This is a genomic window from uncultured Rothia sp., from assembly GCF_916715725.1.
Taxonomy (GTDB): Bacteria; Actinomycetota; Actinomycetes; order Actinomycetales; family Micrococcaceae; genus Rothia.
Genome location: NZ_CAKAPD010000002.1, coordinates 115,343 through 228,935, shown reverse-complemented (window position 1 = coordinate 228,935; position 113,593 = coordinate 115,343). Strand labels below are relative to the sequence as shown.

Here is a 113,593-nt window from a genome sequence, read left to right as displayed (position 1 = left end):
AATGAACCTCCTTCCGTGAGGTAGACGCAACGAACCCCTCATTTTCATAACCTGAACAACATAAGTCAGGTTATGAAAATGAGGGGTTCGCCGTTTTTAGATGAAACCCTAGACAGGGGAGCCTAGATGAGAAGAGCTACTCGCCGTCGGTCACGCGGTTCACGACGCGGGTGCTACGGTTACCCTTCACCTCTTCGGGGAGCAGGACCGGCATGGAACCGGTCGGGGTGTAGGTTGCCGCGCGTGCCGCCGCGGTAGCGTGGGTGTCCTCAAACTCGGGGACAACCTCGGAGCTGGGTGCACGGTACAGGTGGCTGTTAGCCCACCACGCAAAGAGCAGGACCACAACCGCCAGGGCGGTGGAGACGAACAGCCACGGGCTGACCTGACCCTCGTAGTAGAGCTTGAAGAACGCGCCGCCCATGAAACCACCGGCGATGGGGCCGCAAATCGGCACCCAGGCGTAGAACCAGCGCGAGGAGCCCTTATCGTGGATGGGCAGTAGCGCGTGCATGAGGCGCGGACCGAAGTCACGGGCGGGGTTCAGGGCGTAGCCGGTCTGACCGCCCAGGCCGATGACGAGCACGGCAACCATGAAGCCGAAGGCGAGGGGCTTGAGCACGTCGTTGAGGTTGAGTGAAAGCTCCACACCGCCGCTGATGGACGGCTTGAAGTTCACGCCGGTGTACAGCGCCGAGAAGACCAGCATGAACGTGCCAATCATTTCGGAGAGGGCGTTGGTGAAGTAGTTGTGAATGGCGGGGACGGTACCGAAGATGCCGAGCTTAATCTTCTTGTCGGCGGTTGCCTTCCAGTGGGGCAGGTAGTTGAGGTAGACCAGTCCGGCACCGACCATTGCGCCGAGGACCTGGGCGATGATGTAGCCGGGGACCTTCTCCCAGGGGAATTCGCCGTAGGCTGCCAGACCGATGGACACGGCGGGGTTGAGGTGGCCGCCGGAGTAGGCGTGGGAGGCGTAGACGCCGAAGGTGACGGCGAAGCCCCAGCCGAAGGCGATGGTGAAGAAGTTGTCGCCGTGGCCTTTGGATCGGCGAAGTTCGACGTTGGCGATGACGCCGCAGCCGATGGTGCACATGATGAGCGTGCCGAGGAATTCGGCGAGGTAGGGGCTGATGGTGTACACGGGGTGTCCTTCAGGTAGTGAACTGCGGGTGGTGAACCGGGGTTCGACCGGGTGTGCAGTGCCGAGCGTGAGGGAGATGTGGTTTTGTGTGGGTTATGTCGCCCGAGTGGCGTGTTTAACCTTTGGCATCTATGGAACCTTGAATACCCCTGGAAGACAATACTTTTGTGTTATTTCACCCTTAGACATAAGCGGTTTTTCGGGTTTTTCGTTTAAAAATAAATGTGGTGGATGAGGGGAAAAACAGGCATAGTCCACACCTTGGACTCATTCCATAAACCCATACTTAAATCCACAGTTCAACCGACCGTTAAATCCATGGCTCAACCAACACTTGAATCCCCACCTTCACTACCCGCCATCAGCACAAAAATGCCCGGGCACCGCATGAGGTACCCGGGCATTCTCTGTGGTTTCTACAGGGCTCTTATGAGCCGTTTTGGGGTGGAATCTACACCGCTACTTGGCGCTCGCCCAGTCGAGAATCGCCTCGAAGAAGCGCTCGCATTCGCTCAGCTGCTCCAGCTCAATCCATTCGTTCGGGGTGTGCGCCTGCGCAATGTCGCCGGGGCCGCAGATGATGCTCTGCACGCCGGCGCGCTGGAACTGGCCCGCTTCGGTGCCGTAGGTTACCTTTTGCGGTGCGTCGTTGGTGCCGAGCCACTCGTGGGCGAGGCGCACGATGGGTGCGTCGTCTTCGGTATCCAAACCCGGCACGGCGGCGAGCAGTTCATGCTTCACACCCACGCGGGAGGTGAGGCTACCGGGCTCCGCGCCGGTCAGCTTTTCGGCGCGTGCGGCGCGCGCCTGCAGATCGGGCAGAATCACCTCGGAAAGCTCACGGTCAATGCGCTCGACGAAGGACTCGGTGGTCACCTGCGGCAGGGTGCGCACATCGTACTCCACGACCGCCTGCTCGGCGACGATGTTGTACTGCAGGCCGCCGTTTGCCAGGTTCACGCTACCGGTGGAGTGGGGAATGATGAAAGATTCGTCGTAGGGGCCTTCTTCTTCCCACTGGTCCGCCATGTCGGTGAAGAAGGTGATGAATTCGCCGGCTGCGGCAACCGCGTTCACGCCGTGGGTGGCGAGGGAGCCGTGCTTGGGCACGCCGGTGAAGGTGACGCGGCCGCGGTGCGCGCCCTTGTGCGCGTCAATAATGCGCATGCTGGAGGGCTCACCAACAATCGCGTAGTCGGGTGCGAGGTTGCGCGCCACGAACTCCTCAATGAGGGAGGGTGCACCGATGCAACCGATTTCCTCGTCGTAGGAGAACGCGAAGTGCAGGGGAGTGCGCAACTTCGCCTCAGCAACGCGCGGCAACAGCCAGAGCGCGACGGCGATGAAGCCCTTCATGTCGCACACGCCGCGGCCGTAGGCGCGGGTACCCTCCACGCGCAAGGTGAAGGGGTCGGTGTCCCAGTCCTGACCGGCGACGGGAACGACGTCCGTGTGGCCGGAGAGGATGAGGCCGCCGCGGGTGGTGCCGTCCGCTGCGGGGACGGTGATGAAGAGGTTGGCGCGGGTGCCGTCCTCGTTGTAGGTGCGCACACCGCTGTAGCCGTAACGGGCGAACTCGGCTTCGATGAGCTCAATGAGTTCGAGGTTGGAGGTTCCGGAGATGGTGGGAATTGCGATGAGCTTTTCGAGCCAGGGGAGGGATGCGGGCTGGGTGGTCTGAGCCGTCATAACTATTCCTTCTGCGCTGTGTTGGATGCGCTGTAATGCTGTGCGCTGTCATGTGCCGCGTGCGCTGTTATGTTCAGGGTACGCCGCGGGGCGGCATTCGTCGCCTCATGGTCGTCGAATACCGCCCCGTGACCCCTGCGCGGGGTTAGATGCTGTAGTTGTTCACGTTGGAGTGGTCGCCCAGTGCGTGGAAGTTGCGCGAGTGGTAGACCAGCGGGGTGCCTTCGCAGTCGTTGCGGATGAACTCTTCAACCTGCGCGGTGAAGACGAGTGCGGGGCCTGCCTCAACGCGGCTGAGCGGGGTTGCGCGCAGTACGCGGCGCACGCCGTGGACGAGGGGCTCGCCGGTGTGGACGAATTCCCAGGTGCTGGGGTCGTCGAAGCGGGGGTAGTCGTGGGTTGCGAAGTTCTTCGCGAGGGTGACATTCTCAGCGTCGAGCATGTGCACGAGGAAGGAGGATGCAGCCGCGATCTTTGCTGCGGAGCCGCTGTTTGCCTTGAGGGAGAAGGCGATGATGGGCGGTTCTGCGGCGACGGAGGTCAGCGAGGAGGCGGTGAAGCCTGCGGGGTCGCCGTTTTCGTCGGTGGCGGTGATGATGGCGACGCCGGCGGGCTGGTGGCCGAAGGCGAGCTTGAACTGCTCGGTGGTGTCGGCGAGGGGTGCCGGTGCTGCAATGGTTTCGGTCATGATCGACCCTTTCTTCTGCGGCTGCGTTTGAGGGTTCGTCCCGATGTGTATGCGTTGGACGACCCTTTGTTAAGGGGAGATATGTTTCAGGGTAAAGCTAAAGGGTGGTGAACACCTTATTTATTGCCCTATGTTTCTTAGGTGAACCTTTCGTGACATTGAGCGTGAAATATTACGTCATAATCTTCGTCTTTTGGGAGCTTCGAAGATGCACTCCGCCGATTGTCCCGCTTCGGGGTCTGAGTAGCGGGTTGCGGGTGCTGTCCCTCTCTCTTCTGCGGGGTTTCGCCGGGCTAAAGAAGCCTCTGGGGTATCCTTGCTTGGTACGCGAAAGCGCGCCGCGCCCCGTATTTGAGGGGTTTTTCGGTGCGTGAACTGTGGGGAGAAGAGGGTTAATGAGCTGGTTGGCAACTATTCCGCTGCTACTTTTTGCGGTCGTGTTGGCTTTTGGCCCCGGCTATGCAATGGGCTGGGCGCTGCGTGTTCCCGCACGTCTGCGCGTCTTCCTCTCTCCGCTCCTGTCCTTTGCCCTGATTGCCGTCTCGGCAATTGTGCTGGGTAAGACCGGCATTGCGTGGAACCTGATTTCCTTCGTAGTGGTCGCGGTCGTGTTGGTGGCTGCGGCTGCTGGTCTCATGTGGCTGGTGGGTCGCCGCTGGCCTGCTCTGGCGTCTGCCTCGTGGCCGGGTAATGATGTTCCTGTGGCGTGGCCGGTGGTGGGTGCTGTTTTAGGCGGATTCCTGGTGCTGCACATGACCGAGGACATGGTCTACGGGCCTGAGGCGTTCTCGCAGAGCCTGGATAACTCATTCCATATGAATGCAATCCGCTGGATTCAGGAGCATGGTGACGCGTCGAGCCTGACCCTGGGTGCGGTATCTGCGGCAGACCAGCAACCGGCATTTTACCCGGCGGGTTGGCATGATTTTGTGTCCCTGATTTATAGCACTACGGGTACGAGCATTGCGACTGCCACCATCGTGACCGTGTTACTGGCTGCCAGCATTTTGTGGCCCTGCTCGCTGGTGGCGCTAAGCCTGAGCATCCCGAAGCTTCGCCCCCTCCAGGCGCTTGCCATCCCTGCAATAATTGGTGGTTTTGCCGCCTTCCCCGGTCTGTTGTTGCGCTGGGGTGTGCTCTTCCCGAATCTGCTGGGTTACGCTCTGGTGCCATCATTTGTGGCACTCATGGTATGCCTGGTGCAGGTGATGGTGCGCGGCGAGTACGCAGCTCTGCTTTCCCTGTGTCTTGCCGCCCTGGTGGGTGTCGCGGGTCTAGCGCTTGTGCATCCGAACGCGGTGGTGTCTGCTGTGGTCTTTGCTCTGCCGCTGGTGCTGGCCGGGGTGGCGTGGGTAGTGCGCTCACGCGAGCTGACCTCTCGCCAGAAGTGGGTGGGATCCGCTCTACTCGGGCTGGTAATTCTTGGGTGTGTGGGTGCCTGGTGGTTCCTGCGTCCTGGCGCATCTGCCAGCAACACGTGGGAGCCTATGCTCACCGAAGGTGAGGCGCTCTACCAGTTCCTCTTCTTGGGTCTGGAGAACGCCAATCAGTTGAGAGATACGTTCAATCCCTCGTATCTGGCCGGTTTCCTGGCCCTGTGGGGCGCGGGGTACCTGCTGTACAAGCACCGCAACCTGTGGCTGATTGCCAGCTGGGTGCTGATTGGTTACCTATGGATTGTGTCCGCCTCGGTGCCGCGCGGTGAGTTCCGCTTGTTGATGGTTGCTCCCTGGTACACGGATCATTTCCGCTTGGCGGCGCTGGTGGTATTCCCCTCGGTGATTCTGGCGGGTATCGGCCTGGGCGGCTTTGTCGAGGGCCTACTCACCTGGGTGGTGCGTCGGGTTCCGCGCGCAGCGCGCCTGAAGGTGGCGACGGCCGGTATAGGCGTTGCCACGGTGCTGGTGCTCGCGGTTGCGGGCCTATCCTCGCGTGTACCCTCGGTACAGGAGACAACTCTGGCGGTATCGCAGGAATACCGAGTGACCCCGACCTCTGTGGTTCTGAATCAGGATGAGATGAACGTTATTAATGAAATCCCGAAGATTGTGCCGAAGGGCGATGTGATCGTGAACAACCCCTGGGACGGTAGCGCCTATATTTACGCGCTGGCAGATCGTCACCTGACGGGATACCACTTCGAGTTTGAGACTTCACCCAAGTACTCGGCGATTATGCACAACCTCAAGGACGCTCGTACAAATCCGGAGGTGTGCCGCGAAGTGAACAAGTACAAGGCCCACTGGTACGTTCACCTGGAGAACCAGTTGAACTTCGGCCCAGACGCACAGAAAAACTACGACGGCCTCGTAGCTGCTATCGACACGGACGTGCTGACCCCGGTGTACTCCTCGGGGCCGATGACTCTGTATCGCATTAGCGCTTGCGATAATAACTAGTATCTGGCACTTTTGGGCTGCCTGAAGTATTGCGGGGGTGGCGTGGAGACTAGGCCACCCCCGCGGTGCTACTTCGAGCGTCGTTAAGAGAGTACTGATAAGATGTAAAACCGGTATGCCTTTGTGCGCATACTAACTTCCGTATGCCATACACACAAGAGATAGCACCGCATGGAATCAGAGACTTTTACGCAGACCCCTCGGCCCCTCATCATTATGCCCGCGTGGAATGAAGAGGAAGTTATTGGGGGCACAATTGAAGAACTTTTCCGCATGATGCCTGAGGTCGACCTGGTAGTCGTCAATGACGGGTCCACCGACCGCACCTCTGAGATTGCGCGCGCTACCGGCGCTTTCGTGATTGATCTTCCCTACAACATGGGTATCGGTGGCGCTTTGCGCACCGGTTACAAGTATGCTCGCCAAGCCGGATATGATTGCGCGATTCAGGTTGATGCTGATGGCCAGCATGACCCGAAGGGTATCCGCACTGTGCTTGCTGGCCTGGAGGATGTCAACATCTCGATCGGTTCCCGCTTTGCTGAGGCGACGAACTATAAGGTGTCTGGTCCGCGTAAGTGGGCGATGGTGGTTCTGGCCCGTATGTTTACGATGATTTCAGGCGAGAAGTTCACCGACGCCACCTCCGGCTTCCGTGCGGCAGACCGCAAGGCGATTGAGCAGTATTGCGAGCATCTACCTGCTGAGTATCTGGGTGACTGTATTGATGCCTGCGTGATGGCGATTCGTTCTGGCTTGACTGTTAAGCAGGTGCCGGTTGAGATGCGTGAGCGTCAGGGTGGTACTCCTTCTTCGAGCCCGTGGAAGTCTGCGGTGTACCTGGTTCGTTCTTTCTTCTCGTTTGGCATGTCGATGACTCGCCAGAAAACGAATGTGGGGTCTAAGTAAATGAGTGCAAATATTTTCTTCCTTCTCATCGTGGTGGTGATGGAGGTTCTCGTTCTGGCGCAGGTACGCAACCAGAAGATGAAGGAAAAGTACGCCGCACTGTGGCTTATCGTTGGCGTCATCATGATTGTGCTAGCGCTTTTCCCGAAGCTTTTGGATGCCCTCTCGCGTCTGGTGGGTATTGAGACCCCGGTCAACCTGCTGTTCCTACTGGCGATTATTATGCTGATGGGTATTAGCTTGCACTTGACCCTGGCTATCTCGAAGATTACGGATGATATGCGTACCCTCGCTGAAGAAGTTGCGATTATGAAGGCTCTTCAGCGTCAGCCGCAGGGCGCTTCCCGCGCCACAGAGCGAGAGCAGAAGAAGCCCTAAAGCCCCTGATTTTTATACGTTTCTACACGTTTGAGCTTGGAGTAATACCTCATGACCGTTGATATTCTGTTCCCCTACTACGGCGACGTTGCCATGATGAAGCAGGCTGTGCTGTCTGTGGTCGGTCAGACCAACCCGGACTGGCGCATGATTGTTATCGATGACGGCTACCCGGACGACTCGATTCCCGGCTGGTTCGAGTCGCTCAAGGATGAGCGCATCACCTACATGCGTAACGAGAAGAACTTGGGCGCGAACGGTAATTACCGCAAGTGCTTGACCTTCGTAGAGAATGACCTGGTCACCGTCATGGGTGCTGATGATGTCATGCTCCCCAACTATGTGCAGTGGCTGGTGGATTCGGCGGCGAAGCACCCTGAGGCATCCATTTTCCAGCCCGGCGTGGTCGTGATTGATGAGAACAACGGCCTGTCGAACACTCTGGTGGAGCAGACTAAGGCGTTCTACCGTCCCAAGGGTGAGGCTGTTCTGCAGGGTGAGGAGCTGGCTACCTCCCTGCTGCGCGGCGCGTGGTTCTACTTCCCGTCCCTGGGTTGGCGTAAAGACGCTATCGTGGGCACCGGCTTCCGTGAGGGCCTGAACGTTGTGCAGGATATGGCGCTGATTCTGGACATTACGATGCGTGGCGGCTCCCTGTACTACGATCCGCAGGTTGCGTTCATGTACCGTCGTCACGGTGGTTCTGACTCGTCCTGGCGTGCCCTGGAGGGTACCCGCTTTGATGAGGAGCGCCGCTACATGAACACCATTGCTGATGAGATGACTGCCCTGGGTTGGACGAAGGCTGCCCGCGTGGCCCGTATCCGTTTCTCCTCGCGTGCTCACGCGCTGACTCTGCTGCCGAAGGCGGCCCTGGCGAAGAAGTGGCAGGGTGTTAAGAACCTTGCCGAGCATGTGGTGAAGTAAACCTATATTTGTGTGCGGTGCGTCGTACATCCTGCGGTGGATGTGCGGCGCATCTGCGTATGTAATGATGGTTTGTGTTGACGGCTATATTGGCGGCTAGGAATGAGGAGGACGCGGTGAGCGAGTCGGTACAGCACCCCGATAAGAGCGGGGTGGAGGAACACCCCTCTCGGGAGGCCCAGTCTTCGGGTACGGTCACCCGCTACCAGTCCCTGGCGCTTTTGGGTTCGTCCCTGTTGGCGGCGGTCTCCACGCTGTTGGTGACCATGATTGCTCAGCGTGCCCTGAACGGTTCGGAGCTGACGGAGTTCCTGCTGTTCTGGGCGGCGCTTTTCACTGTGACGGGTATTATCACGGGTATTCAGCCGGAGATTACGCGCGCGGTGGGTACGGCACGCACCCGTGCTGTAGCTGACAGGGCTTTAGCTAACAGGGCTGCATCCGGCGGGGCTGCATCTGCTGAGGGTTCCGCGCCGCAGGGCGCCCGCGTGGTTACGGTGACCGCGGCTCTGGGTGCTATCGCTGGTGCGCTGGTGTTGGTGAGCTCCCCTCTGTGGGCGGGCCAGCAGATTCCGCATTCGGCGGCGGTGGGCGTGACCGTTATGGCGGTGGGCGTGTTCCTCTACGCCCTGCAGGCGACTATGAGCGGTGTGACCGCCGGTGAGGACCGCTGGTACCTTTTTGCGGCGGTGGGCGGTCTGGAATCTGCCGGGCGCCTCATCCTCATGCTTGCGTCTGCGCTCATGATTCCTTCCCTTGCCGGCCTTGAGGTGGCAACCGTCGTGCCGATGGGTCTGTGGCTCATCCTGGCGTTCGTGACCGTTTCGGGTCGCCGCCTGTGGGTTGCCCGCGCCGATGTGCCCGCGCGCCGCCTGAGCTTAAATATCCTCTGGTCGTTCCTGTCCTCTGCCGCCGCGGCGGTGCTGATGATGGGCTTCCCGAACGTGCTGAAAGCGAGCGGCGCCGCGGCGAGCGAACCGATTGTGCTGGGCACCCTGATCCTGGCGATTTCCATTACCCGTTCGCCAATCATGATTCCCCTGCAGGCGTTCCAGGGTGTGGCGGTTTCTGCCTTCTTGAAGCAGCGCCACCGCCCCGTAGCGGCGTTCATTAAGCCTGCCGCCGCAGTGGTGGCTGTGGGTGCTGTGGGCGCGTTGGCGGCGTACCTGGTGGGTCCGCTGCTGTTCCGCCTGATTTACCCGCCTGCCGCAGGTGCAGAGTCCGCGTACGAGGCGGCAGCCTCCGGCATCACCCTGGGTGCGCTGGTCTTCGCCTCGGCACTGCTGGCGCTCATGACCCTCTCGGGCAATATGGCGCTCGCGGTGAACCAGCACCGTATCTACCTTGCCGGTTGGGTGGTTGCCGCGGCGGTGACGCTGAGCCTGGCGTTCTTGATTCCCGCGCCGCTGGTGCCGCGCGCTATTGTGGCGCTGGCGGTCGGCCCGGTCTGCGGCTTTGTGGTACATATGCTGGGTGTATCTGTCACCGCCCCCAAGGGATAATCCTGCATTAAGAATGCCCCTCGGCTGATATCCAGCGGAGGGGCATTCTCTGCGTAGCGGCTAGGTTGCAGACTGGACTGTAGGCTTCTTACCCGAAACCAAAGGGTTACGGCCGAGAGCCATGGCCCGCTTCTCAACAAAGGTCCAAGAAAGCCATGCTAGGCCGAAGGTGATGATGGCGTCGAGGATGATATTAACTGAGATTCCGAGGGAAACGCTTCCCAGGAGTACAAGAATCTGTTGTACCGGCCAGGCGTAGATATACACGCCGTAAGAGATATCGTTGGTTTGCCCCAGAGGAACGTTAAGACAGGTGCCCAGGGCAATAATTCCGAAGGCCAAAACAATCTGAGTCCACTGCATAATGTTGGCGTGAGGAACGAGCCAGGTGAAGTAGAACCCGGCGAGAGTACAAATTGTAGCCAGGAGCGGAGTGATTACCGGACGGAGCGTGATACGGCGGCTCACGAGGTAGAGTAGAGCCCCGGCAAAAAAGAAGGGGTAGAGGCGTGCTGAAGCCTTGAGGTTTCTAGGGTCGAGGCCCAGCGCCCAGGTCATCCAATCGTAGCCAAGTACCTGAATGAGTACGTAGTAGCTGAGGCTCACAAGGTAAGCAAGAGGAATAAAAACCTTTAGATGCTGGCGAACGAACGGAAGGTAGAAGATGGGGAGAAGTAAAAGGTAGCAGAAGAACTCGTATTCTAGCGTCCATGCTGAACCGTTCCATGAAGGGGAGGTAAACGGCACGTCGGCCGGTCCGTTAAAGAGTCCGTACTGCAATTGGGAGAGATCCCAGTTGTTGCGGAAGTATAAGATGGCGTTGGGGATGTCCCAACCCATGGGGGCGTGGCCTGTGAGGACGGAGAGCGTTCCACCAATGAAAATTACAAAAAGGATGGAGACCCAGTAACCGGGGAAAATACGCAAGATACGCTTCACCAGATATGATCCCGCGGAACTCCGGTAGGCGCTGTGCGCAATTAAAAATCCCGAGATGGCGAAGAAAGCATTGACTGCAAAATCGCCAAAGACATAGAACTCTTTCCACAGGGGGTTTTCATCAACCTTTACACCCGCCACAATGTAGGGCGTGTGGGAGAAAATCACAAAGGTCGCGAGGACTAGGCGAATGAAGTTGAGAGAATTTGGCCGCTCAAAAACGGCGGAATAGAGGGACGGATACTCCGGTGCTGTATGTGCCATAAGTTTCTAGGGGATATGTGGATGAATATGCAATGTGAGTGCAGCGTTGGGTTAGCGCAGAGATAAAACCGAGAGTGAGAATCCCCGTGCTTTGTTCCAGCAGATATATGACTAACGCTTAACGTCAAAGTGTCTGGGATTAGAGGTTGTAAACCCGTTTAATGTAAGCGCCGTAGAGCCTGCGGTAGAGCGCCGGGCTGACCTTGAGGAGCAGGCCCGCAGCGCCAAAGACGGGGCGGCGGCGCAGGGCGAGGAGCGTATCGCCGAAGCTGAAACCGGCACGGCAACCCGCCAGCACAGCCGGTGCGCTCTCACCGCCCACAATCAGCGCCTGCTGCGCGTTATTCAGGTACGCAATAACCCGGGCAATCGTCAGTGCCTCCTGACCGGCAGGCAGATGATACGTACTCGTACGCTGCAGAGACTTCTCAAAATACTCAAGCAGACGACGAGTTTCAGACAGGGGAGTAATACGGCTCCAGGTCAGGCTTCCCGCGCTCACCGCGTACGCGTACAGCGGCTCGTCAATGACGGTCACGCTCTGCGCTCGCAGGTAGCAGTCCAACAGCGCGCACTCATCTTCAGCGCGTTCAATCTGCGGGTATCGAACACCTTCAAATAGTTCACGGCGAATAATCTTATCCCAAGCGTAAGGAGACAGCTCATCCTTAAGCAGGGCGAACGCCGCCTCCTGACCGGTCAGCGTGCCGGGGGCGCCCTTCAGGCGCTGCGTAGTCGAACCGTCGGTCGCCACCATGTTGTGGGCGCAATTGACCACCTGCGCCCCCGTACGCTCCGCGTGGTAGTGCAGGCGCTCCAGGAAAGTCGGGTAGAGAGCATCATCAGAATCGGGGAACGTCACCCACTCGCCACGCGCCTCGTCCAGGCCTTGGTTACGCATCGCGGACAGACCCTGATTCTTGGGGTTATTGAACACGCGCACGCGCTCATCCGGGTTCTGCTGCAGGTACTCGGCAATCAGTTGCACTGAATTGTCCGGGGAGCCGTCAATCATGACCAGCAGCTCAAAGTCGGGGTCGGTCTGCGCCAGCACCGACTTAATCGCCGCAATGACGGTGGAAGCGGTGTTGTAGACCGGCATAATGATGCTCGTGCGAGGGATGGCAGACATAGGTGGGAACCTTTGAGAACGGGGCTGATAAGAGCGGGACTGATGAGAACGTTGAGGGGTTACATGCCGTAGGCGCGGCGAACGTACGCGCCGTACAGGGTGCGGTACAGGGCGGGGGAGAGCTTCAACAGCAGGCTCGCCGCACCCACCACCGGACTAGAACGCAGTGCCGGCACAACCCAACCCCACTCGATTTGGCGGCGACACTCGCGGATTACCGCATCTGAGTCGGCGCTATCGCTCATGAGCGCCTGCTGCGCATTATTCAGGTAGGTCACCGCAGAAGAAATCGCCATTGCCTGCTGACCCTCCTTCGAGGAGAGCAGCGGTGCGCCCGCCTGGCGCATGTAGCGGGTGTGGCGGATGCTTTCCTCCACCGGGGTCACGCGGCCCCAGGTCAGGCCCTCAGAGCCCATGTGGTACAGGTACAGGCAATCCGGGATAACCTCAAGCTTCTGCGCCTGCATGAGACACTCAAAGACCGCGAGGGCATCCTCGGCGCGGTGAATATCGGTCGCGAAACGTACCGAAGAGAAGAGCGAAGCGCGGAAAATTTTATCGTGCACAAACCCCGTAAAACGGTTCAGCAGATAGTTGATGGCAATATCGCGACCCGTGTACGTACCGGGCGCATCCTGCGGGCGGTCCATCGTGGAGCCGTCGGCGCGGGCAATGGTGTGACCGCAGGTTGCCACATCCGCGCCGTTACGTGCCGCCGCGGCGTGCAGACGCTCCAGGAATTCGGGGCGGTACGTGTCATCAGAATCGATGAACGTAATCCACTCGCCGCGCGCCTCATCCAGACCCTGGTTACGTGCCGCAGACACGCCGGCGTTCTGCTCATTGTCGAACAGGCGGATGCGGGGATCGGGGGTGTTCTGCAGGAACTCGCGAATCACCTTCGAGGAATGGTCCGGGGAGCCGTCAACCACTACCAGCAGCTCAAAGTCGGGGTCGGTCTGTGCCATAACGGACTCCATCGCGGCGACGACAGTGTCAGCCGTGTTGTAGACCGGCATGATAATGCTGGTGCGGGGTGACGGCATAGTACCTCTTCGAAATGCGGCGGATGGAACTACATACAGGTACATCATACGGTGGGGGTGGTGGGTAATCGAAATATGTTCCACCACCCCCACGATATATGACGGACCTACTGGTGGGGAGGAATATGCGTAGTATTGTGGGGCTTGCGAGTATGGTCGGTGTTAGCCCAAGCCATCCACAAACCCCAGAGGGCTATCGCGAGACCAGCCCACACACTTGCCTGCTCCTGCGTAAGGATTCCGTATGTCTGCAGGACGGCAGTGGTAGCTGGAATAACCGCGTACAGCTGCTTACGCCATCCTGGACGGTGTCTAAGCATGGCGCTTTGACTTTGCGAGCTTCTCGATATCTTCAATACGCTTAGCAATGAGAATCACCTGATGATCGAACCATTCCACAACGGTTCGAGTGTTGACAGTAGCGTTGCCAAATTTAGCAACCGCAAGATTACCTTCTCGAACAAAAGGCTCGTTGTACACATCGGTTAGGGCTCGATGCGCTGCGCGGTAGGCGGATGCTTCAGAAATAGGTGCCATGATAATCTCCTTGGCGGTTGGGCGGCTATGATGGCCGCGGTTTAACAGAAAACCCCGCCAGGATAAACCCGACGGGGTGAACTACAGCAGTGAAATAACAGCTTCATGCGGTAGTTTTATCTGCCCGGGAAAATGGTGTAATCCTATTGGATTGGTTACCTATGTTCACAGGCAGAAGCTTAATAGTGGACGATATTAGTCCTGGCTATGAAGTAGCAGGGCTAAGACCTTCATGCCTTCTAGCCCTTCCCACGTAGCAGAGCAAGAACGACAAGATGCCCTTTCAGCGGTGTAATACAGTGCAGATTGGCGTATTGATGTTGAGCCATCGCAGCTTGTTTTCATGACTTCCTGCTCCCCGCAGTTAGGACAAAATCCCTGCAAATCATGACTGGGATGGCGTAACGCGACGATGGCCCGAATCCAACTGGTCGTCGTTGCCAACGCCTCATCATGAAGCTCCTGATGTAGGTGATTGCGAATCCACGCAGAAACCTGATTTTTCAGCGGTGCACCTGGGAATGAGCGCATTACAACGGAACGAATAGACTCTTGAATTTCTAATGCATTAGCAGAAATAGGTATGCGACATCCAAAGCGGCTGGCGCTGGATGCTCCTCCGGTACGTGAACCACCGGCGACATAATCTGCCAACTCGTCCAATAATGCCTGGTGGCGTGGAATACGGAACTTTGTGCGATGTAGACATTGACGGTCTGCATCCTTCACTGGCGTGCCCACAGTTAGAGCGATTAGATGCTGCTGCAGTTGCTCGCCAGACGAAATGGTAGCCATATGATGTAGCCTCTCTGCTAAATGAGTGAATTATTGATATCCGCTACAGTGCGGAAGGTGCGTGAACCATAGTGTTGGCTCTACAAAGAGTTGCCCTGCTTCTGCTTCTTGGCAGCGAAGTTGAAGCACGGGACAGACGCTTTCTCCGTGCGTGTAGGAATGATGCTAAACCAGCATCATGAACGGCCCATTCATCCTGTCCGTTCTTCTTGCCGATTGGAGCTTCAGTATCCTGGTGCGCATTCTGTCGCTTCAGTTGCCGGTAGTGCTTGCGGCATAAGGGATGCCCGGCATGTTGAGAATCCTCATCTATTGGCTTCTCGCAACGCGTGCAATGAGAAAGCGGAAGAAAAAGAACCGGATTTGCTCGCGAAGGGTAAATTCGCTGCTTTGAAGTTCGTCGAGCTCTAGGATTGACAGGAAGATAGACCCGCGGTGAATCAAGAGGAACGGTACCTTCTGGCGCGTGGATACATGCACGGCAGATGGAATAGATGGGATTCCACTGATTCTCTATTACGAGCGGTTGCCCGTAGTTCTCCGGGCGTACACTACTTGCCGGTAGAGAGAGACCTGCCGTACGCCAACACCGAGGGCATATTGAATGCCCCTGCATTAGATAGGGACTATCGTGCGTCTGTATAGCACGGCGCCGCGCCTGGCAGGTGCGGCAGTCCTCTCTATAGGAACTGGTTGGCTCCCTGCATCCTGCGCAGGGACGGGGTAGGTGTTTCATGGTTTCTCCTGAATACTATGCCTAGTCAAAAGAGTAAACAGATACTTTTCAATGTTCTAAATCGCCCTTTAATATTTAGGTTAGGGGGGGGGGTGTACTTGAAGGTAGATGAGGCTATTTAATTCGTAAATCAACTTATATTGGTTTATTTATCGATAAATATTCATTAGGTGAAATTTTGTGATTTATTGAATGCGTTATATTTAAAGTTTTATGGGTGTTTGGGGCAGGGTCTAGAGACCCTCCCCCAAACACCCTGATGGTTATCTCTTTGGTTTCAGTAGATAAATCTAACTAGAGCGCACGCACAGCTTTTTCTGCATCATCGAGACGCTGCTGAAGGTACAACATGGAGTTGTCGAACCAGTGGATTACGCCGCGCAGGCCGACAGTGGCATTGCCATAGCGAGCCTTAGCGAGGTCGCCCTGGCGAACAAAAGGCTCATTAAAAATTGCATTCATCGCATTCTTGGCAGCACGATAGATAACCTCTTCTTCGTTCACTTCTGCAGGGGGACGATAAATCGTGATTGCAGGAGAACCGTTATACACCCAAATCGTGTCGTGCGGATTGATGGAAATGCCATTGTGGCCAGCGTTGCAATGGATAATCGTGTCGTGGTCATCATAGAAAATGCCGGTGTGACCAGCTGCGCCGTTGGTGTATCCACGGCGACCCCAAATAAACACGTCGCCACGTCGTGCCGGGTAATTACCCGATGCATCCGGTCGAACCTGAGTCCAGCCGTTACTCTCCAAATCGTGGAAAAGCGTTTCGGTATTACCGATGGCAATATTCTGCGGGAGTAGGCCAGCATCTCGCAGTGCAAAGTAAACCGCAGATGAGCAGTCATACGAATTCGGGCCAGTTCGATAATTCATCGAATAGGTCACCTTGCCCTTACGCTGCTCCATCCATGCAATCGCCTGATCAATCTTGGCCATAATAAAATCCTTTCGGAAAGGCAGTAGCCCCGCACTATGAACCTCCCGGGAAGTCCATAGTTCGGGGCTACCGCAAATGAATTGGACACTAAAAACGCCGACCAGCTTTATCTTGGTCGGCGTGACTGCTCGGTAGGCACACTCCTGCCGAGGTGATATTCACTTTACGTGGGTTGGAGTGCGAAAGTCCTGTCGCGCATTTTTGAAATTACAAATTTCTTTATCGCTTATGAACTGACTGGGGTTGGAGCTGGAGGTGTCCGTCCGCTATTACTACTTCAAACCTTGGGAACTTAGGTAACCCTATGGAAAATGGGTGGGGTGCTCCCTACACTGGAAGGGCACATTGACAAACCGCACGGGCCGCCTACACCGCGGCCCCGCCCCTCCCAACGGGTACACCACCGAAGGAGCCACCCATGAGCCGACGCACCGACGCGCCCGCCCGATCACCACGACGAGCCGCCCTCGCCAGCTGGATAGGCTCCGCCCTCGAATACTACGACTTCGCCGTCTACGGCACCGCCGCCGCAATCGTGCTCAACCGCATCTTCTTCCCCGAAGACACCGCCGCCATTGGCATCCTCAAGTCTATGGTGGTTGTGGGTGTCGCCTACGTGGTGCGTCCCTTCGGCGCCATGATTGTTGGGCCCCTCGGTGACCGTTACGGCCGCCGCTTCGTCCTGATGCTCACGCTCTTCCTGATGGGCTTTGCAACCTTCGCGATTGGCTGCCTGCCGACCTACAGTGAGGCGGGTATCCTCGCTCCCACCCTGCTGGTCATCTGCCGCATGATTCAGGGCCTCTCCGCCGCCGGTGAGCAGGCAAGCTCCATCTCCATCTCCCTGGAGCACGCCAACGAGCATCAGCGCGCCTTCACGACCAGCTGGACCCTGCAGGGCACCCAGTTCGGCTCGCTGCTGGCGACCGCCGTGTTCATTCCCTTCGCCGCCCTGCCGGATGAGCACCTGCTCACCTGGGGTTGGCGCGTGCCCTTCTGGCTCTCCGCATTTGTGGTGATTACCGCCTGGCTGATTCGCCGTACTCTCTCCGAGCCGCCCGCTTACCTGCAGCGTGAGAAGCTCACCGAGTCCCCGCTCATGCTGGTCTTCAAGCACCACAAGCGCGCCGTACTCACCATTGCCGTGTGCGCCATGGTCAACACCGTGAACATGGTCTTCACGACCTTCGCGCTTTCCTTCGCCACGAAGGGTTACGGTCTTGACCGCAGCACCATGCTGCTGGTGCCGGTCGCCTCGAACACCCTCGGCCTGATTGCGATTCCACTCGCCGCCATGCTTGCCGATAAGATTGGCCGCAAGCCCGTGTTCATTACCGGTGCGGTGGCTTCCTCCCTGGTGATGTTCCCGTACCTCGGCGCGATTGCCGAGGGCAACTGGGTGGGTATCTTCGCCTACGGCGTGCTCATGCACGGTGCGCTGTACTCCATGGCGAACGGCGTGTGGCCCGCCTTCTACGCGGAGATGTTCCCGACCCGCGTTCGCGTGACCGGTCTTGCGCTGGGCACCCAGATTGGCTTCGCAATTTCTGGAGGCGTCGCCCCCGCCGTAGCGACCAGCCTCGCCGGTGCCGACCTGCATAACGCGGTGCTGCCCGCCGTGTTCACGGTTGCCATGTGTGTGCTCGTGGCGTTGGGTGCGCTGACGGCTCGTGAAGGGTACAAGAAGTCCCTGGCTGAGCTGGATGCATAACCCGAACAATATATTCTGTATATAGAATAAATACAGGTGGGGCTGGATAGCTAGCTATCCAGCCCCACCTGCGTGTTTAAGCTTCTAAACCCCCTGCTGCGCCGCAATCAGCGCCTCAAAATGAGCTGCCATGCGCTCTGCATTTGGTTCTAACTCGGTGAAGAGGCGGAAGGCATCCACCGCCTGACCGACCGCCATGTAGCCGCCCGTTAGCACCTCGCACCCGGCGGCACGCGCTACCTGTACCAGCTGTGTTTCCTGCGGCAGGTAGATGACGTCCGCAACCCACAGGCCCTCGCGCAGCACCCCGGCATCCAGTGCCGAATCGCTCAACGGCATACCCGGATGCACGTGCATGCCCACCGGGGTCGCATTCACCAAACCCTGAGCCTCCAGTAGAGCTTCAATGAGGCGCGTATCGTCGGTCAGCACCTCGATTCGGGTCTGCGGGAAGAGCCCGCCCAGCTGCTCCGCCAGCCCCTGCGCTTTCGCCGCGTCACGCTCGAAGAGACTCAGCCGGTGCACCCCCAGACGGCACAGCGCGTACGCCGTGGCGCTACCGGCACCACCGGCACCCAACTGCACCACGTGCTCCAGGCGCGCCGGATCCTCCGCCACCTGCGGCAGACCGCGCTTCAGCCCCGCGATGAATCCCGAATAGTCCGTGTTGTCGCCGTAGAAGGTGCCGTCCTCGCGAATCACCACGCAATTGACCGCGCCCAGGGCGCGCGCCGCATCCGAGAGCTCGTGCAGGTGCTCCATGACGGACTGCTTGCACGGGTGCGTGATGTTGAAAGCGTTAAAACCGAGTAGTGCCGCCGCATCCAGGAGCGCCGGTGCGGAGGCGCCGTCAAGGTTCAGGGCGTCCAGGTCGACGGGGCGGTACAGGTAGCGCACCCCGTGCGCATCCGCCTCTGCCTCGTGCATGGGAGGGGTTAGGGAGGAGGTGATGCCGTCACCAATGAGACCCACCAGGAAGGATTCAGTACGCAAACTCATAGTTTCACTGTACGTGTCCGCCTCGTAAGATGCACCTACTTTCTTGAACCCGTACCAAATGCGCGCTGGAGTTGGGAAGAAGATAAAAATAATTTCTATGCCCACAAGAGCGATATGTCTGACAGAAACACCTCGAAGGTATAAGCTTGGTATAAGTGCTCGCGCGCCACGGCGCGCACATGAGACCACACAGACACCGTCACAGTGAAGTGATACCGATATTCGGAGGATAGATTGTCAATGACTGACAAGGCTATGGCACACTTCGCTGGCGCCGATGCATGGGTCGAGCAGTATTTCCTGAACAGCCCCGAAGATGAGCGTGAAGAGTTCACCCCGGCAGAGTTAGAGGATTTGGCTCGCACCCACCGTGCGCTGGCTCAAATCCGCCTGCCCAAGACCCCTGTCGTTGCTGCGCGCAACGACGAGTACAACACCACCCTGTACGTCGCGACTGACGACATGCCGCACATTGTCAGCTCCCTGACCGCATGCCTCGCCGCGCACTTCGGTGGTTTCGTCACGATTCTTCACCCCACCTTCCTCGCCGAACGCGGCCCGGATGGTAACCTTCTGAGCCTGCGTGGCACCGGCATGCGCGGCAACCTTGCCAGCGGCGATACCGCCACTCTTGGCGTGCCCTCCCTCAAGCTCAGCGATAACGCCCCCGAAGGCACCACGGTCGCTATTGAGTCCTGGATTGCGGTCCGCCTGACCCGCTACCTCACTGAGGAAGATCAGCGCCGCTGCGAGAAGGAAGTTGAGCGCGTGCTCGCTGACGTTCGCGCCTGCCACACCGACCTGGACGCCATGGTCACCCGCGTTTTCGACCTGGCGCAGTCCATGTACGACCTGCGTGGCGCAACCCTGGGCCACGGCGAGGAATCCTACGCCGCCAACCCGCGCGGCGTGGAGCCCGCCTCCCGCGTGGAGGTGGCACAGGACTTCCTGCGCTGGCTCACTCGCGGTAACTTCGTGTTCATGGGCGTGAAGGAGCGCGTACTGGACGGCTCCTCCGGCGCTATTTCTCTGGTGGACCGCCCCGGTTCGGCGCTCGGTATTCTGCGCACCACGGAGGGTAAGAGCCGCATCCCGCTCTCGGGTGAGACCCTGGAGCGCGCTCTGTTCCCGCGCCCGCTGTACATCACGAAGGCGAACTCCCGCTCCACCGTCGCACGCAACGACTACCTGGACTACGTTGGTGTGCGCCGCTTCGACCTGAATGGCCGCGTGATTGGCGAGTACGTCATCCTGGGTCTGTTTACCCGCCAGGCGTATGCGCTGCCCGCTATTGAGACTCCGCTGGTGCGTGAGCGTATTGCGATGGTGCGCCGCCGCCTCGGCTACCACCCCGGTTCTTACTCTGACAAGGCGCTTCTGGGTGCCTTGGAGGATTACCCCCGCCTGGAACTGCTGCACGCTTCCGCTAATGATCTGACCGATACTTTCGGCGGCATCATGGGTCTGGAGGAGCGTCGCAAGACCCGCCTGTTCCTGCGCGCTGACCGGTTCAACCGGTTTATTTCCGCCGTGGTGTACCTGCCTCGGGATCGCTACAACACGAACGTGTGCTCCCGCATCCAGCAGGTGTTCCAACAGGAATTTGATCTTAGTGCCATCGACCATGAGGTGTACCTGTCTTCCTCATCGTTGGCGCGTCTATTTTTCCGCATTCGGCTCACGAACCCCAACGATGTGCCGAAGACGGATCATCAAGCTCTCGAAAAGCGACTGCAAGAAGCCGCCCGCTCCTGGGTGGAAGCAACCGCAGCTGCTATTGAGGCATGGAAACCCGGAGCGGCAGGCCGCCGACTCGCATCAGCCTGGGCAGATGCGACTAGTGCAGCCTACCGAGCCGATTACACAGTAGAACAAGCAATCGAGGATATCGTGATTCTTGAATCTCTCTCGGGCCAGAAGCCCGCCGCAATCAAGGTTGAAGCCGGCGAAGCCAACACCACCCGACTGAAGACCTACCTGTCCGCACCTCACACCCTCACCGAGCTTCTGCCGGTTATGCAGAATATGGGCCTGGTCGTTGTTGATCAGAAGCCCTACGAGTTCAAGCCTGAGGATGGCGAAGACTACGGCTACCTCTACGACTTCGGAGTTGAATTCCCCGAGGGCGTGGACGCAAACGCTGTGGCTTCCCTGTACGAGGATGCTCTGAACGCCTACCTGCTCGGTGAGCGCGAGTCCGATACCCTGGACCGCCTGATCCTGGCTGAGGGCCTGACCTGGCAGGAAGTACGTCTGTTCCGTGCCCTGAACCACTACCTGATTCAGCTGGGCCTGGGCTACACCCCGTCCTTCATGTCGAACACCCTGCTCGCTAACCCGGCCATCACCAAGCACCTGGTCGAGTTCTTCGAGGTCAGCTTCGACCCGAACAACGGTCTCAACGATGAGCAGCGCAATGCACGCCGTGACGAAATCGAAGCAGCCCTGGTTGAGGAACTGAACCAGATCCCCACCCTGGACGCTGACCGCTACCTGCGCTCCCTCGGCAAGGTTATCCGCGCTATCCTGCGCACCAACGCATACCTTGCTGACCGCCCCGCACTCGCGTTCAAGGTGGCACCGCAGGAGATTGACTTCGCACCCCTGCCCCGCCCCAAGTTCGAGATCTTCGTCTACTCCCCGCGCGTTGAGGGTGTTCACCTGCGCTTCGGTAGTGTCGCACGTGGTGGCCTGCGCTGGTCGGATCGTCGTGACGACTTCCGCACCGAGGTGCTCGGCCTGGTCAAGGCCCAGATGGTGAAGAACGCCGTCATTATCCCCACCGGCGCGAAGGGTGGCTTCTACCCCAAGCAGCTGCCCGACCCCGCAGTGGATCGTGACGCATGGATCACCGAGGGCCGCGAGTCCTACAAGGTCTTCATCGGCTCCCTGCTGGACGTCACCGACAACCTTGCGGTTGGCACCGACGGCTCCGAGACCGTTGTCCGTCCCGAGGGCGTTGTAGCACGCGACGCTGACGACTACTACCTGGTGGTTGCAGCGGATAAGGGCACCGCAGCATTCTCCGACACCGCAAACGCAATCAGCCTGGAGCGCGGCTTCTGGCTGGGCGACGCCTTCGCATCCGGCGGCTCCGTCGGTTACGACCACAAGGCTATGGGCATCACCGCACGCGGTGCATGGGAGTCCGTCAAGCGTCACTTCGCTGAGCTCGGCCACGACGCTCAGACCGAAGAGTTCACCGCAGTCGGCATCGGCGACATGTCCGGTGACGTGTTCGGTAACGGTCTGCTCCGCTCCAAGGCAACCCGCCTGGTCGCAGCATTCGACCACCGCGACATCTTCCTGGACCCGAACCCGAACGCGGCAGTGTCCTTCGACGAGCGTCAGCGCCTGTACAACCTGCCCCGTTCCTCCTGGCAGGACTACAACCGCGACCTGATTTCCGCCGGTGGTGGCGTGTACTCTCGCGGTCTGAAGTCCATCGAGATCACCCCCGAGGTGCGCGAGGTTCTGGGCCTGGATGAGTCCGTCACCGAGCTGGCACCGACCGAGCTGATTTCCGCAATCCTCAAGGCACCGGTCGACCTGATCTACAACGGCGGTATCGGTACCTACGTGAAGGCATCCACCGAGACCAACGCACAGGTTGGCGACAAGGCTAACGACGCACTGCGCGTCAACGGCAAGGACCTGCGCGCCAAGATTGTTGGCGAGGGCGGTAACCTCGGCTTCACCCAGCTGGGTCGTATTGAGGCTGCGCTCAACGGCGTTATCCTCAACACCGACGCAATCGACAACTCCGCAGGTGTGGAAACCAGTGACCGTGAGGTCAACATCAAGATTCTGGTGGACCGCCTCGTGGCACGCGGCGAACTGCCCGTTGAAGAGCGTGCTTCCTTCATCGAGTCCCTGCAGGACGAGGTCGGCGGCAAGGTCCTCGAGACCAACGTTGAGCAGAACGTTCTGTTGCAGGGTGAGTTCCACGGCTCCTTCCTGGGCACCAACCTGTACAAGCGCCTCATGCACGACCTGGAAGAGCACGCCGGCCTGAACCGCGCCGTCGAGTTCCTGCCCACCGACGAGGAGCTGGACGAGCGTCTGGAGACCACCGGCGACCGCCTGACCCGCCCCGAGCTGTCCGTCCTGGCTGCGTACGTGAAGATTTACCTCACCCACGCACTGGAGCAGACCGACTTCGCGGACGACCCCTACCTGGAAGGCGTTCTGCGCAGCTACTTCCCGGCAGCACTGGTCGAGCGTTTCGGTCAGCACCTGGACTCGCACCCGCTGCGTAAGGAAATCATCTGCACCCGCGTCGCTAACGAGCTGGTCAACATCGGCGGTATCACCTTCGCATACCGCGTGATGGAGGAGTTCAACGTCGGTATCGATTCCGTCGCACGCGCCTTCATCGTCGCTCGCGAGCTCTTCGAGCTGGGCACCGCATCTAAGCTGCACCGCGAACTGCCCCCGAAGACCCCGCTGGATGCATGGTTCACCGTTCTGCGCGACAACCAGCGCGTTCTGGATCGTGCTGTCCGCTGGTTCATCACCGAGCGTGGCGTGGTTGCTGGCACCAGTATCTCTGAGCTGCTGGAGACCTTCGGTTCCGTCGTCGAGATGCGCCATAACCTGCCCGAGTACCTCTCCGGTACCTCCCGCGAGCGTGTTCGTGCAAAGCGCGACGCAGGCGAGGCATGGGGCCTGCCCGAGGAACTCATCGTCATCTGGATCCGCGGTTTCGAGGGCTACGCCCTGCTGGACGTCATCCGTTCGGCACGCGACCACGACTTCGAGGCAACCTCGCTGGCACCGGTCTACTTCGCAACCTACGACCGCTTCAAGGTGGACGAGCTGCTCGGCCTCATCTCCGACCTGCCCCGCAGCGACCGCTGGGAGATCCTGGCACGTCAGGCACTGCGCGGCAGCCTCTACGAGACCGCTGCAGGTCTGGCACTGTCTGTGGCAGAGGGCGCGAAGGGTGACTTCTCCACCGTGGACGGTGCGCAGAAGGCACTGGCTACCTGGATTGAAGAGCACCCGACCCGCGTGGGTAACATCGACCGCATCCTGAAGGAGATTGGCGAGGCCGCTCTGGACGTCACGGGTCACCCGCGCCTGGCTGTAGTGTCCGTGGCACTGCGTACTCTCTCGAGTGCATCCTAAATAGCTAAGGCCCGTTAGGGTCGCTTAGAGCATCCCGGTTCCCTCCCGGTGGGAGGGGCCGGGATGCTTTTGCGCAGGGATACATGGTGCGTGCACAGGTAGTGCGGGGGATCCTTGGTTGGGTGAACCTTGTGCCGGTGTGCCAGCGCGTCAGCACCTAGCGTGGAGCACCCAAATCAAGGTTGTTGCACCCCGCGTATATTGCATAGAATATTGCTCTCACTAGGTATTTTGCATTCTTGTGTGATGCACATTATGTGGGTGTGTCCTAAATCCCTCCAAATATCAAGTAGAGGGTTAAGGAAACCAAAGGTTTTAGTTGATATATGCCGTATATTGATTCACGGCGGCATCAGCGCAAGCCATGGGGACCCGGCACTTCTCGGTACGACGACTCTTTCCTCTGGCGCGTCACACGGTGCTGTTCAAACACACTGCCCCTAATCTTTACGATTATCGACTGAAAGTCTGCAAGATTGTCTACCAACCACGGTACTGAGGAAAAAAGCAACAGCGCATGGCGCCTCCTCATTAACTTTCTGCTTTACGTCTCTCCGGTCGCCCTGCTGACCACCGTCTTCCCCATGGTCACCCCGACCATTAACCGGTACAACCTCGATGGTGTACCCCTGATCCAGGTGATTCTGGCAGCGTCCATTACCGTTCCTTGGCTCAGCCAGGCTGCCTGCCTGCCCCTTTACCGTGCTATCCAGATGGAGCACAAGAAGATTGCGGACGCCCGCGAAGGCCTGCGTATTCACGCTGAAACCCTTGAGCACCAGCTCAAGCGCGCCGAAGCACGAGCCGTACGCGCACGCATGTCCGAACCGCAGTTCCAGGACATTACTGACCTGACCGCGTTCACCCGCAACTGGCTCTACCTCTTCTTCATGACCATGCCGCTGGTGCTGCTCTTCGCAATTCCGGTCGCCCTCGTCCTTCACTGGAGCCCGACTGCATTCGGTGCGTTCTTCGTCCTGGGCGTTCTCAACATTGCGTTCGCGCAGCTGCTGGTCATCCCGAACCTCGCGAAGAACCGCATCATCTGGTTCATCGCGTGGCTTGGCTACACTCTTGCCCTGTACTGCTACCCCATCATCTGGTTCCTGCCGCCGCTGGTTGGTTCGCTCATTCTGCTGGTGAGCCTTGGCAAGGACCTGGTGCACCTGCTGCACTTCGCGCGCATCCCGCTCAAGGACATTGCGCTCGACGCCCTGCGCGGCTTCTTCACCGGCTCCATCATCTGGGCCGATAAGTACATGCTCTTCCTGGTCACCGGCGGTGAAATCAATGTCGTGGCAATCTACCTGAGCCTGATCCCCTGCGTTATCGCCTACAACTACTTCTTCGTGGTGGAAGCAGACCGCGTCAACGCAAGCATCCAGCACCTGTGGACCATCTTCGACCGCCTGCCCTACAAGGGCGTTCAGGAGGAGTCCTCCAAGGCCCTGCGCACCTCCAACCGCGCTATCCGCAACTCCCTGCTGATTTACATCGCCAGCGCTATCGTCACCGGCATCCTGATGTTCATCTTCCTGCCGCAGTCCTACCCGCTGGCGCTCTCCGGCCTGGTCGTGGCGTTCCTCTTCGTTGCAGTGGCACTGCTGATTTACCAGATCGAGTACATGACCATGTACGTCACCGTGCAGCTGCTCTCCGCAGCGCACCTGGTGCTGCTCTTCATCTCCTTCATGATCCTGCCCAACGAGACCGGCTACCTGCCCATCATCGCGGGCGAGGCAGTGCTCGCCTTCGCCTGCTACCGCGTCTACCGTCAGGCGTGGGCAGCACCCGAGTACTCCCTCTTCTGGCGTCGAGCCCTCGCCTGGTAAGAACCGCACGGTCCGCGAAAGATACATACGACAATGACTGAACAGATGTACCGAAACCACTACGCGCCGCTGCAGCTTCCGGCTCCCGGCCCCCACTACAGCGACCCCGAATACCCGGACGTTGACGTCGCCATCATCATGGAATCCACCTACCCCTACCTCAAGGGTGGTGTGTCCGCGGTGGTGCACGATATTGTCTGCGAAAACCCGGATCTGACCTACGGCATTATTCACATCGCCTGGGATAAGAACTCCCCCCACGAAGACCTCTACGGCATGCCCGAGAACGTCAAGTGGGTCAAGGTGCTGTACCTGAGCCTGGAAGTCAACCGCGACGCCTTCGCGGAAGCCTGCGACCCCTCCGCACTGCGCATGAACTTTGCGGAGCGTCAGGCGCTCACCCAGCGCCTCATGGACGGATTCAGCGCCCTCATTGCAGGCGACGTGAACCCCCTCTGGAAGCTCTACGACGAGGGCATCAACCCCGCAACCCGCAGCTACAACCTCTTCGGCCTCTTCGGAACCCGTGAGTTCATGCAGGCGATTGCGGGTCTGGGCTTCTTCTCCGAGGTGCCCTTCGGGGAGCTCTTCTGGAAGGTGCGCGACTTCGTCTCCATCCTCTTTGCAATCCTGCACGAGCGGATGCCGCACGCCCGCGTCTACCACGCCCACACCACCGGCTACGCGGCACTCATCGCCGCCGCAGCCGCACGTGACCACGGCACCAGCTTCCTGCTGACCGAGCACAACCTGTACATTCGCGACACCGTGAACACCAAGCTCGAACGCAACATGGCGAAGCCCGTCACCACCGACTACGCCTTCCTCAACGAGGAGCGTGAGCACCCCGGCCTGGGCCCGGTCACCCTCGACGAGCGTGCCTGGTCCGTCTGGTTCGTCGAAATGGGACGCTTCTGCTACCCCAGCGCTGACATGGCAACCTACCTGTACCCCAAGGCTCTGGAAGAGGCACGCGGTATTGGTGCGCCCATCGACCAGATGAACGAGGGTGAGAAGGACCGCGCAATCATTCTGCCTAACGGTATGCTCATCGAGTCCGTGGCGGAAGCCTACTACGCCCGCCAGTCGGCGCGTGCCCGCATCCTCGCTGAGGGCCGCGGCCACGTGTGGCGCTTCGTGTTCATTGCCCGCGTGGTGCCCATTAAGGGCCTGACCGACCTGATTCGCTCCCTCGCGGTGCTGCGCGATCAGGGTCTGGTGAACTTCCACCTGGACGTGCTCGGCCCCAAGGACCACCTGCCCGAGTACTACGAACTGTGCCTGCGCACCATCGAAGAGCTCAACATGGGCGAGTACATCACCTTCCACGGCACCGTGAACGTGCGTGCGATGCTCGACCGCTTCGACCTGCTGCTCATGCCCAGCTACAATGAGGGTCAGCCGATTGTGGCGCTCGAGGCGATGGCTGCGTCCATCCCGCTGGTCAGCACCGACGTGGGCGGTATGTCCCAGCTCATCGACGATGTGCTGGTCGCCCCCGACGGCCACGAAATCGGTAACTGCGGTATCTTGACCATCCCCGGCGATATTCACGGCTTCGCGGCGGCGCTGCGCACCCTCATGGAGGAGCCCAGCATCTACGAACGCTACTGTGTGAACGCCTACGACCGTATCGTCAGCTTCTTCCAGCTGCGACTGGTCATGGACCGCTACAACACGATCTACCGCGAGCTGGGCAAGCTGCCCCCTCGCGCCCCCGAATTCGACCCGGAGTACGATGGCGAATAAACTCACCCGTTTGGGCGGACCCGGCAAATTTGGTGCCTGGGTCCGCTACGGTGGTAAGCCCATTACCCAGCAGCAGCTCGATTTTGCGGTCAAGAACTACTCTGTCGCAATCCTGCAGCCCTGGGAACTGGACGCGGCACGCTACCTGAAGAAGCGTGCACCTCAAATGGTGGTGCTGGCGTATAAGTGCCTGTCCTCCACCCGCTCTTATGAGCCCGGCCCGATCTATTCTTCGGGTGTGTCTTACCCGCTGGCGCAGTCGATGGCGAACTCCGGTAAGGATTTCTTCGCCCACCGCCTCAACGGCGACCGTATCGAGTGGAAGGGCTACCCCAAGCACTTCCAGATGCAGGTGTGGAACGCCGACTACCGTTGGCACTGGGTGGACGCTGTGGTGCGCGAAATGCGTAACTCACCCTTCGACGGGGTCATGGCGGATAACGACGTGGAGAACGACTACTACGGCCTGGACCTGCCCATCCAGGGCGTGGAGTCCATGACGAAGATTCGTGAGCACCTGGATTTTCTGGTCGCATATGCCGGTATTGAGCTGAATAAGATCGGCAAGATTCTGGTGCCCAATATTGCTGAGTCGCGTCTGCGTTACGGCAAATGGGAGCGTCACAGCGCCTACGGTGGCGGCTTCGAAGAAGTGTGGCTCGGCTGGGGTCCGAACGACTATCTAGCCTCGCCGTACGCCGTGATGCAGGGCCGTGAGATTGCGAACGGCTCGGCGGGCGATGTGAACCTGGGTACTACTTTTGCGGGTTTGGGTGGCCGTAGTGCCGCCTCGCAGAAGAAGGTGACGATTCTGCGTACCCCGCTCAGCGACCGCAAGGCTCCGATTACCGGCACGGATGAGAATTTCCTCTACGGTTTGGCGGGCTTCTGGGTGTTCGGTGGAGGTACCTTCACCGGCATCAGCGCAACCCATCACGATGCCTACGACGAGATTCCGCACGCCCCGGAGCTCTCCTACGACCTGGGGGATCCGGTTGGCGGTATTATCGCTCAGCAGACCGCTCAGACTCGTGCCTTTACTAGCGGCTGGGCTGCTCTGAACACCGGCTCGAAGGATGTGACCGTGAAGGTTCCCTCTAATCTGGTGGATGCGGCAAACCGCCCGGTGTCCTCGAGCTTCACGTTGCGGGCGCATCAGGGTGTGGTGTACCGCCGGCGGTAATTTGAAGGTCTCTTGTTACAGCGTATATACGGTGGTACTCTGTACCCTACCCGGGGTGGGAATACCGCCTATTCGTTTCCACATGGTGGAGAGCATACCTGAATAAAGTCCGTTTCATGTCAAGAAACGGGCTGATTCACAGCGTAGCAGCCCTGTACCGTGGAACAAGCGGCTGGAATACAGCCAACCGTTCTCGTGGTGTTGAGTTTAAGGAGTGAACTACAGTGAATATTCTTTTGATCGACGGCGGTAAAGCATTCGCCCACTCGGCGGGTCGCCTGAACCACACCCTGCATCAAATAGCCCGTGATACGTTATCGGCGCTCGGTCATAATGTGCGAGAAACTGTGATTGATGACGGGTACGATATTCAGCAGGAAGTAGAAAAATTCCAGTGGATGGATGCGGTCATCTGGCAGATGCCCGGTTGGTGGATGCACGAGCCGTGGACCGTGAAAAAATATATCGACGAGGTGTTTACCGCTGGCGCGGGCACCCTGTACACTAGTGATGGTCGCCACAGGGTTAGCCCCACTGAAGGATACGGCACGGGCGGTCTTCTTCAGGGGCGGAAGCATATGCTGTCGCTGACGTGGAACGCACCTCGCGAAGCTTTTACCCGAGAGGGCGACTTCTTCGAGGGACTCGGGGTAGATGCCCTCTATATGCACTTTCATAAGGCCCATGAGTTCATGGGGACTACCCAATTGCCCACCTTTATTTGCTATGACGTGATTAAAAATCCGCAGGTCGAACAGGATTTCGCTGACTATGCTGCCCACCTCAACGAGGTCTTCGGTCGGGCGTAAGGATTTAAGCCTGTATGCCTTCATAAGCATGTCTGAGGTGGATGCGGCGAACCGTCCCGTGCCCTCAAGCTTCACGCTGCGGGCGCATCAGGGTGTGGTGTACCGCCGCAAGGCGTAAATCGCCGCCTGCTGGCGTACTGCCAACCTATATAACCTCATAAACAAACCCACCGGCAATATAGCCAAATGGCTATATGTACCGGTGGGTTTGTTATATGTGTGCTAGATGAGCTGGGGTAGCTTACTTAGCGGGGTAGGAGGGCACGTCGTAGCCGCCCATGCGCTCCAGAACGCGAATCACCTGGCAGGAGTAACCGAACTCGTTGTCGTACCAGACGTAGACAATTGCGGAGTCATCGGTCACCACGGTAGCCAGCGAGTCCACAACACCTGCGGTGCGGGAACCCACGAAGTCGGTGGAAACAGCCTCGGGGGAATCCGAGTAGCCCACCTGGCGGCGCAGCTCGCCGTCAATGGACTCGCGGCGGAACAGCTCGTTCAGCTCCTCAGCGGAACCTGCGGGCTTGGTCAGCTTCACGTTCAGGATCGCCATGGAGACGTCCGGGGTGGGAACGCGGATCGCGTTACCGGTCAGCTTGCCTTCCAGCTGCGGCAGAGCCTTAGAAACAGCCTTAGCTGCACCGGTCTCGGTGATGACCATGTTCAGCACAGCGGAGCGACCGCGGCGGTCACCCTTGTGGAAGTTGTCGATCAGGTTCTGATCGTTGGTGAACGCGTGGACGGTCTCAACGTGGCCGCGCTCAACACCGTATGCGTCATCCAGAACCTTCAGTGCCGGAGTAATCGCGTTGGTGGTGCAGGATGCTGCGGAGAGGATCTTGTCCTCATCGGTGATGACGTTGTCGTTCACGCCGAACACGATGTTCTTCATGTCGCCCTTACCGGGAGCGGTCAGCAGAACACGAGAAATGCCGGGGCAGTTCAGGTGCTGCTCCAGGCCCGGAACGTCGCGCCAGCGGCCGGTGTTGTCCACCAGCAGAGCATCCTTGATGCCGTACTCGGTGTAGTCGACCGTGGTCGGGTCAGAGGAGTAAATGAAGCGAACCGGAACACCGTTAGCGATGATGGTGCTGTTCTCCTCGTCCACCTCAATAACGCCCTTGAAGGGGCCGTGAACCGAGTCGCGCTCCAGCAGGGACGCACGCTTGACCAGGTCCTTATCGCCGTTCTTACGCACCACAACAGCGCGCAGGTTCAGGCCAGAACCCAGCGGCGAGGAGGAGCGCTCCAGCAGAATACGAGCCAGCAGGCGACCAATACGACCGAAGCCGTACAGCACAACGTCCTGCTCCTTGGGCTGGTCGCCCTGGTGGTTCACGGAAGAACCCAGCTGCTCGGGCAGCCACATGGACAGCTCGGGGGAGCCAGCCTCGTGGTGTGCCTTGTGCAGAGCAGCAATGTTAATCGAGCACGCGCCCAGGTTCAGCTCAACCAGGGCGCGAACCAGCTCGAGAGAGTGCGCGGGGTTCAGAGGCGCACCATCAATGTGGGATACGAAATCGTGCAGCTTCAGCAGCTCAATGACAGACTTGTTGACCAGGCTGCGGCCGTGAATGCTCAGCACCACGCCGTTCTCGCGGTGCAGCTTACCAATGAGGGGGATCAGCTCCTCTGCGGTAGCCTCACGGTTAACCCAGGTAGCGGTTGCAGTCGTCACGTATGACCTTCTTCCTAACTTCGTCGTTGGAGGGTAGGCGCGACGATGCTGTCGCGTCAATACCGTGCCGGGCGTTAAGACCCGGCGTCGGTTTAAGTCTAACCCGTGTGAACCCCTTCAGAGCCTCAAAATTAGCGATATTGAGGCTAAAAGTCAGAAGAGACAGAAGGCAGTTTGTGAACCCACACGGTAAGCCAACACAAGCCCTCAGAAGGGAAAGCAAAACCACTTTAAATACCCACAAAAACACACGCCACGAGGGCACAAACATGAGTAGAATTGAAACCATGTTGACTGTAATCGGTGAAGCACTCGTAGACGTCGTCCACCAGCACGACGGAGAAACCCGCGCCTACCCCGGCGGATCGCCCATGAACGTAGCCGTCGGCGCGCGCCGCCTCGGCCACCCCACCAACTTCGTTGGCCACTACGGCCCCGACGCCTACGGCAAGAGCATTGACGCACACCTGGAAGCATCTCAGGTGACCCTGCCCTTCGAGCACAGTGCCGAGCGCACCTCCGTCGCCCAGGCAACCATCGGTGCCGACGGCGCAGCAGAGTATGAATTCGACATCACCTGGTCCCTCGACTCCGTCGCAGAGAAGCTTACCGAACTGGCACGCACCTCCGACGCGGTACACACCGGCTCCATCGCCGCCATGCTCGAGCCCGGCGCACACGTGGTCGCCGCAGCCTTCGAAGTCGCCCGCGACAGCGCCCTGCTCAGCTACGACCCGAACTGCCGCCCCACCCTCATCCACAACGTTGACGAGGGTCGCGCATGGGCTGAAAAGTTCGTCTCCCTCTCCACCGTCGTGAAGGCGTCCGACGAGGACCTGCAGTGGCTCTACCCCGATCGCTCCCTCGACGACACCGCCCACGCATGGCTCGACCTCGGCGCAGAGCTGATGGTCATCACCCGCGGCGAAGACGGCCCCATCGCCTTCACCAAGAAGTACCCCGAGGGCATCAGCCAGCCCGCACACCGCGTTGAGGTTGCGGACACCGTCGGTGCCGGCGACTCCCTCATGGCGGCACTTATCGCAGGTTTGCTCGACCGCGGCATTGCCGGTCCCGAGGCGCGCGCCAAGGTTGCCGCACTGACCGCAGAAGACATCGCCGACCTGCTGCGCTTCTCCGCAACCGCAGCCGGCATCACCGTCTCCCGCGCGGGCGCTAACCCGCCCACCCGCGAAGAACTCGACGCCGTACTCAACGGCTAAAAAATTCACGCCTCGCCGGCGGATAGCTCACTCTGTCCGCCGGCGTCGCCATATCCACCCGCACCCCAACGCTGAGGAGCACCATGACCAACATCGGCACCGCACCCCTGCCCCGCGAACCCTACGCGGGTCTGCCCGAACTGCCCGAATTTACCCTGACCTCCACCGACATTCAGGACGGCGGCACCGCCCCCGAATGGATGCGCTCCGCACTCTTCGGCATTGCCGGCGGTCAGGACCGCTCCCCGCAGCTGTCCTGGAGCGGATTCCCCGAAGGCACCAAGTCCTTCGTGCTGACCTGCTTCGACCCGGATGCGCCGGTCCCCAGCGGCTTCTGGCACTGGACCGTCTCCAACATTCCTGCCGAGGTGACCAGCATTGACACCGGCGCAGATGCGCCCGCCGGCGCCCTGACGCACCGCAACGACGCCGGCGTGGCGGGCTTCCTGGGTGCTGCGCCTCCGGCTGGTCACGGCCCGCACCGCTACATCTTCTGCGTCACCGCCGTAGACGTGGAGAAGCTCGACATTGACGAGAACGCCACCCCCGCCGTCGTGAACTTCAACCTGCTCGGCCACGGTCTGGGTCGCGCGTTCCTGACCGTCACCTACGCGGAACCGGCGGCATAGCGGCACGGCGGCACAGTCTCACCAGTCTAACGAGTCCCGCGCCTTGACCAGCCCTGCACCCTAACCAGCACCGATACACCCCACCACCGAAGGCATATCTGCATGATTAAACTCATCGCCAGCGACCTGGACGGCACCCTCATCGGGCACGACTTCCGATTCCGTCCGCGTACCTTGCGTGCCCTTGAGGCCGCCCGCGCCGCCGGAATCGACATCGTCTTCGTCACCGGCCGCCCGAGCCGCTGGCTCACGCCCCTGCGCGAGCAGACCGACTTCGACTCCTACGCCATCTGCTCCAACGGTGCCGTGGTGTACCACCTGGGTGCGAACGAGGTGGAAGAAGTCAATGGCGCTGATCCCGCGGTGATTGCCCGTACTCACGAGCTGCTGGAGCCCATGTTCCCCGACGCCACCTATACCCTCGAAACCGTGGACACCGTCTACATTCAGGGCCCGCACGACGGCGGCGAGGTACTTGAGGGCGCCCGCGTGGTGGAGGCGAAAATCGCCGAGGCGCTCGAACGTATCGGTTCAACTCCGGTCATTAAGTACCTGATTCGTGTGCCCGGCATGGACCCGGATATTCTGCAGGCGCGCGTGCATCAGGCGGTCGGTTCGTTGGTGTCGGTGACCCGCGGCGTGGTCGGTGAGCCGCTCGTCGAGATGGGCTCCAAGACCGTGAATAAGGGGCGGATTTTGGAGAAGTTCGCGGCACGCCACGGCATTGAGGCACACGAGGTGATGGCGTTTGGTGACATGCCGAATGACGCGGAGATGCTTTGCTGGGCGGGGGAGGGCTTCGCCATGGCGTCGGGTCAGCCGGCGCTCATTGCGAAGGTGGGGCGCACCTGCCCGCCCTTCCATGAGGACGGTGTGGCGCAGACGATTGAGGCGATGCTCGCCGAACGGTTCTAGGCGCCTAGCACTAGCTATCCAGCACTAGCGGCTGGGTGAGCCTCCGCAGACATAACTTAGACATAAACTTTTATGTCTACACATAAAAAATTTGAGTCTAGACATAAAAATTTATGTCTAGACTCAAATTTTTGTGTCTGATTTACATCTGATTTGTGTCTCAGTAGGGTGGCGGTTGTGTGTAACGTCCAGAAGACGCAAAAGCGGCCCGGATGGAAACCAATCCATCCGGGCCGCTTTTCTACAGCCTACGCCTCAGGAGCATCACTCCCAACGGGCGTAAGCGTATGGAGCTCTAGTGTCCCTCAGTGCTCTTCTCAGGGTCGAAGGGCTCCAGCGGGTCGCCAGCAGCCTTCGTGTACTTCGCGATGAAGGTCATCAGGTGGAAGATAATCAGGGTCGCAGCGGTACCCAGTGCAATACCGGCGAAGGACAGCTCACCGAAGGTCCAGGTGTAGTCCGCAATACCCACAATCAGCGCCACAGCGGCGGTGGTCAGGTTGATCTGGTTCGAGAAGTTCACTCGGTTCTCGCTCCAAATACGGGCACCGAGCATACCAATCATGCCGTACAGCACGGTTGCGGCACCGCCCAGAACACCCGCGGGAACGGTCGCAATTGCAGCACCGAATGCGGGGAACATGGACAGCGCAATCGCGAAGATAGCAGCCACCCAGTACGCCGCGGTGGAGTACACCTTGGTCGCAGCCATCACGCCGATGTTCTCAGCGTAGGTGGTGGTACCAGAACCGCCACCCATACCGGCGATGGTGGTTGCCAGGCCGTCCGCCATGAGGGCGCGGCCGGAGTAGTCGTCCAGGTTCTTGCCGCTCATCAGCGCAACAGACTTCACGTGGCCGATGTTCTCAGCCACCAGCACCAGGATCACGGGGATGAACAGGCCGGCGAGCTCCCAGTGGAACTCGGGGGTCTGGAACTGCGGCAGACCAACGATGCCCTGAGTCTCAACTGCCTTGTCAATCTTGGAGAAATCCACCTCGCCGCGAATCACGGCGGTAATGTAGCCGATGCCCACGCCCAGCAGGATGGACAGGCGACCAATGATGCCCTTGAACAGGACCGAAATCAGGATGATGGAGCACAGGGTCACCAGCGCGGTCACCGGTGCCACCATGAAGTTGTCCTTAGCGCTCTTCGCCAGGTTGAAGCCAATCAGCGCCACAATCGAACCGGTTACGACCGGGGGCATGAGCTTGGTCAGCCAGCCGGTGCCAGCGAACTGAACAATCAGACCGACCAGGAACAGCGCCACACCCGCCATGACGATACCGCCGAGGGCACCAGCTGGGCCGTGCGAGTTCATGGCAGCCGCCAGGGGCGCAATGAACGCAAACGAAGAACCCAGGTAGGAGGGGACGCGGCCGCGGGTAATCAGCAGGAACAGGACCGTGCCGATACCCGAGAAGAACAGGGTAGTTGCCGGAGGGAAGCCGGTAATGATCGGCACGAGGAAGGTTGCACCGAACATTGCGACCACGTGCTGTGCGCCGATGCCGATGGTAATTGGCCAGGCGAGGCGCTCGTTCGGGGCGACGAAGGAACCGGGCTTAATGCTTCGGCCGTCGCCGTGAACCGACCAGTCAAAGCCGAGAAGTTTAGAGATGCTCAAAGGGGAGCTCCTGAGGTGAATGTGGTGGTGTATAAAATTCCACATAATTCTACGCGTATACAGGCGTAGGTCACAGCTAAACGGCTATAAATATGAGCAGGGATACGTTAATTGGGGCGTATATTCCTTTATTGTGGGCGCGGTATCCCGTATATAGCCCAGAATGCATCAATACCCCGTATATGCGATTTAAGGCATATACGGGGTATTGATGCAAAGAGCGAATAAAAACACTCGCTACACACAGCTCATGAGCTTAGAGAGCGTCACGCAGGTTATCCAAGTGATCGTAACGTGCCAGCTCGTAACGCAGGTGACCCTCAGTCGGCGACTGAACCGGCAGGAACGACGCCTCACGCAGGCGACGAGCAGTCGGGGAATCAGCCACGTAACCGGCGCCTCCAACAACCTGCAGCTCAAAGTGAGTAGCAATAGTCGCGAAGTGCGAAACACCCAGACGCAGGCTCAGCAGGTCACGACGCTCAGCACGTTCCGGCTCAGACGCCAGGCGAATCAGTTCTTCACGCAGGCTCTGGTACTCAGTCAGAATCAGCGGGAACTCAGGGCGGAACACGCCCTGGGAGACGTCCAGGTGCTTAGCAGCCTCCTGCAGGGCACCAGCGGCAAGACCCAGGCAGAACGAGGACTGGACCAGCAGGAACGGTGCGGTCACATCGCGCAGGAATGCCTCAATGTTGTCGCTCAGAATGTCCTCGCTCGGAACGAAAACGTCCTCGAACTTCAGGGTGCCGGACTCGGTACCGTTCAACGCCAGCAGGTTGCGGTGGTAGGCAATGCTCAGGCCCTCGACGTCCTGGCGAACCGTCACGATGTAGCGGTCCGGGTGGCTCTCCGGGGCGTTCTGCACAGCCACCGGAAGAACAATCACACCGCCCGGGTACAGGTTCGACGCCCAGGAGATAGAACCGTTCAACTTCAGACCGCCCTCAACGAGGGTGCCCTCCACCTTGATCGGTGCCAGACCCGAAGCCTCCTTGTACGCTGCCGCCATGGCGGTGGTGCCGCTGACGGTAGCGTCCGCCAGGCCGGCGGGCAGTTCGCGACCCACAGCGTCAAAGAACGCAATGGTGGAGCGGTGAGCCCACAGGGAGAACGCCGTGGAGGCGTCCTCGGTGGCAAGGTCGAAAGCCACCGCAACCTGGGGTACCAGGGAACCGCCGTCGCGGCCCAGGGTAATCAGGCCGTCCTTAGCGATTTCGCGCAGGTTTTCGAAGGGGGAACGCTCGCCGCGGTCAACAGCATCTGCGTGGGTTCGGGCGAGTGCGAGCACCTGCTCGCGCTGGGGGTAATCGTAGAGGGGTTCGAGAGTGAACTCGGACATGGGGTTTCTCCTAAGCGGGGAGCATCGCGTCTATGCGTGCAGCTTGAACAGTCGGTCGATGGGGGTGCTGACGGCCTTGCGGGCGCGAACAACAGCTTCTTCGTCGGGTGCGTCGTAGAAGCAGAGGCACTTTGCGGTGTCTTCGCGAACGTAGGTGCGCAGGAAGGAAACCTCGGGTACTTCAGCGTACTTGGGGGCGTTTGCCTTCTTGCGGGTCAGGTACTGTTCCATAGTAATCTCTGCGGGGATGTCCCACTCAACCAGGTAGTCTGCGTCCTTCTTGAGCTTCTTGATGTCTTCGAGCTCTGCGCCGACCAGGCGGACTGCGTCGGGGCCTGCGACGGTTGCGCGCTCACCGATTGCTGCGGCGAGGTCGGGGCCGAATGCGGTGTTCTCGGATTCGACGATGACGAAGACGATCTTGTGGTCTGCGGAGACCTGGGTTTCGATGAGCTCGGCGCCGTTGGTCAGGGACGAGTTGACGGTCTCGATGAGTGCGGTTGCTTCGTCCTTGGACGGCTGTGCGGGGGTCAGTTCTACCAGGTAAAGTGCCATGATTTTCTCCTCGGCTAAGGGTTGAAGGGTCGTGCCGGAAGGTTTTCCGGCTCGTTCTGGATTCACCTTAGACCTGTGGTTGAGGGCTGTCTAGTAGATTTCTGTTCGTGGCTTAATGCGTCCCTTTTTGACCCTGTGTTTCGTCACGCGCGTTCATGCGGAGACATAAATCGTCACAGTTCCGCGCGCGGCAACCCGCCTACGGCCGCAGAATTTTCGCGCAGGTTATCGAACCCGATGGCGCATCTATCCGCGTCGTCCTGCTCGTGCCGCGAAGTCGTCGAGGGCGTGGTTGAGAGCGGGGACAGTCCACACTTTTTGCCCCTGAATTTTGACGCGCTCTTCACGCAGAATCTGTAGCTCCACCATGCGGTTGAGGAGGCGATACACACTAGCTCGGGACCCCCGCGTGTGCTCCTCCACCATGTGCGCAGTGAAGGCGGGCTCAGTGCAGCACAGGTCAGTGAGGGAACGCAGGAGAGGGGTTTTACGCTGGGCAATGGACAGCACCTCATCATGCAGGGTTTCAATGTCTTGCGCCAGGAGTTCTGCGTTGGTGATTGCCTTCTGCGCGGCGTCAATGAAGAGCTCGATGATGGGCTCAGCATCGCCTGCACGGTAGTCGGTGAGCGCCTGAATGTACCCATCGGTATCGTGCAACAGCCCGGAGGAGACGGGCAGAATCACGTGGCGAGTGACGCCGCGGGCGAGCAGGAGCGCGGAGATGAGGGCTCGTCCGGTTCTGCCGTTGCCGTCGGTGAAGGGATGAATCGTTTCAAATTGGGCGTGCGCGATAGCCGCCTGCGCGAGGGGGTCAATATCGCGGCGGTTCATGAAGGCTACAAGGTCTTCGAGAGCGGCAGGAACCCTCTCGTGATGCGGTGCCACATAGTCGGCGGTTACCGGCGAATCACCCTTAATCCACACCCACTGGGTGCGGAGTACACCGGAGTCCTGCTGCAGACCGCGGGTCAGTTCGCGGTGCATCGCTAGGATATTATCGACGCTAATATTTTCTGCGGTATTCAAGGCTGCACGCATGGCGTGAACATTGCGCGCCACCAGCTCGGCATTAACGCCGACCTTCGACCCGCTTGCACCCAGGACAGCCAGTGAGAGCCTGCGTGCGCTAACGGTGAGGTTTTCAATCTGCGAGCTGGAGGCGGATTCGCCGCGCAGAAGAACCGCGGAGAAGGGGATGCCGCCGATGTGGTGGAGCCGCTCATCGAAGCGGGTCATCGCGGTGGCGTTCTCTTGGAGGCGCACTCGCAGTGCGGGGCTGAGTTCGACGTTGAGTGCGGCAATGGAGGCGGGTACGGCGCTGGAGAAGGCGCCGGAGTTGCGGCGCGTTGCGCGGCGGGAGGCGAGGGCGTCCCGGTGAACCCAGGGGGCTTGCGGCTCCCATTCGAGGGCGGGCCAGGTGATGGCTGAGGGCATGGTTCCTCCTCCCTCCTCCTCTTCATCGGTGTCGTCTTGCTGGTCGTGCTTGGGGGTCTTAATAAGACAATACACCCCGATTTTCTTATTAAGGCGCTTAATAAGAAAATCAGCGCGGATTGTCTCATTAAGGAAAATGCCCCGAACGCCCCTAAACCCGCCCCTCCTGAACCTCCCCTCAATATTCCGGCGCTCCGACTGCCGGGAGCATACACCAGGGCATGCACCAGCGCATACAGCGAGGGCCCCGAATCCTTGGTAATTCAAGGATTCGGGGCCCTTAGCCTATATGCACTCACCTATACGCTCACGCCGCCTGAAAACAGCGAGTCAGCAGCCTAGACAAGCAACTTTGCGGTTACTTCACGCCGCGCATCATCTTCTGAACCGGCTTGTGCACCAGGAACAGCAGAATACCGGTCGCGATGGTGATAATACCCATCCAGGTGAAGTAGGGAACTTCAGTCTCCATGGTGTAGAACGGAGCCAGCCAACCCGACAGTACGGTACCCATTGCCACGGAGGTGAAGTACAGTGCCATCATGTTCACGCGGTGCGCCTTCGGTGCGAGCTTGGTCGCCAGCGAAATACCCACCGGCGAAATAATCAGCTCAGCGATAGTGCAGACGAACAGAATCAGCACGATCCAGCCGACGTTCACGCTCTGAACGCCCGCCTGAGCGAGGAAGATCCAGAACGCCAGACCAATAATGATCAGCGCTGCGGAGAACTTCAGGGTGGTGACCGGCTGGCGGTCACCCCACTTGGTCCACAGGGCGGAGAACATCATGCCGAAGATAATGATGAAAATCGGGTTGATGGAGTTGACCAGGTTCGGGCTCAGCTCCATGCCCAGAATATTCCAGTTAAGACGCTCATCCGAGTACACTGCCATCACGGTGAACTGCTGCTGGTACAGCGCCCAGAACACGGCGTTTGCAATCCACAGGGGAATGAACGCGGTGACGCGGGAACGCTCATCAGCGGTGACGTCCTTAGCGCTCAGCAGCTGAGCGAACAGGGCGATAGCACCGATGAAGATGAAGCCCATGACCCAGTTCTTGAGGTTGTCTGCGGTCATCAGGCCGGTCGCCAGCAGAATACCGAGAATAACCACGATACCGACCAATGCCAGGAAGAAGTTACGCTTCTGAGCGGCGGTGAAGGGGGTGCCCACGTGGTGTACGGAGGCGGGCAGGTTCTTGCGGGTCAGCGAGTACTGGATCAGGCCTGCAGCCATACCAACAGCAGCCAGACCGAAGCCGAGGTGGAAACCGCCGGTGCTCCAGCCCCAACCGGTCAGGATCGGGCCAAGCAGTGCGCCGGTGTTCACGCCGATGTAGAAGATGGTGAAGCCTGCGTCGCGGCGGTGGTCGTCGTCCGAGTAGAGGGAGCCGACCAGCACGGATGCGTTACTCTTCAGACCACCGGAGCCGATAGCGACCAGCAGCAGACCAATCACCACACCCGGCACGCCGGGGATGAGGGAGAGGGAGATGTGGCCCGCCATAATGCCGATAGCGGAGTAGAAGAGGGTACGCTCGGGGCCGAGGAGGCGGTCACCGAGAATACCGCCAAGAATTGCCATGAGGTACACGATTGCACCGTACGCACCGATAACGCCGGTGGCGAGGGTCTGGTCGAGACCCAGGCCGCCCTTGTCGGCGGTGTAGTACAGGTAGTAGATCATGATGCCCTGCATGCCGTAGAAGGAGAAGCGCTCCCACATTTCTACGGTGAACAGGTTCGCGAGCATGCGCGGGTGGCCGAAGAAGGTCTTGGTTTCCTTGGGTTCGGCACCTGTGATGGTGTGAGACATGGTGGAAAATCTTTTCTGTGCAAGTCCGGAATTCTATGTGACCCGGGCAATATGTATTTAAGTCTATACCCTTATGGGTGCATATGTATACATGAATGTGCTTGTATTACGGATGGTTACTTTATATGTAGTGCATGAAAAACCATTTCGATTTTTTCGTATGCACCACGTCCGAATCTCACAAACCCCCAAATACCGGGCTAGATGCGCCCCGCACCCCCAACACGCTAGAGTGGAACCACAACTATGCCCACCCGGCACCCCGCCGTGCCGATCGGCTCATTTTTAATCATTTCAAAGGAGAACCCCATGACCGCTGTACCCCAGGTCGACCCCCGCGATGTTCCCGCAGGCGCAACCATCATCGACGTGCGTGAAGACTACGAGTGGGAGGGCGGCCACGCGACCGGCGCAAAGCACATCACCCTTGGCACCCTCACCGAACGTCTGGCTGAGCTGCCCGCACCCGGTGAAGACTTCTACGTCATCTGCCACGGTGGCGGCCGCTCCAACCGCGCGGCAACTTTCCTGCGCGAACACGGCTACGCCGCGCACAACATTGCTGGCGGCACCAGTGCGTGGTTCGCTGCCGGCCTGCCGATGACCAGCGAAAACGGCGAAGCACCCGCAGTCGTTCACTAAACCGCCAGTTCGTCTGCACGCCATACAATGGAGTCCGTGACTGAAACTTCCGCGGACTGTATTTTTTCTACCCCGAACGCTCCCGCTTCTGCCTCCCCGCATGCCCTGCCGAGTATTCTGCAGAGCATCCCGTGGGATGCGCAGACGCGGGAGCTTGCCGTGCGCCCGCTTCCTTTCGCGGTGAACTGCGAGGACGCGTACCCGTTGCTGACCGGTGGTGCCGAGTATTCCTTCTGGCTGGATTCGGCGCGTGAAGAGTCGCCCATGTCGGTTGCCTCGTATGTGGGTGTGGTTCCGGCGCAGCTGTCTCCTCTGCGCGTGGATTCGGCGCGTGTGGCGGCTGAATCTGGCGCGGAAGACCCCTTCGCCCAGCTGGAGGCGGCGCTCGCCTGCGCACCGCGCGTGCACCCGGATGCCGCGGCGGCGACCGGTCTGCCCGCGGGTTTGCGTGGCGGTTATGTGGGCTATTTCGGCTATGAGGCGCGTGCCGCCATGGGCTTGGAGCACGGCCACCCGGTGCCGGGTTACCTACCGGCGTATGAGGCGCCGACCCCGGATTCTCTGTGGTTGCCGGCGGTCCGCTACCTGGTGCATGAGCATGCCCGCCCGGGTGGTGCGGCGCGTAGCTGGCTGGTGGGGGACGAGTCGTGGTGTGAGGCGGCGGAGCGGCTGCTGAGCACGGTGCTGGCTCCGGCGCTGAGCGCGGTGGGGGAGAGTGCCTCAGATAATGCCCCCGTAAATACCCCCGTAAATAATCCCGGCAATGCCCCTGAGCTTGCCGAGCCTCTGCTCTTCCCGGCACCCGCCGCGGAAGCCTACATGGACGCCGTCCGCGCTAGTCAGCACGAAATCTACGAGGGTAACAGCTACGAGGTGTGCCTGACCGCACAGACGAACGCGCGCATCCAGAATCCGAGCCCGGAGCTTTTCTTTGAGCTGTACCGCCACCAGCGCGCCCACAATGCGGCACCCTATGCGGCGTACCTGCGGTGCGGTGATTTTTCGGTGCTTTCTTCCTCGCCGGAGCGTTTTTTGAGTGTGGATGAGCAGCGTAACGCTCAGACGAAGCCGATTAAGGGCACGATTGCTCGCGGTGCCACCCCGGAAGAAGATGAGGCTGCCGCAGCCTGGTTGCGTACCGATGAGAAGACCCGCGCCGAGAACCTCATGATCGTGGATCTGTTGCGTAATGACCTGTCCACGGTGTCTGACCCGGCGTCCGTGCGCGTGCCGGTGCTCATGGGTGTGGAGAGCTACTCGACGGTGCATCAGCTGGTGTCTACGGTCAGTTCGCGTCTGCGTGAGGGCGTGAGCGCGGTGGCTGCCGCGCGGGCGTGCTTCCCGGGCGGTTCGATGACTGGTGCTCCGAAGCCCTCGACCATGCAGATTATTGAGGGTCTGGAGGGTCGCGCTCGCGGCGTGTATTCGGGTGCTTTGGGCTTTGTTTCGGCGGATGGTTCAGCGAACCTGTCGATTGTGATTCGCACGCTTGTGGCGCACGATGACGGCGCGGTGACTCTTGCTGCCGGTGGTGCGGTGGTTGCCGATTCGGATCCTGCTGCCGAGTATGAGGAGATGCTGACGAAGCTGCATGCCGCGTTGCCGCCGTCGGTGGGTCGCGTGGTGGAATAGCCTAGCGCTGGAATAGCACAGGGAATAGCCTGCGCCGCCTGGACGTGAGCCGCTACACTGGAACTATGACTAAGCTTTCTGAAAACCTCCCCATTGAAGAAGCCCGTGAACGCCTGCGCCAGCTGATTATTGAGCTGGCTGTGGTGCGCGGGCACGTGGTCCTCGCCTCCGGCAAGGAAGCCGACTACTACGTTGACCTGCGCCGCATCACCCTGCACCACGAGGCTTCTCGCCTGGTCGGTCAGGTCATGCTGGACCTGCTGGATAAGAACGGCATCGAGTTTGAGGCTGCTGGCGGCCTGACCATGGGTGCTGACCCGGTGGGTACCGCGATTATGCGTGCTGCTGGTGATCAGGACCGTGCGATTGACGCGTTTGTGGTGCGTAAGGCTCAGAAGTCTTACGGCATGGGCCGTCAGGTGGAGGGCCCCAGCGTTGAGGGTCGCCGCGTGGTTGCTGTGGAGGACACCTCCACTACCGGTGGTTCGGCGCTGACTGCTGTCGAGGCGCTGCGTAAGGCTGGCGCTGAGGTTGTGGCGGTTGCTGTGATTGTTGACCGTGCGACCGGCGCTAAGGAGCATGTGGAAGAGGTTGCGGGTGTTCCGTGCCTGTACGCGTACTCGAAGGATGAGCTGGGTCTGGACTAGTCTCTACTAGGCTGGATTCTTAGGATCTCGTGATTTTTTAGACGTTCCGCTGCGGCGGGTGAACCCGTGCCGCTGGCTACTGTGTGTGGCTGGTGGTGCGGGTTTTTGTCTGTAAGATGGCTCTGTGGGCGCCGGTGTGGCGCTGGTTGTTGGCGTGAAGGTGGTTGTGATGGTTGAGAATCGTGATGCGGCTGAGGCTGTGCCTGCTGAGGCGGCTGTGGCTGAAGCTGTTGAGGGTACTGAGCAGGGTACTGCCCGTTTTGAGGTGGGTGTGGGCCCGTGGGAGGGCCCGTGGCCTGAGGGCGACCATTGGGATGAGGAGCTGCTGCGTGAGGGCGACCGCCGTAACGTGGTGGATAAGTACCGTTACTGGTCGATGGACGCGATTATTGCTGACCTGGATACGCGCCGCCATGATTTTCATGTGGCGATTGAGAATTGGCAGCATGACCTGAATATTGGCACGGTGGTGCGTACTGCGAATGCGATGTTGGCGAAGGAGGTCCATATTATTGGGCGTCGCCGTTGGAATCGTCGTGGTGCGATGGTGACGGATCGTTATCAGCATGTGCGTCATCATCCGACGATTGAGGATTTTGTGGCGTGGGCGCAGGGTGAGGGTCTGGAGATTATTGGTATTGATATTTTTCCGGATTCGGTGCCGCTGGAGACGTATGATCTGCCGAAGAAGTGTGTGCTGGTTTTTGGTCAGGAGGGCCCGGGCTTGTCGGAGGAATTGCATGCGGCGGCTAGGGATACTCTGTCGATTGAGCAGTTTGGGTCGACGCGTTCGATGAATGCGGCGACGGCTGCGGGTATTGCGATGCATGCGTGGGTTCGCCGCCATGTGTTTGGTCAGATTCCGTCGTAGTTTGGCGGCTGTTTATGAGGTGTTTAAAGGTTCCGATGCGTTGTGTGCGCGTCGGAACCTTTTTATTGGGGCTTTTTATTGGGGTATTGGGTGATTTTTTGTTAGAGTAGGGTGTTGAGTTTTTCACATGAATGTGGGTACCCACGGGGTTTGATGCGTTGTTTGTGGTGGGGTTGTGTGATGTTATCTGGATTTTTTGTCTTGTAAATGTAGTAAATAATATTTGAATATATCTAAAGCGGGTAAATCACACATTATCACATAAGTGATTTAGGTCACTAAATAAATTTCCTAGGTGTGTTAGTGTTAATTCAAGTCACAGGGAATATGAGAATCGCACTCTCAATTTCAGTTTGGGGCATGCGAGATTTCCTGGCTTCGGCTCGCTAATGGTTGCGGGTTGTGGGTATGAATGACCGCGGCGTCATTCTTTTGAAAGGAGATTCTGATGAGGATCTTTAATAAGTCTCTTGCTGTTGCGGCCTGTGTGGCTGCGGTGACTTTCGGTGCGGTAGCACCTCCGGCACATGCGGGTGTTACTTTCTATTCGGACGCAAATTTCCTTGGGTCCCGCATGTACACCTGGACTAACCCTCATCTGGGATGGATGAGCGACCGTGCATCTTCATTGCATTCTGATGGGTGCCGGTGGCGCTATTACGAAGACAGCTACTATGCGGGTCGCAGGTTTGAATCTTCTTCCGACCTCAACTATCTTCGGGGTCTAAGCCATGCGGGTCTCCATTGGGGTGAGACCTGGGATGACCGAATTAGCTCCGTTATGTATGTGTATTGCTAAGTGAATGGTGCTAGAGAGACAAGATGCTTTCCAGCTTTAAGTTTCTCGTCCACTCTGAAAGGAGGGTGTGATCTTGCATAAAAGTAGTGCATTCACAATCACTGCCCTAGCAGGCGCGCTTTTGCTATCTTCATGTGCTCAGGGAGGTGCCTCAAATTCTGAATATAAAGCCAAGCTCGATTACCCGAATAATTTGATTACTCTTCCCCTGGATGAGTATGACTATGACGATGCGTCAAGGGCTGTAATTAGTGAGGCGACCGCCCGTATCCTGCAAATATGTTACGTAGCTAAGGGATACTCTGATGCTGTCCCTGCGTTCTCTGGTGATCAGAACAGCAATATATATGGTGCCTGGAATGTTGAATATGCCAAGAAGTATGGATATTTCAATGAAGAAAAGGCTCGAGAGGGCGCGCAGACGGCAGAGAAAATACCGGCAGATATTAGGCAGCAATGTCGTAAAGAAAATGCCAATCAGCTGAAAGAAATTGAATACGAGAATGACAATGACTCTTTCGCTTACCGGCTTAGACAGGAAGCCTACGCGAGTGCGAAAAGTAATCCGGAATGGAATAAAGTTCGCTCTGAATGGTGGAGCTGCCTAGAGAGCAATGGGCTAACACCACGCAAGGGTGACCATGAGTGGACTAGTCAAGAGACGTTCAATATTGACCTAAGTTCTAAGAGTGAGGAGGAAAAAACTCAAGAAGCGATTCGCCTCGCAACGGTTGAAGCGGAATGTAACCAGAAGGTGGGTATGGCTCAGCGTCTGGGTGATATTGAGGCGTCCTATCAGGGGCCTCTCATTGAGAAGAATCAGGCGCAGCTCAACCAATTGAAAGAAGAGAAAGAAAAGCATGTGGCGAAGGCGCGTGAAATTATCGCCACTAGTCAATAACACATTCTGTTTGAACTGAACAGTACAACTAATAATTGTGATGGAGGAGCCCAATGTTTGTGGGCTCCTCCTGACTTTCCTGGTTGAAAGGAGTCGGTAACAATGAAGGAATTTGCTGCTCTGTTCGTCTGCTTTGCTTTTAAAGAGTGTTATGCGAAAAAAGGATGCGATTTTGAAATTCTAGAAAATGGCTGGGTTTCTGGCGATGCTTCCCAGTATGGCTCCTGGAATGTGAAGCATGTGTGCGCGTCGGAACCTTTTTTATTGGGGATTGGGTGATTTTTTGTTAGAGTAGGGTGTTGAGTTTTTCACATGAATGTGGGTACCCACGGGGTTTGATGCGTTGTTTGTGGTGGGGTTGTGTGATGTTATCTGGATTTTTTGTCTTGTAAATGTAGTAAATAATATTTGAATATATCTAAAGCGGGTAAATCACACATTATCACATAAGTGATTTAGGTCACTAAATAAATTTCCTAGGTGTGTTAGTGTTAATTCAAGTCACAGGGAATATGAGAATCGCACTCTCAATTTCAGTTTGGGGCATGCGAGATTTCCTGGCTTCGGCTCGCTAATGGTTGCGGGTTGTGGGTATGAATGACCGCGGCGTCATTCTTTTGAAAGGAGATTCTGATGAGGATCTTTAATAAGTCTCTTGCTGTTGCGGCCTGTGTGGCTGCGGTGACTTTCGGTGCGGTAGCACCTCCGGCACATGCGGGTGTTACTTTCTATTCGGATGCCAATTTCCTTGGGTCCCGTATGCGCACTGAGGGGACGACCCATTTGGATTGGATGAGTGACCGTGCATCTTCATTGCATTCTGATGGGTGTCGGTGGCACTATTACGAAGACATTAATCACAGGGGTCGAAATTTTGAATCTTCTTCCGACCTCAACTATCTGCGGGGTCTAAGCCATGCGGGTCTCCATTGGGGCGAGACTTGGGATGATCGTATTAGTTCTGTTCACAAGGTAAACTGCCGCTGGTAATTGTGATGGAGGAGCCCAATGTTTGTGGGCTCCTCCTGACTTTCCCGATTGAAAGGAGTTGGTAACAATGAAGAAATCTGCTGCTCTGTTCGCCTGCTTTGCTTTAGCTTTAAGTTCCTGTGCCGCTGCGCCTAAGGACACTAGCCTCAAAGCCCAGCTGGATTTTGAAAATAACTATATTACTCTTCCGCTCGACGAATACGATATGAGTGACCAGGCCGAAGATATAACATATAGGGCGTATTTGTTGATTCTTAAAGAGTGCTATGCGAAAAAAGGATACGATTTTGAAATTCTAGAAAACGGCTTGGTTTCTGGCAACGCCTCCCAGTACGGCTCCTGGAACGTGAAGCATGCGGCGAATCATTTTACGTCCACCCAAGTCAGAGATGAGCAGGAAAGGATTTATGAGAGCATCCCTGAAGACGTCAGGGCCAGCTGCCGCGAAGAGCATCGGGAAGAACTGGATATGCTCTATTTTGATGTGGCTGATGAGGAAAAGTACCGCCCCGTCGAGCGTATCCGTAGTGAAGCGTACATGCGTGCGCAGGGTGACCCTGAATGGAAGAAAGCCCGCTCAGATTGGTGGGACTGTCAGCGTGAGAAAGGGTTGACTCCTCGCACTGGGGACGGTGAATGGACGAGCAAAGAAACGGCCAATCTGAATGCTGATGATCCCAAAGTGTTGGAGGAGGTTATCCGCCTGGCGACCATTGAAGCTCAATGTAGCGAGAAGGTGAGGCTGGCTCAGCGTTTGGGTGATCTTGAGGCGTCCTATCAGGGTCCTTTGATTGAGAAGAATCAGGCGTTGCTGAATGAATTGAAGGCCTATCGTGATGCGAAGATAGCGAAGGCGCGTGAAATCATCGCCACCCACCAGTAGATATCAGCAACAAGCAGATAGCAGCCCTTGGGATAATTGGGGTAACTCCGTTCAATGCTACAACGAAGTATGGAGGAGGAAAAGCCTATGCGTAAGGCCCTCTCTGCGGTAACAATATTCTGCCTGCTGGGGGCGTGCGTGTCCTGCTCCAACAGCGCCGAGCGGGACACCTCACGAAAAGCTGTTCTCGATTATTCAAAGAACTATATACATCTTCCACTGGACGAGTATGCCTTCGATGAACTAACAGTCCGTACGGTGAGCACGGCGTGGCATACGCTCATGTCCGAATGCTACGCGCACCACGGGCAGTCCTACGCTGTGCCCTCAATAGACACCCCGCAACCGGGAGGCCTATACGGCAACTGGAACGTTGAGTACGCCAAAAAGTACGGGTATTCCCATAAGGAATCCCGAGGCCCAGAAGATTCAGCAGCGGACGACATTAACGCCCAGTGCCAAGAAGAGGTGAAAACCGTATTCTCTGATGTCGAACTGGACGAAAAAGAATACCGGTTCGTAGGAGAGCTAAACTCACAGGCATACACCTATGCCTCTCAAACCGATGAGTGGAAAAATATCCGCTCAGAATGGTGGACCTGCCTGCGTGAACGCGGGCTAACCCCCAGGGAAGGAGAAGGCGACTGGATGTCCGAAGAAAGCGCACATCTCATGACCTCTTCCCAAGGCAACGAAGAAGCTAAGCCGGAAGAAATTCGCCTCGCAACCATCGAAGCCGAATGTAATCAGAAGGTGGGTATGGCTCAGCGCCTGGGCGATATTGAGGCGTCCTATCAGGGGCCTCTGATTGAGAAGAACCAGGCGAAGCTCAACCAGCTGAAAGAGGAGAAAGAAAAGCATGTGGCGAAGGCGCGTGAAATTATAGCCACCCACCAGTAGCCACACCCACTGAAGGGCAGAACAGGTGAACCGCCCGCGGGCTGCCCATACGAAATCCGCCCATAAGAAAATCCGCGCACAAGGATCTGTGCATAAGAAAATCGCGCAAGAAGGAGCCGGGGAGTGTCACCACTCCCCGGCCCTCACTTTATTCACTCTCAACCTCGCAGCCCATGCTGGCGCACCTACAGGCCCACCAGCTCAAGGCCACTCAGCGTCAGGTTGCTTAGCCCTTTTAGCCCACCGGAACGTTAACGTTCACCAGCGAGTACAGATCCTTCGGATCATCCGGGCTAGCAACCAGGTCAATGAACTGCTGCAGGTCGGTGTCCTGCGTAGCCGCACGGGCATAACGCAGACCCGAGAAGTCAGCAATTGCGAAGCCCACCGAATCAAACAGGGTAATCTGCTCATCCGACACGCGGCCCGGCTCCTCACCGGTCAGAACCTTCCAGAACTCCACCACGGGGAAGTCCGGGTCCTTCTGCTGAATCTCGCCCTCAATGCGGGTCTGCGGCGGGAACTCAACGAACACGGTGGAGCGGTCCAGAATTTCGCTTTCCAGCTCGGTCTTGCCGGGGCAGTCGCCACCAATAGCGTTCAGGTGCACGCCGGGCTTCACCTGGCGGTCCAGCAGAACCTTCGCCTGCTGCTTATCGGCGGTGCAGGTGGTAATAATGTCTGCGCCCTCAACAGCCTCGTCCACGTCCTTAGCCAGGTGGATGCGGAAGCCCAGCGGCTCCAGGTTGCGGCGGAACTTCTCCATCGCGTGCGGGTCAATGTCGTAGACGGACAGGTCCTCAATGCCGAGCACCGCGCGCATACCCAGCGCCTGGAACTCAGACTGAGAGCCGGTACCAATCATCGCCATCTTCTTCGAGTCCTTGCGTGCCAGGTGCTTAGCAACCATGGCGGACACGCCAGCGGTACGCAGCGCGGTCAGCAGGGTCATCTCAGCCAGGAATACGGGGTAGCCGTTGTCCACATCAGCGAGCAGACCGAACGCGGTCACGGTCTGGAAGCCGCGCGCCGGGTTGGACGGGTGGCCGTTCACGTACTTGAAGGAGTAGGTGATGTTGTCGGAGGTGGGCATCAGCTCAATCACACCGAAGGGGGTGTGGGAGGCGACGCGCGGGATCTTGTCGAAGCTCTGCCACTTCTTGAAGTCTTCTTCGAGGAAGTCGACCATGCCGGCAATGATGTTGCCTACGCCGTCCTTCTGAATCCACTTCGCCATCGAGGCGACGTCAACAAATTCCACCGCGTGTGCGCTAGGACGTTCAGTCATGATTTTCTCCTTTGAATATCTGCACAAAACTTCTTTGTGCATCTGGTGGTCACTGTGGATATCTATTATCTCAAAATATATTGCAGGACACACCGTATTAGAAATGCTGTAAATATGTACTTTGCTTGATGTATTACACGGATGTAATACGGAAGCAAACACGAAAAACGTGCAGGGAGGGGGTTCCAGACTCTATTGGCTAGGGTCTAGCGGCTAGGGTCTAGAACCCCCTCATTCGCCTTCACCAGGATTACAGGCAAACCGGTCGGGTTAGCTACCCTTCGGCTTGTCCTCGTCCTCAAGGTCCAGCTCATCCAGGTCAATGTGGGTACGAGGCTCCGAAACGAGCTTCTTCACCACGGGGCGGGCAGCAATCACAGGCACGGAACCGGTGTAGCCTTCACGGACGCGAGCAATCTCGTTGACGCGGTCACGAACCGTGTACCAGCCGATAATCAGCAGCGGGATAACCAGCAGCAGCGATGCCAGGGTGTAGGTGCCGACCGGGTAATCCAGAGCCATCAGCACCAGCACAACAGCAAGGAAGGCCATCACAGCCCAGTCGCTGAAACGACCGCCGGGTGCACGGTAGTTGGGGCGCTTGTACTTGCCCTCGCCGACCAGCTTCAGGTACTTCTGGTGCGACATTGCGATAGCCGCCCAGCTAGCCATGGTGCCCACGGATGCGATGTTCAGCACGACCTCGAACGCCTGCTCGGGAACGAAGAAGTTCAGCACAACACCGAAGAGGCCAATCACACCGGTGAGCAGAATACCTGCCACCGGAACACCGGAGCGGGACACCTTGGTGGTGAACTTCGGTGCCGAACCGGCAACACCCATCGAGTGGAGGATACGGCCGGTGGAGTACAGGCCAGCGTTCAGCGAGGAAGCAGCCGCGGTAATAACGACCAGCTGCATAATCGGTGCGGTACCATCAATGCCGATAGCGTCGAAGAAGGTCACGAACGGCGACTCTGCGTCCTTGTATGCGGTGTAGGGCATGAGCAGGCAGAGCAGAACCACGGAACCAACGTAGAAGATCGCAATACGCCAGATCACGGTGTTGATAGCGCGGGGGATAACCTTCTCAACGTTCTTGGTTTCACCACTGGTGGTGCCGACCAGCTCAATACCGGCGTAGGCGAACACAACGCCCTGAACCACAATCAGAGCGGGAAGAATGCCGTTGGGGAAGAAGCCGTCATGGGCAGCGATGAGTTCAAGGCCGGGGCGGACGCCGTTGATGGGCTCACCGAAGACCAGGTACCAGATACCAACTGCCATGAAGGACAGCAGAGCAAGAATCTTAATGAGTGCGAACCAGAATTCCAGCTCACCGAAGATCTTCACGGAGATGAGGTTCAGAGCCACGGTGACGATAACGACGATGAATGCGCTAAGCCACTGGGGAATGTCTGCGAAGAACTGGTTGTATCGACCGAACCAGCTGATGTAAATAGCAATAGCGGTGGCGTCTGCAACGGCGGTCATTGCCCAGTTCAGCCAGTACAGCCATCCGGATACGAATGCGGCCTTTTCGCCGTAGAATTCGCGGGTGTAGGAGACGAAGGAGCCCGAGGAGGGGCGGTGAAGGATCAGCTCGCCGAGGGCTCGAAGAATCAGGTAGCCGAAGAAGCCGATGACGGCGTAGATGACGGCGAGCATGGGGCCCGCGTCCTGCAGGCGGCTACCGGTGCCCAGGAACAGGCCGGTACCAATTGCGGAACCGATGGCGATCATCTGGAGCTGACGTGCGCCCAGCCCCTTGTGGAAGCCTTCCTGTTCGTGTGCGAACGGGTCGTCTGTGGGAGGCTTGGTGTACTGATCCGCTGCAGAAGTCTGCGGGTTCTTGTTCGGTGAGGTGCTCATGCTATACCTCCTTGGATAGTTACGTCTGAAGCACGTGTTACACGAAATGTGGTTGGGAACACGTCTGTGGGTTGTAACGACTATAGCACGGCAATTTGACTAAATATAACCCGCATCACGTAACAATTTATATACATATAATGCATATCTTATGAAAATATTTGGTTCATGTTGTATTGTGTGGTTTTAATTGTTTTGTGAAATAGATTATTTGAACCTTGAGTCTAAAAAATCAATTCCCCCACCACCGCACAGCACAAGAGCACCCACAACGGGGTGCTCCAGCAACCTATTCAGAACGGGACTCTAGTCCTCCATTAGGCGATCAATCTTCGCCCGCAACGCACGCTCACGACGATTCAACCACCACCAGCTCGGCCAACGCATCAACGACTTACGCCCAACCTGCACGACCGAGGGGAGCTTCGCCTCCGCAAGCGCCACATCAATCTCGTGGTCGCTCGCGCCCTCATCACGCATTTTCTCCATCAACTCAAGGGATTTCGCCATATCGCCATGCCCCAAAACATGCCGACTCTTACGCTCCAGAACCTCATCCAACCGAGCACGCACCGGGGCAATAGCCGCCGCATTCGGATGCTCACGCTCAGCACGACGCTGCGCCTGGCGGGCACGCTTCTCACGCTTCGCGTCGAGCTGTTTCGGATTATTTTTAGCGCTCGCCTTGCTCATGGGAGGATCCTTTCGCCGCATTCAGGGTGACGTGTACGCTGACCTGCACGCACAGAAGACATCAAGTCATTAACACCTCTACTTTACCGCGGTAATTCACGGAAATTTCGCTGCAGTAAACCCAAAAAAACCCACAAAAAATTAACGATAAATAAGTCGTATCTTGGTAAAATAGTGCGAGTAGGAGGCGTCTCGCGCGCCAACAAAATATGGTGAACCGGCCCTGCCTCGGTAACCGGTCGCATCTATCCAAGGAGTCAGCATATGGCTATTGCAACCCCCGAAGTTTACGCAGAAATGCTGCAGACCGCGAAGGAAAAGGGCTTCGCGTACCCCGCAGTGAACGTGACCTCCTCCCAGACCCTGAACGCTGCTATCCGCGGCTTCGCAGAGGCTGGCTCGGACGGCATCATCCAGGCATCCACCGGCGGTGCAGCATACTGGTCTGGCGCTTCCAAGAAGGACATGGTCGTTGGCTCCCTCGCCTTCGCAGCATACGCACGCGAAGTTGCTAAGCAGTACGACGTGAACATTGCACTGCACACCGACCACTGCCCCAAGGACAAGCTGGAAGGCTTCGTCCTGCCCCTGCTGGCAGAGTCCGAGAAGGCTGTTGCTCGCGGTGAAGACCCCATCTTCAACTCCCACATGTGGGACGGCTCCGCAATCGACCTGGACGAGAACCTGAAGATTGCTGCTGAGCTGATCGAGCGTACCTCCAAGGCAAAGCTCGTTCTCGAGGTTGAGATTGGTGCCGTTGGTGGCGAGGAAGACGGCGTTGAAGGCGCTATCGACGACTCCCTGTACACCACCGTTGCAGACGCAATCAAGACCGTTGAGGCAATCGGCCTGGGCGAGAAGGGCACCTACATGGCTGCTCTGACCTTCGGTAACGTTCACGGCGTGTACAAGCCCGGTAACGTTCACCTGCGCCCCGAGTTGCTCAAGGAAATCCAGACCGAGGTCGGCGCTAAGTACGGCAAGGGCGACAAGCCCTTCTACCTGGTCTTCCACGGTGGCTCCGGCTCCACCGAGCAGGAGATTGCAGACGCAGTGTCCTACGGTGTTATCAAGATGAACATCGACACCGACACCCAGTACGCATTCACCCGCCCCGTTGCTGGCCACATGTTCAGCAACTACGACGGTGTGCTGAAGGTTGACGGCGAGGTCGGCAACAAGAAGACCTACGACCCCCGCGTTTGGGGTGCAGCTGCAGAGGCAGGCATGGCCGCACGCGTGGTCGAGGCTTGCCAGCAGCTCGGTTCCGTCGGTACCTCCATCAAGTAAGGTACTGTTCGCCCGCCGCGGCTCCTGTAGCCGCTGCCGGGTGTGAACCTAAGCTTCGTTAAGCGAAAGCGGTGCCCGCCTCCTCATGACGAGGAGGCGGGCACCGCTCTTTTATGTATCTAGAACCGGGCAAACCTAGCGTTTGCAGTGGATCTCAGTGGGGTTCTCAGCGGGGCAGGGGCGGGTTTACTTGCCGCCGCAGCCGCAACCACCGCATCCGCAGCCGCCGGACTTCACAGCCACCGAACCGGAGGTGGGGATACCGTCGCCGGTGTCGCCACCCATGAGGTTCACGCGGTTGCCAATCTCGGGGCCGCCAACCGGCTGGGGCGCCTTACCCGCCAGGGTCGCCGCGAAACCGGCGGGCTCCGCCAGGGGGCTTAGGTTCGGCACCATAGACGCCGCCGGGGAGCCGGAGGGGCCGCACGCTGCTGCTGCCGCGTTAGCCTTCGGCTGGGCGACCAGGTGGGCGCGGGAGAAGCGCTTAATCTGCTCGGCGGTCGGGTACGCGAAGGACACCTTCACCTCACCGTTGACGAGCATGAGCGGCAGAACCTCGCGGCCGTTCATCTCAATCTGCTCGGCGACCGGTGCGCACTCTTCAAATGCGGAAGGGTAGGAGTCGGTGGAGTACACCTCAATGTCCACGCCCGAATCCAGAGCCTCCTGTGCGGCGCCCAGGAATTCGGAGCGCTCCATATCCTGCGGATCCTCCGGGTTCTCACCGGGGCCCGGAATAAATACTTCAAGAACGGTCTCAGCCGCTTCAGTCATCAGTTTTTAGCCTTTTCTCTCTTATAGGCACCGGCTCGGAGGAGGGGTGCCAGTCCTTCACTAAGTGTACTCGCGACCTCAAGAGTGCAGAAGTGTGAGTTGAAGTTCCAGATTTGCGGAATATTTGCAGAATTCGAGTCGAATGACCCTCAGCTCGTGAGCTGCGGGTTTAGGTGTTGTATTCTGAGTGCATATGCACCGGAGTGTGCGAACCCTGCAATTTAGGCAGGCGCCGCCCGGTGTGAAACCAAGAAGGCAACGACGCCCGCATCCGACGCGGACGCATCAGCGCTACAAATACACGCTATTCATAGCGCCACACGACCAGAAGGAGCATATATGTTCGGTTTCGGCAAGAAGAAGAAGGAAGCTGCCGCACAGGAAGCATCGTCCGCAGACGTCTACGTCGCACCTGTTACCGGCGAGTACCTGCCGCTGAGCGAAGTCTCCGACCCCGTTTTCTCTCAGGGCGTTATGGGCGACGGCTACGCAGTGAACCCCACCGCAGGCACCATCGTCGCACCCGTTGCAGGCACCATCGCACTGATTCAGGACACCCTGCACGCATTCATGCTCCGCACCGAAAACGGCGGCGAGGTACTGGTCCACATCGGTATCGACACCGTTGAGCTCGGTGGCGAAGGCTTCACCAAGATTGCTAACGTAGGTGACAAGGTTGAGGCTGGCGCACCCATCATCGAGGTGGACTGGGCAGCTATCGAGGGCCGCATCCCCTCCAAGGAAACCATGGTGATGATCACCAACACCGCAAAGTTCAACATCTCCAAGGACTCTGAGGCACGCCGCCCCGTCGCAGCCGGTGACCGCGTCGCTCAGGCAACCAAGAAGTAAGCTGAACCAGCGAAAATAGCTCAGCTTCAACAGCGGTGAAAAACCTGCGAAAAATGTTTTAACGCAAAAGGTCGCGTCCTGTAGGCTCAATCGGGCTGTAGGCGCGGCCTTTTTCGTTACACGAGAAATTTTTTAACGCCGCATGAAATGCCGCTATTAAAAGCGGCGGAAAAGGAGGAACACATTCACCCGCATTACACCGCGGGTAAGAATGAGGCGCACATAATACCCTATTTTCCTGTAAACGCAGTGAATCACCGATAAAAAATCGTTATCCTACTTAGAGTTGTAGTTTGAGTTGAGAGAATCCGGACCCTCAGCTATAAACCAAAACTTCAATGAACAACCACACACATTACGCTCAACTCATAAAAGAAAAAGGACTACTACGGTGACTGCATTCCCGAAGACCTCTAAGAATCTGAGCCGCCGCGGCTTCATCGGTGCCTCCGCACTGGCACCCGCCGCCCTCATGCTCCAGGCAGGCGAAGCCCACGCCGCAGCCAACACCCGCGCACAGCTCGCGGCAGTACACAGCGGCTCCCCCGCACACCAGCTGCTCTACAAGACCGATGAATTCTTCATCGCCCACCGCGGTGCCGGCAACATCAGCCCCGAGCATACCGCCTACGCTTACGCAGAAGCTGTACGCCGCGGCGCCCTCGCCGTCGAAATTTCCGTACGCACCACCAGCGACGGCCAGTTCGTCTGCATGCACGACACCAACATCAAGCGCACCACCGGCGCATCCATGGACGTGCGCGGCCACACCCTCGCCGAACTGCGCCAGCACAAGGTCGACATGCGCCAAAACTTGGGCGAGAAGACCGGCCTGTACGACATCCCCACCCTCGAAGAAGCAATCGCCGCGGTTGACGCCGTACCCGCAGGCGGCGAATACGCCTCCGTCGGCGGCAAGAAGGTCGTACTGTTCCTCGAAGCGAAGGACGGCCCCGCACAGGCAGGCCTCGTCAAGTTCATCACCGACCGCGGTCTGCAGCGCCGCACCGTCATCAAGATGTACCGCGACGGCAGCGGCGGCTTCAAACCCACCTCCCGCTACCTGAAGCTTGCCAACTCCGCAGGCTGCGCCACCTGGTGCTACTTCGACGGAGGCGACCCCATCGACAAGATTTCCGCAATGGCACGCCACGAAAACGTGGACGCCATCGGCGTACCCTACTACGAGAAGCCGACCGGCGCTTCCCAGGGCTCCATGAGCGAAGAGAACGTACGCGCCCTCACCGGCCTCGGTAAGGCAGTCATCGTCTGGGAAGTCCACCGCCGCTCCGCCTACGAAAAGTACAAGGCATTGGGCGTGAAGGGCTTCATGTGCCCCGACCCCTACTGGGTAATCGGTGACCCCTTCGACGCCAGCGTGAAGATTAAGACCGGCCAGCGTCCCCACGGCATGCTGCCCGCCGACCCCTCCGTCGCAGCGGACATGCCCGACCTGACCGGCGCAGCCATCGTGCACAACCAGCGCTACGACGAATCCGTGCTGCTCGGCCCCCTGGCGAACTACACCACTCGCGACAAGTACACTCTCGACTTCTCCATGAAGTGGACCAGTGCAGTGCCGAAGCAGGATGGTCACTACGGCTACATTGCGTTCGGTCGCGAACACGACGGCGCCTTCGGCATCGGCAAGAAGTTCGCTGCAAAGCAGGAAGACGGCACCTACGTGCTCGCCATCCGCCCGAACTACCGCGGCGGCTCCGTGGCACAGATCCTCTGCTTCGAACCGAACCAGGCAAGCCCGCGCGTACTGCACACCATGAAGCTGCGCCAGAAGGTCACCACCGGCCAGGCACTGAACTGCAAGATTGTGCTGAACAAGAACAGCTTCTACTACACGGTCAACGGCCAGTACTCCAGCCCCATCAACCACAGCGCCTACCGCGGTCCGTACGTACACTTCGGCCGCTTCCACGGCACCAACGATGGCGGTCCTCTGGAGCTGACTCGAATCGAGGCACGCCAGTCCTGGATTTGAGAGAACCGGTGGGCCTAGTCCACCAGGTCTGACTCGCCGCCCGCTAAGCGGTGAAGGTGCGGGTATCGGGCAGAGCGGATGCAACACCGAGCATCCCTTCCGGGCAACGCCTTCCATAATCCCCAGCTAGGATTCTCGCGCACCGAGCGAGAATCCACCTGAAGGGGGTCGTATCCACAGTGGATGCGGCCCCCTTCGGCGTGCCCGCGGTCGTGTGGGGGCGGGGAGGGGAGAGAGCCGCCGGGTCGGTTCGAGGCGCGCAAGGGCGTGTAGGCGCGCGTGCAGGTTCGAGGGGTAGGGGAGCGCGCGGGACTAGAATTAAAAGCGTCAGAGTCGACCGCACCGGCCGCCCCAACCCGAAAGGCACGCCATGACCACCTCACCCGAAAGCTCCGCCGAGAATCCCGCCGCAAAGCCCACCGCAAAGACCGCCGCGAAATCCGCCCAGCTGCGAGGCCGCACCGAACCGCACATGCAAAGCATCAACATGCCGCAGCGTGAACCCATCGACCCCTACGAGAGGCCCTCCTACCCCTTCTTCTACGTGCCCACCGACCTGCTCATCGGCGGCACCTGGGTCACCGGCGACAACGGCTCCTTCCCCGTACACAACCCCTCCTGCGGCCAAATCCTCGCGCACGTCGCCGACGCCAGCATCGAACAGGGCATCGAAGCACTCGACGCCGCCTGCGACGCCCGCACCTCATGGGCGGCAACCAGCGCCCGCAAACGCGCCGACATCCTCAACCGCGCCTACACGCTCATGACGCAGCGCACCGAAGTCATTGCCCGGCTCATGACCCTCGAAATGGGCAAGCCCCTCGACCAGTCCCGCGGCGAAGTCGCCTACGCGGCAAACTACCTGCGCTGGTACGCCGAAGAAGCCGCCCGCAACTTCGGCCGCACCGCGGTCGCCCCCGAATCCGGGCTGCAGATTACCACCGTACGCCGCCCCGTCGGCCCCTGCCTGCTGATTACCCCCTGGAACTTCCCGCTCGCCATGGCGGCACGCAAGGTCGCCCCGGCGCTCGCGGCGGGCTGTACCGCGGTGCTCAAGCCCGCCTCCCTGACCCCGCTGAGCTCCCTGTACTTTGCCTCCCTGATGCGTGAGGCGGGCCTGCCGGACGGCGTGCTGAACGTGGTGACCACCTCCCGTACCGGCGAGGTTGTCTCCGCACTGATGGCCGATGAGCGCCTGCGGAAGGTGTCATTCACCGGCTCCACCGCCGTGGGCCGCACCCTGCTCGCACAGGCCTCGCAGAACGTTCTGCGCACCTCCATGGAGCTGGGCGGCAACGCCCCGTTCATCGTCTTTGAGGACGCGGACATTCCCGCCGCCGTGGAGGGCGCCTACGCGGCGAAGATGAGGAACATGGGCGAGGCGTGCACCGCCGCCAACCGTTTTATCGTGCACGAGGACGTTGCCGAAGAGTTCACCCGCGCCTTCGTGGAGCGTATGGAGGCGACCGTCGTGGGTGACGGCACCGTCGAGGGAACCGACTGCGGACCGCTAATTCAACCTTCAGCGGTTGAATCCATGCTTTTTATGGTGGAAGACGCCCTGGGTAAGGGTGCGCTCCTCGCCTGCGGCGGGTACATTCCTGAGCTTGAGGAGAACGTTCCGAGCGATACCGGCGGCATGCCCAAGAACCTGAACAAGGGCAACTTCATTCGCCCCACCGTGGTGACCGGCGTGACCGATTCGATGCGCGTGTGGCGTGAAGAAATCTTCGGCCCCGTCGCCCCGATCGCCACGTTCAGCGGCTACGGTGAGGAGGGTGAACGCACCGCCCTGAAGCTCGCCAACGACACCGAGTACGGCCTGGCGGCGTACGTGTACACGAGCAACCACCCGCGCTTTACGCGCATGGCGGCTGGTCTGGAGTTCGGTCTGATCGGGTACAACTCCGGTGTTATCTCGAATGCGGCGGCACCCTTCGGTGGCGTGAAGCAATCCGGCATGGGCCGCGAGGGTGGCCCCGAGGGTCTGGAGGAGTACACCGAGCTGCAGTACATCGGCGCGCCGAACCCGTTCGCCGGGTAGGCTGAAATACTAGTTATGACGGAGCTCCGGCGGGTACCCGAGAAGGTGCCCGCCGGGGCTTCGTGCTGTCTAAATCATGTGCGGGTGCTAGAGCTGGAACAGACCGCACAGCTCGCGGCTGAAAGCATCCGCGGGACCCTTGCCGCACGAGTTGGGGCGCGGCTCAAGGGCGACCCGCTCGAAGAAGGCGACCCAGGTGCGTCCGTCGGTGTGGGAGGTGAGTGCCGCCTCCATGGTGGGGTGTTCGGCGGTATCTGCCGCGGGGTCGATGCCCGCTTCGAGGAGTGTACTCAGTGCCTCCGTTGTCGATGTTTCACGTGAAACCAAACCTCCAGAGGTTACTTCTTCACCCTTTTTCTCCAGTTCGAGGCGTACGGCAACCTCCGCCGCCTGCTCCACCGGAGTATCCGTGCTGCGGCCTCGCAGGCCGTGCAGCGACGGAATGGAACGACCCGCCAGCGACAGGTACGCCGCCAGCGCCGAAGGTTCCGAGAGGCGACCGTAGGTGTAGCCGGTGGGCAGCATAATACCGACCGGGGCAAAGCGGTGACCGCCCGTATGCGAGCACTCCCAGACCGCGTTTGCCGGCAGGATATCCGCCAGGTGCGCCGCAATGGGGCGACCACGCAGGGCACAGCAGCGGTCACGCTTGGAGTGGGTGCACACGAGAATAGCGGGGGAATCCATGAGCTCCGCGCCGGTCGCCTGAATCAACTCCTGGGGGTTGCCCAGGGGTAGGTCGAGAAGCTGTTCGGGGGTGCTCACGTTGAACGAGTAGAGCTTCTCCTCACCCGGGGTGCAGAGCGCGTAGAGCACCCGGTGGGTCGGGTTGCCGGATGCATCCGGCGCGCCGTGCAGTACGCGCCCCGCCCTGCCCGCCTGGCGGATCAGTAGGAACTTCAACCCCGCCTGCGAGACTGCCTCGCCCAACGCCTCCGAAAGCTCCTCGCCCAGGGCGGAGCCATCCAGTACGTCACGGCCCCACTGGCCCACGTGCTCGAGCGCCAGCCAGGCGGTGGCCCGTCCGGCGGTGCCGCCGAGCGCCTCGTCGTCGTAGAGGGAGCAGGAGTCCGCCGGGATGCTCGTGGCGCGGGTGCGGGAGGAGAGCTCATCGGCGTGCGCGGCGCGCAGGTTGTTTAGCTCGGCGGGGTCGCTGGCGCGCGGCTCGGGGGTGGCGGGGGTGCAGGATTCAGTCATAGTTCCTCGATTCTACGCCTGCAGGATGTGAATGACCTATGTTGCCCCTGTGTGGTCTAAATGCTGAAAAACAACTGTTCAAGGGTGATTTTCAGGGGCTATCGGGTGGTCAACTACTCAGGAAGGAGCGCCAAAGCGACGCGGTAGAGGCGGTCCTTCTCTTCGGTGCTACCGAAGAATGAGCGGAGCATGTACCCCTGGAAGACCATCATGAGGGCGTCCGCGGTGTCGCGAGCGTAGTCGGTGATGAGCGCTGCCTGTTCGGGGGTGCGCTGCGCCGGATCGGGGTTGATCTCGTGCAGAACGCTGAGCTGTTCGGCCGCCCAGGGGGTGAGGGTCTTTACGATGATGCCCTGCAATAGGGGCATGATGTCCGCGGTTGCCCTGGCGATTTCGGGTGCGTGGAGCGACTCAAGGCGGATGCGCAGCATGGCAGAGAAATTGTCGTTTACCAGCTGGTTCGTGTGGATGGTTTCGAGAATGTCTTGGGGGCCTGCGCCTTGGGGGAGTGTTTCGTAGATCTCCTTGATGTTGTTGAGGCGCTCGTTGATGGCGGTGTTGAGGATGTCTTCTTTGCCGGAGAAGTGCGAGTAGATGGACCCGGAGGACAGTCCGGAGGTTTTGATGATGTCGCTCATGGAGGTGTTGGTGTAGCCCTTTTCGAGGAAGCAGCTAACGGCGGCTTCGATGATTTGGGCTCGGCGTGCGGCTTTGGTGGCGTCTGTTAGTCGGGGCATGGTTCCAGTCTAGGGGGTGGGGTTAGAGAATGTGTAAACACAACACCGATTCTTTTTGTGACCTTGCAAACAAAATAGTTATTTCGTTTGCGCTTGGTAAAAACCGAGAGTAGAGTTCTGACTCGTAAACGAAATATGCATTTTGTTTGGAGATTGTCATGAACAACGAAACCGCCACCGCAGTCACCGCAGAAGCAGTGACCGCAGCAGCCCCCGAGCGCACATCCCAGAAGATCTCGGCCAAGAGCATTGCAGAAGCAAGCGCACAAGAAACCACCGACCGTTCCTCCTGGCTCAAGGTCATCAGCACCTCGCTGCTGGCATCCCTAATCGTTGCGGTTGTTATCCTCGCCTTCACATGGCCTACCAAAACCATGGAAGCGAAAAACCTGCCCGTCTCCATCACCGGCCCCGAAGTGACCGTCAGCCAATTTGAGCAATCTCTCAAAGACCGCGGCATCGAAACCTTCGAACTGAAGCAGGCCACCTCCCGCGAAGACGCCGAAAACCAAATCAAGCAGCGCGAAACCTACGGCGCTATCGTCTTCACCGAAGGTGCCGCCCCCGAAGTTCTCACCGCCCCCGCCGCTAACGCCGCAGCAACCCAGATGCTCAACGGCGTCGCCACTCAGCTGAATGCACAAATTCAGCATCAGGCACTCGCTGCTAAGACTCAGGCACTCACCCAGGCTATTGAAGCTGGCGGTGAGCAGGGCGCACAGGCTGCCGCCCAGCTGGAGCAGATGAAGGCGGAAACTGAAAAAGCCTCGGCTATGACCGTGAAGACCACCGCCGTAGTGCCCCTGAGCGAAAGTGACTCCTCCGGTTCCGGTATCGCTATCTCTGCGTTCCCGCTGGTCATCGGTGGTATTCTGGGTGGTTCCTTCTCTGCTCTGCGCGTGAACGGTACCTGGCGCCGCTTCGTCACCGCTACCCTTTACGCCGTCATTGGTGGCGCACTCACCGCCCTGATCCTGAACGTCTGGTTCGGCCTAATTCCCGGTGACTTCGCAACCCTGTGGGCAGCATTCAGCGCCACCTACCTGGCGACCGCCTCCTTCATCGTGGGCGTGAGTGCCCTGACGGCGCCGATTGTCGGTCTGGGTGTAGGTGCCGTCATCACCATGTTCATCGGCAACCCGATTTCGGGGGCAAGCATGCCGAGCGTCTTCCTACCCGGTGCCTGGGGTGCTATCGGTCAGATGATGGTTCCGGGTGCCTCCTCGACCCTGCTGCGTTCCATCGCGTACTTCCCGGAGGCTGCAACGAGTGACCAGTGGCTGGTGCTCGGTTCCTGGATTGCCTTCGGTCTGCTCGCCGGCGTGATCGGCTGGGCGCTGAAGGAACGCCGCCCCGCAAAGGTGGAGGCATAACCGCTGCGGGCTAGGCAGCTAGTACATACAGAAAAGGGTGTGTGCCGTGTTCACTGAACACGACACACACCCTTTCGGCATACCGACTATTACCGGCTGTTATGCGCTGTTACTGGTTGTCGAGCACGTACTGTTTGAACTGCTCATCCTTGCGTTTGAATTCTTTGAGCTCATTCTCCAGGGCTGCCTGGTTCTTGGCGATGAGCGGCTTCTGGTACTGCGCCTCCAAATCGTAGAGCTTCTGCGAACGGCCTACATCCTGATTGCATTGCGCCTGGATGACGGCGATTCGAATTTCTTCCTCGGAGGCGACGGCGCTCTGAGGAATATTCTTCGATTCCTTGACGGTCATCTCACTATCGGGGGTGAGGCCCTTATTCTTGACGCATCGCTTCCACTCGTCGTCGAGGGATTTTTTGAGCTGTCTATCGCCTGCGGCGTTTCGGGCATCGGTTTCCAAACGCGTATACGTAGTGGAGCCGAATGGTATCTCTCCAATTTGCTTCATCTCATCGACGGCGCGCTGATAACATTCGGTCCTGACATCCTTCCCAGGGTCGGAGGAGGGCGCAGGGGAGGACAGATCCAGCGTATTCGATTCATTGGGCTCGTGGAGGCCGTATTTTTGGGCGCGCTCAACATTCCAGATTCCGTAGGTTCTGCCGAGGTTCCTGCCGGATCCTTCGGTGGGGACGAACATCTCGTAGTGTTGCCCGTGTTCGGCAAAGCACTTTTTGCGGGCGAGCTCAAGGGCTTTGGTGAAGTATTCGCCCTTGCCGGCGGTGTTGTATGCGTCCAGGGGTAGGATCACCCGGTCATTTTCTACGTCGAAAATAGCGCGGGCGCTTTCGTCCTTCTCTAGAGAAGGACCGAAGGAGCAAGAAGATAGCACAGTGCTGATGAGGGCAGCCGCCAGAAGCTTTTTCAAAGCTGACATGGTGTTATATCCAATCTGTTACAGGGAGCCCGTGGCGTCGCGGCCACACCCCCCCCGTAGGCCACGCGAACTAGGTGGCCTTGAGAACACTTCTTGAGAAGGTGACTTAACAATACCCCTAGTGGAAGCTAGTTGGCGCTCAATAGGCTGGTGCGTGCGCTAGAAAATTTTTCTGCCGCATGGTGGGTTTGCGCAGGTCACGGCTCAGTTCAGCAAAAATACCGCGGAAACAGTGCGAAAACAGTGCGAAAACAGCACAAGCGCAGGACGGGCAGGCGGGCGCACCTGATTTGGTGCCCCGCCCGCCTCGCGCCACAATGAACACATGACCGCAGAAGACACCACCGCACTAACCAGCGCCAGGCTCGACCTCTGGCTCTGGTCAGTGCGCATCTTTAAAACCCGTTCCCTCGCCGCCGACGAATGCAAAGGCGGCCACGTGCGCGTCAACGACGCCCCCGCCAAACCCTCCCAAAAACTCAAAAAAGGCGACATCGTCAAGGTCCGCTATCCCGGCTGGGAACGCGTCTTCAAAGTCGAAAAACTCCTCGTCAAACGCGTAGGCGCACCCATCGCCGTCACCTGCTACGAAGACCTCTCCGGCCCGCGCCCCGCCTACCTCTCCATGCCGCCGGTCGCCAAACGCGAACGAGGTAGCGGCCGCCCCACCAAGAAGGAACGCCGCGCCCTCGACGAACTGCGCGGCCGAGGAGCCTAACCGCCTAAAGCGCATCTCACGGAGTGCACCCCGCCCCGCGCGCAGGCACCCGCCGCGGCGGCGGGGAGTAGCCTAGAGGGATGAGCACACAGAAGCACCAGAATACTGAACCCGGCGGCACCGCGCCCGGCGATACTGCGCGCGCCGCGAACCCCAGCGCCAATACCACCGAGCCTTCGCTGAACCGGCGCATCCTCGCCCTCGCCGTACCCGCCTTCGGCGCGCTCATCGCCGAACCCATCTTCGTGCTCACCGACTCCGCCCTCATCGGCCAGCTCGGCAAGGCAGAACTCGCCGGCATGAGTATCGCCGCCACGCTCGTCACCACGGTCGTGGGCCTCATGAACTTCCTCGCATACTCCGTCACGCCCGCCGTGGCGCGCGCCTTCGGTGAGAAGAACCTGCGCCGCGCCTGGCAGATCGGCGTGGACGGCGTGTGGGTCGCATTCGGCCTCGGCATGCTCCTCATGATCGCCGGATACGCCTTCGCAGACCCGCTTCTGCGCGGCCTCGGCGCAACCGACGAAACCATCAGCTACGCCCTCGACTACCTGCACCACTCGCTCTGGGGCATCCCGCCGATGATGATAATCCTCGCGCAGGTCGGCACGCTCCGCGGACTGCAAGACACCGTCACCCCACTCAAAGTCGCCACGGTCGGCACGCTCGTGAACATTGCGCTGAACTGGCTGCTCATCTACCCGGTCGGCTGGGGTGTCGCTGGTTCGGCGACCGGCACCTCCCTCACCCAGTGGGGCATGGCTGCCGCGCTCGGCGTGGTCATGATGCGCGGCACCCGCGAGCACGCCGTGCGCTGGGCACCCGACGTCGCCGGCATGCGTTCGGTGCTGTCCCTCGGCTCCTGGCTCATGCTGCGCACCCTGTCCATGCGCATCGCCTCCCTGCTGACCGTGTTCGTCGTGGCACGATTCGGCACCGAACACACCGCCGCCTACCAGCTCGGCATGGGCGTGTTTAACCTCTTCCTCTACGCCCTGGACTCCCTCGCCATCGCCGCCCAGGCGCTACTCGGCAAGGAACTCGGCGAACGCGACCTGGCTGTAGAATCCGAACGCGTGAAAGTGCGCCAATTGAAAAACCGGCTGCTACGCATGAGCCTCATCTACGGCGTTATCACCGGCCTGATCTGCCCGCTCATCGGCTTCTTTGGCTCCTGGCTATTCACTCAGGATGCGCAGGTGGCGTTCCTCTTCACCATCGCCACCGTCATCATCGCGCTCGGCCAGCCCATCGCCGCCTACGTGTTCACCCTGGACGGCATCCTCATGGGGGCGCAGGACGTGAAATACCTGGCAATCGGCTGCTTCATCATGCTCGTCATGTACGTGCCGGTCATGCTCGGCCTGCACTGGGCGGTCGGTGCCGGCACCATGGATGCGCTCGCCGGGTATTGCGGCTTGTGGGCGGCGTATATTCTGTACTTCCAGGGAATCCGCGCGGTCATTTTCGGTCGCCGCGCCCGCTCGGATGTGTGGATGAAAGCCGGTGCCTAAACCCTTCGAGCCTGATTGTTTTGCGCATACGTGCTTTGGGCGTAATGGCTCACAATTAGACCGCCCGCACCCTCCGCAGGTGTAGCATGACAGGGTATTGAAACCCTCATGCAAAGGATGAAACCGTGACCGTAACCCGCGAAGAAGCTCTCGAAATTTTCGCCCGCCGCCGCGCAACCCGCGCCTACGACCCCGACCGCCGCATCAGCGACGAAGACTTCGCCGCAATCCTCGAATTTGCGCGCCTGTCGCCCAGCTCCGTCGGTACCGAACCGTGGAAGTTCCTGGTCATTCAGGACCCCGAACTGCGCGAAAAGCTCAAGCCAATCGCCTGGGGCATGGTCGGTCAGCTTGATGCCGCAAGCCACGTGGTCATTCTGCTGGCGAAGAAGGGCCTGCGCTACGACACTCCGTGGATGCGCCGCACCCTCGAAGGCCGCGACCTCACCGAGGAGCAGATGGAGGCCGCACTCGAACGCTACAGCGACTTCCAGAAGAACTGCATTAAGGTTCTGGAAAGCGACCGCGCGCTCTTCGACTGGGCGTCTAAGCAGACCTACATCGCCCTGGGCAACATGATGACCGGCGCCGCTATGCTCGGCATTGACTCCTGCCCCATCGAGGGTATGGACTACGATGCAGTGAACGAGCTGCTCGCTTCTGCAGGCCTGTTCGACCCGGAGGAGTACGGCGTATCCGTGGCTGTGACCTTCGGCTACCGTGCCCGCGAAATTGCGCCGAAGAGCCGCCGCTCCATCGAGGACCTGGTCACCTGGGCGTAAGGTTCTGCCGGGTGCTCGGCGAGGTTTTCTTGCCGGGCTCTTGAGTACGGGCTTCCGGGCGGGGCGTTTGAGCTAGGTGTTCAAGCCGCCGCCCGTGAAAACTAAATATAAAGAAATGCACCGCCTTTACACGGGCGGTGCATTTCTTTATATCTTTTACAGTGCGAAAAGCACGGTGAGATGCACTTTTGAAATTTTCGTTTGAAATCGCGCGGGGCGATTCATTCTGTATAACGGCAGGGCGTTACTTCCTAAACGCCGTCAGACGCATAGAATTCAGCACCACAAACACCGAACTAAACGCCATTGCCGCAGCCGCAATCATCGGGTTCAGCAGGCCCGCCACGGCAACCGGAATAGCCGCCGAATTGTAGGCGAACGCCCAGAACAGGTTCGACTTAATGGTGCGCAGCGTAGCGCGGGAGAGACGCAGTGCCGTCACCACTGAAGCAACATCCGAACGGGTCAGCACAATATCGGCTGCCTCCGCGGCAACGTCCGTGCCCGAACCCATCGCAATGCCCAGCTCAGCAAGAGCCAGCGCCGGGGCGTCATTCACGCCATCGCCGACCATCGCCACGCGGTGACCGGCAGCCTGCAACTTCTCAATCACCTGCGACTTACCCTCCGGGGTCACGCCGGCGTACACGTTCTCAGCCGAAATACCGACCTGCGAGGCGATCGCCTGCGCAACCTGCGGGGCGTCACCGGTGAGCAGGATCGGCTCCATGCCGAGCTCACGCAGCTGCGCCATGGTTTCTGCCGCCTCCGGCTTGGGGGTGTCGGCAACCGAAATCATGCCGACCGGCTGCAGGGCAGGAGCATCTTCGGCGGCCTCATCGTTCGGGGCCTCGCCGCGGGCGACAACCACGGTCGTCAGACCCGCCCGGCGAGCCTGATCCAGTAGAGCCAACTGAGCCTCGCTCAGCTGCGCACCCGCCGCCTGCAGGTACTCGGGAGTACCCACAACAACCAGCTGGGAGGTGCCATACTCGGCGCCACTCTCAGCGCCTTCACCCGCGCCGCTCAGCACGACGCCGCGCACGCCTCCGGGAACACCCTCAAAGCCGCTCACACTCGGTGCCGAAGCGCCCTCCGCCAGCACGCCCTGCTCACGGGCAAAACCGGCAATCGCGCGGGCAATTGGGTGCTCACTCAGCGCCTCCACGGCGGCGGCATCACGCAGAACAGACAGGGAACGCTCGTTCTTGGAACCGGTAGATTCCGGCGAAATACCGGCAAAATCACCCGCCGACTCATAGTCATCAAAAGTGCCGTAGAACGCCACAGACATCTCACCAGTCGTCACCGTACCGGTCTTATCCAGCACCACACGATCAACCGTGCTCGTCGCCTCCAGCACCTGCGCATTACGAATCAAAATGCCCAACTGCCAGCCGCGACCCGTACCCGCCAGCAGCGCCGTCGGAGTAGCCAAACCCAAAGCGCACGGGCACGCCACCACCAGCACCGTCACCGCCGCATTAAACGCCGCCGAACCGTCACCAGAAACCAGCCACCAACCGACCAGGGTCAGCGCCGAAATCACCAAAACCACCGGCACAAACACCGCAGAAACACGATCCGCCAGGCGAGCAATCGGAGCCTTCGTCTCCTGCGCGCTCGCCACCAGCTCACCCATCTTCGCCAGAGTCGTCTCAGCGCCCACACGGGTCGCACGCACCGTCAACGAACCAGACGTATTCACCGTCGCACCCGTGACCGCATCACCCGGATGCACCTCAACCGGCACAGATTCACCCGTCAACAGGGACGCATCCACCGCGGAGGTACCCTCAACCACCACACCATCCGTGGCAATCTTCTCACCCGGGCGCACCAGGAACAGGTCATCCGGCATGAGGTCCTCCACCGGAACCTGCACCTGCTTCGTCACGCCCTGCTTATCGGTGCGCAGCAGAGTCGCCTCCTTCGCGCCCATGCTCAGCAGGGTGCGCAGCGCCTCCGAAGAACGGTTGCGAGTACGGTGCTCAATCGCGCGGCCAATCAGCAAGAACAGCGTCACCATGGATGCCGAATCAAAATACAGCGGCGCATGGTTGCCGGTAAACATCGACCAGAAACTACCGCCCGCATGATGCACATGCGCCGTCAACGCCGGGTTCATGAGCAGCTGCGCCAGCGAATAGAAATACGCCAACACCACGCCGAGAGACACAAGCGTATCCATCGTGGACGAGCCATGACGCGCATTAATAAGCGCCGCACGATGGAACGGCGCAGCACACCAAAACGCGACCGGCGCAGTCAGAACCGCCACAACCCAACCCCAATTCGGGAACTGGAACGACGGGAACATCGAAATCAAGAAAATCGGCACACCCAAAATCGCCGCATAAATAATGCGGTCGGTGAAGCCGCCATTCATGCTCGGGGTGCTGTGATGGTTGCCGCCGGATGCGCTCGCGTTCGTTCCAGCGCCCGCGCGCGGCCCGTTTTTGAGGTGCGCCGTATAGCCGGCATTGTTGATGGTCTCAACAATCTGCTCGTCGCTCACACCCTCGGGTACGATGACGCGCGCCGACTCCAGCGGCAGGTTCACCGCCGGGTCAACGCCGGGGATTTTGCGGAGCTTACGCTCCACGCGACCCACGCAGGATGCGCAGGTCATACCCTGGATATCTACGTGGATAATTCGGGTTGACTCCGTTGATTTTACGGTCGTTCCGGCAGTATTAAAAAGAGAGCGCTCACTCTGTGATGAGGGCTCACGGGTGGTTAGTGAAGGCTGTGTAGAAGACACAATACTTCCTCAAAACTCAAAAACGGGAGGGTAGAAAAAGGCACACGCCAAGCCGGGGGAGGGGTCCCGAAGGACCCCGCCCCGGGTGGTGTTTGGTGCAGTATCAGGGCGCGGTGCCGAGAGTACGCGAGGGTGAAGCTGCGGGTAAAACCGCGGGGCTGTGAACGCGGCGGCGCGAGTAAGGCTACGGCTGTGAAAGCCGCGGCTTAGTGGTCGCCGGGCAGCCCATCCGGCCTGCTCGTGTGCGGGCGAATACCGGTCACCTTCGCGCCACGATCAGACACGCCGTACGCACGCTTCACGGCAGCCCGCGGGAACGGCGAAGCGTTCGCCTTCTCGCGCGCCTTCACGCCCTGCTCGTGCTCGGCGGAACGCTTATTCGCGCTCGTGCCGCTACGACGCGCGGCACCAGTCGCATCTTCACGCGCCGTATATTCGGGGCTCTGCTTCACCCACGAATCGACCAGCGCCGCATCCAGATTCATCTGCCTGGCAACGCGGGCAATCGCGTCGCGCAGGTGAATGTTTTCGGTGCCGACAAGGGTGCGGACCGCGCCAACAATCATCGCAATGTACTGCGGAGGATAAGCCATGATGACTCCTAATCGAGCCGACTGCCGCGCTAGACAGCGGGGGTGAAGCCAGCCTCCACAATAGCGTCTGCGACGGCCTGGGTGTTGAGGGTGCCCTCGTGCTCAATGGTCACGGTGGAGACGCCGTCCTTGACGACGTCCACGGTCACGCCGGTCACGCCGGGAACTTCGCGGACCTCTTCGCTGACGCTCATAGCGCAGTGGTTGCAGGTCAGGCCGGTTGCCTTAACGGTGGTGGTGCTCATGATGATTTCCTTTCGGTAATGGGTTGAAAACTTGGGGCTGCCCGGTGTTTGGGGCTGCGCGTTTAGCTACGCATGAGGCGGGAGATCGCGGCGGTTGCCTCTTTGACCTTGGCCTCTGCGATGGTCGGGTCGCCGGTGCGTTCGGATTCGACGGCGGCGCCGGTCACGCAATGGCCGATGTGCTCTTCGAGCAGGTTCAGGGAGACGGCGTGGAGCGCCTTGGAGACTGCGGCAACCTGGGTGAGGATGTCGATGCAGTACTTGTCTTCGTCGACCATGCGGGCGATGCCACGGACCTGCCCTTCGATGCGGCGCAGGCGCTTGAGGTGCGCCTCTTTGTTGGAGGCGTAACCGTACTGGGTTTCGGGCGCCTCGCCGCTGCAGCATGCGCCGGTGCGCGCCTCGGTGGGGGCGCCGGATGCGGTGCTGACATGGTCGGATGTGCTGTGGCAGCACTGGTTGCTGGTGATTTCCATGGCTTAAGTGTATACCCTAGGGGGGTATACCGCAAGGGGGTGTTACGGGTTATTACGAGGTATGGGTTTTCATACCGAGGCTTTTTACGCCGAGAAGCCACATGTCTTTCGAAAAGCCACCATTATTGTGGCTTCTCGAAACACATGTGGCTTTTCGATATGAAGGAGCTGTACCTCCCCGCAGAATTTGTGCCATGGTTTAGCGTCTTCTGCCATGGCTTTTAACTACGACCAAAGACACTAACCTATGGCACAAATCCGTAGCTCATCACCGGATCTGCGTCTGAGCCAGGTAGGCGGGCGGGATCCGGTAATGATTTAGTGTTTTCGGTAATGAGTTAGTGACTTTGGGCTGGGGTTTTAACCATCGCCAAAGACGCTAAGTCATGACTGAAATTGTTAAGTCATGACCGAATTTTCACCCGCGTGGAGGCGCCGCTTCTGCAGAAATTTCGGCATACCAAAACAGGCGGCCCCGGATGTACATGCATCCGGGGTCGCCTGCTACGGTTATTTATATGTCGGGTTAGAACTGATTTACATGTCGGGCCAGTCGCGGTGCAACGAATACTCCGTATCCCCGTCACCGTTATCGTCCCCTTCGGCCGTATGCGTGTTGTGTTTATTTTTCCTGTTGATAGACAGCTTTCAAATCTGAATTCTCCGCATTAATGTCATCTGTTGTCTTGATTGAAAGAATTTCTAGGCAATTGACTAAGCGATCTGCTGATTCTGCTCCATTAAATGTTAGTGGTTTATCGAAAATAATTTTATGAGTTAGTTTATTGGATTCAATTTTCCAGTCAACTTGAACAGATAGCGGTCGATTTCCATCATATTTCATTTTAAACGTCCTGTAGTTTAATGCTTTGCACGTAAAGTAAAGATCGGGATTTTGATTCACATATTCCCTGATGGGAATCAGGCTATCAATTATCTCTTGTGCAGAATTTACTTTATCTGCTATTAGGATATAATTTGCTACACCGGAGTTAGGAATGATTGGGTTGGAGGGGTGGTCTAGGTAGGCGTTCCTTTTGTCATCTGAAAGATTCGCTCCAGAATATACATTATATATTTGATCGGGCGACAGGTTTAGGGGACCTGTTAGGTGACCACTTGGTTTATTTACGATTTCAAATTTCCAGCCAAGAGTGATGGATCCTTTCTCGGTTTTGCGAAATTTATCTTTATAAATAACGGGCCTTTTATTAAATGTCTCTTTCAGGGTAGACGTTAAATTAATAATTTCTTCTTCCCAGTGTTCGCCAAATATTTGCTGTGCCCTTTCCCGGCTTATTTTGTTTTCAAGGAAGTCTGCATTACTTTTTTTGTGGGATATTTTTAACTCGTGTGTTTCATGGCCATTCGAAAGAAGGATATATATGTCTGTCTTGGGCTCCCCATTGGAGGCAGATCTTGGTTTTCCTAGACCCTTAATTTCATAATCGTTCTCTTTGTAATTTACCTTACCGGCATTTCTGAAGTGGGCTATAATTTCTTTTTCTGTTGCGTTAGAATTTGGCATGATTTCAATTCCTTAGTGTGGTATTGGTGTGATTAGTTATTGGAATTTAGATTCCTTTGAAACAACATTGATAAGTTATTCATAGGAATCTGAATCTGACAGTAGAAACCTACTCTTCAACCTCCTAAAGAGTTATGCTGCTTCCAGCAGTTGCCGTAGGCAAAATTTCAAACCGCCTTGCTATCAATAATGGATTGTAAGGCACATAGATGCACCTGGCAATCTCTGTACTGATGATTGTGTATCTTTCTTTCTGTATGTCTTTAATTGAGACGGAAAGCCTCTTGACTTTCTATTTAGGAGTCATACTTGCAGACTTATAAGTAGTTATGGGGTAACTATATGATTTATTTGACGGTTTGATTGCGTTTTCTACCTGAGTGAGATGCTTGCAGCGTTCTGGAGCTTCAGTGGTGGTGCAGGATTTGAATAGTTGTGGTGAACCTAGGTATCTCCGTGCTTGTATAAATTGCTAAACTTTGCGCAAGGGACATTTTACATTATTTATTCACAATGAATAGAGAATTAATATACCCTGTCACCAGGAGGAAACTTATGGCGATTTTTGATTTCTTTCTGAGTACTTTATTGATATGATTTGTTATCATACTTTCCGTTTAGTTGGCTATTTATAGATATCATTTTCTGTGTTTTTGGGCATGAAGCTACATTTGGGGAATGTCTGAAAATTCGTCACTTTTGGATCTGTCTACTTTTTGGGAAAGGAGAAAACAGACTAGCCGAAGAGAGGAACCCGATAGCCGAGAAGCCACATGTGTCTCGAAAAGCCATACAAGAAGTGGCTTCTCGGCGAACATGTGGCTTCTCAGCATAAGACCCACGGGGAGCGGCTTTACATATCGGGCCAGTCGCGGTGCAACGAATACTCCGTGTCCCCATCACCACTATTGTTCAGGTGCCAGCGCTGACCGGTACGAATGTCGGCCTTGCGCAGGCGCGGGTTCGGGTTATCCTTCTTGCCCATCGTCGGATCGTTCTTGCAACCCCAACGAGTATCGTCATAGCTGCAGTCACCTGCCACACGGCCCACGTCGGTCCACCACACACGAATCAGCAACGGTTCAGCAGTGTCCTTCTTAACGACAGTACGCATAGCCTGCCACGGGCCACCATTAACGCGGTACCGACCAGCATAAGAAACCGTTGCGTAGGCGTGGAAATTGCCCGAACGCTGATACGCATAACTGGTCGCGGTCGGTCGCGCTTTTGAGCCTGACTCCGGGTAGATGGGCTCACCGATGGTGTAGAAGCTGCCCTCGTCACCGTTGCCGTACTGGATGGTCATCTGCACCGGATAAGACTCGATTTCAACGTGACCGGCCGAGAGCTCGCCTTCCCAATAAGCGGTGGGGGCTTCAGCGTAGAAATTGATGTTGTCGCCCTTGTAGATATTCGGGTCGCCCTTAGCTCTGCCGGTGCCATTACCGGAGTTATAGGACTGCTTGAGGATAGGGGGTCGGATATCGGTGTTGGCGAATTTGTCTTCAATTTCTTGATGCATTTCAGCAGGGCTTGGCTTACGAGGTTCTCCGGGGTTATTGGCGGATAGGGTGCGGGATTCTACTGGGTTGCAGAAGGTGCCGATGCCGGAGGTGCTGTAGTATCCGGAGTAGTCGTTGCCGTCGTCAGGCATCATCCAGGTGCGGAAATACTGTCCTGGCTGACCATCAGCGGTGACGCAGGAGTCTTTATCGGTGGTTGAAGCGTAATATTGACCGCCCATGCCATCATTTGCAAGATAATGTGTCTCCTCAAACTTTTGCTGTTGCTGTTGATCTGCAGTTATAAGATTATCCTGTGCAGTCTCTTGGTTGGTTGGTGCACTCTGCTGATTTTCTTGGTCCATACCATCATCATATTCAGATGAAACATTAAAAGATGCTTGCGTATCTGAAATACTATGATTATTAGCATCTGATGTATCTTCTACAGCATGTAGCTGATGTGAAACTGGTCCTGTAAAACTTATAAGGAATGATACGCAGGCTATAACGAGAGACTTTTTATACATTATTTAATAACACCCTGTTCACGCAGATTCTTATTAGAAACATAAGAAGACAAATACCAATAACCATCCTTATAGCGATAACGCATCATGAAAATTTCATTTTCATGATTGGTATTAGAACGTTCAATTCTACTTCCGTCAGGGTTGACGTAGATGGCGTAGGTCCAAAGGCGTCGAGTAAGAACCCAATACTCTTTTGCTTTATCGTCGTAATTAAGTTCGCTTTCTGCCTGAAAATCTGAGAGTCCAGCAATAACCCAACCGCCGCGCTGATAAAGATCCTCGATATCCTTAAGGAATTTAAGATCTTCTTTGTACGTATCCAACATGTAAGGTTTTACATATCGCATATCGCCAGTTTGAATACCGTAGTTTCTAGCTTTAATCCAGTCAATCATCATCTCACGGAGACCAGCAAAGGTTTCGGGGTACTGCTGCGGCTTGGCTTTCGGTAGAGGAACATTCTGTGCAGGACCGTGGCCATCGGCCTTGCGATACTCCCCATCCGGTGCCTTTGAGCCGCCGGAGTAGCCGCGGGTAATGACCGGGCTCGGAGTAGCGGAAGCCGCATCAGATGCTGCGGCAGAAGCCGAAGTCGTATCGCTCGGCGTGGCGGAGGCGGTGGCTGCCGCCTCGTTATTAGCCTGCTGGCCGCACGCCGCAAGCAGGGCGCCAATGCCCACAAGTGTGCCGCTGCCCAGCAGGGTACGGCGGTTGAAAATGGTCGAATCCATAGAAGGTATGCTCCTATCGTCGGTGATGGTGTGTTATTTAGTTACTAGTCAGACCGTTATTCACAGGTCAAACTGACTGCCGGAAGAAAAACAGCCCCGTAGCGCACCCAACAAACGCATCAATGCGCTATGGAACACTACAGTTACCACCCTACCGCATGTTTGCCGTCGTTTGCATTCTTTTGGTAGCTACGGTGATGAATCATCACTATTCGGATATTTCATTGCTTTATGCATCAAATATCTCTGCACTTGCGGAGGCGCCGCCGCAGCAGAATTTGTGCCATGGTTTAGTGTCTTCGACCATGGTTTTTAACTACGACCAAAGACACTAACCTATGGCACAAATCCGTAACCCATGACCGGATCTCCGGCTGCGCCAGGTAGGTGAGAGCCGGTTATTGGTTATGATTTAGCCTTTTCGTCGATAGGTTAGTGTCTTCACTGCGGGTTAAAGACCCACGGTGAAGGCACTAACCTATCGAAAACCTCGGTCTAAAAGGCAGAGCGGCCCCGACTTCTGTATCCGGGACCTCCTGCTGCGGTTATTCAGCGCCTACGAGGCAATCTTTGCGATCTGGAACATGGACGCCGGCATCGGTCGGTCCAACGACCAGCGAATATGCATCGGCTTGGAGCCCTCGTGAGAAATGTATTTCACGGTGCCCAGGCACATGTAGGGGCTGGTGCCTATAGCATCCGTTTTATTGCGATGAACGAAAAGAACGATACGGCGCCCCAACTCTTCGTGGTGTTGGAAGAGCTGACCAGGCTCATCTTCGGGAGTCGTTGCGTTCTGTGAATCCCACGCGAACTCCGAGGTGCTGATGGTGTAGTTTTTGTACATGGTGGTTGGGGAGAAGTGCTTTTTAGACTTCTCCAGCGTCACCAGTAGCGCGGTGGTGTTTGATGAGTTGAAGGGTATGACACCGTTAACTGAAGCACCAGGAATCTTAAAGTTTCCTCATGACCACCTAAACCGGCAAATAGTTCCTCACGGGAGTAGAGAGCATGAGTGCGCAGGGGGACGTCTTCGCCCTCAAAGAGCGGCAGGGTGGAGGTGGTATCCGTACCGGTGTTGAGAAGTTTTGGCTGCTAGAAGAAGTCTTGTGTCTTAGAGAAGAGGCGAAAAAGATGTTTGATTAACAAGAAGAGCATGTGAGAAGATCTTGTATGTTCGTACTCAATGCAAAGGAGCTAGGTATGTCTGGTAAATCTGCTTCCCATGGCAAAGCATTTGAAAATGCCTTCATGCAGGTCATGATGAATGAAATAATTGCGGCTGGTGGTCACGCTGAACTCGTAGAAAATAATGCAACTCATACAGCAAAAAAGTTCTACGATGAGCATGATCCCTCTATTCAAGAAGATTATAAAAACAGGGCACAATTCGGCGTGGATTTGATTTTGGGTCGTGAGGTGCACATTCTTGAGTACGGCGCGAAAAATCATTTGTATCTTCAAAGTGATGATAAAGCTCGAGATTCTGCAGATGTGAGGGATCTTATTATTGAATCTTCTGGAAAATCTGGAGATAAAGTTGTTGGAGTATCGCTAAAAATAAATAATGATGCTGCACGACATTCGCGACTTTCACCAACAATTGACTTTGGGTATAAATGGTACGGAGTCCCAGTTTCTATTGAGTATAAAAAAGAAACTGGACCTATTTTTGATCTCCTGAAAAAGAATAAGGGCGTTAAATGGGAAGAGTCTTCGCTCGACAAAGAAAACTCTATCTATATTCCCTTGCTAAAGGCATTCCAAAGTGAGATTATGCGCGCATATGACAGGCATGGTGAGGAAATTATATCTAAGCTACTAAAGCATGTTATTGGCGCCCAAGATTTCTATAAATTTATTTCAATGAAGAATAAATATATTATGGAGCGGTATGTACTAGATGGTGAAGTGCCTAACAGTGTTAAAATGCCAACTAGATTAATTGATTTCAATTTCAAAAAAGATAAATTAGGGAAAGTGTCTGAAAATACCCTTATTATGGTTCTTGATAATGATTGGGTATTGAGTTTTAGGATCCATAATGCATCTTCAAAAGTTGAAGTAAGCATGAAGTTTGATGTGCGCATTATTGGAAAGCCGGCAGGAATCACCATTGAAGGAAAGCAATAATCTAAGACTGGCCTTTTTCTGATAAGTGCGCTATACTAGCCTCAGGCCATACAAATGTTTGGCCTGAGGCTAGAGATTTAGGGAGTTCAAGATTATGCCAAGAAGCATGTCACCTCAGTTTCGTTCATCTTTGACGTATGCACCTCATGAAGTGCAAGAGGTTCTTGAGATGAAGATTAAAGAGGAAGAAGCGGAAGTCGAGAAGCACTCCACGCCTGTAACGCGTAAGCTTGAGGAAGATATGCTTGCCAGAATTTCAGGACGCGCAAATACGGTGAAAGTTGCTTCATTGTTTAGTGGTGCTGGCGGTTTGGACCTTGGCGTTAAGCTAGCAGCTGTTGCTTGCAAGTATGGTTCCGATCAAGCGTACGAACTGCTTAAGGATAAGAAAAAGTTTGAAGAAGCTGCAGATAATATTGATTTTATTTATTCAAATGACCTATTTATCGCTGCCAATGAAAGTTATGTCGAGAACTTTGGAAAATCTGTAGTTAAGGACTCTCGTGACATTCGTAAAGTAGTTCATTTTCCTGAAAGCGACTTGATGCTCGGCGGCTTCCCTTGCCCTGGGTTCAGTGTTGCGGGTCCGAGACTCCTGGATGACCCGCGAAATTTCTTATACATCCACTATATCCGAGCCTTGATCCATTCAAAGCCTGCTTTCTTTATTGCTGAGAATGTCAAGGGATTGATGACCATGGCAAATGGACAGGTCCTTAAGCAGATTACTGAGGATTTTTCGGCAGCAGGATATCAGGTTGTAGCTCATCTTGTGAACGCTCGAGACTACGGTGTTCCCCAAATTAGAGAGCGAGTATTTATCATCGGTACTCGAAATGATATTGTGGAAAAATATGGCTATAAATACGAACTCCCTGAGCCTACGCATGGTCCAGGTAGGAATTTCCCTTATGTGACTCTACGCGAAGCTATCGGTGACTTGCCCGTAGATGCTGAAGATGTCTTTGATAGTAGCTACAGCTCTATGTATATGTCTCGAAATCGAAAAAAGAATTGGGAAGAGCAATCATTTACGATTCAGGCTTCTGGTCGTCAGGCTCCCCAGTATCCCGGTGGTGAACCAATGAAAAAACTGGGTAAAGATGAGTGGAAGTTCCAAGGTGACATAAATCGTCGTATGTCTGTTCGAGAATGTGCTCGGGTTCAAACATTTCCTGATTGGTATTATTTTTCTAAGGGTAATAAGAATACAGCAATAAATAACCAGCTAAATGAACAGTATAAGCAGATTGGTAATGCAGTTCCTGTTTTTCTAGCAGAAAAGATATCACGACCGATTCTGCAATTTATGTACGACAATGAGTTGTATAGCTAAAAAACTGTATGAAGGAGGTGCAGTAGCCCAAAAGCTACTGCACCTCCTTTTACATGCCCAACTAAGCCAGAGCAGACCTAGACTAGCGCCTCTTCAAGCCAGTTCAAGCCCGAGCGGTGCTCATCCAACAGCTCAAGAGCCCGGTTAGGCAACTCAACCTTCAGACGAGCACCCGCCAACGACTGATACTGCGTATTCCCCAAGCCGGGGTGCAGAAGAAGAGTCCGCGAAGAACTCACACCCACCAGCTCACTATCAAAAAGCTTATGCAGATCCTTGCGCAGAAGCATACCCTCATCCACACGGTGCTCGCCCTCGCGCGCATAGCTGTACAGGTGCGCCGCATCCAGCGCCGCCGTGTGGCAAGCACCCGTAAACGCACACATGTTTCCGAAGCGGTTCAACAGCTGCTGGCGGAACTGCGGCTGACCTTTGCGAGCCCTGACCGTGCGCATCGTAAAACCGCCACGAGGATCCACGGGTACCCCGCGGGCCTCGCCAAGGTTGAGCTGGTGAATACCCGAAGTGTTCAGGCTTTCAAGCCAGGTGAGGACTTTCGCGGTATCGAGGGCAACAATGCTGTTCTGTCGGTTATATTTGCCCGGTGCGCAAAGCCCTTCAAAAGAATCTTTGTCCAACGCACCGATAAGTTCAGTCCAGGTATCGCCATAGTAGGCAATGAAACGCTGAACTCTCTCAGTCCTCTGTGGAGGATTCTTATACAGGCGCTTCTCGGGCTTGAGCTTATCTCTCCCCAAACAATTTCCATCGCAACGCCACAGCCCATCGGACTTGAAGGTGATGCGGCTGCTCCCACAGCGGGGGCAATACGTCATGACCTTATCGGCCTCGTATGACTCAATTTTTCGGATAACGGCTGACCCGAGAAGAATCGAATTATCTCGAATCAGCACGAAGTCGCCCTCGCGAACGTTTGTGTAGTTCCGAACTTTCGAGTCGTAAACGTAACGGAACTCTAGGGCGTCATCGTAGACTTTTCCACTAGCTACGCTTCGGTTCTCTTCGTCGGGAACGGATCGCAGTAGCCATGCCTGCGGGAGCCGCATGTCAGCTGCGGCGTGCTTGCTCGGGAGGCTGAGAGTCGTCACCACGGACGGGAGAACGAGGTCCGGCAGTGAGGGCGTTGAGTTGTTGTCCATAGCAGCAGCCTAGCAGCCCGGGCGGTTTGCCGCTGCTTGGGTGGTCACCGGCTCACGGGGTAGGGGTGGTGGAATCCTGTAATTACAAAAATTCCTGCGGCTCCTCCATAAACCCTTCCTCGAAAAGCCACATGTGTTTCGAGAAGCCACCAAACATGTTGCTTTTCGAAACACATGTGGCTTCTCGGCGCATTAAATCAGTGCCCCGCACAAGCAACATTCACCAGCCACAATGCTATTGATTCGCATCACACGCCGGTATTTTTAGGTATCCTTGGGGTAACACTCAGACAGAAGCCCGCCCTCCACCTCGAAAGGGGCCGCATGAAAACCTTCTGGACCAACCTACCCCTCACCATCCGTGCGGCAGTCATCTTCTGCTACGCCTACGCCGGGGTGCGCATCCTCAACCTCTTCACTGAGGCAGGCACCGCCCCGCTGACCCCGCATACTCTCCTTGACGGTGCCCTCACCGCGGCTGTCGTCGTCGGTGCTCTCGCCCTGTACCTGGGTAACGCCCTCGGTGCCGCTCTACGCGCCCGGCGAGAAGGCTACGAACCCCGCCCGGTCGGCATCATCGTCGCCTACGCCCTCTTCGTGGCGGCGTGTGCCTACCTTGTCTGCCGCCTCATCGCTTACACCGTGGAGGCGGGGCTCACCTGGCTCTTCCCGCCCGCCCTCGGCCCGGTTGTGACTGCTGTGGGTATGGCTGTTCTTGGCGTGATCAACTATGTGCGCCTCGACCGAGCATATCCCGACCGCCGCAAAGACTAACCGGGGGAGCGGCCCCCCAAAAAAATCCCTGTAATTACAAAAAATCTCCCGCACCGGGTGGAGCACACCTCCAAGGCATGCCCCGCCCAGTGCGGGAGATTTCTATATCAACGGAACGCCGCAGCCTTCACGCTACAGCGCCGCGTGCACCTTACAGGCTCTGTGCCTGAATTGCGGTGATCGCAACGGTGTTGATGATGTCCTCAACGGTGGTACCGCGCGACAGGTCGTTCACGGGCTTACGCAGACCCTGCAGAACCGGGCCCACAGCGGCAGCACCCGAAGACTGCTGAACAGCCTTGTAGGTGTTGTTACCGGTGTTCAGGTCGGGGAAGACGAACACGGTAGCCTGACCAGCGACCTCGCTACCGGGCAGCTTGGTCGACGCAATGGACATGTTCGAAGCAGCGTCGTACTGGATCGGGCCCTCGACCGCGAAGTCGGGGTTCGATGCGCGCACGAGCTCGGTTGCCTCACGCACAACGTCCACGTCCGCGCCAGCGCCGGAGGTGCCGGTCGAGTAGGACAGCATAGCAACCTTGGGGGTCACGCCGAACTGGCGTGCAGTCTCTGCGGATGCCTTCGCGATGTCGGCGAGCTGCTCTGCGTTGGGGTTCGGGTTCACTGCGCAGTCGCCGTAGACCAGAACGCGGTCTTCCATCAGCATGAGGAAGACGGAGGAGACGATCTTGGTGCCGGGGCGGGTCTTGATGAACTCGAGCGAGGGGCGGATGGTGTTCGCGGTGGTGTTCACAGCACCGGAAACCATGCCGTCGGCGATGCCCTTGTAAACGAGCATGGTGCCGAAGTACGAGGGGTCGGTCATGCGCTCGCGAGCAGCCTCGATGGTGACGCCCTTGTGTGCACGCAGCTCAGCGTAGGTTGCTGCGAAGTCCTCGGTGTACTCGTTGTTCTCGATGTCGATGATGCGGATCGAGCTGGGCAGCTCGATACCCTCAGCCTGGCAGATCTCTGCGATCTTGGCGGGGTTGCCGAGCAGAATCAGGTCGCAGAAGTCGCGGCGTGCAATGATTTCGGATGCACGCAGGATTCGCACGTCGTAACCCTCGGGCAGGACCACGGAGCGGCGGTTTGCGCGTGCGGTCTCGATGAGGTTGTGCAGGAAGCGCAGCGGGGTCATGGATGCGGGGCGCTCAATTTCGAGGCGTGCGAGCAGTTCGTCCTTGTTGACGTGCTCGTCCCAGCCGCCCATTGCTGCTGCGAGCTTGCGCTGGTGGCCGCTTTCGAGGGTACCGCGGACGCGGGAGACTGCGCGTGCAGACTTGAAGGTGTCCTTGGTGGTGGACAGCACGGGGAACGGTGCGTTGTCGATGAGGGAGCCGACCGCGGTGTTCTTGCCGGGCAGTGCGTCCAGGCCGCCGGTGAGCAGCACACCGGAGGGTGCGGGGAAGGTCGGTGCCAGTGCGGATGCGAGGGTTGCTGCAACGATGTCTGCACGGTCGCCGGGGACGATGACGAAGTCGCCGTCAACGAACTGGTTGAGGAAGTTGGAGACGTTCATTGCTGCGACCTTGATGCCGTGGATGTCGCGGCCGAGGTCTTCTGCCTTGATGCCTTCGGTGTCGAGCTTGAGAGCTTCGGCAACTTCACCGACGGTGGGTGCGTTCAGTTCGGGGATTTCGGGCAGTACGTAGACGGGCAGGTTTGCGTCGCCGCGCTTGACGGAGTTCTCGATTTCGTCGCGCAGTTCGGGTTCTGAACGGCCGACGATGATTGCGAGCAGGTCTGCCTTGGAGGCGAGCAGTTCGGTGCGTGCCACGTCGACTGCGGTGACTGCTTCTTCGACGGTTGCTTCTTGTGCGCCGACGATTGCGACGACGGGCAGGCCGAGGTCACGTGCGATCTGGACGTTCAGGTCGAATTCGACTGAGAGCGCGTTGGCGGGCAGGTAGACGCCGTCGACGATTACGACGTCGCTGTTTGCTGCGACCTTTTCGTAGGCGGAGACTGCGCGTGCGGAGATTTCTTCGGTGTCGCCTTCTGCGATGAGTGCGAGTGCGTCGGTCATGGAGACTGCGCCGCCGACCTGCTCTTCGGTCAGGCCGAAGTGTTCACGGATGAGGCGTGCCATGGGGTCGTCGGCGATGGTTGCGCCGTCGAAGACGGGGCGGAAGAAGCCGACGCGGTCTGCGCGCTTGATGAGGGAGTCTGCTAGGCCCAGGGCTACGAGGGACTTGCCCGAGTTCTGGGACATAGCGGAGAGGTAAAGACCAGTGGTCATTGTTTTACTGTCCTTCTATGCGGTGTTCGGCGCTGGGTCCCGCGGTTGCGCAGGGGTGTATGTGCTCCTGTGCGCGGGTGCGTCGAGCTTATATGTCATCTTCTATCTTAAGGCGTTGTGGGGGTGGCGCCTAACAGGGTGTGCGGTGCGCTGCGTCATGTGGGGTGGGGTGCGTGCCGCCTCCTGGTGTGGTGTGCCGTTTAGGGGGTGAGCTTAGGGGTTGATGATGCGCGTGTATCGTACGCTGCGTCCGGGGCCCCAGATGCCGCGTGCTTGGAAGTACACGCCTTCGTTACGGTAGCCGAGGCGCTCGTAGAAGGAGACCGCTCGTTCGTTTTCAGCCATGACCCACAGGTAGGAGTTTTCGTCCGGGTAGATGACGGATTCGTAGAGTGCCTGACCGAGCCCGGTGCCGTGCGTGTGGTTGAGGGTGTACAGGTGCGTGAGTTTGCGGGTGCCTGCGGGCAGTTCGGGGAGGGTATCGGCGCGTTCGAGTTCCCAGGCGGATTGTTCGCATAGGGAGAGTGCCACGCCGACCGGCTTATCCCAGTCGATGCGTGCGCCGATGGAGCAGGAGAGTCCACCGTCGGGGGTCCAGCCGGGCACCTCATAGGCGAAGAAGCCGCGCACGGTGGGGGAGGAGAGGTGGCGGTGGAAGTCTTCGAGGTATTCGTTGCGTTCGGCGCGGTGGCGGGCGGTGAAGCTTTCCCCGAGCGTGTCGAAGTAGATCGGGTCGTAGGTTTGCTCCATGCAATCCAGCTGCAGGTTGACGTATTTTTCGGCGTCGGTCGGTTCAATTGGTGCGAGCGCGTAGCGGCCCTGACATACAAATCCCATGGGTTCTAGTCTACTCAGTCGGCCCCTGTGGAGGCGGTTCCTTGCGGGTGCGTACGCTAGGGGCGTGAGGGCTGTCGGCTAGTCTAGTGGGTATGGCGAAAAAGAGCAGGGCACCCAAGAAGTCCCAAAAGGCGCAGAAGCAGCAGAAGAACCGCATCGACGATACCGAGAGCACCCCCGTGCAGGGTGCCGCCGCTGGCGTGTACCCGATTTCTACGGGTGAGGCGGAGCTGGTCCCTGACGGCTACCATGCTGACGGCTGGCTGCTGCTCATTAATGGTGTGCAGTCTTCCCACGTGATTGTGGGTGAGCCTCGCCAGCTGGATTTTGAGTACATGCGCTGGATCGCGGCGGTCGTCTCCTCGCACGTGGAGGAGCACCTGGACGCCGCGAAGCTGCGCATCACCCACCTGGGCGGCGGCGCGTGCTCGATGGCGCGCTATTTCGCTGACCTGTACCCGACCAGCCGCAACACCGTCGTTGAGCTGGATGCCAAGCTCGCCGAGTATGTGCGCGCTTGGTTCGACATCCCCAAGGCACCGCGCGTGAAGATTCGCGTGGGTGAGGCGGGTGCCGTCACCGCAACCTTCGCACCCGCATCCCGCGACGTGCTGATTCGTGACGTATTCGCCGGGGACACCACGCCCGAGGCGCTCACCACCGTCGAGTTCACCCGCACCGTCGCCGAGTCGCTGGCACCCGGTGGCCTGTACATCCTGAACTGCGGTGACGGGCCGGCGCTGACCGGTGCCCGCGCGGAGGCGTCCGCCCTGTTTGAGGTGTTCGAGTACGTGTGTATTGTGGCGGATTCGGCAATGTTGAAGGGTCGCCGCCGCGGCAACGTCATTATTGCCGGTTCGCACGCGCCCCTGCCGGAGGCTGGTTCCGTGCAGGCTGCCGCTATTGCCCGTGAGCTCATGGGTGGAGGCGTGCCCGCCCAGTACTGGGACACCGCGCGGGTGCGCCAGTTCGTGAGGTAGCGGTTTTCGGTAATGACTTAAGTTTTTCGGTGATAGGTTAGTGACTTTGGTGGGGGCTTTTAACTACCGCCAAAGACCGTAACCTATCACCGAATTCGGCGGCCCCTCCACGGCAGACGCTACTATAGTGGCATGCGATACACCTACCTTGGCCCCTCCGGCACCTTCACCGAATCCGCCCTGCTGAGCGTCCCCGGCGCATCCGACGCCGAACGCATCCCCGCCACCAGCGTGCCCGACGCGCTCGCACGCCTGAACGCGGGCGAGGTGGACGCCGCCATGGTGCCCATCGAAAACTCCGTGGAGGGCGGCGTGAGCGCCACCCTGGACGCTATCGCGGCCAGTGAGGGTGTACGCATTATCCGCGAGGTGCTCGTACCGATCCGCTTCGTGCTGGTCGCCGCGAAGCCCATCAGCATCGAAGACGTTAAGACCATCTCCACCCACTCGCACGCCTGGGCGCAGGTGCGCGGCTGGGCGCAGGAGAACGTACCCGCCGCCGCCTACCTGCCCGGCTCCTCCACCGCGGCGGCGGCTGTCGGACTGCTCGAAGATGGTTGCACCTACGATGCGGCAATCTGCTCCCCGGCGCTGCTGAACTACCACCCCGAACTGCACGTCATCCAGGACAACATCGGCGACAACAAGAACGCCGTAACCCGCTTCGTGCTGCTCTCCCGCACCGCCGACATCCCCGAACCGACCGGCTCTGACAAGACCACCCTGACCGTGCCGCTGCCCGCCAACCGCGCTGGCGCCCTGCTCGAACTGCTCGAACAGTTCTCCGTGCGCGGCGTGAACCTCTCCCGCATTGAATCGCGCCCCACCGGCGAAGGCATGGGCTCCTACTCGTTCAGCATCGATGCCGACGGCCACATCTACGAGGCACGCATGCGCGACGCCCTGCGCGGCCTGCACCGTGTTTCCCCGACGCTGAAATTCCTCGGCTCCTACCCGCGCGCCGACCACGAAAACACCGAAGTCGACAGCATCCACTCCGACGGCTCCTTCGACGCCGCACACGAATGGGTCGAGTCGCTCTTCCCGAACGGCCGCCCCGCACAGCTGCAGCGCCACTAGCGGTACCACAGGCCGGCCGCCGCTAGATACCCCCGCACCTACCCGCGCCCCACCAGCGCAAACCCCGCCCACAACCCACCGCAAGATTAGGTAGGATAAAACAGTGATTGATATTAACCTCCTCCGCGAAAACCCCGACGTCTTCCGCGCCTCCCAGCGAGCACGCGGCAAGGACGAAACCCACGTCGACCGCATCCTCGAAGCCGACACCGCACGCCGCGCACTCATCGGCGAATACGAGACCCTGCGCGCCGAACAGAACGCCTTCGGCAAGAAGGTTGCTAAGGCACCCAAGGAAGAAAAGCCCGCCCTCGTCGCACAGGCTAAGGAACTTGCCGCCCGCGTCAACGAAGCAAAGGCAGCCTCCGAAGCGAAAACCGCCGAATACGAGGAACTGATCAGCAGCATCGAAAACCTCATCATCGACGGCGTACCCGTCGGCGGCGAAGACGACTACGTAGTCGTCAAGGAAGTCGGCACCCCCCGCGACTTCGCAGCTGACGGCTTCGAGCCGCGCGACCACCTCGAAATCGGCGAACTCGTCGACGGCATCGACATGGCACGCGGCGCAAAGGTCTCCGGCGCACGCTTCTACTTCCTCAAGGGCCAGGTAGCACGCCTGGAGCAGGCACTCATGTGGATGGCGCTCGACCTCGCAACCAAGCACGGCTTCACCATGATGACCACCCCCACCCTGGTACGCCCCGAAATCATGAACGGCACCGGCTTCAACGTCAAGCACGACGACGAAATCTACCGCCTCGAACGCGACGACCTGTACCTGGTCGGCACCTCCGAGGTGGCGCTCGCCGGCTACCACACCGACGAAATTCTCGACTTTGAGAAGGGCGCGAAGAAGTACCTGGGCTGGTCCTCCTGCTACCGCCGCGAGGCTGGCTCCGCAGGTAAGGACACCCGCGGCATCATTCGCGTGCACCAGTTCAACAAGGCTGAAATGTTCGTCTACTGCCCCGTCGAGCAGGCAGAAGAGATGCACGAGAAGCTGCTGTCCCTCGAAGAGGAAATGCTGCAGCGCTGCGGCCTCGCATACCGCGTGATTGACACCGCCGCAGGCGACCTGGGCACCTCCGCAGCCCGCAAGTTCGACTGCGAGGCGTGGGTCCCCACCCAGGGCACCTACCGCGAGCTGACCTCCACCTCGAACTGCACCACCTACCAGGCGCGCCGCCTGAACATCCGCGAGCGCACCCCGGACACCGTGGACGAGGCAGGCAACGTGCGTAAGGGCCGCACCCGCTCCGTAGCGACCCTGAACGGCACCCTGGCAACGACTCGCTGGGTGGTTGCCATCCTGGAGACTCACCAGCAGGCAGATGGTTCTGTACGTATTCCGGAAGCACTCCGCCCGTACATGGGTGGTGCCGAGGTCATTCCGGCAGTCTCTGCTGAGTAATCTCACAACCAGCTGAAAAACCCGCTCACCGCGTAAACGGTGGGCGGGTTTTTGCGTATCCCGGTAGTCTAAGAACTATGCCTCTATACCGTAAACTCCTTGGTGTTTCCGCGGCGGCGGCGCTGACCGCCTCCGTCACTCGTGCCCGCCGTGAAGCGCGCCGACGCGCTATCGAATTGGGGGCGCCCTTCGGTGTTCTGCCGACCCTGCCCATCGGTGAGGCGCAGCGCGTGGGCGTGGTGTACAACCCCAGCAAGCCCGGCGCTGCGGCGGCTATCGAGATTCTGGAACGTACCCTCGCGGCGAACGGCCACCCGCAGCCGCTGGTGCGCACCACCCGCGTGGACGAGCCCGGTTCTGAGGCTGCCCGCGAGCTGATCGCTGAGGGTGTTGACCTGCTCATCGCTGCCGGTGGTGACGGTACGGTGCGTGCTGTGGCGGCGGCGCTGGCGCATCATGAGGGGCATAAGCCGCGCCTGGGTATTCTGCCGATGGGTACCGGTAACTTGCTGGCGCGTAACCTGTATATTCCGGTCAGTGACGTGGCGGCGTGTGTGAATATTGCGCTCAACGGTGCAGGTCAGGCTGTTGATGCGATTGAGATGACGACGACGAGCGCCCCCGGAGAAGAAACCGAACACACGTTCTTTGTGATGAGCGGTGCCGGCTTTGACGCGCTGGTTATGAACGATACGAACGAGGAGATTAAGGCGAAGTTCGGCTGGGTGGCGTACGTGCAGTCCGGCATGAAGCATATGCTGGGCAGGTCGCATCCGGTGCGTATTAGCGTGGACGGTGGGGAGCCTCGTACTCTGCCGATGCGGTCGGTGCTGATTGCGAATTGTGGCCGTCTGCAGGGTGGTATTCGCCTGGCGGACATGACGGATGTGAATGACGGCAACCTTGAGGTGATTGTGGCGTCGCCGCGTGACCTGGTGGAGTGGGGTCTGCTGATGGCGAAGGTTACGCGCCGCACGATTCTGGGTTCGCCGCGTATTGAGCTGCCGGTGATTCGCCACCTGGTGGGGGCTGAGGCGGTGTTGGAGTTCCCGGATGGTGCGCAGCCGGTTGAGGTAGATGGTGACCCGGCACCGTCGGCGCACCGTATTAGCGCGCGGGTGCTGCCTGCCGCCGTGGAGGTGGCGGTCCACCCCGAGGTGCTCTAGCGGGGGTAGTAAAGGTGCTGGGGGAGAGGCTGGCACCACCCCGAATCACCTATATGTGACTTGTATTATGAAAGAAATCGCGGATTTTTTCACTATTTCCTGAAAATCAGGAGGATAATGAAAAAAAACCGCGATTTTTTACACCATCAAGGAGGGTACACGTGAACACCACCGGCACAAGGTACCGCACCCTCAAAAGCATCTTCCACGAACGCGGCAAAGCCGCCGTACAGGAGGAACTGCAGGCACGCCGCAACGGCCACTCCACCTACCTCCTCAACGAATTCACGGTAGGGGAGCACCCCCTGTTCTACCTGGCAGACCGCACTGCGCTCGTAGCCTTTGAACGCATCATGCGCCGTGAACGGCACATCGAACAGCTGAGCTCCCAACTGCCCAGCATCGCCATGCAAAGCTACCTACTCGACCTGGCAGTACGCAGCATCGTGGCGTCCGACCGTATCGAAGGCGTGCACACCACACGCCAGCTCATCTCTGAGGCGCTCACCTCCGGCGACAGCGAGGACCCCCGCGCTAAGCGCGCCGTCGAATTCGTGAACCTCCTCAAAGACCTGGGGGCAGGCCGCCCACCCTCCACGGTTGAGCAGGTGCGCAGCCTCTACGACACGCTACTCGAAGGGTACCTCGCGGAAGAGGACCGCCCGGACGGGGCTCTATTCCGCACCAAACCCGTGGTTATCTACGACAACACCCGCGAAATTCACCGCGCCCCCGACAGTGAAGCAACCATCACCTCCAATGTTCAGGCGGCACTTGACCACGCCCTCAACCCGAACGTGCCGGTGCTATTCTCCGCAGTCGCCGCGCATTTTATGGTGGAGTACACGCACCCTTTCTACGACGGCAACGGCCGCCTGGGCAGGTACCTGCTGGTAGCCCACCTGGGGCAGACGCTCACCCGGCTGACGACCCTCACCCTGCCGAGCACGCTCAACATTCAGAAGAGCCGCTACTACAAGGCGTTTAGCGCGGCGGAAGAACCCCTCAACTGCGGTGAGGTGACCGGTTTTCTGCATGTTTTTCTGGGGCTGATTGAGCAGGCTCAGGAGCACCTGGTAGACGAGCTGGAGTCACGCGACCGTGCGTGGCGTGCTCTTGGCAGGCGTATCGCTGAGCTGGAGGGCAGCCGCACCTGGACGGGTGGCACCCCCGGGCTGACTTCGAAGAAGCTTGATGATGTTCTACGGCTGCTGTATCTGCTGGGGCAGGTGCAGATTTTCCGTGCGCCGGTTGCGCCTACCTCGAGTGAGCTGCAGGAGGCGCTGGGTGTTACGGCGCCGACTCTGCGCGATAGACTCAAACTGCTGCAGGGGCTCCGGGTTGTTGAGGGTGTGAAGGCTGGCCGTACGATGCGCTGGTCCCTCACCGAGGCGGGAATCGCCCTGCTGGGCCTGCCCGCGGTTGATGACGATGAAGAATAGCCCACGAGCATAAGAAACAGGGGAGGGGACGCACCGGAGTGCGTCCCCTCCCCTAAAAACTGTTGTTTCCCGTAACTCCTAGTAGTGGGAGTGATAGTGATAACGAGGAGTCGAGGCAGCCACCGCGGTAGCTGTAGTCGCTGCCAGAATGCCGGCAAGCAGAACGTTCGCCTTACGCTGCTCATACAGCTGCTGATCCATCAGGTCCTCCACAATAGCGTTATGGATTCGCTGCTCCTCAGCCTGCTGCTCCATGCTGAGGCGAACCCACAGCTCGTGCTTCTCCTTCTCGAACAGGTTTAGCGCATCCTGCAGGGTGAAGGACCGACCCTGCCGCACGTACTTGTACAGGCTGTCCGAGGCGTACGGGTACAGGTAGTCTTCCGGGTACCAGTGGGAGAAACGCTCCATGTACTCCTTATGTACCTTCGATAGTTCCGCACGTGCCGGGTCCTCATACTCACGCCACACAGATTCGTTGTGTGCCTGGCGTTTCAGGTTCTCCCGCTCCACACTCATCATTGCCAGCGGGTAGATGCCGAAGTACTTCCACAGCCACCAGGCAACCGCGATAGCAGCGGCAGAAACCAATGCCGGGACGTGGATGGTGTGCCACGGAATGTCGCTGGAGTGAATCTGCGGGTTAGCGACAAGATACCGCAGGTACGTCACCATCATGATGAGGGCACTAATAAGGTACGTCCAGGCGAGGACCTTCACGAAAGCTACAAAGAGCTTAGTGATTTTGATGCGAGGCGGGTTAGGCACAGCGGTAACGTACGACTCCTGGGCGCTCTTCAAAGAAGCCGCCCAGGGTGCTGCGCGATCCACCAGCTGCTTGACCTGGCGGAGGTGTTCCAGCAGGTCCTGACGCTGATGCATCTGCTCCTGCGGAATCGGGGAATGAGTGGATGGTGCCGGGATGGGGGTGGGACTACTGGACGACATGGGGGTCTGCGACATTGGTGTGCCCTTTTCGTAGTGTGAATCGGTGTTTTATTCAGCCGGTGCGGCGGTTTCAGCTCTGACTAGGCGGCTTTCCAGGTGACGTACTTGCCCTTGTCATATTCGTCAGTCACCTGCGGCTGCTCGGCGGGAACCCACAGAGCCCAGTCGCCGTTGTGCCATTCCAGGGTCGTCTCAAAGTAACGGTAGGTACCTGACGGGGTCTGAAAGAGAATGCGGATGACTGCGCGTTCCGGGGTGTACGACATGTAGCGATACCCCATGATACGAACCACGGTGCGGGTCTTCGTGTCCTGCAGACGTTCCTTGGTGATTTGCTCAGCGCCGGGTCCGATGACGGTCGGCATGTACGCCTCCGGGCTGTCATTAACATGGATGACCGCCCACGCGGCTGCGTACAGGGCACCCTGCGCAGAGTGCTCAAAACAGCTGCGAATAGGGGACTCTACAACGGGGCCGGCGGTCTGCGAGACGGGTCCGGTCCACCCCGACTCGGTGGTCACCCACTGGGTGTCTTTCGGGGCGGTTTTCAGGACGGTCTTGTCTGCGGATGCTCCAGCACCGCACGTGCCGGGCTCAATCACGACGCCGGGTTTAGCTTCTAGGGTTTCGTTGGGGGAGGCGCCTCCTCGCGGCACCCACAGGAGGGTGAGCCCGAGGAGTAGCAGGCCAATGATGTAGAAGAACCCGATGAGCGCGCGGGGAATGGCTGGACCTGATGCGGTGTTATATGTTTTCACGAGTCTCCAATCGTGTCTTCCCGGCGGTGGGTTATAGACTGAGCCAGCCCCTCGGCGCTGGGGGCGGTGTTTACTGGTTGAGAGTGAGTGGAGACAGTAGAGCATCCCCAGTGAGGTGCCGCTTTGGGAGGCGGAATCACCGGCTACTGGGTGCTCTCATATGAGCGTCAAAAGATACCCTAGCATGCCTACCGTCAGGGCGCTGAGCGAACGGTCGTTCTCTCATGAAGAGAGAGCGCGAAACAAGAAAAGGCGCACCCCGTGGGGCGCGCCTTTCTGCTGGTTAATTCAGCATGTCGAAGAGACCCGCTGGCGGTTCCTTAATCGGGAACGCATCTCGCGCATAGCTGGCAGAGTCGTGGAATCCATCTTTGCAGTCGCCAGCACCTCGGCAAGGCGTGCACTCCTGCCGGTGTCCTGACCCTCAAAACGCGCCTCCACGAACTCATCACGCAAACCCGCCGCCACCGCATACGGTCATTTTGGCGGTGCCCTCCCCAGAATGACCGCGGGCAGTGCCTGTTTTCGGCACCTGGGTTAGGCTGGAATATACGAGGTGCCTCGCAACGCTTGGGAGGGGGCTTCGGCACATGGATGTCGCTGAAACACCCCGCCTTCACAATAACCCTAGTATCTTGAAAGCGGGATACCTTCAATCCTAGACGTAAGTAGTAGTCGTGACCTACCAGAAGAGTAACGCCTGGTATCTTGGTATCTTTGCCGTTGTCGCAGTGTGCTCACCCCTTGCCCCTGCCGCGTGCATGCCGATTTGCGCGGTCTTCATCCTGGCTTTCGGAATTGAAACGGCTGCGCACCGCGCCCGAAAACGTAACCGCCGCGTCTAAAATCCCACAAGAAAAAAGTAGAGGGAGCCCGCCTACGGGGTAGTGGGCGGCTCCTGCTGACAGACAATCACCAACCCCACCTGCGAGGAGAACATACAGTGTCAGATCGTTTTGACCTGCACCTGCGCTACCCCGAACTATTCGAGCCGCTCACCGAAGAGCAGCGCCGCAACATCATGCAGCCCCTCGCCTCATCCTGGCTTGAGGGCGACAACCCCACCCGCGAAGACGTCACGCTACTCATCGACTACGAGCTCGGGCGAATCACCGCGGAAGAATACGACCGGCAGGCACTAGCGAAGGCGCTCGCTTACCAGGTGCTGACAAGCCAAAACGTGGACCAGCACGCAGAGGAGGGCGAATAAACCGTGAATCATCAGCAGAACTGGGTGGCGTACTTCTACCCCGAACCCTACCAGCACGTCATGCGGAACAAGCCGGGTATCAAGGACCCCGCGGCACTTTCGCTCTACGAGCACCGCATCATCACCCGACGAGGCTACGAGCTCACCAAGAACCCCGAGCTTATCGCCCGCACCTTCGACGCCGAGCACCTCAAGGCCATTCACCGCTATCTCTTCCAGGACGTGTACGACTGGGCGGGGGAGTACCGCACCGTGGACATGTCCAAGGGTGTGAGTGCTTTCGCGAGCGTTCAGCGCGGGCCCTTGAGTATTGACCGGTACCTCGACTACGTTTTCGCCACTAGCCGCGCGACTGACTGGGCGAGCCTGAAACATCAGGAGTTTGTGGAGGTTGCCGCCGCGATTTTTGCGCACCTGAACCAGGCGCACCCTTTCCGCGAGGGGAACGGCCGCGCGACCCGCATTTTTATGGATCATGTGGCGGCGCGTAGTAATTTCCGGTTTGATTATGCGCGTGCTGGCCGCCGCGGCTGGAACCAGAGTTCGATGTTTAGCGGCCCGGATCGCGGGTATTTTGAGGTGCATCCGGAGGAGCTGCATCAGCTGTTCGGCATCATTACTGTGCCGTGTGACGCGTAGTCAGGCCACTAATACACCTCGGGCAGATGCCCGATGAGGGCATTAAAGCGCGGATGTCCGCCACCTTATTGGTAAGGCGGTGGGTTTTCCCTGTATGCGCGGGGGTGAGCCCGACAGACACGCTTATATGTTGGATTTTGGTCAAATTATTGTATATTTGTCCCGTACCCTCTTTCAGTGCATGCCCGAGAAGGTAACATCTCAGCCGACGTTGGCTGTTCATTATAGACTGCATCACACAGTGCTTACATCGAATTTGGCCCGAGTTGTGAAGTCAACGGGGGATTTTCAAGAGGCGGAGCGACTGTTCAGAGAGGCTATCGCGATGGACCCAGAGTTCGCCGAATATCACCAGGATTTCGCGTCGTTCTTGAGCGATATGGGCCGTTTTGAGGAAGTAGCGGTAGAGGCAGGACGCACGGTTGAGCTCGATCCGAGCATAGATGTCCAGGTAGCTCTCAACGACCTAGCTCTCAACGACCTCCAAGCCCGTTTTCCGAACGACGAACTTATTAACGAGGCCGTACACCTGAACTCGAATACCGAATGACTGGAAACATAATGGTGATTAATCACAAGCGACGGGGCGAAGCACAGAGCGCTCCTAGCCTGCATCTGAGAGACATGCCCATCGAGCACTTGTATGTGCGCTATCAAAGGATAGCGCGGAACCTGCCGAGACGGATCCGCTGGCTTGCTTTGGTATTCGCGCCAACGAGCACGAGTTTCACCGTCTTCACCGCTGGCCTACTGAATGTTGCAGGGGCTCTGATGATTACGGCAGGTATCGGCCAGGTAACGTCAGGTGAGAGGACCCCAGGCAGTGCTATTTGGTTACTCATCTTCGCTTTCCTGGCTGAAAGCCTAGGGTACTGGGTGAAGGAACGCCAAGAGCTTATTCTCACGATCGCGGTTCGACAGCTCACATACCGCCGTTTCCGGGACATCTTTAGTAGGTCATCCCATCCGCCGGAAGCTCACGGACATGTTCTCACATACCCAGGACAGATCAGCCAGTTTGCCTTCGTTGTTGATTTCGCCGTTTCAACCGTTCAGATTATTGCCTTTCTCGCGGCTTCGCTCGCGCTATATGGTGCAAGCGGCGCCATCGCTGCGTTGCTCATCACTGGATTGGTATTCGTCAGCGTCCGTCTCATCAACTTGGTGGGCCAACTATGGGAACAGTACGTCGCTCTAGAGGGAGAGCGTAGGCAGTGGATCCAGCGTGTAGCAAACGCGATGCCTCGAGGGCAAAGCATCCCCAGCTGGGGTACCGCCCTGGACAAGATCGCTAGCATCCGAAACACCGAAGAGCATCTTCTGCGCAGACGGGTCCCGTTGCAGGTCCTGAATGGATTCCTTGAACGGGGAGCACTAACTGCGGTGCTCGCTGTGGTTGCGGTTCTCGGCGCGTGGCTCTGGCCATCCGCTCATTTCGGTGTTGGAATTATTTTGGCAGCCCGCTACCTGTACGCAGCGGTGCAGAACAACATCGTAAACTATCGGGTTATTCGGCTCGCTGTGCCAATGATGCGTGAGCTCGACAAGCTCGAGTCGTCTCCAAATTGCACGGTTAAACAGCAGGACTTGGTGGGGCAGCCTTCAAATTCTAGAGAGGTGCTTGCATCTACGTCTGAGCGCGCTGAAGCATTGCGCACATCCGCGACCACCCCCGATTCTGCTTTCGTACCACGCAACCCGGAAGTGTCCCATTCGGTGTTGTCAGCGTGGCGAGCTTCTGCTTCGCCACATCAGGTATCCCGGTTCACTAGCCTCGCTTTAGATATGGGGCTCACTGAGGATGTAATCGGGCGGTTCTGGCAAGACGCAACAACCTTGTCGTCAGGAGAGAGACACCGTGCTGCTGTCGCTATCGTTTTGGCAGACAAACCGGACTGGCTAATTTTGGACGATACGTTCGCAGCGCTTGATCCTGTAGCACGAGAAGTGGTTGCCGAGAGGATCTTAGAGTGCGTGCCAACGTGCACACTTCTGGCAAGCTCGGAGGAGTACGTACCGAGTGCCTTCATCCCCGGCAATGATGCGAGGGTAGACCCTCTTGAGTTGCAGGCTCATAGCCCCGGGGCAGCTAAGGAGGCAGATGCTGGTTCGACGGATGTGAGCGAGGGACAGGACCTTCCTGACCCTGAGCCGAAGCGTGCCACATTCCGACGATCGGCCCTGTTGTTGTTTGGACCGCATTTGGTGTGGATTACGTGTGGCGCCCTACTCTTGAGCGGATCCGAAGTTGCTTTTGCAATGACGATTGCTCACAGTGATGGGCTGTCTGCTCAGGTTGCTGGAGTGTCAGCTGCTTGCGCACTGGCAGCAATTGTTGGGTCCGTCATGTTCTTTGGCCCGCTCTACTGGGCTCCCATCGCTAGGCTGAGCGATTTGCACGACCGGGTTATACGCAGGCTCGATCGATTCGCTACTCCTAGAACAAGCGGTGCGGTCATGGGGCGGATGGGTGAAGACTTCTCCGACCTTCAGATGTCGGTGCCTAGCGCCCTGGGCTCGGTATTTATGGTCATTCTACAGACCTTTATGCTCATCGGAGGCGCAGTGGCCGGCGCCCCGCTGTTCATGATCGCTGTGTTGGCGGTAGCACCCCTAGCGATCCTTGCTATGCGTCAGGGTTCAAAGTGGATTCTCCCTGCCTCGACGACGGCTGCCAATCGCCGAGGTGACTTCATCGGGGTGGTTGGTGCCCAGGCTGGCTTACACGCTGCGCCCGTCAGTGCAGGGCTGCGTCGGGCTGGAGAAGAAGCCTACGCTCATTCGGAGGCTGCATACGTCAGCAGCTCGATTCAGTTGGCGAACGCCTACGCACTGCGTACGGGACTGATTCAGTCGCTTGTGTTGTCACTGAATGTTTCTGCAGTGGTATTGGCACTGATGGTCGAAGAATCGAACTCAGTGGTTACTCCCGCGGTCGTAATATATTTTGCAGTAACTCTGTCATCTGGCATCCAATCTACGGTGGAGACGCTGCAACAGGTTGGTGTAGTCAGCTTGACTGCGGAGCGTGTTCGGATGCTTGAAGAGTACCGGGCCGACCGTTCTTATCCGCCCGTGCGGTCTGCTGACCTGGCTCTGCTTGAGAGTGTTCTTGACTCTGGGTGTTCTATGGTTGCCTTGATTGGACCAACTGGCGCGGGCAAGTCCGTCATGCTTGATGCTCTATACCGCCGGTATCCCCAAGGCGAAGTGGTAATCGTACCGGATATCGATCCGTTCGCATCTGAAGCATCGAATTCGAGCGGGCTCATGCTTGCGCGTTCCGTGTTACGTGAAGGCGCTGCCCGGCTTGTGTTGCTTGATGAGACCTTGAAGAGTCTCACTCCGTCAGAGGAGCGCACTGAGCTCGAATCGATGGCGTGCGCTATCGAGGGCAGTGACAAGCAGGTTGTGATTGTCCTTCACTCGCGCTCTAACCTTAATCGTTTCAAAGAAGTGGTGAATTTAGATGCGTGAGCTGACCCAAGTACTACGTTTTTCTCCAAGAACTATCGAGGACGAAATGCGAATCTATAGGGTCAAACCTATAGCCTGGACCGATTCGTCGGTGGCACTTCTGAACGAGTACGGCGCCACACTGTGCACACCTGACCGCGAGGCGACACCGCTGGACTTACCCGAGGCGGATGAGAAAGAAAAGAGCCCACCAACCCCTCGCCTCCTGCCCCCTGTAAAAACCCCCGTTAAAAACACAGTCGGGGCCGTCTCGCACGCAGGCTCGAAAAGTGCGAGAATGGAACGAAAAGAAAACTACGAAAGAAGATACTTTCATGCTTATTCTCGTTGTGAACGCCGGTTCTTCCTCCCTGAAGTACCAGGTGCGTGACACCTCCCTGCCCGAGGCAGAGCAGATGCTGACCTCCGGCCTCGTCGAAAACATCGGCACCGACGTGCCCAACCACGAAGTCGCATTCGACATCATGTCCGAGAAGCTTGAGCCCGTCCTGGCAGGCCGTGAGCTGCAGGCAGTCGGCCACCGCGTGGTGCAGGGTGCAGAGAAGTTCACCCACCCCACCCTGCTGACCGAGGAAGTTGTCCAGCAGATCGACGACCTCTCCCCGCTGGCACCGCTGCACAACCCCGCACACGCTCAGGGCATGCGCGCAGCAATGCACAAGTGGCCCTCCCTGCCGCAGGTTGCTATCTTCGACACCGCGTTCCACTCCACCATGCCCGAAGAAGCATGGCGCTACGCGATCCCCTACGACCTGGCTGACAAGTACAGCATCCGCCGCTACGGCTTCCACGGCACCAGCCACGAGTACGTCTCCCACGTTGCAGCTGACATGCTCGGCATTGCACGCGACGAGTTCAACGGCATCGTTGCTCACCTCGGTAACGGCGCGTCCGTGACCGCTGTGAAGGGCGGCAAGTCCGTCGACACCTCCATGGGCTACACCCCGCTGGCTGGCCTGATCATGGGTACCCGCTCCGGCGACATCGACCCCTCGGCACTGACCACCATCCTGATTCGTGAGGGCATCGACGGTGCACGCCTGGACACCATCCTGAACAAGGAGTCCGGCCTGCTCGCACTGGCTGGCTCCAACGACATGCGTAAGGTCGTTGAGGCTGCACAGTCCGGCGACGAGCGTGCACAGCTCGCACTGGACATGACCTCCTACCGCCTGATGAAGTACATTGGCGGCTACAACCTGGTTGTTGGCGGCGCGCAGGCACTGATCTTCACCGCAGGTATCGGCGAGAACTCCGGCGACTTCCGCAAGCTGGTCCTGGACCGCCTCGGTGCTCTCGGCATCAAGTACAACGAGGAAGAGAACGCTAAGCGTTCCCCCGAGCCGCGCGTGATTTCCACCGAGGATTCCGCTATCAAGGTGCTGGTCATCCCCACCAACGAGGAGAAGGCTATCGCTGAGGCTACCGAGGAACTCGTCAAGAGCCTCTAAGCCCCACGCACCCGGCCGTGTAGGCGGTACAGCGTAACGTTATCCGCCGTGGCGCCCATCCTGTATGGGTGCCGCGGCGGATTACTTTATGCCCGCGAGGCGGTGCGCTCCTTACACTGGGGCGTACTGTAGCGTCGCGAATGGGCATTCTATGAGAAAAAGCGCATTCACATTCACTAGTAAGTGCCCAAAAACGATAGAGTGGAATCAGACAACACTCGATACGAAGCGGACGAGACATGACTCAACCCCCTGAAAACCACCAGCAGCCCGGCGGGCAGTTCAACGCCCAGCCCGGCCAGCAGGCATTCCGTGCCCCCGGTGAGCCCCTCCCGCAGGACCTCTCCGCCGGCTGGCTCCCCGAAGACGAGCGCCAGAAGCCGGTCAGCCCCCTGCCCCAGCCGAAGCTCTTCGCCTACCAGTCGATGCTGCCGCCGAAGGTGCTGCACGCGCTGCGTCACCCCTCCGAAATTCCGTGGCTGGTCGCCGCCTACGCCGTCACCGCGGTCGGCTACATTGTGCTGTTCATGGCGCTTGCCGACCTGTTCAGCTCGATGATGCGTTACGTCTTCAGCTCAACCGGTGAAGGTTCGGTTCGAGTACCTTCTTCCGGTAGCACCTCCGCGAGCCTGGAAGACCTGATTTTCCAGACGGTTGGTCTGCTCATCCTGGGCCCGATTGCCGTCTTCATTGTTCGTGCAATCTACTATGCTCAGCAGCGTGTTCACGGTGTGCGCATCACCCCGACCCAGTTCCCCGAGGCGTACCAGATGCTCGCCGAAGCAGCTGAGGCTGCGGGCCTGCGCCGCGTGCCGGATGCGTACGTCATCCTCGGTAACGGCACCATGAACGCTTTCGCGGCAGGTCACGGTTTCCGCCGCTATATCTGCCTGTACTCCGACCTGTTCGAAATTGGTGGTAAGTCTCGTGATCCGCAGGCGCTGCGCTTCATTATCGGCCACGAGGTTGGCCATATCGCCGCAGGTCACGTCGGTTATTTCCGTCTGATTTTCACCACGCTGTTCAACCAGATTCCGGTGCTGTCGAGTGCGCTGTCCCGCTCGCAGGAGTACACCGCCGATAACTTCGGCTACCGCTTCTGCCCCGAGGGCGCTGAGGGCGCCATCAAGGTGCTTGCGGCGGGTAAGTACCTGAACAAGCAGGTTAACTTCGATGAGCTTGCCGACCGTGCCGTCACTGACCGAGGCCTTGCCGTCTGGTATGTGAACCTGCTGGCAAGCCACCCCATTCTCACCTGGCGTGCGCACGCGCTGCGTGACCGCACCCAGCCCGGCCGCCTGTTCTGGCGCCCAACTGAGAACCCGGTCAAGGACTCCGCACCGCGCGTTCCGGTCCTGATTCCGGCATCTGAGCCGGTGCACATGTGGCCTGACCCGATTCAGTCCACCGAGTTCATGCGTGAGCACCAGGACGCCTGGGCTGACCACACCCTGGAGACTGTGGACGTGTACCCCAAGCCTGAGAACGCCCCCGAGTTCGATGCGAACTCGACCCTGTTCGCTGGCTGGCTCACCGAGCAGGCTCGTGCCTTCCACGGTCAGCGTTGGGATGCGTACGCCGCCGCCGGTGGCATGCCGGCACCGGGTGCGCCCGGCGGCCCGCAGGCGCCCGCGCCGGGTCAGCCGTCTTACGGTCAGCAGCCCGGCTTCGGTCAGCCTGCCGCAGGCCAGAACGGTGCAGCTCAGAACGGTGCAGGTCAGTCTGCTTCCGAGCAGCCTTCTGCCGGTCAGCCTAATGGCCAGTCCGAGCAGTACGGTTACGGCCAGTACGGCAACAACTCCTCTGAGGGTGGCTCCTACGGTTACGGCTTCGACGGTGATAAGAAGTAGCCACTGAGCCTACTCTGAACGCCTCATCTGAGCCGCACAGCTCAATAACCTTCACGAACCCGTCGGGGTGCTAACGCACTCCGGCGGGTTCGGCTGTTAACCGCCTCCTGCACACTTCTAAGCTCTCCCCTCGTGACCCCCAGGTGAGAAGAAGCGCCTGCCCCGCATCCGCCGCGTGCCGCAGTTCTAGAATGGAAACCATGCTTTCATCACTTCGCTCCATCAAACTCGACCCGCTGCTGACCATGCTCATTACCGCGGTCATCCTCGCCATTATCGTGCCAGCGCGCGGCGACTTTGCCGAATGGTTCAGCACCGGAACGAAGTTCGCGGTCGCCCTGCTGTTCTACCTGTACGGCGCTCGCCTCTCCACCGCGGAGGCTATTCGCGGCCTGACCCACTGGCGTCTGCACCTGATGATTCTGAGCTGCACGTTCGTGCTGTTCCCGCTGGTCGGTTTGGCGCTTTCACCGCTGCGTTTTGTGCTCGGTGATGGGCTGTACATGGGCATTCTGTTCTTGACCTTTGTGCCCTCGACCGTGCAGGCGTCGATTGCGTTCACCTCGATTGCGGGCGGTAACGTGGCGGCGGCGATTGTGAGTGCTTCGCTCTCTTCGATTGTGGGTGTGGTGGCGACCCCGCTGCTCGCCATGCTGCTGATGAACACGGGCCATATTGAGTTCTCCGGAACGGTCTTCCTGGACATCGCCATTCAGCTGTTCCTGCCGTTCGTGCTCGGTCAGCTGACGCGCCGCTGGGTGGGGGAGTTCGCTAAGAAGCCGACGACCAAGTGGCTGGATAAGTTCTCGGTCATGATGATTGTGTATTCGGCGTTTTCCGCTTCGGTGGTGCAGGGTGTGTGGACGCGCGTGGCGTGGTGGCAGATCGTGCTGCTGGTCGTGCTCATGGCGATTATCGTGGTGTTCATGCTGTGGCTGACCGACCAGATGGCTAAGCGCCTGGGCTTCAACCGTGCCGACCGCACTACGATTCAGTTCTGCGGTTCGAAGAAGTCGCTGGCGGCTGGTCTGCCGATGGCGATCATTATTTTTGGTGCGGGCTCGCTGGGTCTGATGATGCTGCCGATCATGATTTTCCATCAGGTTCAGTTGATGATTTGTACCTGGCTTGCGGGCCGCTATGCGCGCCTGGATGTGGTGGGTGCCGCCTCCGCGAAGGAAGTTCAGTAGGGGGTTTGAAACCTGCCTGCCGGGCCGCCCGGCGGGTGCTATTGGGGGCCTCTGAGTCTGTGAGATAAGCCGCTGATGAGGGGTTTTAATGGGTTCTTTGGGTCTGGATGACCTGTCTATGAAGTGATATAGCGCGCATTCATCGAAAAACTCTCTGACTAGTGCATTTGTGTGCAAAATGTGGTATTTGTACTGGTCGGTTGGTTTTCTGTGGGTTATGTGCACTCTATTGCATCAAAGTGACCGGCGAGACAATCAACACTATCGGGTGTTGAGCGGTGAAAAAGCCCCAATTTTGCCCTAGAATATTTTGTCGATGGGTTAGACAGATTTGCATCCTGTATGCAAGAATTTATGACTCATGTGGGAATGGTTGAGATTCACTCCCTCACACCGCCCACGAGCGTTGATGCAGCGGATTCACTCCCCGCCCGCATCCCACACCGGAAGAGACTCACTCACTCAACCGGAAGGAAGCTCAAAACCATTTATTCACTCAAACACAACTGGATACACTCAGCTTAATGACGCGCTTAGATTCCATCTACGCGCTAATCGCTGTCTGTATCCGCCAAGAAAGAGGACACTCCATGGCTACCATCATGAGCGTGAACGTATGCGATTCCAAGTACAATGCTGACCCCACCGGCGTACGAGACTCCACTAGTGCTATCCAGAAGGCTATCGATGATGTTGCTGCGCAGGGCGGCGGCTCCGTGGAGATTCCCGGCGGTATGTACCGCGTCTCCTATCCCTTCATCGAAATGAAGCACCGCGTCGAAATCTTCGGCCACGGTCAGGCAACCCGAATCGTCGCTTTCACCGACAAGGGTATTCCCTCCACCAAGAACGGTAGCTACGAATGCACCGGCGTTTTCCACACCGGTAGCTACACCACCCCCATGAGCGGTGGCACCAACCAGAACAAGCCCATGCGTATGGGCGTGCGTGACCTGTTCATCCGCACCAACAAGTACAACCTGCCGCTGGATTCTAAGAGCAACCAGATTTTCCTGGAGAAGCACACCCAGCCCGTCGACAACGTTGCAGGCGTCATCTTCCACACCCGCATTGCGGACGCTAACCCCGGTGAGCCGGACGCAGTGCCCACCCTGTCCAACATCGAAATCTGGGACACCGCTATCGGCGTTGCGATCCTGGGCCTGGACGACCAGGGCATGAAGATTGACAAGCTGCGCATCCGCCAGACCCTGCGCCAGGGCCTGCTGGTCGGCAAGCCTGTCGGCCACCCGCTGCGCCCCCGCGAGGGTGACACCCCCGGCGCGGCAGATAACAAGTTCTCCATGATTGACGTTTCTGACGCAAACATGAGCTTCGGCACCTACGCGGGTATCGAGATTTATACTTCTCAGTCCAAGTTCGAGGCGTCCACCAGCTGGTTCAACAAGCGCAACATGGGTAAGAACGCCCTGTACGAGGTGAAGACCCGCCACGTGGGCGCAGGCTGGTTCATTCAGGGCACCCGCAACATGTTCATTGGCTGCACCGCCCAGGAGAACGCCGGTCACGGCTGGCTCGTGGAGTGGGGCAACAATCAGTTCATTGGCTGCCTGGGCGAGTCTTCCAGCTTCCAGGATGCTGTTACCGGCGCCGCTCGAGGCGACGAGGCTGCAAACTGGTACATTGGCCGTAACGCACGCGGTAGCCGCTTCGTGGCTCCTCGCTCGCACAACCCTTACAGCTGGGCGAAGGCTTCCCTGTACGGTTTCTACATTGAGAACAACATTCGCGATATGCACATTACGACTGCGTCCGCGAAGGATGACCGTATTGGTGATAACAACATGGTTGGCCGCCGCGTTCACGTGACCGGCGCGATGGGCGATAACGTGCTCATCGAGGTGGATCATATTCGCCACGCAACCTTCGCGCCGAAGCAGCTGGAGAAGCGCGGCAACGGCGTGTTCATGGGCTAACCCTCACGGGTTGAGCTGCGCGGGCTGAGGCTCGTGATCACAAAATCTTAAAACGCATACGTCTGAGGGGCGGGGAGTAATCCCCGCCCCTCGGCGTTTAACCCGCCCACAAAACAGCCGAAAAAACCGTAGAAAAACGGGGTAGGGGAGCGGGCATCACAGTGCCCGGTCATCGCCTCCACACGCGCAATGCGGTACCCTTGAGCAGGAGGCAGGTCTGCCGGTGCACAGACCCGCACACGCCAACACATCCGCAGAAATGCGCCCAACACACCGCACCGCACAAACTCAACACTGCACCCGCGCAGCACCGTATTCACTTACAGCCGTATTCACTCAATTCACTCACCCGCGCCGCCTTCAGCACCGAACGCGGTACCCATCGAAAGAATTGAGCCCCTCATGCCCGATACGCCCATGAGCATCAACGCCATCAACTACGGCGCAGACCCCACCGGTGCCAAAGACTCCACCGCAGCCATCCAGCGAGCAGTCGACGCTGTCGCCGCACGCGGCGGCGGATCCGTAGAACTACCCCGCGGCATCTACCGCGTCTCCTACCCCTTCATCGACATCAAGCACCGTGTCGAAATCTTCGGCTACGGCTCCTCAACCGTCGTCATCGCGCACTCCGACCGTGCCATCCCCACCACCTCCAACGGCCACACCGAATACACCGGCGTGTTCCACGTCGGCAGCTACACCACCCCCGTCTACGGCAGCTACAACGCCAACAAGCCCATGCGCATGGGCGTGCGCAACCTGCACATCCGCACCAACGCCGCAAACACCCCCATCAGCAGCTACCCGCTCGATGCGCACACCGCCCCGCTGAATAACGTCGCCGGCGTCATCTTCCACACCCACCTGACCGGCGACATGCTCAACGAACCGGACATCGTGCCCGTTATCGCCGGAGTGGAAGTCTGGGACACCGCCATCGGCGTTGCCGTGCTCGGCCTGGATGACCAGGGCATGAAAATTGACGACGTGACCATCCGCCGCACCCTCAACCAGGGCCTGCTGCTCGGCAAGCCCGCCGGCCACCCCCGCCGCCCCAACGAAGGCCAGAACTCCGGCGCGGCAGACAACAAGCTGCGCGGTATCGACGTTGCCGAAGCGAACCTCAGCGGCGGCTCCTACGCCGGTATCGAGGTGTACGCAGCGCAGGCAAAATTCGAAAACTGCTCCAGCAACAGCAACCACCGCACCAGCAACAAGAACACACTCTACGAGCCCGCCACCCGCCACGCCGGCGCAGGCTGGATCGTGCAGGGTGAACGCAACATGTTCATCGGCTGCACCGCACGCTCCAACGCGGGTCACGGCTGGCTTGTTGAATGGGCACATAACATCTTCATCGGATGCGAAGCGGAAGGCTCCAGCTGGGCTGGCACCGTCAGCGGTGCCGCCGGTGCTGACGAGGCCGCCAACTGGTACATCAGCCGCAATGCGCGCGGTACCCGCATGGTCGCGCCTGTCTCCTATAATCCGCCGGAGAAGGCGGCCTCCCTGTACGGCTTCTACATTGAGAACAAGATTTACGACCTGCGCATCACTGAAGGTACCGCCAAGGACGACCGCATCGGCGATGGTAATATGCTCGGCCGCCGCGTGTACATCACCGGCGAGATTGGCGCGAACGTGGTCATTGAGGTTGAGGAGCTGCGCCACTCCACCTCGCCCGCCGGTCAGCTCACCAAGGAAGCCTACAACGTGATGCGCGGTTAGTAGAGACTGACGGCAACTGACGGCAGCTAGTAGACACGCCCGAACCGGTTCGGGACTTTCCTGCGAATCGTGAGGTAGGTGCGTGTGTCCTAGTGGGCGCGTTATACCGCTACATACCGGCTAAAAATCAAAGTAGCTGCGAATGGAATACCTGCCATTCGCGGCTACTTTGTCGTTTGGAACAACTTTTAATTGTTAGTTGATAAAAGTCTCAATTGAATATTGAATAAAATATCGATATGTACTTTAAACTTTCTAGGGTGGTGTAAAACAGTCCATTCACTGTGCACCACCACAGATGTGTCCCCACGACGCGGAACAGTCCCCTCGGTGACAGTCCCCTTGATGTAGGACAAAGCCGCATCGCCGCACGTCAGACCCTATTCATTGCCGCTTCTCACTATTCCTCAACGCGCCCTTTCCTCTTTTCCTATTCGCCCCATGTGGCGACCTCAAAGTCGACCCCAAAGTCGACCCTAAAAACCGGTTCCTTCCGGCCGGTTCTCAACCACAATTACATAAGGACACATCCATGCTTCCGGTAATCTCCCGAGCGTTTACATCCGCTCCCCGTGCACGCCGCATCTTTGCCCTCACTCTCGCACTCGCCCTCGGCGCCGTACCCGTCACCGCCGCAGTGAATGCACAACCCGCAGCCCACGCCGCTAACGCCGCAGAACCCGCAACCAACCTGCAGGTCGTCAAGGCAGAGCAGCCCAAGGATGACCCCAGCTACGTCGGATGCGTCGCCAACTTCCTCGGCGCCATGAACGCCACCCCCGGCGTGTGGGCGGTCTGCCACGGCTACCTCAACAGTGAAGAATACACCGTTACCCGCCGCCACAGCACCGCAACCGTCACTCGTGGCCAGCTCGTGCGCATGCTCTACCGCATGGCGGGATCGCCGACCGTCAAGAACCTGCCCAAGACCTCCCCCTACAAGGACGTGGCAACCACCGACCCCGACTACGCCGCGTACATTTGGGCGGCGGACGCGGGCATTACCTCCGGCTGGGATGACGGGCTCTTCCACCCGGATGACTACGCCACCCGCAACACCCTCGCCGCGTTCCTCTACCGCGCCGCAGGTAGCCCCGACGGTGCCGCACGCATGCGCCAGATCCGCCGCCCGCTACGTGCCGAAGCTAAGAAGGTTGAGCAGTTCAAGACCGAAAACCGCTGGGCAGCCCGCACGCTCGGCGCCTACCCCAAAGTCGACCGCGACGGTGACGGCGCAGTAGACGTGGTGGACCCCGCCAGCCCCCTGTACTTCTCCGACGCCCTGTACATGCTCAAGGTGTACAGCGATAAGGGCCTGAAGGTTGTGGGCACTCCCGCCGTTGACTAGGAGTAATACCGACTAGCTGTAGCGCTGACTAGCGCATATATTCACCGCCCGCCGGTGCGACCCAATAGGTTGCGCAGGCGGGCGGTGCTCTGTTCCGGGTGCTGTGCTGTTCTGGTTGGTTGCGAGCGCCCGTGCTCGCCGCGCAATCGCCTCCCTGCAATGAAAGGCGCCTGCTCTGCACCCGCTAAGCTAGAAGGCATGAAGATTGCCACCTGGAACATCAACTCAATCCGCGCCCGCGAAAACCGCGTCGAAGACTGGCTCGACGAACACGACGTTGACGTGCTCGCCCTGCAAGAAACCAAAACCAAGGACGAAACCTTCCCCTTCGACCTCTTCGAATTCATGGGCTACGAGGTTGCGCACTTCGGCCTGAATCAGTGGAATGGCGTGGCAATCGCCTCCCGAGTTGGCCTCGAAGACGTGCAGCGCGGCTTCGATAATCAGCCGCACTTCGGCAAGCCCGGCGAACCCGAGGTGCTGGAGGCGCGCGCTATCGGCGCGACCTGTGGCGGCGTGCGCGTCTGGAGCCTCTACGTGCCCAACGGCCGCGGCCTGACCGACCCGCACATGGACTACAAGCTCCGCTGGATGGAGGCGCTGCGCCAGAACGTGCACAACGAACTGGCGGCTAACCCGCAGTCGCAGCTCGCCTTGGTTGGTGACTGGAACGTCGCCCCCGAAGATGCCGACGTGTGGGATATTGACTACTTCCTGCGCAACGAAATGACTCACGTTTCCGAACCCGAACGCCGCGCTTTCGCCGCCCTACTCGAAGAGGGCATGGTGGATGTAGTGCGCCCGCACACTCCGGGCGAGTACACCTACTGGGACTACCAGGCGGGCCGCTTCACCAAGGATGAGGGCATGCGCATTGACTTTCAGCTGTTCTCGCCCGCGCTCGCCGCACGCGTGGAACGTGCCTGGATCGATAAGGTGGAACGCGCCGGTGAAGGCGCAAGCGACCACACGCCGGTCGTGGTTGAGATTGCCGACTAATCCGAGCGTATAGCTTGCCGTAGAACCGCGTGTAGTAAGGAGGCGGGGGAGGGGTCCCTCGCCTCCTTGCTGTATCTGCTGGTGCTTCTGTGTGCCTGTCTCTGGGCGGCTGTTCCTATGCCTGCCCCTGGGTTTCTGCCAATATTTCGGGGTTTTCTGTGTGGCTTAGTTGAAAAGTTCGGCTAGCCGAACTATTGTTAAATTCCGCCCGGGACGACAGGCAAAAGCGCATTATGATGCCTGCGCAGACACAACCGTGTCCCTAGCGTCCCGGCGCGGCAAATTCCACACATCAACCACATACTCAAACCCGTGACTTCCAATGAAGGATGCCTCATGAACGCTCTCACCCCCGCAGGCAGCAACGCACGCCGCCTCGTCCAGGCGCTCTGCGCCGCCCTCGCACTCACCCTGCTACTCGTGCTCACCGGCTGCGGTAGCACCTCCAGCACCACCGAAGGCGCTAAGAGCAGCAGTGGCAAGAAGACCGTGCTCACCACCTTCACCGTGCTCGCAGACATCGCCCGCAACGTGGCAGGCGACGACCTGAACGTCGAATCCCTCACCAAGCCCGGCGCCGAGATTCACGAGTACGAGCCCACCCCCTCCGACCTGAAGAAGGCGCACGCCGCCGACCTGGTGCTCGACAACGGCCTGAACCTCGAATCCTGGTTCGCGAAGTTCGTTGAAGAATCCCACGCTAAGCACGTGACCGTCTCCGAGGGGGTCACGCCCATCTCCATTACCGAGGACGCCTACGCGGGCAAACCCAACCCCCACGCCTGGATGAGCCCCAGCAACGTACAAAAGTACGTGGACGTGATGATTCGCGAATTTAGTGCTCTCGACCCGGCCCATGCCGCCGACTACAAGACCCGCGGTGAAGCCTACAAGAAGCAGCTGCAGGGCGTGCGTGACGAGCTCGTCAAGGAAATCTCCACCCTGCCCGAGAACCAGCGCGCACTCGTCACCTGCGAAGGCGCCTTCTCCTACCTGGCGTCAGACGCGGGACTGAAGGAAAAGTACATTTGGGCGGTCAACTCCGAACAGCAGGCAACCCCCTCGCAGATTTCCTCCGCGATCGATTACGTGCGCCAGAACCAGGTGCCCGCCGTGTTCTGCGAATCCACCGTCTCTGACAACCCGATGCGCCAGGTCGCAGACGCCACCGGCGCACGATTCGGCGGCGTGCTCTACGTGGACTCGCTCTCCGAGGCGAACGGCCCCGTGCCCACCTACCTGGACATGATCCGATACGACGCACGTACCATCGTTGCGGGCCTCAAGGGCAACTCCTAAACCCGGCATAAACCCCGAATAAACCCGGGCCAACCCCGGCATCGAAAACCCTGGGTAAACCCCAAACCCCCGATAGGATAGGAGGGGCTTCGCCTTCTTGGCTCCGCTCCTCCCACGCCGTTAACACTCGCTCACACAGCACCCACTCAGCAACACGCAAGCAAGTACACCCGCCCCACGCATACGGTGACCACCAGAAAGAACACAAGGAATGAGCACTCTTCTCAGCTGCGAAAATGTGCACGTGAACTACGGGCCAGTCCGCGCCCTCACTGGCGCATCCTTCACCCTGGACACCGGGCGTATCTGCGGCCTGATCGGCATGAACGGCTCCGGCAAATCCACCCTTTTCAAAGCCATCATGGGGGTCGTACCCATGCACGCCGGCAGCATCACCCTCGACGGGCAGCCCGTCGGCGGTAACCGTGGCAGCCGCGGCAAGAACGCGCACCATCACCGCGCCGGGCTCGTCAGCTACGTGCCGCAGAGCGAAGAAATCGACTGGACCTTCCCCATCTCCGTGCGCGAGGTCGTCAGCATGGGACGCTACCGCAACCTCGGCATCACCCGCCGCCTGCGTGCCGCAGACCGTGCCGCCGTGGATGAGGCGCTCGCCCGCGTGGAACTGACCGACCTTGCCGACCGTCAGATTGGGGCGCTCTCGGGCGGTCAGCGTAAGCGCGCCTTCGTGGCACGCGCTATCGCCCAGGGCGCCCAGCTGCTGCTGCTGGATGAGCCTTTCGCCGGCGTGGATAAGCGCAGCGAGGCGATGCTCATTCAGGTCATCGAACAGCTGCGTGACGAGGGCGCGACCGTGCTGGTTTCCACGCACGACTTGGCGAGCCTGCGCCAGTTCGCCGACGAGGCGCTACTGCTACGCGGCGATATTCTGATGCACGACACCCCCGAGAAGGTGCTCGCTCCCGAGAACCTGGTGCGTGCCTTCGGCATGGAAGTGGACGCCGGCGCGTCGGTCGCTACCGGTGCCGCTGCCCCCGGCGCTGCTACCTCCGGCACTACTACGATCAGCTCTGCGGAAGGGAAGAACTAAATGGACATCCTCAACTTTCTGGTGGAGCCGCTGACCCTGCCCTTCATGCTCCGCGCATTCGTGGTCACTGTCATCGCCGCTGCCGTCTGCGCCCTGCTGTCCTGCTGGCTCGTGCTGCTCGGCTGGTCGCTCATGGGCGACGCGATCTCGCATGCGGTGCTGCCCGGCGTGGTGCTCGCCTACATTTTCGGTGCACCCTTCGCGGTGGGTGCGGTCATTGCCGCGCTCGTGGCGGTGGCGCTCATCGGCGGGGTGCGGCGCAGCGGCCGCGTGCGCGAGGACGCCGCGATCGGCATCGTGTTCACGACCATGTTCGCGTTCGGTCTGGTGCTGATTTCGGTCACGCCGTCGAATACCGACCTGAACCATATCCTCTTCGGTAACGTGCTGGGCGTGTCCTGGTCGGACGTCTGGCAGGTCGCTATCCTCGCGGTGGTGGTTGCCGCCGTGCTGCTGGTCAAGCGCCGCGACTTCGTGCTGTACGCCTTCGACCCGGGCTTTGCGCAGGCGGTGGGGCTGCGTCCGCGTCTGCTTGGCGCGCTGCTGCTCATTATGCTGGCGCTGACCTCCGTGGTGGCGCTGCAGATCGTGGGTGTGGTGCTGGTCGTGGCGATGCTCGTCATCCCCGGCTCCACCGCGCGCCTCATCACGGACCGGTTTGTGCCGATGCTCGCGGTGAGCGTGGGAGTCTCCCTGGCCGGCACGCTGACCGGCCTGTACGCCAGCTACCACGCGGACGTATCCCCCGGCGGTGCCGTGGTCGTCACACAGGGCATACTGTTCGCCCTGGCGTACGTGTTCGCCCCGCGCTACGGCCTGCTGGGCAGGATGCGCGCCCGCCGACTCAGCGCTGCTGCAACGAAAACTGAGTCGGTAGCTTCCTAAGAAAGCTCACCCTGTGAAAGCTCCCTTTGGGAAAGCTTACTGAGTACACTCACCACAGACAGCAATAGGCGGAAAGTCCTACCGTGGGGCTTTCCGCCTATTGCTATCTTCTGAAGGTTAGGGGCGCGTACCCGCCCGGATTTCCGGGCTAGAAGTCCGCCTCTACCGCCCTGTATCTAGCGCACCGTGCGGGATACGAACAGGGAGGCGGTCGCCTCCGCACCCAACGGAATAATCGTGCCGCCGGGCTTCACCGCACCGGCCGCGTCCGTCTCGTGCAGGTTGCCGGAACCGGCACCGACCACGCTCACGTTCACCGCCTCCGAGAAGGGCGCGCCCTCCTCAATGTGCAGGCGCACGCCGGGCACAAAACCGTGGCCCTGCAGGTAACGCAGCAGGCGCGGGTCATCATCGTTAATGCGTTCGAGCACGACTGTTTCGCCGGGTTCGCACTGGCTCAGCGGCACGGTCTGCGGAAAACTAATATGCCCCGAAGAATCCGGAATCGGGTCGCCGTGCGGGTCGCGGGTCGGGTGCCCCAGCAGGGTGTCGATGCGGTCCACCATGAAGTCGGATACCGCGTGCTCCAGAACCTCCGCCTCGTCGTGCACACGGTCCCAGGTGTAGCCGAGCGTCTCCACGAGGAACGTCTCAATGAGGCGGTGGCGGCGAATCATTGCCAGCGCGTAGGAGCGGCCGGTTTCAGTGAGCTCAATAGCGCCGTAGGGCTGATGCTCGATCAGATCGGCGGCGGCGAGGCGCTTGAGGCCGTCAGATACCGAAGAAATGCGCAGGCCCATGCGTTCTGCCAGGGCGGATGCGGTGGCAGGGGTTTTGGTCCATTCTTCGAGGCTCCAGATTTCCTTGAGGTAGTTCTGGGTGCTGACGGAAAGTTCTGAAAGAGGCATAAAGATAAGTTTACCTTTTCTCTGGTTTTGCCCGCCGAGTTGCAGGGTATTCAGCGCGGGCTTAAAGAGCGTCCCGCCCGGACGGTTCACCCCTGGCAGGGGGTGACCATCACGGGCGGGATCAGGTGTTCGGTTCCGCGCTGGCAGGTACGAAAGGCTGGCAGGCGCGAAAGAATGAGGGATGCGCGGCGGCGGTTAGGTGGCGCGGCGGCGCGAACGGTCAATACGGGTCAGCAGTTCGATGAGCGCACCGCGTGCCGCCTGCTCCTCGTGCCAGAGGGAGCGGACGAGGGTGCGGCTGACTGCCTGGGTGGTGATGCCGAGTGCGGTTGCGGCGGCCTTCTGCTGGCCGCGCACGCCGGGTACAAGCAGGTTTACTACGCGCCATTCGGCGTCGGTGCGGTCGGCACATACGCGGTAGAGCAGGCGTGCGGAGCCTGCGGCGAGGTCGGCGAGGTGGCGGTTGTCAGCGCTGACGCTGATGCAGCGTACGGGTGCGCCTCCTTGTGCTTCTTCGACGGCGAGGCGTGAGAATTCGAGGGCGTCGCCGGTGCAGTCGGTGGTGCTGACGGCACCGAGTGCGCCTGCGAATCGGGGGATGTTGAGCTCGCCGATTCCGATGCCGACCCAGAAGCCGTTATCGCGCGCGGCAATGAGCGCCGCGTGGAGTGCGTCGCTGGCGCGGTCGAAGGCGCCCTGAATTTCGTCAGGGTATGTCTGGGCGAAGGCAACACGCGGGTTGAGCTTTGCGAGTTCGTCCGACAGTGCAGTGAGTGAGTGCTGTGCGGAACGTTGAATAAAGGTTAGAACGAACACCTTCCTATTATGCCGTAAAACCTTCAACAAGCGGCGTAAGGTTCGCCGTAATACCGGCAACATTTAAACCCCTAAAAATGCGCATTGATAAGGGGAATTATCGTGAGAATGCACTGTGTGCAGAAATCCTCGAAAGGACGTAGAACACCCCCGAAAGGAAAATAATTTTCATGCAAGTGCACGTTGAATTATTCGCTTTCGGGGGCGTTGAGTGGAGTTGATAGACGGGGCTACCGCGGAACTACTGTGCGTTCGTTACCTGCGAGATATGCGGCAGCTGACGCAGCGGCTTCTGGAATACCATCACCACCAGCGACAGGAAAATGAATACCGCGTAGAACAGCGCCGTGTACGTAATACCCCAATCAACAATGAGGAAGCCAGCTAGCAGAACAGCCAGCGGGGTCAGCGCCATATTCGGGATGCCCTGCACCGAGTGCACGCGACCGATCATGTGCTCCGGGGTGGATGCGTTAATGTACGCAATGATGCTCGAATTGAAGGAGGGGAGCACAATACCCGCCAGCACAATCAGCAGGCACACCGCCCACAGCATCGAATGAACCACCGGCAGTAGCAGGTAGCACGCCGACATGATGGCAAGGGAGGTGATACCGAGCGGGCCGAGCGCAAACTTCTCGGTCAGCGGGCCGACCAGGAACGAACCGAGCAGCACGCCCACGCCGAAGGCGCTCGCGAAGATGCCGATGAAGAGCGGGTGTGCGCCCTCCAGGGTGTAGTAGTAGATGAAGGTGAGCGGAATGCCGACCGTTCCAAAGTTTGCAAGTGTTGAAACGAACGCAATGGACACCAGCACCTTGTTCTTCAGGATGTACTCGAAACCGGCCTTTGAGTCCTGCCAGAAGCTGGTTTTCTCTCCTTCTTCCTCTTCCGCGGGCTGCCGACTAGCGCCGTAGCTCTTGGGCGCGACGATGAACGCCAGCAGGTTGACGACCGCGTGAACTGCGGTCATGAGCACGGTCGAGAAGCCGATAATGATGCCGGCGACCGGGCCGCCCAGCAGGTTGGCGGCGGATTCTCGCGTCTCGCCCATACCGGAGGCGTACCCCAGGTGTTCCTTGGGGACTACGCGGGTGATGATGGACTGTTCACTCGGGTAGTCGAAGGTGGAAATGATGGCGGCGAGAGAAATCGT

The 113,593-nt window shown here is 58.7% G+C and carries 91 protein-coding genes and 1 pseudogene (1 of these 92 only partly in view); 53 read left to right on the top strand and 39 right to left on the bottom strand.

The genetic code is table 11. The features are described 5' to 3' along the window. Positions 1-136 precede the first annotated feature (136 nt). The 3 genes from QZ822_RS02875 to QZ822_RS02865 form a co-directional block, all read right to left on the bottom strand. Positions 137-1,144: an MIP/aquaporin family protein gene (locus QZ822_RS02875; RefSeq protein ID WP_294642443.1), complete on the bottom strand. Its 1,008-nt coding sequence runs from the start codon at positions 1,142-1,144 to the stop codon at positions 137-139. A gap of 459 nt (positions 1,145-1,603) precedes the next feature. Further along, complete coding sequence (gene argE, locus QZ822_RS02870; protein WP_294642440.1) at positions 1,604-2,833, bottom strand: acetylornithine deacetylase; 1,230 nt, start codon at positions 2,831-2,833, stop codon at positions 1,604-1,606. Positions 2,834-2,978: 145 nt separating this feature from the next. After that, the gene (locus QZ822_RS02865) at positions 2,979-3,521 is read right to left on the bottom strand and encodes a flavin reductase family protein (protein ID WP_049354111.1); all 543 of its coding nucleotides are present in this window, start codon (positions 3,519-3,521) and stop codon (positions 2,979-2,981) included. A gap of 395 nt (positions 3,522-3,916) precedes the next feature. Between QZ822_RS02865 and QZ822_RS02860 the strand changes: the two genes are divergently transcribed. From QZ822_RS02860 to QZ822_RS02840, 5 genes are all read left to right on the top strand, one after another. Then, positions 3,917-5,920 (top strand): DUF6541 family protein, encoded by a 2,004-nt coding sequence (locus tag QZ822_RS02860; protein WP_294642438.1) that lies wholly within the window; start codon positions 3,917-3,919, stop codon positions 5,918-5,920. Positions 5,921-6,091: 171 nt separating this feature from the next. Next, the gene (locus tag QZ822_RS02855) at positions 6,092-6,829 is read left to right on the top strand and encodes a glycosyltransferase family 2 protein (RefSeq protein ID WP_005507977.1); all 738 of its coding nucleotides are present in this window, start codon (positions 6,092-6,094) and stop codon (positions 6,827-6,829) included. Further along, on the top strand, positions 6,830-7,207 hold the full coding sequence (locus tag QZ822_RS02850) for a DUF2304 domain-containing protein (protein WP_005507976.1): 378 nt from the start codon (positions 6,830-6,832) through the stop codon (positions 7,205-7,207). It abuts the gene before it with no gap. Positions 7,208-7,258: 51 nt separating this feature from the next. Further along, positions 7,259-8,134 carry a glycosyltransferase family 2 protein gene (locus QZ822_RS02845; RefSeq protein WP_254756840.1) on the top strand — a complete coding sequence of 292 codons (876 nt, stop codon included), beginning with the start codon at positions 7,259-7,261 and terminating at the stop codon, positions 8,132-8,134. A gap of 116 nt (positions 8,135-8,250) precedes the next feature. Beyond that, the gene (locus QZ822_RS02840; RefSeq protein WP_294642434.1) at positions 8,251-9,636 is read left to right on the top strand and encodes a hypothetical protein; all 1,386 of its coding nucleotides are present in this window, start codon (positions 8,251-8,253) and stop codon (positions 9,634-9,636) included. Between the two features lie 60 nt (positions 9,637-9,696). Here QZ822_RS02840 and QZ822_RS02835 read toward each other — a convergent pair whose 3' ends face one another. From QZ822_RS02835 to QZ822_RS02810, 6 genes are all read right to left on the bottom strand, one after another. Continuing rightward, positions 9,697-10,839 (bottom strand): acyltransferase, encoded by a 1,143-nt coding sequence (locus QZ822_RS02835; protein WP_294642431.1) that lies wholly within the window; start codon positions 10,837-10,839, stop codon positions 9,697-9,699. A 139-nt stretch (positions 10,840-10,978) separates the two neighbouring features. Beyond that, positions 10,979-11,971 carry a glycosyltransferase family 2 protein gene (locus QZ822_RS02830; protein ID WP_294642429.1) on the bottom strand — a complete coding sequence of 331 codons (993 nt, stop codon included), beginning with the start codon at positions 11,969-11,971 and terminating at the stop codon, positions 10,979-10,981. A 59-nt stretch (positions 11,972-12,030) separates the two neighbouring features. Continuing rightward, on the bottom strand, positions 12,031-13,017 hold the full coding sequence (locus tag QZ822_RS02825) for a glycosyltransferase family 2 protein (RefSeq protein WP_294642427.1): 987 nt from the start codon (positions 13,015-13,017) through the stop codon (positions 12,031-12,033). A gap of 312 nt (positions 13,018-13,329) precedes the next feature. Beyond that, positions 13,330-13,554 carry a hypothetical protein gene (locus QZ822_RS02820; protein WP_005507970.1) on the bottom strand — a complete coding sequence of 75 codons (225 nt, stop codon included), beginning with the start codon at positions 13,552-13,554 and terminating at the stop codon, positions 13,330-13,332. Between the two features lie 195 nt (positions 13,555-13,749). Then, complete coding sequence (locus tag QZ822_RS02815) at positions 13,750-14,349, bottom strand: hypothetical protein (protein WP_145988392.1); 600 nt, start codon at positions 14,347-14,349, stop codon at positions 13,750-13,752. A gap of 1,030 nt (positions 14,350-15,379) precedes the next feature. Then, complete coding sequence (locus QZ822_RS02810) at positions 15,380-16,030, bottom strand: peptidoglycan amidohydrolase family protein (RefSeq protein WP_294603054.1); 651 nt, start codon at positions 16,028-16,030, stop codon at positions 15,380-15,382. Between the two features lie 419 nt (positions 16,031-16,449). On the opposite strand from QZ822_RS02810, the gene QZ822_RS02805 reads away from it, so the two are divergent. After that, positions 16,450-17,742 (top strand): MFS transporter, encoded by a 1,293-nt coding sequence (locus QZ822_RS02805; RefSeq protein WP_294642425.1) that lies wholly within the window; start codon positions 16,450-16,452, stop codon positions 17,740-17,742. Positions 17,743-17,826: 84 nt separating this feature from the next. On the opposite strand, the gene QZ822_RS02800 is transcribed toward QZ822_RS02805, so the two are convergent. Then, positions 17,827-18,741 (bottom strand): shikimate dehydrogenase, encoded by a 915-nt coding sequence (locus QZ822_RS02800; protein WP_044149988.1) that lies wholly within the window; start codon positions 18,739-18,741, stop codon positions 17,827-17,829. 240 nt (positions 18,742-18,981) lie between these two features. On the opposite strand from QZ822_RS02800, the gene QZ822_RS02795 reads away from it, so the two are divergent. The 5 genes from QZ822_RS02795 (at position 18,982) to QZ822_RS02775 (ending at position 29,444) form a co-directional block, all read left to right on the top strand. Further along, positions 18,982-23,871, top strand: coding sequence for an NAD-glutamate dehydrogenase (locus QZ822_RS02795; RefSeq protein ID WP_294642422.1), 4,890 nt, complete (start codon positions 18,982-18,984; stop codon positions 23,869-23,871). Between the two features lie 476 nt (positions 23,872-24,347). Continuing rightward, positions 24,348-25,703 (top strand): hypothetical protein, encoded by a 1,356-nt coding sequence (locus tag QZ822_RS02790; RefSeq protein WP_294642420.1) that lies wholly within the window; start codon positions 24,348-24,350, stop codon positions 25,701-25,703. A gap of 33 nt (positions 25,704-25,736) precedes the next feature. Further along, positions 25,737-27,452 carry a GT4 family glycosyltransferase PelF gene (pelF, locus tag QZ822_RS02785; protein ID WP_049357506.1) on the top strand — a complete coding sequence of 572 codons (1,716 nt, stop codon included), beginning with the start codon at positions 25,737-25,739 and terminating at the stop codon, positions 27,450-27,452. Beyond that, positions 27,442-28,635: a putative glycoside hydrolase family 15 protein gene (locus QZ822_RS02780; protein ID WP_294642417.1), complete on the top strand. Its 1,194-nt coding sequence runs from the start codon at positions 27,442-27,444 to the stop codon at positions 28,633-28,635. Before pelF ends, QZ822_RS02780 begins: the two co-directional genes overlap by 11 nt. A gap of 224 nt (positions 28,636-28,859) precedes the next feature. Beyond that, entirely contained in the window at positions 28,860-29,444 is a 585-nt protein-coding gene (locus tag QZ822_RS02775; protein WP_070832410.1) for an NAD(P)H-dependent oxidoreductase, read from the top strand. Between the two features lie 241 nt (positions 29,445-29,685). On the opposite strand, the gene QZ822_RS02770 is transcribed toward QZ822_RS02775, so the two are convergent. Beyond that, positions 29,686-31,122: a glyceraldehyde-3-phosphate dehydrogenase gene (locus QZ822_RS02770; protein ID WP_049345935.1), complete on the bottom strand. Its 1,437-nt coding sequence runs from the start codon at positions 31,120-31,122 to the stop codon at positions 29,686-29,688. A 287-nt stretch (positions 31,123-31,409) separates the two neighbouring features. On the opposite strand from QZ822_RS02770, the gene QZ822_RS02765 reads away from it, so the two are divergent. The 3 genes from QZ822_RS02765 to QZ822_RS02755 all read left to right on the top strand — a co-directional run bounded on the left by QZ822_RS02765 (position 31,410) and on the right by QZ822_RS02755 (position 33,889). Further along, complete coding sequence (locus QZ822_RS02765) at positions 31,410-32,345, top strand: carbohydrate kinase (RefSeq protein WP_294642414.1); 936 nt, start codon at positions 31,410-31,412, stop codon at positions 32,343-32,345. 83 nt (positions 32,346-32,428) lie between these two features. After that, positions 32,429-32,974, top strand: a complete 546-nt coding sequence (locus QZ822_RS02760) for a YbhB/YbcL family Raf kinase inhibitor-like protein (protein WP_294642412.1) — start codon at positions 32,429-32,431, stop codon at positions 32,972-32,974. Positions 32,975-33,076: 102 nt separating this feature from the next. Next, on the top strand, positions 33,077-33,889 hold the full coding sequence (locus QZ822_RS02755; protein ID WP_294642410.1) for an HAD family hydrolase: 813 nt from the start codon (positions 33,077-33,079) through the stop codon (positions 33,887-33,889). A 295-nt stretch (positions 33,890-34,184) separates the two neighbouring features. On the opposite strand, the gene QZ822_RS02750 is transcribed toward QZ822_RS02755, so the two are convergent. The 5 genes from QZ822_RS02750 to QZ822_RS02730 all read right to left on the bottom strand — a co-directional run bounded on the left by QZ822_RS02750 (position 34,185) and on the right by QZ822_RS02730 (position 40,672). Then, on the bottom strand, positions 34,185-35,564 hold the full coding sequence (locus QZ822_RS02750; protein ID WP_294642408.1) for a uracil-xanthine permease family protein: 1,380 nt from the start codon (positions 35,562-35,564) through the stop codon (positions 34,185-34,187). A 211-nt stretch (positions 35,565-35,775) separates the two neighbouring features. Next, positions 35,776-36,861, bottom strand: a complete 1,086-nt coding sequence (locus tag QZ822_RS02745) for an acyl-CoA dehydrogenase family protein (protein ID WP_294642405.1) — start codon at positions 36,859-36,861, stop codon at positions 35,776-35,778. A 30-nt stretch (positions 36,862-36,891) separates the two neighbouring features. Then, complete coding sequence (locus tag QZ822_RS02740) at positions 36,892-37,416, bottom strand: DUF4242 domain-containing protein (protein WP_005504223.1); 525 nt, start codon at positions 37,414-37,416, stop codon at positions 36,892-36,894. Positions 37,417-37,662: 246 nt separating this feature from the next. Next, positions 37,663-38,928 (bottom strand): Fic family protein, encoded by a 1,266-nt coding sequence (locus QZ822_RS02735; RefSeq protein ID WP_294642403.1) that lies wholly within the window; start codon positions 38,926-38,928, stop codon positions 37,663-37,665. Between the two features lie 283 nt (positions 38,929-39,211). Beyond that, positions 39,212-40,672 carry a peptide MFS transporter gene (locus QZ822_RS02730; protein ID WP_294642401.1) on the bottom strand — a complete coding sequence of 487 codons (1,461 nt, stop codon included), beginning with the start codon at positions 40,670-40,672 and terminating at the stop codon, positions 39,212-39,214. A 309-nt stretch (positions 40,673-40,981) separates the two neighbouring features. Here QZ822_RS02730 and QZ822_RS02725 point away from each other — a divergent pair, with 309 nt between their 5' ends. From QZ822_RS02725 to QZ822_RS02690, 9 genes are all read left to right on the top strand, one after another. Continuing rightward, the gene (locus QZ822_RS02725) at positions 40,982-41,314 is read left to right on the top strand and encodes a rhodanese-like domain-containing protein (RefSeq protein ID WP_279754440.1); all 333 of its coding nucleotides are present in this window, start codon (positions 40,982-40,984) and stop codon (positions 41,312-41,314) included. Positions 41,315-41,341: 27 nt separating this feature from the next. Next, positions 41,342-42,946 (top strand): anthranilate synthase component I family protein, encoded by a 1,605-nt coding sequence (locus QZ822_RS02720; protein WP_294642399.1) that lies wholly within the window; start codon positions 41,342-41,344, stop codon positions 42,944-42,946. 65 nt (positions 42,947-43,011) lie between these two features. Next, positions 43,012-43,593, top strand: a complete 582-nt coding sequence (gene pyrE / locus QZ822_RS02715) for an orotate phosphoribosyltransferase (protein WP_219100370.1) — start codon at positions 43,012-43,014, stop codon at positions 43,591-43,593. A 124-nt stretch (positions 43,594-43,717) separates the two neighbouring features. After that, positions 43,718-44,464: an RNA methyltransferase gene (locus tag QZ822_RS02710; RefSeq protein WP_294642397.1), complete on the top strand. Its 747-nt coding sequence runs from the start codon at positions 43,718-43,720 to the stop codon at positions 44,462-44,464. Between the two features lie 866 nt (positions 44,465-45,330). After that, on the top strand, positions 45,331-46,164 hold the full coding sequence (locus tag QZ822_RS02705) for a hypothetical protein (protein WP_294642395.1): 834 nt from the start codon (positions 45,331-45,333) through the stop codon (positions 46,162-46,164). 102 nt (positions 46,165-46,266) lie between these two features. Continuing rightward, positions 46,267-46,443: a hypothetical protein gene (locus QZ822_RS02700; RefSeq protein ID WP_294642393.1), complete on the top strand. Its 177-nt coding sequence runs from the start codon at positions 46,267-46,269 to the stop codon at positions 46,441-46,443. Between the two features lie 354 nt (positions 46,444-46,797). Further along, positions 46,798-47,154 carry a peptidase inhibitor family I36 protein gene (locus QZ822_RS08885; RefSeq protein WP_367118625.1) on the top strand — a complete coding sequence of 119 codons (357 nt, stop codon included), beginning with the start codon at positions 46,798-46,800 and terminating at the stop codon, positions 47,152-47,154. Between the two features lie 67 nt (positions 47,155-47,221). Further along, complete coding sequence (locus QZ822_RS02695) at positions 47,222-48,037, top strand: hypothetical protein (protein ID WP_294642391.1); 816 nt, start codon at positions 47,222-47,224, stop codon at positions 48,035-48,037. Positions 48,038-48,124: 87 nt separating this feature from the next. Continuing rightward, positions 48,125-48,937: a hypothetical protein gene (locus QZ822_RS02690; RefSeq protein ID WP_294642390.1), complete on the top strand. Its 813-nt coding sequence runs from the start codon at positions 48,125-48,127 to the stop codon at positions 48,935-48,937. Between the two features lie 235 nt (positions 48,938-49,172). Here QZ822_RS02690 and QZ822_RS02685 read toward each other — a convergent pair whose 3' ends face one another. The 3 genes from QZ822_RS02685 to QZ822_RS02675 all read right to left on the bottom strand — a co-directional run bounded on the left by QZ822_RS02685 (position 49,173) and on the right by QZ822_RS02675 (position 52,790). Then, positions 49,173-50,225 carry an ornithine cyclodeaminase gene (locus QZ822_RS02685; RefSeq protein ID WP_049326800.1) on the bottom strand — a complete coding sequence of 351 codons (1,053 nt, stop codon included), beginning with the start codon at positions 50,223-50,225 and terminating at the stop codon, positions 49,173-49,175. Between the two features lie 270 nt (positions 50,226-50,495). After that, complete coding sequence (locus QZ822_RS02680) at positions 50,496-52,097, bottom strand: amino acid permease (protein ID WP_294642388.1); 1,602 nt, start codon at positions 52,095-52,097, stop codon at positions 50,496-50,498. A gap of 306 nt (positions 52,098-52,403) precedes the next feature. Then, complete coding sequence (locus QZ822_RS02675) at positions 52,404-52,790, bottom strand: cobalamin ABC transporter ATPase (protein WP_294642386.1); 387 nt, start codon at positions 52,788-52,790, stop codon at positions 52,404-52,406. Positions 52,791-53,054: 264 nt separating this feature from the next. Between QZ822_RS02675 and fbaA the strand changes: the two genes are divergently transcribed. Then, positions 53,055-54,080: a class II fructose-bisphosphate aldolase gene (fbaA, locus tag QZ822_RS02670; RefSeq protein ID WP_012902702.1), complete on the top strand. Its 1,026-nt coding sequence runs from the start codon at positions 53,055-53,057 to the stop codon at positions 54,078-54,080. 186 nt (positions 54,081-54,266) lie between these two features. Here the strand turns inward: fbaA and QZ822_RS02665 are convergent, their stop codons facing one another. Next, on the bottom strand, positions 54,267-54,854 hold the full coding sequence (locus QZ822_RS02665) for an arsenic metallochaperone ArsD family protein (RefSeq protein WP_294642384.1): 588 nt from the start codon (positions 54,852-54,854) through the stop codon (positions 54,267-54,269). A 339-nt stretch (positions 54,855-55,193) separates the two neighbouring features. On the opposite strand from QZ822_RS02665, the gene QZ822_RS02660 reads away from it, so the two are divergent. The 3 genes from QZ822_RS02660 (at position 55,194) to QZ822_RS02650 (ending at position 59,746) form a co-directional block, all read left to right on the top strand. After that, positions 55,194-55,706: a PTS glucose transporter subunit IIA gene (locus QZ822_RS02660; protein WP_294642382.1), complete on the top strand. Its 513-nt coding sequence runs from the start codon at positions 55,194-55,196 to the stop codon at positions 55,704-55,706. Between the two features lie 391 nt (positions 55,707-56,097). Next, positions 56,098-57,702 carry a glycerophosphodiester phosphodiesterase gene (locus QZ822_RS02655; protein WP_294642380.1) on the top strand — a complete coding sequence of 535 codons (1,605 nt, stop codon included), beginning with the start codon at positions 56,098-56,100 and terminating at the stop codon, positions 57,700-57,702. Between the two features lie 370 nt (positions 57,703-58,072). Beyond that, positions 58,073-59,746, top strand: coding sequence for an NAD-dependent succinate-semialdehyde dehydrogenase (locus tag QZ822_RS02650; RefSeq protein ID WP_294642379.1), 1,674 nt, complete (start codon positions 58,073-58,075; stop codon positions 59,744-59,746). An 87-nt stretch (positions 59,747-59,833) separates the two neighbouring features. On the opposite strand, the gene QZ822_RS02645 is transcribed toward QZ822_RS02650, so the two are convergent. Together QZ822_RS02645 and QZ822_RS02640 are read right to left on the bottom strand one after the other, a co-directional pair. Next, entirely contained in the window at positions 59,834-60,943 is a 1,110-nt protein-coding gene (locus QZ822_RS02645) for a sucrase ferredoxin (RefSeq protein WP_294642377.1), read from the bottom strand. 113 nt (positions 60,944-61,056) lie between these two features. After that, complete coding sequence (locus QZ822_RS02640) at positions 61,057-61,680, bottom strand: TetR/AcrR family transcriptional regulator (protein ID WP_294642375.1); 624 nt, start codon at positions 61,678-61,680, stop codon at positions 61,057-61,059. A gap of 158 nt (positions 61,681-61,838) precedes the next feature. Between QZ822_RS02640 and QZ822_RS02635 the strand changes: the two genes are divergently transcribed. Then, positions 61,839-63,053, top strand: a complete 1,215-nt coding sequence (locus QZ822_RS02635; RefSeq protein ID WP_294642372.1) for an ABC transporter permease — start codon at positions 61,839-61,841, stop codon at positions 63,051-63,053. 109 nt (positions 63,054-63,162) lie between these two features. Here QZ822_RS02635 and QZ822_RS02630 read toward each other — a convergent pair whose 3' ends face one another. After that, on the bottom strand, positions 63,163-63,990 hold the full coding sequence (locus QZ822_RS02630) for a UDP pyrophosphate synthase (protein ID WP_294642370.1): 828 nt from the start codon (positions 63,988-63,990) through the stop codon (positions 63,163-63,165). Positions 63,991-64,315: 325 nt separating this feature from the next. Between QZ822_RS02630 and QZ822_RS02625 the strand changes: the two genes are divergently transcribed. From QZ822_RS02625 to QZ822_RS02615, 3 genes are all read left to right on the top strand, one after another. Then, on the top strand, positions 64,316-64,708 hold the full coding sequence (locus QZ822_RS02625) for an RNA-binding S4 domain-containing protein (RefSeq protein ID WP_279754454.1): 393 nt from the start codon (positions 64,316-64,318) through the stop codon (positions 64,706-64,708). An 80-nt stretch (positions 64,709-64,788) separates the two neighbouring features. Further along, positions 64,789-66,222: an MATE family efflux transporter gene (locus QZ822_RS02620; protein ID WP_294642366.1), complete on the top strand. Its 1,434-nt coding sequence runs from the start codon at positions 64,789-64,791 to the stop codon at positions 66,220-66,222. 125 nt (positions 66,223-66,347) lie between these two features. Beyond that, positions 66,348-67,004: an NAD(P)H-dependent oxidoreductase gene (locus QZ822_RS02615; protein ID WP_294642365.1), complete on the top strand. Its 657-nt coding sequence runs from the start codon at positions 66,348-66,350 to the stop codon at positions 67,002-67,004. 244 nt (positions 67,005-67,248) lie between these two features. Here the strand turns inward: QZ822_RS02615 and QZ822_RS02610 are convergent, their stop codons facing one another. The 8 genes and pseudogenes from QZ822_RS02610 to QZ822_RS02575 all read right to left on the bottom strand — a co-directional run. Further along, positions 67,249-69,771 carry a cation-translocating P-type ATPase gene (locus tag QZ822_RS02610; protein WP_294642446.1) on the bottom strand — a complete coding sequence of 841 codons (2,523 nt, stop codon included), beginning with the start codon at positions 69,769-69,771 and terminating at the stop codon, positions 67,249-67,251. Positions 69,772-69,974: 203 nt separating this feature from the next. Beyond that, positions 69,975-70,361, bottom strand: coding sequence for a chorismate mutase (locus QZ822_RS02605; protein WP_294642364.1), 387 nt, complete (start codon positions 70,359-70,361; stop codon positions 69,975-69,977). Positions 70,362-70,390: 29 nt separating this feature from the next. Continuing rightward, the gene (locus tag QZ822_RS02600) at positions 70,391-70,606 is read right to left on the bottom strand and encodes a heavy-metal-associated domain-containing protein (protein ID WP_070684673.1); all 216 of its coding nucleotides are present in this window, start codon (positions 70,604-70,606) and stop codon (positions 70,391-70,393) included. A gap of 62 nt (positions 70,607-70,668) precedes the next feature. After that, positions 70,669-71,082, bottom strand: coding sequence for a metal-sensitive transcriptional regulator (locus tag QZ822_RS02595; RefSeq protein WP_294642360.1), 414 nt, complete (start codon positions 71,080-71,082; stop codon positions 70,669-70,671). A 622-nt stretch (positions 71,083-71,704) separates the two neighbouring features. Beyond that, on the bottom strand, positions 71,705-72,610 hold the full coding sequence (locus QZ822_RS02590) for a hypothetical protein (protein ID WP_294642359.1): 906 nt from the start codon (positions 72,608-72,610) through the stop codon (positions 71,705-71,707). A gap of 853 nt (positions 72,611-73,463) precedes the next feature. Continuing rightward, the gene (locus QZ822_RS02585; RefSeq protein ID WP_294642356.1) at positions 73,464-74,354 is read right to left on the bottom strand and encodes a peptide ABC transporter ATPase; all 891 of its coding nucleotides are present in this window, start codon (positions 74,352-74,354) and stop codon (positions 73,464-73,466) included. Between the two features lie 287 nt (positions 74,355-74,641). Then, positions 74,642-75,376, bottom strand: coding sequence for a DUF6318 family protein (locus tag QZ822_RS02580; protein ID WP_294642354.1), 735 nt, complete (start codon positions 75,374-75,376; stop codon positions 74,642-74,644). Positions 75,377-75,932: 556 nt separating this feature from the next. Continuing rightward, positions 75,933-76,450, bottom strand: a pseudogene (locus tag QZ822_RS02575) (DUF3427 domain-containing protein); the annotation flags it as partial. A gap of 129 nt (positions 76,451-76,579) precedes the next feature. Here QZ822_RS02575 and QZ822_RS02570 point away from each other — a divergent pair. Then, positions 76,580-77,509, top strand: a complete 930-nt coding sequence (locus QZ822_RS02570; protein WP_294642353.1) for a HaeIII family restriction endonuclease — start codon at positions 76,580-76,582, stop codon at positions 77,507-77,509. A 106-nt stretch (positions 77,510-77,615) separates the two neighbouring features. Next, the gene (locus QZ822_RS02565; RefSeq protein ID WP_210399282.1) at positions 77,616-78,845 is read left to right on the top strand and encodes a DNA cytosine methyltransferase; all 1,230 of its coding nucleotides are present in this window, start codon (positions 77,616-77,618) and stop codon (positions 78,843-78,845) included. Between the two features lie 77 nt (positions 78,846-78,922). Here QZ822_RS02565 and QZ822_RS02560 read toward each other — a convergent pair whose 3' ends face one another. Further along, on the bottom strand, positions 78,923-80,005 hold the full coding sequence (locus tag QZ822_RS02560; RefSeq protein WP_294642350.1) for an HNH endonuclease: 1,083 nt from the start codon (positions 80,003-80,005) through the stop codon (positions 78,923-78,925). Positions 80,006-80,329: 324 nt separating this feature from the next. Here QZ822_RS02560 and QZ822_RS02555 point away from each other — a divergent pair, with 324 nt between their 5' ends. Continuing rightward, positions 80,330-80,779, top strand: coding sequence for a hypothetical protein (locus QZ822_RS02555; RefSeq protein WP_294642348.1), 450 nt, complete (start codon positions 80,330-80,332; stop codon positions 80,777-80,779). A gap of 151 nt (positions 80,780-80,930) precedes the next feature. Here QZ822_RS02555 and pta read toward each other — a convergent pair whose 3' ends face one another. Together pta and QZ822_RS02545 are read right to left on the bottom strand one after the other, a co-directional pair. Beyond that, on the bottom strand, positions 80,931-83,021 hold the full coding sequence (gene pta, locus QZ822_RS02550) for a phosphate acetyltransferase (RefSeq protein ID WP_294642346.1): 2,091 nt from the start codon (positions 83,019-83,021) through the stop codon (positions 80,931-80,933). Between the two features lie 213 nt (positions 83,022-83,234). Beyond that, positions 83,235-83,858 carry a GNAT family N-acetyltransferase gene (locus tag QZ822_RS02545; RefSeq protein ID WP_294642343.1) on the bottom strand — a complete coding sequence of 208 codons (624 nt, stop codon included), beginning with the start codon at positions 83,856-83,858 and terminating at the stop codon, positions 83,235-83,237. A 92-nt stretch (positions 83,859-83,950) separates the two neighbouring features. Between QZ822_RS02545 and QZ822_RS02540 the strand changes: the two genes are divergently transcribed. From QZ822_RS02540 to QZ822_RS02520, 5 genes are all read left to right on the top strand, one after another. Further along, positions 83,951-84,838, top strand: coding sequence for a spermidine synthase (locus QZ822_RS02540; RefSeq protein ID WP_294642341.1), 888 nt, complete (start codon positions 83,951-83,953; stop codon positions 84,836-84,838). 132 nt (positions 84,839-84,970) lie between these two features. Next, entirely contained in the window at positions 84,971-85,918 is a 948-nt protein-coding gene (gene pheA, locus QZ822_RS02535) for a prephenate dehydratase (RefSeq protein WP_294642339.1), read from the top strand. Positions 85,919-86,021: 103 nt separating this feature from the next. Beyond that, positions 86,022-87,332, top strand: a complete 1,311-nt coding sequence (gene serS, locus QZ822_RS02530; RefSeq protein WP_294642337.1) for a serine--tRNA ligase — start codon at positions 86,022-86,024, stop codon at positions 87,330-87,332. A 77-nt stretch (positions 87,333-87,409) separates the two neighbouring features. After that, positions 87,410-88,498, top strand: coding sequence for a diacylglycerol kinase family protein (locus tag QZ822_RS02525; RefSeq protein WP_294642336.1), 1,089 nt, complete (start codon positions 87,410-87,412; stop codon positions 88,496-88,498). A 161-nt stretch (positions 88,499-88,659) separates the two neighbouring features. After that, on the top strand, positions 88,660-89,940 hold the full coding sequence (locus tag QZ822_RS02520) for a Fic family protein (protein ID WP_294642334.1): 1,281 nt from the start codon (positions 88,660-88,662) through the stop codon (positions 89,938-89,940). Positions 89,941-90,018: 78 nt separating this feature from the next. On the opposite strand, the gene QZ822_RS02515 is transcribed toward QZ822_RS02520, so the two are convergent. Continuing rightward, positions 90,019-90,903 (bottom strand): hypothetical protein, encoded by an 885-nt coding sequence (locus tag QZ822_RS02515; protein WP_294642332.1) that lies wholly within the window; start codon positions 90,901-90,903, stop codon positions 90,019-90,021. A 65-nt stretch (positions 90,904-90,968) separates the two neighbouring features. Then, positions 90,969-91,646: a hypothetical protein gene (locus QZ822_RS02510; RefSeq protein ID WP_005504289.1), complete on the bottom strand. Its 678-nt coding sequence runs from the start codon at positions 91,644-91,646 to the stop codon at positions 90,969-90,971. A 943-nt stretch (positions 91,647-92,589) separates the two neighbouring features. On the opposite strand from QZ822_RS02510, the gene QZ822_RS02505 reads away from it, so the two are divergent. The 14 genes from QZ822_RS02505 to QZ822_RS02445 all read left to right on the top strand — a co-directional run bounded on the left by QZ822_RS02505 (position 92,590) and on the right by QZ822_RS02445 (position 110,713). Beyond that, complete coding sequence (locus QZ822_RS02505) at positions 92,590-92,856, top strand: antitoxin VbhA family protein (protein WP_049344655.1); 267 nt, start codon at positions 92,590-92,592, stop codon at positions 92,854-92,856. A 3-nt stretch (positions 92,857-92,859) separates the two neighbouring features. Continuing rightward, the gene (locus tag QZ822_RS02500; RefSeq protein ID WP_294642330.1) at positions 92,860-93,495 is read left to right on the top strand and encodes a Fic family protein; all 636 of its coding nucleotides are present in this window, start codon (positions 92,860-92,862) and stop codon (positions 93,493-93,495) included. Positions 93,496-93,589: 94 nt separating this feature from the next. Beyond that, entirely contained in the window at positions 93,590-94,045 is a 456-nt protein-coding gene (locus QZ822_RS08880; RefSeq protein WP_044145687.1) for a tetratricopeptide repeat protein, read from the top strand. Between the two features lie 74 nt (positions 94,046-94,119). Next, the gene (locus tag QZ822_RS02495) at positions 94,120-96,972 is read left to right on the top strand and encodes a hypothetical protein (RefSeq protein WP_294642328.1); all 2,853 of its coding nucleotides are present in this window, start codon (positions 94,120-94,122) and stop codon (positions 96,970-96,972) included. Between the two features lie 314 nt (positions 96,973-97,286). Next, complete coding sequence (locus tag QZ822_RS02490) at positions 97,287-98,423, top strand: acetate/propionate family kinase (RefSeq protein ID WP_294642326.1); 1,137 nt, start codon at positions 97,287-97,289, stop codon at positions 98,421-98,423. A gap of 239 nt (positions 98,424-98,662) precedes the next feature. Next, entirely contained in the window at positions 98,663-100,273 is a 1,611-nt protein-coding gene (locus QZ822_RS02485; protein WP_294642324.1) for a M48 family metallopeptidase, read from the top strand. 200 nt (positions 100,274-100,473) lie between these two features. Beyond that, complete coding sequence (locus tag QZ822_RS02480) at positions 100,474-101,463, top strand: bile acid:sodium symporter family protein (RefSeq protein ID WP_294642323.1); 990 nt, start codon at positions 100,474-100,476, stop codon at positions 101,461-101,463. Positions 101,464-102,053: 590 nt separating this feature from the next. Next, positions 102,054-103,400: a glycosyl hydrolase family 28-related protein gene (locus QZ822_RS02475; protein ID WP_294642321.1), complete on the top strand. Its 1,347-nt coding sequence runs from the start codon at positions 102,054-102,056 to the stop codon at positions 103,398-103,400. A 402-nt stretch (positions 103,401-103,802) separates the two neighbouring features. Then, positions 103,803-105,131 (top strand): glycosyl hydrolase family 28-related protein, encoded by a 1,329-nt coding sequence (locus QZ822_RS02470; protein WP_294642319.1) that lies wholly within the window; start codon positions 103,803-103,805, stop codon positions 105,129-105,131. A 532-nt stretch (positions 105,132-105,663) separates the two neighbouring features. After that, positions 105,664-106,479, top strand: a complete 816-nt coding sequence (locus QZ822_RS02465) for an S-layer homology domain-containing protein (protein ID WP_294642317.1) — start codon at positions 105,664-105,666, stop codon at positions 106,477-106,479. A 198-nt stretch (positions 106,480-106,677) separates the two neighbouring features. Continuing rightward, positions 106,678-107,478: an exodeoxyribonuclease III gene (locus tag QZ822_RS02460; RefSeq protein ID WP_096740934.1), complete on the top strand. Its 801-nt coding sequence runs from the start codon at positions 106,678-106,680 to the stop codon at positions 107,476-107,478. Between the two features lie 336 nt (positions 107,479-107,814). After that, entirely contained in the window at positions 107,815-108,777 is a 963-nt protein-coding gene (locus QZ822_RS02455; RefSeq protein ID WP_294642315.1) for a metal ABC transporter substrate-binding protein, read from the top strand. 211 nt (positions 108,778-108,988) lie between these two features. After that, on the top strand, positions 108,989-109,828 hold the full coding sequence (locus QZ822_RS02450; protein WP_294632462.1) for a metal ABC transporter ATP-binding protein: 840 nt from the start codon (positions 108,989-108,991) through the stop codon (positions 109,826-109,828). Further along, complete coding sequence (locus QZ822_RS02445) at positions 109,829-110,713, top strand: metal ABC transporter permease (protein WP_294642313.1); 885 nt, start codon at positions 109,829-109,831, stop codon at positions 110,711-110,713. It abuts the gene before it with no gap. 176 nt (positions 110,714-110,889) lie between these two features. Here the strand turns inward: QZ822_RS02445 and QZ822_RS02440 are convergent, their stop codons facing one another. The 3 genes from QZ822_RS02440 to QZ822_RS02430 form a co-directional block, all read right to left on the bottom strand. After that, positions 110,890-111,621: a metal-dependent transcriptional regulator gene (locus QZ822_RS02440; RefSeq protein WP_005504316.1), complete on the bottom strand. Its 732-nt coding sequence runs from the start codon at positions 111,619-111,621 to the stop codon at positions 110,890-110,892. Between the two features lie 195 nt (positions 111,622-111,816). Beyond that, positions 111,817-112,437 (bottom strand): hypothetical protein, encoded by a 621-nt coding sequence (locus QZ822_RS02435; RefSeq protein ID WP_005507641.1) that lies wholly within the window; start codon positions 112,435-112,437, stop codon positions 111,817-111,819. Between the two features lie 241 nt (positions 112,438-112,678). Then, positions 112,679-113,593, bottom strand: partial view of an MFS transporter gene (locus QZ822_RS02430; RefSeq protein WP_294642312.1) — the 3' portion only. Its footprint extends 327 nt past the window's final position; only the last 915 of its 1,242 coding nucleotides appear in the window; its start codon lies off the right edge, out of view — the gene reads right to left on this strand; its stop codon occupies positions 112,679-112,681.

Coding starts and splice junctions, on each gene's coding strand:
- QZ822_RS02660 (WP_294642382.1), top strand. CDS start 55,194: ATGTTCGGTTTCGGCAAGAAGAAGAAGGAAGCTGCCGCACAGGAAGCA.
- QZ822_RS02740 (WP_005504223.1), bottom strand. CDS start 37,416: ATGGCACTTTACCTGGTAGAACTGACCCCCGCACAGCCGTCCAAGGAC.
- QZ822_RS02755 (WP_294642410.1), top strand. CDS start 33,077: ATGATTAAACTCATCGCCAGCGACCTGGACGGCACCCTCATCGGGCAC.
- QZ822_RS02730 (WP_294642401.1), bottom strand. CDS start 40,672: ATGTCTCACACCATCACAGGTGCCGAACCCAAGGAAACCAAGACCTTC.
- QZ822_RS02860 (WP_294642438.1), top strand. CDS start 3,917: ATGAGCTGGTTGGCAACTATTCCGCTGCTACTTTTTGCGGTCGTGTTG.
- pheA (WP_294642339.1), top strand. CDS start 84,971: ATGCGATACACCTACCTTGGCCCCTCCGGCACCTTCACCGAATCCGCC.
- QZ822_RS02450 (WP_294632462.1), top strand. CDS start 108,989: ATGAGCACTCTTCTCAGCTGCGAAAATGTGCACGTGAACTACGGGCCA.
- QZ822_RS02455 (WP_294642315.1), top strand. CDS start 107,815: ATGAACGCTCTCACCCCCGCAGGCAGCAACGCACGCCGCCTCGTCCAG.
- QZ822_RS02750 (WP_294642408.1), bottom strand. CDS start 35,564: ATGTGGAATTTTATACACCACCACATTCACCTCAGGAGCTCCCCTTTG.
- QZ822_RS02580 (WP_294642354.1), bottom strand. CDS start 75,376: ATGGATTCGACCATTTTCAACCGCCGTACCCTGCTGGGCAGCGGCACA.
- QZ822_RS02700 (WP_294642393.1), top strand. CDS start 46,267: ATGAAGGAATTTGCTGCTCTGTTCGTCTGCTTTGCTTTTAAAGAGTGT.
- QZ822_RS02625 (WP_279754454.1), top strand. CDS start 64,316: ATGACCGCAGAAGACACCACCGCACTAACCAGCGCCAGGCTCGACCTC.
- QZ822_RS02570 (WP_294642353.1), top strand. CDS start 76,580: ATGTCTGGTAAATCTGCTTCCCATGGCAAAGCATTTGAAAATGCCTTC.
- QZ822_RS02445 (WP_294642313.1), top strand. CDS start 109,829: ATGGACATCCTCAACTTTCTGGTGGAGCCGCTGACCCTGCCCTTCATG.
- QZ822_RS02490 (WP_294642326.1), top strand. CDS start 97,287: ATGCTTATTCTCGTTGTGAACGCCGGTTCTTCCTCCCTGAAGTACCAG.
- QZ822_RS02850 (WP_005507976.1), top strand. CDS start 6,830: ATGAGTGCAAATATTTTCTTCCTTCTCATCGTGGTGGTGATGGAGGTT.
- QZ822_RS02585 (WP_294642356.1), bottom strand. CDS start 74,354: ATGGGCGGTCAATATTACGCTTCAACCACCGATAAAGACTCCTGCGTC.
- QZ822_RS02635 (WP_294642372.1), top strand. CDS start 61,839: ATGAACAACGAAACCGCCACCGCAGTCACCGCAGAAGCAGTGACCGCA.
- QZ822_RS02555 (WP_294642348.1), top strand. CDS start 80,330: ATGAAAACCTTCTGGACCAACCTACCCCTCACCATCCGTGCGGCAGTC.
- QZ822_RS02515 (WP_294642332.1), bottom strand. CDS start 90,903: ATGTCGCAGACCCCCATGTCGTCCAGTAGTCCCACCCCCATCCCGGCA.
- QZ822_RS02640 (WP_294642375.1), bottom strand. CDS start 61,680: ATGCCCCGACTAACAGACGCCACCAAAGCCGCACGCCGAGCCCAAATC.
- QZ822_RS02760 (WP_294642412.1), top strand. CDS start 32,429: ATGACCAACATCGGCACCGCACCCCTGCCCCGCGAACCCTACGCGGGT.
- QZ822_RS02480 (WP_294642323.1), top strand. CDS start 100,474: ATGCTTTCATCACTTCGCTCCATCAAACTCGACCCGCTGCTGACCATG.
- QZ822_RS02820 (WP_005507970.1), bottom strand. CDS start 13,554: ATGGCACCTATTTCTGAAGCATCCGCCTACCGCGCAGCGCATCGAGCC.
- QZ822_RS02465 (WP_294642317.1), top strand. CDS start 105,664: ATGCTTCCGGTAATCTCCCGAGCGTTTACATCCGCTCCCCGTGCACGC.
- QZ822_RS02620 (WP_294642366.1), top strand. CDS start 64,789: ATGAGCACACAGAAGCACCAGAATACTGAACCCGGCGGCACCGCGCCC.
- QZ822_RS02675 (WP_294642386.1), bottom strand. CDS start 52,790: ATGAGCAAGGCGAGCGCTAAAAATAATCCGAAACAGCTCGACGCGAAG.
- QZ822_RS02765 (WP_294642414.1), top strand. CDS start 31,410: ATGTTGACTGTAATCGGTGAAGCACTCGTAGACGTCGTCCACCAGCAC.
- QZ822_RS02825 (WP_294642427.1), bottom strand. CDS start 13,017: ATGCCGTCACCCCGCACCAGCATTATCATGCCGGTCTACAACACGGCT.
- QZ822_RS02525 (WP_294642336.1), top strand. CDS start 87,410: ATGCCTCTATACCGTAAACTCCTTGGTGTTTCCGCGGCGGCGGCGCTG.
- QZ822_RS02805 (WP_294642425.1), top strand. CDS start 16,450: ATGAGCCGACGCACCGACGCGCCCGCCCGATCACCACGACGAGCCGCC.
- QZ822_RS02800 (WP_044149988.1), bottom strand. CDS start 18,741: ATGAGTTTGCGTACTGAATCCTTCCTGGTGGGTCTCATTGGTGACGGC.
- QZ822_RS02780 (WP_294642417.1), top strand. CDS start 27,442: ATGGCGAATAAACTCACCCGTTTGGGCGGACCCGGCAAATTTGGTGCC.
- QZ822_RS02725 (WP_279754440.1), top strand. CDS start 40,982: ATGACCGCTGTACCCCAGGTCGACCCCCGCGATGTTCCCGCAGGCGCA.
- QZ822_RS02830 (WP_294642429.1), bottom strand. CDS start 11,971: ATGTCTGCCATCCCTCGCACGAGCATCATTATGCCGGTCTACAACACC.
- QZ822_RS02600 (WP_070684673.1), bottom strand. CDS start 70,606: ATGAGCACCACCACCGTTAAGGCAACCGGCCTGACCTGCAACCACTGC.
- QZ822_RS02560 (WP_294642350.1), bottom strand. CDS start 80,005: ATGGACAACAACTCAACGCCCTCACTGCCGGACCTCGTTCTCCCGTCC.
- QZ822_RS02845 (WP_254756840.1), top strand. CDS start 7,259: ATGACCGTTGATATTCTGTTCCCCTACTACGGCGACGTTGCCATGATG.
- QZ822_RS02685 (WP_049326800.1), bottom strand. CDS start 50,225: ATGACTGAACGTCCTAGCGCACACGCGGTGGAATTTGTTGACGTCGCC.
- fbaA (WP_012902702.1), top strand. CDS start 53,055: ATGGCTATTGCAACCCCCGAAGTTTACGCAGAAATGCTGCAGACCGCG.
- QZ822_RS02630 (WP_294642370.1), bottom strand. CDS start 63,990: ATGTCAGCTTTGAAAAAGCTTCTGGCGGCTGCCCTCATCAGCACTGTG.
- QZ822_RS02680 (WP_294642388.1), bottom strand. CDS start 52,097: ATGAGCACCTCACCGAACAAGAACCCGCAGACTTCTGCAGCGGATCAG.
- QZ822_RS02595 (WP_294642360.1), bottom strand. CDS start 71,082: ATGGAAATCACCAGCAACCAGTGCTGCCACAGCACATCCGACCATGTC.
- QZ822_RS02440 (WP_005504316.1), bottom strand. CDS start 111,621: ATGCCTCTTTCAGAACTTTCCGTCAGCACCCAGAACTACCTCAAGGAA.
- QZ822_RS02645 (WP_294642377.1), bottom strand. CDS start 60,943: ATGACTGAATCCTGCACCCCCGCCACCCCCGAGCCGCGCGCCAGCGAC.
- QZ822_RS02720 (WP_294642399.1), top strand. CDS start 41,342: ATGGAGTCCGTGACTGAAACTTCCGCGGACTGTATTTTTTCTACCCCG.
- QZ822_RS02665 (WP_294642384.1), bottom strand. CDS start 54,854: ATGACTGAAGCGGCTGAGACCGTTCTTGAAGTATTTATTCCGGGCCCC.
- QZ822_RS02865 (WP_049354111.1), bottom strand. CDS start 3,521: ATGACCGAAACCATTGCAGCACCGGCACCCCTCGCCGACACCACCGAG.
- QZ822_RS02815 (WP_145988392.1), bottom strand. CDS start 14,349: ATGGCTACCATTTCGTCTGGCGAGCAACTGCAGCAGCATCTAATCGCT.
- QZ822_RS08885 (WP_367118625.1), top strand. CDS start 46,798: ATGAGGATCTTTAATAAGTCTCTTGCTGTTGCGGCCTGTGTGGCTGCG.
- QZ822_RS02545 (WP_294642343.1), bottom strand. CDS start 83,858: ATGGGATTTGTATGTCAGGGCCGCTACGCGCTCGCACCAATTGAACCG.
- pyrE (WP_219100370.1), top strand. CDS start 43,012: ATGACTAAGCTTTCTGAAAACCTCCCCATTGAAGAAGCCCGTGAACGC.
- QZ822_RS08880 (WP_044145687.1), top strand. CDS start 93,590: ATGCGCGGGGGTGAGCCCGACAGACACGCTTATATGTTGGATTTTGGT.
- QZ822_RS02495 (WP_294642328.1), top strand. CDS start 94,120: ATGCCCATCGAGCACTTGTATGTGCGCTATCAAAGGATAGCGCGGAAC.
- QZ822_RS02695 (WP_294642391.1), top strand. CDS start 47,222: ATGAAGAAATCTGCTGCTCTGTTCGCCTGCTTTGCTTTAGCTTTAAGT.
- QZ822_RS02795 (WP_294642422.1), top strand. CDS start 18,982: ATGACTGACAAGGCTATGGCACACTTCGCTGGCGCCGATGCATGGGTC.
- QZ822_RS02540 (WP_294642341.1), top strand. CDS start 83,951: ATGGCGAAAAAGAGCAGGGCACCCAAGAAGTCCCAAAAGGCGCAGAAG.
- QZ822_RS02855 (WP_005507977.1), top strand. CDS start 6,092: ATGGAATCAGAGACTTTTACGCAGACCCCTCGGCCCCTCATCATTATG.
- QZ822_RS02810 (WP_294603054.1), bottom strand. CDS start 16,030: ATGGCCAAGATTGATCAGGCGATTGCATGGATGGAGCAGCGTAAGGGC.
- QZ822_RS02745 (WP_294642405.1), bottom strand. CDS start 36,861: ATGTCCGAGTTCACTCTCGAACCCCTCTACGATTACCCCCAGCGCGAG.
- pta (WP_294642346.1), bottom strand. CDS start 83,021: ATGACCACTGGTCTTTACCTCTCCGCTATGTCCCAGAACTCGGGCAAG.
- QZ822_RS02690 (WP_294642390.1), top strand. CDS start 48,125: ATGCGTAAGGCCCTCTCTGCGGTAACAATATTCTGCCTGCTGGGGGCG.
- pelF (WP_049357506.1), top strand. CDS start 25,737: ATGACTGAACAGATGTACCGAAACCACTACGCGCCGCTGCAGCTTCCG.
- QZ822_RS02650 (WP_294642379.1), top strand. CDS start 58,073: ATGACCACCTCACCCGAAAGCTCCGCCGAGAATCCCGCCGCAAAGCCC.
- QZ822_RS02485 (WP_294642324.1), top strand. CDS start 98,663: ATGACTCAACCCCCTGAAAACCACCAGCAGCCCGGCGGGCAGTTCAAC.
- QZ822_RS02590 (WP_294642359.1), bottom strand. CDS start 72,610: ATGCCAAATTCTAACGCAACAGAAAAAGAAATTATAGCCCACTTCAGA.
- QZ822_RS02835 (WP_294642431.1), bottom strand. CDS start 10,839: ATGGCACATACAGCACCGGAGTATCCGTCCCTCTATTCCGCCGTTTTT.
- QZ822_RS02605 (WP_294642364.1), bottom strand. CDS start 70,361: ATGGCTTATCCTCCGCAGTACATTGCGATGATTGTTGGCGCGGTCCGC.
- QZ822_RS02475 (WP_294642321.1), top strand. CDS start 102,054: ATGGCTACCATCATGAGCGTGAACGTATGCGATTCCAAGTACAATGCT.
- QZ822_RS02460 (WP_096740934.1), top strand. CDS start 106,678: ATGAAGATTGCCACCTGGAACATCAACTCAATCCGCGCCCGCGAAAAC.
- QZ822_RS02470 (WP_294642319.1), top strand. CDS start 103,803: ATGCCCGATACGCCCATGAGCATCAACGCCATCAACTACGGCGCAGAC.
- argE (WP_294642440.1), bottom strand. CDS start 2,833: ATGACGGCTCAGACCACCCAGCCCGCATCCCTCCCCTGGCTCGAAAAG.
- QZ822_RS02565 (WP_210399282.1), top strand. CDS start 77,616: ATGTCACCTCAGTTTCGTTCATCTTTGACGTATGCACCTCATGAAGTG.